General features: G+C 70.4%; 102 protein-coding genes and 1 riboswitch (1 of these 103 running past the window's edge). Of the genes, 48 read left to right on the forward strand and 54 right to left on the reverse strand.

The window, feature by feature from the left end:
- Positions 1-315 precede the first annotated feature (315 nt).
- The 4 genes from GA707_RS17555 to GA707_RS17570 are packed head-to-tail and all read right to left on the reverse strand — an operon-like array spanning position 316 to position 4,965.
- Positions 316-963, reverse strand: a complete 648-nt coding sequence (locus GA707_RS17555) for an LUD domain-containing protein (RefSeq protein ID WP_152179758.1) — start codon at positions 961-963, stop codon at positions 316-318.
- Positions 960-2,456 (reverse strand): LutB/LldF family L-lactate oxidation iron-sulfur protein, encoded by a 1,497-nt coding sequence (locus GA707_RS17560; RefSeq protein ID WP_152179759.1) that lies wholly within the window; start codon positions 2,454-2,456, stop codon positions 960-962. Before GA707_RS17560 ends, GA707_RS17555 begins: the two co-directional genes overlap by 4 nt.
- Positions 2,453-3,241: a (Fe-S)-binding protein gene (locus tag GA707_RS17565; protein WP_193315400.1), complete on the reverse strand. Its 789-nt coding sequence runs from the start codon at positions 3,239-3,241 to the stop codon at positions 2,453-2,455. The genes GA707_RS17560 and GA707_RS17565 overlap by 4 nt, the downstream gene beginning before the upstream one ends.
- Positions 3,238-4,965 (reverse strand): L-lactate permease, encoded by a 1,728-nt coding sequence (locus tag GA707_RS17570; RefSeq protein WP_152179853.1) that lies wholly within the window; start codon positions 4,963-4,965, stop codon positions 3,238-3,240. The genes GA707_RS17565 and GA707_RS17570 overlap by 4 nt, the downstream gene beginning before the upstream one ends.
- A gap of 195 nt (positions 4,966-5,160) precedes the next feature.
- On the opposite strand from GA707_RS17570, the gene GA707_RS17575 reads away from it, so the two are divergent.
- The 5 genes from GA707_RS17575 (at position 5,161) to GA707_RS17600 (ending at position 12,666) form a co-directional block, all read left to right on the forward strand.
- A complete protein-coding gene (locus tag GA707_RS17575; RefSeq protein WP_226963920.1) occupies positions 5,161-5,940 on the forward strand; it encodes a FadR/GntR family transcriptional regulator in 780 nt (259 codons plus the stop codon).
- Between the two features lie 759 nt (positions 5,941-6,699).
- Positions 6,700-9,054, forward strand: a complete 2,355-nt coding sequence (locus GA707_RS17580) for an arylsulfatase (RefSeq protein WP_152179760.1) — start codon at positions 6,700-6,702, stop codon at positions 9,052-9,054.
- Between the two features lie 22 nt (positions 9,055-9,076).
- A complete protein-coding gene (locus GA707_RS17585) occupies positions 9,077-10,420 on the forward strand; it encodes an anaerobic sulfatase maturase (protein ID WP_152179761.1) in 1,344 nt (447 codons plus the stop codon).
- 279 nt (positions 10,421-10,699) lie between these two features.
- A complete protein-coding gene (locus GA707_RS17595) occupies positions 10,700-11,056 on the forward strand; it encodes an AI-2E family transporter (RefSeq protein ID WP_193315401.1) in 357 nt (118 codons plus the stop codon).
- 404 nt (positions 11,057-11,460) lie between these two features.
- Positions 11,461-12,666 (forward strand): S1C family serine protease, encoded by a 1,206-nt coding sequence (locus GA707_RS17600; protein WP_152179763.1) that lies wholly within the window; start codon positions 11,461-11,463, stop codon positions 12,664-12,666.
- 391 nt (positions 12,667-13,057) lie between these two features.
- On the opposite strand, the gene GA707_RS17605 is transcribed toward GA707_RS17600, so the two are convergent.
- Entirely contained in the window at positions 13,058-13,309 is a 252-nt protein-coding gene (locus GA707_RS17605) for an adenylate/guanylate cyclase domain-containing protein (RefSeq protein WP_152179764.1), read from the reverse strand.
- Between the two features lie 82 nt (positions 13,310-13,391).
- Here GA707_RS17605 and GA707_RS17610 point away from each other — a divergent pair.
- Positions 13,392-14,289, forward strand: a protein-coding gene (locus GA707_RS17610) for an IS5 family transposase (RefSeq protein WP_370460057.1) whose coding sequence is annotated in 2 segments (ribosomal slippage) — positions 13,392-13,718 and positions 13,720-14,289 — 897 coding nt in all. Because the reading frame shifts where the segments join, the coding sequence is not laid out codon by codon here.
- On the opposite strand, the gene GA707_RS17615 is transcribed toward GA707_RS17610, so the two are convergent.
- Both GA707_RS17615 and GA707_RS17620 read right to left on the reverse strand, forming a co-directional pair.
- A complete protein-coding gene (locus tag GA707_RS17615) occupies positions 14,263-15,228 on the reverse strand; it encodes a hypothetical protein (protein WP_152179765.1) in 966 nt (321 codons plus the stop codon). The genes GA707_RS17610 and GA707_RS17615 overlap by 27 nt on opposite strands.
- Before the next feature lie 353 nt (positions 15,229-15,581).
- Positions 15,582-16,235, reverse strand: a complete 654-nt coding sequence (locus GA707_RS17620; RefSeq protein WP_152179766.1) for an NAD(P)H-binding protein — start codon at positions 16,233-16,235, stop codon at positions 15,582-15,584.
- A 274-nt stretch (positions 16,236-16,509) separates the two neighbouring features.
- Here GA707_RS17620 and GA707_RS17625 point away from each other — a divergent pair, with 274 nt between their 5' ends.
- Entirely contained in the window at positions 16,510-16,872 is a 363-nt protein-coding gene (locus GA707_RS17625) for an STAS/SEC14 domain-containing protein (protein WP_226963922.1), read from the forward strand.
- Positions 16,873-17,609: 737 nt separating this feature from the next.
- On the opposite strand, the gene GA707_RS17630 is transcribed toward GA707_RS17625, so the two are convergent.
- Positions 17,610-18,731 (reverse strand): serine hydrolase, encoded by a 1,122-nt coding sequence (locus tag GA707_RS17630; protein ID WP_152179767.1) that lies wholly within the window; start codon positions 18,729-18,731, stop codon positions 17,610-17,612.
- Between the two features lie 157 nt (positions 18,732-18,888).
- On the opposite strand from GA707_RS17630, the gene GA707_RS17635 reads away from it, so the two are divergent.
- Complete coding sequence (locus GA707_RS17635; protein WP_152179768.1) at positions 18,889-19,926, forward strand: Gfo/Idh/MocA family oxidoreductase; 1,038 nt, start codon at positions 18,889-18,891, stop codon at positions 19,924-19,926.
- A 112-nt stretch (positions 19,927-20,038) separates the two neighbouring features.
- On the opposite strand, the gene GA707_RS17640 is transcribed toward GA707_RS17635, so the two are convergent.
- Entirely contained in the window at positions 20,039-21,544 is a 1,506-nt protein-coding gene (locus GA707_RS17640; RefSeq protein WP_152179769.1) for an MFS transporter, read from the reverse strand.
- A gap of 255 nt (positions 21,545-21,799) precedes the next feature.
- Here GA707_RS17640 and GA707_RS17645 point away from each other — a divergent pair, with 255 nt between their 5' ends.
- The 3 genes from GA707_RS17645 to GA707_RS17655 all read left to right on the forward strand — a co-directional run bounded on the left by GA707_RS17645 (position 21,800) and on the right by GA707_RS17655 (position 26,069).
- Positions 21,800-23,821 carry an MFS transporter gene (locus tag GA707_RS17645; RefSeq protein WP_226963923.1) on the forward strand — a complete coding sequence of 674 codons (2,022 nt, stop codon included), beginning with the start codon at positions 21,800-21,802 and terminating at the stop codon, positions 23,819-23,821.
- Positions 23,818-24,408, forward strand: coding sequence for a TetR/AcrR family transcriptional regulator (locus tag GA707_RS17650; protein WP_152179770.1), 591 nt, complete (start codon positions 23,818-23,820; stop codon positions 24,406-24,408). Before GA707_RS17645 ends, GA707_RS17650 begins: the two co-directional genes overlap by 4 nt.
- Positions 24,409-24,473: 65 nt before the next feature.
- Positions 24,474-26,069: an MFS transporter gene (locus GA707_RS17655; protein ID WP_226963924.1), complete on the forward strand. Its 1,596-nt coding sequence runs from the start codon at positions 24,474-24,476 to the stop codon at positions 26,067-26,069.
- 15 nt (positions 26,070-26,084) lie between these two features.
- Here the strand turns inward: GA707_RS17655 and GA707_RS17660 are convergent, their stop codons facing one another.
- The 6 genes from GA707_RS17660 to GA707_RS17685 all read right to left on the reverse strand — a co-directional run bounded on the left by GA707_RS17660 (position 26,085) and on the right by GA707_RS17685 (position 32,299).
- Positions 26,085-27,788: an AMP-binding protein gene (locus GA707_RS17660; RefSeq protein ID WP_152179771.1), complete on the reverse strand. Its 1,704-nt coding sequence runs from the start codon at positions 27,786-27,788 to the stop codon at positions 26,085-26,087.
- A 49-nt stretch (positions 27,789-27,837) separates the two neighbouring features.
- Complete coding sequence (locus GA707_RS17665; RefSeq protein ID WP_152179772.1) at positions 27,838-28,236, reverse strand: hypothetical protein; 399 nt, start codon at positions 28,234-28,236, stop codon at positions 27,838-27,840.
- 222 nt (positions 28,237-28,458) lie between these two features.
- Complete coding sequence (locus tag GA707_RS17670; RefSeq protein ID WP_152179773.1) at positions 28,459-28,854, reverse strand: SHOCT domain-containing protein; 396 nt, start codon at positions 28,852-28,854, stop codon at positions 28,459-28,461.
- A gap of 342 nt (positions 28,855-29,196) precedes the next feature.
- Entirely contained in the window at positions 29,197-30,057 is an 861-nt protein-coding gene (locus GA707_RS17675) for a C40 family peptidase (protein ID WP_152179774.1), read from the reverse strand.
- Positions 30,058-30,259, reverse strand: a riboswitch (cyclic di-AMP (ydaO/yuaA leader).
- 326 nt (positions 30,260-30,585) lie between these two features.
- The gene (locus GA707_RS17680; protein ID WP_152179775.1) at positions 30,586-31,473 is read right to left on the reverse strand and encodes a hypothetical protein; all 888 of its coding nucleotides are present in this window, start codon (positions 31,471-31,473) and stop codon (positions 30,586-30,588) included.
- Between the two features lie 106 nt (positions 31,474-31,579).
- Positions 31,580-32,299, reverse strand: coding sequence for a metal-dependent transcriptional regulator (locus GA707_RS17685; RefSeq protein ID WP_152179776.1), 720 nt, complete (start codon positions 32,297-32,299; stop codon positions 31,580-31,582).
- Between the two features lie 18 nt (positions 32,300-32,317).
- On the opposite strand from GA707_RS17685, the gene GA707_RS17690 reads away from it, so the two are divergent.
- Positions 32,318-33,700 (forward strand): deoxyribodipyrimidine photo-lyase, encoded by a 1,383-nt coding sequence (locus GA707_RS17690; protein WP_152179777.1) that lies wholly within the window; start codon positions 32,318-32,320, stop codon positions 33,698-33,700.
- Positions 33,701-33,713: 13 nt separating this feature from the next.
- On the opposite strand, the gene GA707_RS17695 is transcribed toward GA707_RS17690, so the two are convergent.
- A complete protein-coding gene (locus tag GA707_RS17695; RefSeq protein ID WP_152179778.1) occupies positions 33,714-34,616 on the reverse strand; it encodes a bile acid:sodium symporter family protein in 903 nt (300 codons plus the stop codon).
- Between the two features lie 48 nt (positions 34,617-34,664).
- On the opposite strand from GA707_RS17695, the gene GA707_RS17700 reads away from it, so the two are divergent.
- A complete protein-coding gene (locus GA707_RS17700) occupies positions 34,665-35,420 on the forward strand; it encodes an SDR family NAD(P)-dependent oxidoreductase (protein WP_226963925.1) in 756 nt (251 codons plus the stop codon).
- Positions 35,421-35,436: 16 nt separating this feature from the next.
- Entirely contained in the window at positions 35,437-36,690 is a 1,254-nt protein-coding gene (locus GA707_RS17705) for a hydroxyacid-oxoacid transhydrogenase (protein WP_152179779.1), read from the forward strand.
- Positions 36,691-36,839: 149 nt separating this feature from the next.
- Here GA707_RS17705 and GA707_RS17710 read toward each other — a convergent pair whose 3' ends face one another.
- Complete coding sequence (locus GA707_RS17710; RefSeq protein ID WP_226963926.1) at positions 36,840-37,529, reverse strand: pyridoxal 5'-phosphate synthase; 690 nt, start codon at positions 37,527-37,529, stop codon at positions 36,840-36,842.
- Positions 37,530-37,655: 126 nt separating this feature from the next.
- Between GA707_RS17710 and GA707_RS17715 the strand changes: the two genes are divergently transcribed.
- Together GA707_RS17715 and serC are read left to right on the forward strand one after the other, a co-directional pair.
- Positions 37,656-38,753: a citrate synthase 2 gene (locus tag GA707_RS17715; RefSeq protein WP_152179780.1), complete on the forward strand. Its 1,098-nt coding sequence runs from the start codon at positions 37,656-37,658 to the stop codon at positions 38,751-38,753.
- A gap of 60 nt (positions 38,754-38,813) precedes the next feature.
- On the forward strand, positions 38,814-39,947 hold the full coding sequence (serC, locus tag GA707_RS17720; RefSeq protein WP_152179781.1) for a phosphoserine transaminase: 1,134 nt from the start codon (positions 38,814-38,816) through the stop codon (positions 39,945-39,947).
- Positions 39,948-39,974: 27 nt separating this feature from the next.
- Here serC and GA707_RS17725 read toward each other — a convergent pair whose 3' ends face one another.
- From GA707_RS17725 to GA707_RS17740, 4 genes are all read right to left on the reverse strand, one after another.
- Positions 39,975-40,922, reverse strand: coding sequence for a hypothetical protein (locus GA707_RS17725; RefSeq protein WP_152179782.1), 948 nt, complete (start codon positions 40,920-40,922; stop codon positions 39,975-39,977).
- 20 nt (positions 40,923-40,942) lie between these two features.
- Positions 40,943-41,602 (reverse strand): zinc-ribbon domain-containing protein, encoded by a 660-nt coding sequence (locus GA707_RS17730; RefSeq protein WP_152179783.1) that lies wholly within the window; start codon positions 41,600-41,602, stop codon positions 40,943-40,945.
- A gap of 79 nt (positions 41,603-41,681) precedes the next feature.
- Positions 41,682-42,980 (reverse strand): MFS transporter, encoded by a 1,299-nt coding sequence (locus GA707_RS17735; RefSeq protein WP_152179784.1) that lies wholly within the window; start codon positions 42,978-42,980, stop codon positions 41,682-41,684.
- On the reverse strand, positions 42,977-43,456 hold the full coding sequence (locus GA707_RS17740; protein WP_152179785.1) for a MarR family winged helix-turn-helix transcriptional regulator: 480 nt from the start codon (positions 43,454-43,456) through the stop codon (positions 42,977-42,979). Before GA707_RS17740 ends, GA707_RS17735 begins: the two co-directional genes overlap by 4 nt.
- A gap of 159 nt (positions 43,457-43,615) precedes the next feature.
- Between GA707_RS17740 and GA707_RS17745 the strand changes: the two genes are divergently transcribed.
- Positions 43,616-43,912, forward strand: coding sequence for a DUF2530 domain-containing protein (locus GA707_RS17745; RefSeq protein ID WP_152179786.1), 297 nt, complete (start codon positions 43,616-43,618; stop codon positions 43,910-43,912).
- A gap of 68 nt (positions 43,913-43,980) precedes the next feature.
- Here GA707_RS17745 and GA707_RS17750 read toward each other — a convergent pair whose 3' ends face one another.
- The 3 genes from GA707_RS17750 to GA707_RS17760 all read right to left on the reverse strand — a co-directional run bounded on the left by GA707_RS17750 (position 43,981) and on the right by GA707_RS17760 (position 45,903).
- Positions 43,981-44,724, reverse strand: a complete 744-nt coding sequence (locus tag GA707_RS17750; protein WP_152179787.1) for a DUF3027 domain-containing protein — start codon at positions 44,722-44,724, stop codon at positions 43,981-43,983.
- Between the two features lie 4 nt (positions 44,725-44,728).
- On the reverse strand, positions 44,729-45,124 hold the full coding sequence (locus GA707_RS17755; protein ID WP_152179788.1) for a cold-shock protein: 396 nt from the start codon (positions 45,122-45,124) through the stop codon (positions 44,729-44,731).
- A gap of 164 nt (positions 45,125-45,288) precedes the next feature.
- A complete protein-coding gene (locus tag GA707_RS17760) occupies positions 45,289-45,903 on the reverse strand; it encodes a helix-turn-helix domain-containing protein (RefSeq protein ID WP_193315403.1) in 615 nt (204 codons plus the stop codon).
- 66 nt (positions 45,904-45,969) lie between these two features.
- Between GA707_RS17760 and GA707_RS17765 the strand changes: the two genes are divergently transcribed.
- Both GA707_RS17765 and GA707_RS17770 read left to right on the forward strand, forming a co-directional pair.
- Positions 45,970-47,250: an MFS transporter gene (locus GA707_RS17765; protein ID WP_152179790.1), complete on the forward strand. Its 1,281-nt coding sequence runs from the start codon at positions 45,970-45,972 to the stop codon at positions 47,248-47,250.
- Positions 47,251-47,288: 38 nt separating this feature from the next.
- Positions 47,289-49,505: a helicase-associated domain-containing protein gene (locus GA707_RS17770; RefSeq protein ID WP_152179791.1), complete on the forward strand. Its 2,217-nt coding sequence runs from the start codon at positions 47,289-47,291 to the stop codon at positions 49,503-49,505.
- A 134-nt stretch (positions 49,506-49,639) separates the two neighbouring features.
- Here GA707_RS17770 and GA707_RS17775 read toward each other — a convergent pair whose 3' ends face one another.
- The gene (locus tag GA707_RS17775; RefSeq protein WP_152179792.1) at positions 49,640-50,581 is read right to left on the reverse strand and encodes a hydroxymethylglutaryl-CoA lyase; all 942 of its coding nucleotides are present in this window, start codon (positions 50,579-50,581) and stop codon (positions 49,640-49,642) included.
- Between the two features lie 56 nt (positions 50,582-50,637).
- Between GA707_RS17775 and GA707_RS17780 the strand changes: the two genes are divergently transcribed.
- Positions 50,638-51,225 carry a hypothetical protein gene (locus GA707_RS17780; protein ID WP_152179793.1) on the forward strand — a complete coding sequence of 196 codons (588 nt, stop codon included), beginning with the start codon at positions 50,638-50,640 and terminating at the stop codon, positions 51,223-51,225.
- Positions 51,226-51,231: 6 nt separating this feature from the next.
- Positions 51,232-52,896: a DNA repair helicase XPB gene (locus GA707_RS17785; RefSeq protein WP_152179794.1), complete on the forward strand. Its 1,665-nt coding sequence runs from the start codon at positions 51,232-51,234 to the stop codon at positions 52,894-52,896.
- 93 nt (positions 52,897-52,989) lie between these two features.
- On the opposite strand, the gene GA707_RS17790 is transcribed toward GA707_RS17785, so the two are convergent.
- The 3 genes from GA707_RS17790 to GA707_RS17800 all read right to left on the reverse strand — a co-directional run bounded on the left by GA707_RS17790 (position 52,990) and on the right by GA707_RS17800 (position 55,823).
- Positions 52,990-53,991 (reverse strand): hypothetical protein, encoded by a 1,002-nt coding sequence (locus GA707_RS17790; protein ID WP_152179795.1) that lies wholly within the window; start codon positions 53,989-53,991, stop codon positions 52,990-52,992.
- A 129-nt stretch (positions 53,992-54,120) separates the two neighbouring features.
- Positions 54,121-54,381 carry a metal-sensitive transcriptional regulator gene (locus GA707_RS17795; protein WP_152179861.1) on the reverse strand — a complete coding sequence of 87 codons (261 nt, stop codon included), beginning with the start codon at positions 54,379-54,381 and terminating at the stop codon, positions 54,121-54,123.
- Between the two features lie 44 nt (positions 54,382-54,425).
- Positions 54,426-55,823: an MBL fold metallo-hydrolase gene (locus GA707_RS17800; protein ID WP_152179796.1), complete on the reverse strand. Its 1,398-nt coding sequence runs from the start codon at positions 55,821-55,823 to the stop codon at positions 54,426-54,428.
- Positions 55,824-55,914: 91 nt separating this feature from the next.
- On the opposite strand from GA707_RS17800, the gene GA707_RS17805 reads away from it, so the two are divergent.
- The 3 genes from GA707_RS17805 (at position 55,915) to GA707_RS17815 (ending at position 60,138) form a co-directional block, all read left to right on the forward strand.
- Complete coding sequence (locus GA707_RS17805) at positions 55,915-56,661, forward strand: response regulator transcription factor (RefSeq protein ID WP_152179797.1); 747 nt, start codon at positions 55,915-55,917, stop codon at positions 56,659-56,661.
- On the forward strand, positions 56,658-58,124 hold the full coding sequence (locus GA707_RS17810; protein WP_152179798.1) for a cell wall metabolism sensor histidine kinase WalK: 1,467 nt from the start codon (positions 56,658-56,660) through the stop codon (positions 58,122-58,124). Before GA707_RS17805 ends, GA707_RS17810 begins: the two co-directional genes overlap by 4 nt.
- 79 nt (positions 58,125-58,203) lie before the next feature.
- Entirely contained in the window at positions 58,204-60,138 is a 1,935-nt protein-coding gene (locus tag GA707_RS17815; protein ID WP_152179799.1) for a DUF2339 domain-containing protein, read from the forward strand.
- A 32-nt stretch (positions 60,139-60,170) separates the two neighbouring features.
- Here GA707_RS17815 and GA707_RS17820 read toward each other — a convergent pair whose 3' ends face one another.
- On the reverse strand, positions 60,171-60,947 hold the full coding sequence (locus GA707_RS17820) for a DUF4031 domain-containing protein (protein WP_152179800.1): 777 nt from the start codon (positions 60,945-60,947) through the stop codon (positions 60,171-60,173).
- Positions 60,948-61,138: 191 nt separating this feature from the next.
- Here GA707_RS17820 and GA707_RS17825 point away from each other — a divergent pair, with 191 nt between their 5' ends.
- The gene (locus tag GA707_RS17825; RefSeq protein WP_152179801.1) at positions 61,139-61,429 is read left to right on the forward strand and encodes a WXG100 family type VII secretion target; all 291 of its coding nucleotides are present in this window, start codon (positions 61,139-61,141) and stop codon (positions 61,427-61,429) included.
- Positions 61,430-61,451: 22 nt separating this feature from the next.
- On the opposite strand, the gene GA707_RS17830 is transcribed toward GA707_RS17825, so the two are convergent.
- The 14 genes from GA707_RS17830 to arsB form a co-directional block, all read right to left on the reverse strand.
- A complete protein-coding gene (locus tag GA707_RS17830; protein ID WP_152179802.1) occupies positions 61,452-63,986 on the reverse strand; it encodes an ABC transporter permease in 2,535 nt (844 codons plus the stop codon).
- On the reverse strand, positions 63,983-64,831 hold the full coding sequence (locus tag GA707_RS17835; protein ID WP_370460058.1) for an ABC transporter ATP-binding protein: 849 nt from the start codon (positions 64,829-64,831) through the stop codon (positions 63,983-63,985). Before GA707_RS17835 ends, GA707_RS17830 begins: the two co-directional genes overlap by 4 nt.
- 90 nt (positions 64,832-64,921) lie before the next feature.
- Positions 64,922-66,190 carry a carboxylate--amine ligase gene (locus GA707_RS17840; protein WP_152179803.1) on the reverse strand — a complete coding sequence of 423 codons (1,269 nt, stop codon included), beginning with the start codon at positions 66,188-66,190 and terminating at the stop codon, positions 64,922-64,924.
- An 89-nt stretch (positions 66,191-66,279) separates the two neighbouring features.
- Complete coding sequence (locus GA707_RS17845) at positions 66,280-67,983, reverse strand: alkaline phosphatase D family protein (protein ID WP_152179804.1); 1,704 nt, start codon at positions 67,981-67,983, stop codon at positions 66,280-66,282.
- 26 nt (positions 67,984-68,009) lie between these two features.
- Positions 68,010-68,780: a fructosamine kinase family protein gene (locus GA707_RS17850; protein ID WP_152179805.1), complete on the reverse strand. Its 771-nt coding sequence runs from the start codon at positions 68,778-68,780 to the stop codon at positions 68,010-68,012.
- Between the two features lie 247 nt (positions 68,781-69,027).
- Entirely contained in the window at positions 69,028-70,653 is a 1,626-nt protein-coding gene (gene groL / locus GA707_RS17855; RefSeq protein ID WP_152179806.1) for a chaperonin GroEL, read from the reverse strand.
- Between the two features lie 213 nt (positions 70,654-70,866).
- Positions 70,867-71,880: a P1 family peptidase gene (locus tag GA707_RS17860; protein ID WP_152179807.1), complete on the reverse strand. Its 1,014-nt coding sequence runs from the start codon at positions 71,878-71,880 to the stop codon at positions 70,867-70,869.
- Positions 71,881-71,974: 94 nt separating this feature from the next.
- On the reverse strand, positions 71,975-72,601 hold the full coding sequence (locus tag GA707_RS17865) for a hypothetical protein (protein ID WP_152179808.1): 627 nt from the start codon (positions 72,599-72,601) through the stop codon (positions 71,975-71,977).
- A gap of 351 nt (positions 72,602-72,952) precedes the next feature.
- Positions 72,953-73,240 carry a DUF3263 domain-containing protein gene (locus GA707_RS17870; protein ID WP_152179809.1) on the reverse strand — a complete coding sequence of 96 codons (288 nt, stop codon included), beginning with the start codon at positions 73,238-73,240 and terminating at the stop codon, positions 72,953-72,955.
- Positions 73,241-73,439: 199 nt separating this feature from the next.
- Positions 73,440-74,120: an HAD family hydrolase gene (locus GA707_RS17875; protein WP_226963927.1), complete on the reverse strand. Its 681-nt coding sequence runs from the start codon at positions 74,118-74,120 to the stop codon at positions 73,440-73,442.
- 1 nt (position 74,121) lies between these two features.
- Positions 74,122-74,742: a low molecular weight phosphatase family protein gene (locus GA707_RS17880; RefSeq protein WP_152179810.1), complete on the reverse strand. Its 621-nt coding sequence runs from the start codon at positions 74,740-74,742 to the stop codon at positions 74,122-74,124.
- 4 nt (positions 74,743-74,746) lie between these two features.
- The gene (locus tag GA707_RS17885; protein ID WP_152179811.1) at positions 74,747-75,187 is read right to left on the reverse strand and encodes an arsenate reductase ArsC; all 441 of its coding nucleotides are present in this window, start codon (positions 75,185-75,187) and stop codon (positions 74,747-74,749) included.
- A gap of 55 nt (positions 75,188-75,242) precedes the next feature.
- The gene (locus GA707_RS17890; protein WP_152179812.1) at positions 75,243-75,872 is read right to left on the reverse strand and encodes a low molecular weight phosphatase family protein; all 630 of its coding nucleotides are present in this window, start codon (positions 75,870-75,872) and stop codon (positions 75,243-75,245) included.
- Complete coding sequence (gene arsB, locus GA707_RS17895) at positions 75,869-76,984, reverse strand: ACR3 family arsenite efflux transporter (protein ID WP_152179813.1); 1,116 nt, start codon at positions 76,982-76,984, stop codon at positions 75,869-75,871. Before arsB ends, GA707_RS17890 begins: the two co-directional genes overlap by 4 nt.
- 108 nt (positions 76,985-77,092) lie before the next feature.
- On the opposite strand from arsB, the gene GA707_RS17900 reads away from it, so the two are divergent.
- Entirely contained in the window at positions 77,093-77,431 is a 339-nt protein-coding gene (locus tag GA707_RS17900; RefSeq protein WP_152179814.1) for a metalloregulator ArsR/SmtB family transcription factor, read from the forward strand.
- Between the two features lie 11 nt (positions 77,432-77,442).
- Here GA707_RS17900 and GA707_RS17905 read toward each other — a convergent pair whose 3' ends face one another.
- On the reverse strand, positions 77,443-78,684 hold the full coding sequence (locus GA707_RS17905; protein ID WP_152179815.1) for a cysteine desulfurase-like protein: 1,242 nt from the start codon (positions 78,682-78,684) through the stop codon (positions 77,443-77,445).
- A 97-nt stretch (positions 78,685-78,781) separates the two neighbouring features.
- On the opposite strand from GA707_RS17905, the gene GA707_RS17910 reads away from it, so the two are divergent.
- Positions 78,782-79,459 (forward strand): uracil-DNA glycosylase, encoded by a 678-nt coding sequence (locus tag GA707_RS17910; RefSeq protein ID WP_152179816.1) that lies wholly within the window; start codon positions 78,782-78,784, stop codon positions 79,457-79,459.
- Complete coding sequence (locus tag GA707_RS17915; RefSeq protein ID WP_152179817.1) at positions 79,456-80,301, forward strand: SGNH/GDSL hydrolase family protein; 846 nt, start codon at positions 79,456-79,458, stop codon at positions 80,299-80,301. The genes GA707_RS17910 and GA707_RS17915 overlap by 4 nt, the downstream gene beginning before the upstream one ends.
- On the opposite strand, the gene GA707_RS17920 is transcribed toward GA707_RS17915, so the two are convergent.
- Entirely contained in the window at positions 80,267-81,109 is an 843-nt protein-coding gene (locus tag GA707_RS17920) for an alpha/beta fold hydrolase (protein ID WP_226963928.1), read from the reverse strand. The two genes, GA707_RS17915 and GA707_RS17920, sit on opposite strands and share 35 nt — an antisense overlap.
- Positions 81,110-81,268: 159 nt before the next feature.
- Here GA707_RS17920 and GA707_RS17925 point away from each other — a divergent pair, with 159 nt between their 5' ends.
- The 4 genes from GA707_RS17925 (at position 81,269) to GA707_RS17940 (ending at position 87,830) form a co-directional block, all read left to right on the forward strand.
- Positions 81,269-82,969: an FAD-dependent oxidoreductase gene (locus GA707_RS17925; RefSeq protein WP_152179819.1), complete on the forward strand. Its 1,701-nt coding sequence runs from the start codon at positions 81,269-81,271 to the stop codon at positions 82,967-82,969.
- A complete protein-coding gene (locus GA707_RS17930; RefSeq protein WP_152179820.1) occupies positions 82,966-84,348 on the forward strand; it encodes an adenylate/guanylate cyclase domain-containing protein in 1,383 nt (460 codons plus the stop codon). Before GA707_RS17925 ends, GA707_RS17930 begins: the two co-directional genes overlap by 4 nt.
- Positions 84,349-84,411: 63 nt before the next feature.
- Positions 84,412-85,800: a magnesium chelatase gene (locus GA707_RS17935; protein WP_152179821.1), complete on the forward strand. Its 1,389-nt coding sequence runs from the start codon at positions 84,412-84,414 to the stop codon at positions 85,798-85,800.
- Positions 85,797-87,830 (forward strand): VWA domain-containing protein, encoded by a 2,034-nt coding sequence (locus GA707_RS17940; protein ID WP_152179822.1) that lies wholly within the window; start codon positions 85,797-85,799, stop codon positions 87,828-87,830. The genes GA707_RS17935 and GA707_RS17940 overlap by 4 nt, the downstream gene beginning before the upstream one ends.
- Before the next feature lie 39 nt (positions 87,831-87,869).
- Here the strand turns inward: GA707_RS17940 and GA707_RS17945 are convergent, their stop codons facing one another.
- Positions 87,870-89,495 carry a polysaccharide deacetylase family protein gene (locus GA707_RS17945; protein WP_152179823.1) on the reverse strand — a complete coding sequence of 542 codons (1,626 nt, stop codon included), beginning with the start codon at positions 89,493-89,495 and terminating at the stop codon, positions 87,870-87,872.
- A 134-nt stretch (positions 89,496-89,629) separates the two neighbouring features.
- Between GA707_RS17945 and GA707_RS17950 the strand changes: the two genes are divergently transcribed.
- The 9 genes from GA707_RS17950 to GA707_RS17990 all read left to right on the forward strand — a co-directional run bounded on the left by GA707_RS17950 (position 89,630) and on the right by GA707_RS17990 (position 101,045).
- Entirely contained in the window at positions 89,630-90,022 is a 393-nt protein-coding gene (locus GA707_RS17950) for a molybdopterin-binding protein (protein ID WP_152179824.1), read from the forward strand.
- Positions 90,019-90,789, forward strand: a complete 771-nt coding sequence (modA, locus tag GA707_RS17955; RefSeq protein WP_193315404.1) for a molybdate ABC transporter substrate-binding protein — start codon at positions 90,019-90,021, stop codon at positions 90,787-90,789. The genes GA707_RS17950 and modA overlap by 4 nt, the downstream gene beginning before the upstream one ends.
- The gene (locus GA707_RS17960) at positions 90,786-91,568 is read left to right on the forward strand and encodes an ABC transporter permease (RefSeq protein WP_152179825.1); all 783 of its coding nucleotides are present in this window, start codon (positions 90,786-90,788) and stop codon (positions 91,566-91,568) included. Before modA ends, GA707_RS17960 begins: the two co-directional genes overlap by 4 nt.
- Entirely contained in the window at positions 91,565-92,623 is a 1,059-nt protein-coding gene (locus tag GA707_RS17965; protein WP_152179826.1) for a sulfate/molybdate ABC transporter ATP-binding protein, read from the forward strand. The genes GA707_RS17960 and GA707_RS17965 overlap by 4 nt, the downstream gene beginning before the upstream one ends.
- Positions 92,624-92,852: 229 nt before the next feature.
- Entirely contained in the window at positions 92,853-97,172 is a 4,320-nt protein-coding gene (locus GA707_RS17970) for a multicopper oxidase domain-containing protein (RefSeq protein WP_226963929.1), read from the forward strand.
- Between the two features lie 91 nt (positions 97,173-97,263).
- The gene (locus GA707_RS17975; RefSeq protein WP_152179827.1) at positions 97,264-98,001 is read left to right on the forward strand and encodes a DUF5995 family protein; all 738 of its coding nucleotides are present in this window, start codon (positions 97,264-97,266) and stop codon (positions 97,999-98,001) included.
- 105 nt (positions 98,002-98,106) lie between these two features.
- Positions 98,107-99,291: an acyl-CoA dehydrogenase family protein gene (locus tag GA707_RS17980; protein ID WP_152179828.1), complete on the forward strand. Its 1,185-nt coding sequence runs from the start codon at positions 98,107-98,109 to the stop codon at positions 99,289-99,291.
- 187 nt (positions 99,292-99,478) lie between these two features.
- Positions 99,479-100,270 (forward strand): DUF4190 domain-containing protein, encoded by a 792-nt coding sequence (locus GA707_RS17985; protein ID WP_152179829.1) that lies wholly within the window; start codon positions 99,479-99,481, stop codon positions 100,268-100,270.
- A 10-nt stretch (positions 100,271-100,280) separates the two neighbouring features.
- The gene (locus GA707_RS17990) at positions 100,281-101,045 is read left to right on the forward strand and encodes an SDR family NAD(P)-dependent oxidoreductase (RefSeq protein WP_152179830.1); all 765 of its coding nucleotides are present in this window, start codon (positions 100,281-100,283) and stop codon (positions 101,043-101,045) included.
- Between the two features lie 106 nt (positions 101,046-101,151).
- Here GA707_RS17990 and GA707_RS17995 read toward each other — a convergent pair whose 3' ends face one another.
- The 4 genes from GA707_RS17995 to GA707_RS18010 form a co-directional block, all read right to left on the reverse strand.
- Positions 101,152-101,958, reverse strand: coding sequence for an SDR family NAD(P)-dependent oxidoreductase (locus GA707_RS17995; protein ID WP_226963930.1), 807 nt, complete (start codon positions 101,956-101,958; stop codon positions 101,152-101,154).
- A gap of 186 nt (positions 101,959-102,144) precedes the next feature.
- Positions 102,145-103,491, reverse strand: a complete 1,347-nt coding sequence (locus tag GA707_RS18000) for a nitrate/nitrite transporter (RefSeq protein WP_152179831.1) — start codon at positions 103,489-103,491, stop codon at positions 102,145-102,147.
- Positions 103,488-104,834 (reverse strand): 4-aminobutyrate--2-oxoglutarate transaminase, encoded by a 1,347-nt coding sequence (gene gabT, locus GA707_RS18005; RefSeq protein WP_152179832.1) that lies wholly within the window; start codon positions 104,832-104,834, stop codon positions 103,488-103,490. Before gabT ends, GA707_RS18000 begins: the two co-directional genes overlap by 4 nt.
- Before the next feature lie 51 nt (positions 104,835-104,885).
- Positions 104,886-105,434: an NADPH-dependent FMN reductase gene (locus GA707_RS18010; RefSeq protein ID WP_152179833.1), complete on the reverse strand. Its 549-nt coding sequence runs from the start codon at positions 105,432-105,434 to the stop codon at positions 104,886-104,888.
- Between the two features lie 161 nt (positions 105,435-105,595).
- On the opposite strand from GA707_RS18010, the gene GA707_RS18015 reads away from it, so the two are divergent.
- The gene (locus GA707_RS18015; protein WP_152179834.1) at positions 105,596-107,593 is read left to right on the forward strand and encodes a cell wall-binding repeat-containing protein; all 1,998 of its coding nucleotides are present in this window, start codon (positions 105,596-105,598) and stop codon (positions 107,591-107,593) included.
- A 10-nt stretch (positions 107,594-107,603) separates the two neighbouring features.
- Here GA707_RS18015 and GA707_RS18020 read toward each other — a convergent pair whose 3' ends face one another.
- Entirely contained in the window at positions 107,604-108,068 is a 465-nt protein-coding gene (locus tag GA707_RS18020) for an SRPBCC family protein (RefSeq protein WP_152179835.1), read from the reverse strand.
- 56 nt (positions 108,069-108,124) lie between these two features.
- Here GA707_RS18020 and GA707_RS18025 point away from each other — a divergent pair, with 56 nt between their 5' ends.
- The 5 genes from GA707_RS18025 (at position 108,125) to GA707_RS18045 (ending at position 112,537) form a co-directional block, all read left to right on the forward strand.
- Positions 108,125-109,327, forward strand: a complete 1,203-nt coding sequence (locus GA707_RS18025) for a lycopene cyclase family protein (RefSeq protein ID WP_152179836.1) — start codon at positions 108,125-108,127, stop codon at positions 109,325-109,327.
- A 77-nt stretch (positions 109,328-109,404) separates the two neighbouring features.
- Entirely contained in the window at positions 109,405-110,172 is a 768-nt protein-coding gene (locus GA707_RS18030; protein WP_193315405.1) for a DedA family protein, read from the forward strand.
- Between the two features lie 63 nt (positions 110,173-110,235).
- A complete protein-coding gene (locus GA707_RS18035) occupies positions 110,236-110,535 on the forward strand; it encodes a hypothetical protein (RefSeq protein WP_152179838.1) in 300 nt (99 codons plus the stop codon).
- A 15-nt stretch (positions 110,536-110,550) separates the two neighbouring features.
- Positions 110,551-111,066, forward strand: coding sequence for a GNAT family N-acetyltransferase (locus GA707_RS18040; protein WP_226963931.1), 516 nt, complete (start codon positions 110,551-110,553; stop codon positions 111,064-111,066).
- 151 nt (positions 111,067-111,217) lie between these two features.
- Positions 111,218-112,537: an adenylate/guanylate cyclase domain-containing protein gene (locus GA707_RS18045; RefSeq protein ID WP_152179839.1), complete on the forward strand. Its 1,320-nt coding sequence runs from the start codon at positions 111,218-111,220 to the stop codon at positions 112,535-112,537.
- A 371-nt stretch (positions 112,538-112,908) separates the two neighbouring features.
- On the opposite strand, the gene GA707_RS18050 is transcribed toward GA707_RS18045, so the two are convergent.
- Together GA707_RS18050 and GA707_RS18055 are read right to left on the reverse strand one after the other, a co-directional pair.
- Complete coding sequence (locus GA707_RS18050) at positions 112,909-113,361, reverse strand: hypothetical protein (protein WP_152179840.1); 453 nt, start codon at positions 113,359-113,361, stop codon at positions 112,909-112,911.
- 110 nt (positions 113,362-113,471) lie between these two features.
- The gene (locus tag GA707_RS18055; protein WP_152179841.1) at positions 113,472-113,696 is read right to left on the reverse strand and encodes a hypothetical protein; all 225 of its coding nucleotides are present in this window, start codon (positions 113,694-113,696) and stop codon (positions 113,472-113,474) included.
- 55 nt (positions 113,697-113,751) lie between these two features.
- Here GA707_RS18055 and GA707_RS18060 point away from each other — a divergent pair, with 55 nt between their 5' ends.
- Positions 113,752-114,516 (forward strand): hypothetical protein, encoded by a 765-nt coding sequence (locus GA707_RS18060; protein ID WP_152179842.1) that lies wholly within the window; start codon positions 113,752-113,754, stop codon positions 114,514-114,516.
- A gap of 71 nt (positions 114,517-114,587) precedes the next feature.
- On the opposite strand, the gene GA707_RS18065 is transcribed toward GA707_RS18060, so the two are convergent.
- On the reverse strand, positions 114,588-115,343 hold the 3' portion of the coding sequence (locus tag GA707_RS18065; protein WP_226963932.1) for a hypothetical protein. Its footprint extends 177 nt past the window's final position; only the last 756 of its 933 coding nucleotides appear in the window; the start codon falls outside the window, past its right edge — the gene reads right to left on this strand; its stop codon occupies positions 114,588-114,590.

Here is a 115,343-nt window from a genome sequence, read left to right on the forward strand (position 1 = left end):
GCCGGAGGGACACCCACATCGGCAACGACACGAACAAACAGCTGTCCATCGACAGGGAGATCAACTGTCCGCAGAAAGGGACACCACCTGTCCGCCTACAAGGAGACTGGCATGTCCGCCGTCACCAGGTCGCGAACAGGTGGATCCTGCCCGTGAGTGACTCACGGATATTGGGCTCGATTGAGGATGAGACTCGCCGCCCATTGGCGCAAGGGCGGGTGTAGCCGCGGATGAAGGACAGCGTGGCGGTGAGGCCGTGGCGACATCGCCGTCCTGCTGCTCTGCGAAGGCGCCCCGGAGGTAGATCTGATCTGGTCAGCCAGTCGCGAGGACGACGACGAGGGTGCGCGGTCCGTGGACGCCCTCGACGCGCTCGAGTTCGATGTCGCTCGTCGCGCTGGGACCGCTGATCCAGGTTAGGGGGCGGACGTCGCCAGGCTGCGGTCGGAGCCGGCGCACCGACTCGGGCACGTCGTGGACGACCTGGTCGGCGCGGATGACGCAGATATGGGTGTCCGGCACGAGGGTGATGGCCCGGCGACCCTGGTCCTCGCGGTGATCGAGGACGATGGTGCCCGTCGTGGCGATCCCGACCGCGGAGGCGGTGACGACGCCGTCGATGCCGTCGAGGTCGGCCGAGGTCAGGGAGAGGGAGTCCGGGACGAGCGTGGCGACCGAGCCGATGGCGCCGACCCAGGCCTCGTCGAGGCCACCCGGGACGACGACCGAGCCGCACCCGTGCTCGCGGAGGGCGCCCGCGATGGCGTCGGCGACTCCGCCGGGCTCGACCCGCAGCACTTGCGCACGATAGTCGGCGACGTTCTCGGCGAACAGCTCGAGCGTCTCGGCCGCGCTAGGCGAGATCTCCTCGATGACCGGCGGAGCCTCCCCGGAACGCATCGGGGAGACGACATCGGCGGTCGCCCCGCGGACCCGGACGAGGATGTCCTCACGGGCGCTCATCGGGGGCTCCTCTCCGTGCCGCTGCCTCGCTCGCGGGCCCACCACTGCCGGAACGACTCCTTCGGTGGGGTCGGGATGTCCCGGGCGTTGGTCCAGGCCCCGAGTCCGGGAACCGAGCGGATGGTCCGGTCGCCGAGCACGCGCCCGGCCAGGGTCGCGGCCTTCTGGGCCGCCGTCAGTCGTCGCGGGTCGGAGAACAGCCAGGCCGTCGCGCGCATCGCCGCGGACTCGGCGGTCCGCCCGCCCTCCTCCGCGACCTGGGCGCGCAGCTCGACGAGCAGCTCGGGAATGTTGATCCGCACCGGACAGGCGTCGAAGCAGGCCCCGCACAGGCTGGAGGCGAACGGCAGCGACTTGTCGATCTCGCTGGCCGTGCCGCGCAGCTGCGGGTTGAGCACCGCACCGATCGGACCGGGATACACGGAGCCGTATGCGTGGCCCCCGGTGCGCTCGTACACCGGGCAGACGTTCAGGCAGGCCGAGCAGCGGATGCACCGCAGCGCCTGACGGCCGAGCCGGTCCCCGAGGACATGGCTGCGGCCGTTGTCGAGGAGGATGACATGCACCTCCTGCGGCCCGTCGCCCTCGTGCACGCCGCTCCACATCGTCGTGTACGGGTTCATCCTCTCGCCGGTGCTCGACCGGGGGAGGAGCTGGAGCAGAGGTCCGAGGTCCTCGAACGTCGGCAGCACCTTCTCGATACCGACGACCGAGACGAGGGTCTCCGGCAGCGTGAGGCACATCCGCCCGTTGCCCTCGCTCTCGACGACCACGAGGGTGCCGGTGTCGGCGATCGCGAAGTTGGCCCCGGACACCGCGACCCTGGCGCGCAGGAACTTCTCCCGCAGGTGGAGCCGGGCTGCCTCCGCGAGCCGCGCCGGGTCGTCGGTGAGGTCGTCGGGCGCCGGACGCCCGACCTCGGCCATCTCGCGGAGGAAGATCTCTCGGATCTCGCTGCGGTTGCGGTGGATCGCCGGCACGAGGATGTGGCTGGGACGGTCGTGCCCCAGCTGGACGATGAGCTCGGCGAGGTCGGTCTCCCAGGCGTTGACGCCCGCCTCCTCGAGCGCCTCGTTGAGCTCGATCTCCTGGGTCACCATCGACTTGACCTTGACGACCTCGTCGACCTCCTTGGCCCGAACGATCTCGAGGACGATCGCGTTCGCCTCGGCCGCGTCGCGGGCCCAGTGCACGGTCGCACCGTTCGCCGTGAGGCTCGCCTCGAGCTCGACGAGGTAGTCGGCGAGGTGGTGCAGCGCCTCGTCCTTGGCCGCGGCTCCGGCGAGGCGCAGGTCCTCCCAGTGCGGCACCTCGGCCACGACGCGGGCGCGCTTGCCGCGGATGGTGTGCGTCGCGTGCCGGAGGTTGCGTCGTTGCTGGGTGTTGGCGAGCGCCTCGCGCGCGCCCTTCGGGAACTTCGGCATCCCGATGAACGTGGGCGCGGTCTCCTGGAGCGGGCCCGGCACGGGCGGGCGCACCGGCGTGGTCGTCATGACTGGTCCTCCTCGGTCGAGGCGAGGATCTCGGCCAGGTGCATCCGGCGCACGCCGGAGCGCTGCCGACCGAGGATCCCGCCGATGTGCGCCAGGCACGAGTTGTCCCCGGCGACGAGCACCTCGGCTCCGGTCTCCACGACGTGCCGGGCCTTGTCGGAGCCCATGGCGATGGAGACGTCGGCGTTCTTGACCGCGAATGTGCCGCCGAAGCCGCAGCACTCCTGTGCCTCGGGCAACTCGACGAGGTCGATGCCGCGCACCGCACGCAGCAGGCGCAACGGTCGGTCCCCCACCCGCAGCATCCGCAGGGAATGGCACGTCGGGTGGTAGGTGACCCGGTGCGGGAAGTACGCGCCGACGTCGACGACGCCCAGGACGTCGACGAGGAACTCCGAGAGCTCGTACACCTTCGGGGCCACCTCGGCGACCCGGCCCGCGAGGGCGCCATCGCTGGCGTGCTCCGCGATCCCGGGGTGCTGCTCCCGGACCGACCCGACGCACGAGCCGGACGGGGCGACGACCGCGTCGTACTCGCCGAAGACGTCGACGAAGCGGCGCACGAGCGGGAGCGCGTCCCGGCCGTAGCCGGTGTTCGTGAGCATCTGACCGCAGCAGGTCTGCTCCGTCGGGAACTCGACGGTCACGCCGAGCCGCTCCAGCAGACGCACCGTCGCCTTCGGAGTCTCGGGCCACATCGTGTCGTTGAAACACGTCGCGAAGAGGGCGACGCGCAGCTGCGAGACCGGCGCATCCAGCGCGGGGCGGGAGGTTCCGGTGCTCATGGGAGCATCCAGGCCAGGACGGTGGACTGCAGGCCGACGAGGATGCACATGGCGATGATCAGTCCGATGCTCCACGGCAGCACCTTGCGCAGGATGTCCGACTCACGACCGATGAGCCCGACGGCGGTGGCCGCGATCGTGAGGTTCTGCGGGCTGATCATCTTGCCAACCACCCCGCCGGAGGTGTTGGCCGCGACGAGCAGGGTCGGGTCGATGCCGGCGGTCTCGGCCGCGCTTTGTTGCAGTGTCGCGAACAGGGCGTTGGCACTGGTGTCGGACCCGGTGACGGCGGTGCCAATCCACCCCAGGGTCGGGCTGAGGAAGGCGAAGGCGGCGCCGGTGCCGGCGATCCACGTGCCGATCGTGATGGTCTGACCGGAGAGGTTCATGACATAGGCCAGCGCGAGCATCGAGGCCACGGTGAGGAAGGCGAAGCGCATCTTGTGCGCGATGGCGGCGACCTCGCCGGCCCACCCTGAGATGCCGATGCCATAGACGAAGGCAACGATGAGTCCGCATACGAGCAGCATCGAGCCAGGTGAGCTGAGCCACGCGAGGGTGTAGGTCGTCGCCCCGCTCACCTCGCCGGAGGCGGTGAGGATCTCGCCGTCCAGGCCAGGCCACGGGATTTTGATGTCCGTGCCCGTGAGCGCCTCCTTGACCGGGGGGACGAGCTTGGCGACGGAGAACACCGCGATGACGAGGAGGTAGGGAAAGAGGGCCATGAGTATGCGCCCCGTGGTCAGCCCGCGGGCCCGTTCCTCGAGCTCGTCGGCCGAGACGTTGAAGTCACTCGCCGGGCCGGAGACGGCGATGTTGCCCTCGCCCCCGACGAGCGCGAGCTCACGCTCCCGATCGGCGTGCATGACCGCCAGGGCCTCCTCGCGCCCGCTCGGCTGCCACACGCGCAGGAAGAGCACCGCGGCGGCGAGGCCGGCGAGAGAGGCGATGATGTCGGTGAGCTCCACCGAGATCCAGGTCGCCGAGATCCACTGCGCGATGGCGAAGGCGAGGCCGACGACGACGGCGACTGGCCAGGTCTCGCGGACACCGCGCCGGCCGCCGGCCATGAGCACGAGCAGGAGCGGCACGAAGGCGGCCAGGATGGGGGTCTGGTGCCCGACGTAGGCTCCGATCTCCTGGTAGGGGATGCCGGTGAGGTTACCTGCGGTGATGATCGGCGTGCCGATGGCACCGAAGGCGACTGGTGCCGTGTTGGCGAGCAGGACGACGGCGGCGGCGCGCAGGGGAGAAAACCCGAGCGCCATGAGCATGACGCCGGTGATCGCGACCGGAGCGCCGAACCCGGCGAGCGCCTCGAGGAGGCCCCCGAAGCAGAAGGCGATGATGATCGCCTGGATGCGCGGGTCATCTGAGATGAGGTGGAAGGTCGCCCGCAAGTCCTCGAAGTGGCCCGAGCGGACCGTGACCTGGTACAGAAGGATGGCGGTGAAGACAATCCACATGATCGGGAACAGGCCGAACGCAGCGCCCTGCGTCGCCGCCAGGGCGGCCAGCTGGACCGGCATCCCGAAGAAGACGGCCGCCACGATGATCGCCACGAGGACAGCGGTCAGACCCGCCCAGTGCGCCTTCCACTTCAGGACCCCAAGAGTCACGAACACCGTCACGAGAGGCAGGAGCGCGATGAGCGCCGAGAGGGCGAGGCTGTCGGCCACCGGGGACAGGTCCGGTTGGTAGGCCGAAGGCACCGCCGCAGGCATCAGGAGCAAGGTGGTCACGTGTCCTCCGAGTCGCACAACATTGGGCTGGACCCTTTCAGGGCGTGTAATGGTCAGACCATTAGGGTTGGAATGACAATAGGGACGACGACCGCCACTGTCAATGGTCGGACCATTTATTCGTCCCCTCTGCCGTGTGACGTCGGTCACCCGGGTGCTCTGTGCCATTCTGGAGCAATGGTGCAGCCGAGCGCGCGGGGAATGGCCCTCGAATTGGCGGCCGTGTCCGGGCCGGGCTTCTCGGGCGAGGCGAAAGGGGCCCCCGGCCGCGCCTACGAGGTGGTCCTGAGGTGGGTCGACGAGCGGATCCTCTCCGGCGACCTGGCGGTGGGCGACCACCTGCCCGCCGAGCGGGAGCTCGCCAGGCAGCTCGAGGTCGGCCGTTCAGCGGTGCGGGAGGCGATGCGCACCCTCCAGGCCCAGGGCGTGGTGCGGTCCTTCGTCGGGGCGGGAGCTGCGGGGGGGACGGTCATCACGGCCGTGCCATCGGGCGCCCTCAGCCGGGTGCTTCGGCTGCACGTGGCTCTTGCGAACTTCCCGGTGGATGACGTCATCCAGGTCCGGATCGCCCTCGAGCGCCTCAGCGTCGGACTCGCCGCGCAGAACGCCACCGCGGAGCAGCTCGCCACGCTGCGCGACCTACTCGAGGCCATGGACGACTCCGACCTGCCGCGCGAGGAGTTCAACGACCTCGACACCGCTTTCCATGTCGCCGTCGCCGCAGCCGCCGGCAACCGCCTCGCACGCGACCTCACCAGTGCGATCCGCGAGTCGATGCGCCTGCCCATCCTCGACCGCTTCCGCCGCCTCGACTCCTGGAGCGGCCTCGTCCCGACACTGCGACGCGACCACGAGGAGATCTACGCGGCCGTCGCCTCGGGTGAGGCCGATGTCGCCCAGCAGGTCATGGAGCGTCACATCCGCTCCGCCTGGCGCAGCCTCACTATCCCCGGCTAGTGCGCTCCGGGCCACTCGGTGATCCAGTGCAGCGGACCGCAACTCGCCAGTCAATGACATCAACTGCGATTGTCGGCAACCAGGTGAGTTCAGGGACTCCCCATGCAACGCGGGTTTCTAGCCCACTCTGCCCAGGCGCCAGACGCACGCCGCCCATTTGTCGACACAACTGACGTGGCCCTTTCTGGGCGGAAGGGGCGCCTCCTCGAACGGCTGACGCTGTCAAGCGGCCTCAGTGATCTGCCGGAGGCTTGGGCCACGACGCGGCGCCCCGTCCTCTCGACCCCCTGCCTCGCGGTCAACCTCCAACGATCTGGCACGCATCTGGCACGATGACGCATGGTGCACTCTTTTCAAACGGTATAACCCCAGTTCAGAGCCTTGATACGCTCGGTACAAGCTGGTCTCTCCCAAAGAAGGTGTCGCAGGTTCGAATCCTGCCGAGGGCACCACGAATCCCGCTGATACCAGCGGGATTCGTTGTTTCTGGCCGTGTCATAGGTGAACGGAAATGGCCATAGGTGTCATCATCTGGCACCTCGGCAAGAAGTGGCATACCGCAAGCAATCAGGACGCGGGGCCGGCCCCGGTCTCATCCCGCAAGGGTGATGTCCGAGTGCTGCTCGGTAGACCAGGGTTGGGTCGTAGAGACAGGCCTCGCCACGTCCCCGCGCTCCAGCGGTAGTCACGCGCCGACTGTCTCTTGAGGCGGCCGTCGCGAAGCGCCGACGTCCACGACGGAACAGGGAGGCCGAGCACGTGTCACCAGAGTTCGCGGGAAGGGTCGAGCTCGACATCAGGGACTCGACGCCGGACTGGGCGCCCTACCTGGCACCCAAGGCACCCGACGGCGCCCCCAACGTCGTCTTCATCGTGTGGGACGACGTGGGCTACGGCACGATGGACTGCTTCGGCGGCCCGGTACGCACCCCCACGATGAGCCGCATCGCGAACATGGGGGTCCGGTACGGCAACTTCCATACCACCGCCCTGTGTTCACCGACGCGCGCCTCGCTGCTCACCGGGCGCAATGCGACGTCGAACGGGATGGCCACGATCGCTGAGTTCAGCTCGGGGTTCCCCGGCATCTCGACCCGCATCCCGTTCGAGAACGGCTTCATGTCCGAGGTACTGCTCGAGCATGGCTACAACACGTACTGCGTCGGCAAGTGGCATCTCACACCGGGTGAGGAGACCGGGATGGCGGCGTGGAAGAAGCGCTGGCCACTGGGCCGTGGCTTCGAGCGGTTCTACGGGTTCCTCGGTGGCGAGTCCAGCGGCTGGTTCCCCGACCTCATCCACGACAACCACCCCGTCGATCCGCCGGCGACCCCCTCCGAGGGGTACCACATCGCAAAGGACCTGTCCGACAAGGCCATCGAGTTCATCCGCGACGCCAAGGTGATCGAGCCGGACAAGCCGTTCTTCCTCTACTTCAGCCTGGATGCCGCCCATGCACCGCACCACGTGTTCCTGGAGTGGGCGGACAGGTACAAGGGCACGTTCGACTCCGGGTACGAAGCGATCCGCGCGACGATCCTCGCTCGCCAGAAGGAGCTCGGGCTGATGCCGGGTGACACCGAGCTGAGCGGCATCAACCCACACGGTGAGCCCAGCGTCACCGGCCCGGACGGGCAGCCCTGGCCCATGCTCGACACGGTGCGACCGTGGGAGTCGCTGAGCGAGGACGAGAAGCGCCTTTTCATCAGGATGGCCGAGGTGTTCGCCGGGTACGTGGAGTACACCGACGACCAGGTCGGGCGGGTCATCGACTACCTGGAGTCCAGCGGGCAGCTCGACAACACCATCATCGTGGTCGTCTCGGACAACGGTGCCAGCGGTGAGGGCGGCCCGAACGGCACCTTCAACGAGTGGCGGTTCTTCAACGGGGTGCCCACCCCGACCTCGCTGACCCTCGAGCACATCGACGAGCTCGGCAGCCCCCAGTCCTACAACCACTACAACACCGGCTGGGCCTGGGCGTTCGACACCCCGTTCCCCTACTGGAAGCGCTGGGCGGGCTACGAGGGCGGCATCGCCGACATGTGCCTGGTCTCGTGGCCGGCGAAGGTCCCGGCCGACGGCAGGGTGCGGTCGCAGTACGTGCACGCCGTCGACGTGGTGCCGACCATCTACGACCTGATCGGCATCACTCCCCCGGCCACACTCAACGGTTTCGAGCAACGGCCGATCGAGGGCGAGAGCTTCGCGGCGTCGCTGACCGACCCCTCCGCGCCGGCCAAGCGCACCCAGTTCTACGCCATGCTCGGCCAGCGCGCCCTGTACGAGGACGGCTGGCTCGCGTGCACCTTGCACCCGCCGCTGTCCGGGTGGGGCGGGTTCGACAAGGACGTGTGGGAGATCTACCACGTCGAGTCGGACCGCTCGCAGTCGATGAACCTCGCCGACGCCGAGCCCGATCGCCTGCAGGCGATGGTCGCCCGGTGGTTCGAGCTGGCGGAGGAGTTCAACGGGCTGCCGCTCGACGACCGCACCGCCCTGGAGCAGGTGCTGGCCGCCCGTCCAAGCGGGTCCCCCGTGCGCGATCGCTACGTCTACTACCCCGATTGTTCGCCGGTACCCGAGCAGTCCGCGGTGACCATCAGTGGTCGCTCGTACACGATCTCGGCGGGCGTCCAGGTCGACTCGGCCGACGCCGAGGGCGTCATCTTCGCCCACGGCGGCGTGGCCGGCGGGCACAGCCTGTTCGTGAAGGATCACCGGCTCACCTATGTCTTCAACTGGGTCGGCACCTACCTGCAGACGATCACCGCAGATCCTGTTCTCGAGCCCGGTCCCCATGTCGTGACCGCCGAGTTCGTCGCCCAGGGTCGCAGCGAGGACCCGATGATGGCCGGCGCGAAGGGCACGCTCACCCTGTACGTCGACGGCCAGGCCGTCGGAAGCGACACGATCGTCACCCAGCCGGGTGTGTTCTGCGCGGTCGGCGACGGGCTCTGCGTGGGTCGCGACGACGCATCGCCGGTCTCGCCGACGTACACCGCGCCGTTCGCCTTCACCGGTGGCACCATCGACAAGGTGGTCATCGACGTCTCCGGTGAGCGCTACCGCGACCACGAGGCAGAGGTCCGTGGCTGGTTCATCCTCGACTGACACTTACGACGGGAGCCCCGCGATGACTGCCATGACGGCGCCGCGGGCCTTCCACGTGATGTCGAAGCCGACCGGGGCGATCTGCAACCTCGACTGTGAGTACTGCTTCTTCCTGTCCAAGGACGAGTTGTACCCGGGCAGTGGCTTCCGGATGCCGCCGGATGTGCACGAGGCCTACATCGCCCAGCTCCTGGCCGCCCACCGGGGGGTCGAGGATGTGGTCGTCGCGTTCCAGGGTGGGGAGCCGACGCTCATGGGGCTCGACTTCTTCCGCCGCAGCCTCGAGCTCGAGCGAGAGTATGCGGCACCCGGGCAGCGGATCCTCAACACGATGCAGACCAACGCGACCCTGCTCGACGACCGGTGGTGCGCGTTCCTCAAGGAGAACGACTTCCTCGTCGGGGTCTCCATCGACGGCCCCCGTGAGATGCACGACGCCTACCGGGTCGACAAAGGCGGCAAGCCCACCTTCGACCGCGTCATCCGCGGGCTCGAGGCGCTCAAGCGGCACGAGGTGGACTGGAATGCTCTGACCACGGTCAACTCCGCGAACGGCGACCACGGCCGGGAGGTGTACCGCTTCCTGCGCGACGACCTCGGCGCCACCTTCATCCAGCTCATCCCCATCGTGGAACGGGTGACCCCCGAGCTGCTGCCGCTGGCGGAGTCCGGATGGGGTCAGCGCACCGGGCAGCGTCCCCTCTACCGGCAGGAGGGCGACCTCGTCACCCACCGTACGGTCGGAGCGCGGCAGTACGGCCGGTTCCTCGTCGACGTCTTCGAGGAGTGGGCCCGCCACGACGTCGGTGACGTCTTCGTGTCGATGTTCGACACCGCCCTGGCGCACTGGATGGGCATGGACCAGGCCGGGTTATGCGTGCACGCCCGCACCTGCGGAGACGCCGTGGCTCTGGAGCACAACGGCGACCTCTACTCCTGCGACCACTACGTCGAACCGGACTACCTGCTCGGCAACATCATCGGCGGCCGCACCATGCTCGAGCTGGTCGACCTGCCCCGCCAACAGGCCTTCGGGCAGGCCAAGCTCGACACCCTCCCCGCCTACTGCCGCTCCTGCGACGTGCGCTTCGCCTGCAACGGCGGATGCCCCAAGGACCGGTTCATCACCACCCCCGACGGCGAACCCGGGCTGCACTACCTGTGCGAGGGCTACCAGCTGTTCTTCCGCCATGTCGACACCCCGATGCGCGTCATGGCCGCCCTCCTGCGGCAGGGCAAGGACGCCACCGAGCTCCGTGACTGGTACGCCACACGCGACAACAAACGGAATCCGGACGACCCGTGTACCTGCGCCGGCGGCCGCACCTGGGCCGACTGCCACGACGCCATGCCGACGCCACGTTGACGCCCACCGCCCAACGTGGCGCGGCCCCTTCGCGACAGACCGGTTGGACTCGCGTCCACACCGCGCGGCGAGGGGTGCGACGCTGAAGCCATGGACGACGACGCTGAGCAGGAGGGTCGCCGCGCCAACGGCGACGGCATCGTCCGCCTCGCTGCCGAGGGCCTCAAGACACAGCAACGCGAACACCAATGAGGCGAGCCCGCGCGGGCCGAACCATCCGACGAAAAGGACCCTGGCCCATCCCCTATATCGGCGCGTTCCTCAGTGGGGGGCCTCGCCGTGACGTTCGCGCTCGGCGACGGTGGGATCCGTGACGCCACGATCATTCTGCTCGTGGTCCTGGCGGCCAACCTCCTGCTCGAGGACTTCGTCGAACCCCTCGAAATGGGCAGCACCCTCGGCATCCACCCGGTCGTAGTCCTCGTGGTCACAGCTCTCGGCGGTTTGGTGGGCGGCATCGTCGGCCTCATCCTCGCCGTCCCCGCCGCGGTCATCGCTGCAGACGCATTCGCGCGGCTGCGCCGCCGCGGCGTCCTCAACGAGGCGGCCGACCGGGACCAGCCGGCGGTGCTACGAGCGCGCGACTGCCGCGACCTTCCAGGCGGAAGGGTCACGGTCACCTCCTCGAGGGGCTGACGCCAGCCATGCGGCCCTCACTCGTCGGAGGGCTTCACCACGTATGAGATGCCCGTCCCTCCGAGACGCCGCGCCTCGCGATCACACGTCCAACGATCTGGCACGTACCTGGCACGGAGACGGCAGTCGAACTCCCACAGACTCGCATCACCGCAGTTCAGAGCGCTCATCCGTCCGGGCATACCTGATCTCTCCTCAAGAAGATGGCGAACGTTCGAATCCTGCGGGGAGCACCACCAATCCCGCTGCTACCAGCGAAAATTCGCTGCTCTCGGGGTGCGGTCAGTCACGGCTGTGGACGAACTCCGAGCACTTTCCGAGGTCACGTCCAGCGAGGTCCCAGGTCGCGGGTGGAACGTGAGGTCCAAGTCACCGTTCCAGAGTGACCGGAAGGAGAACCTCTCATGACCATCACGACGCACCTGGATCGTCCGCTGACCGATCCACCGGCCCCCGTCACAGCACCCCCGCAGCCCGCGCCGCCTGCTGAGCCGGCAACGGGTGGCGGCGGCCGCCCCGGCGTTGGCCGGCTCGGTCTGACCGCGCTGCTCGCCGCCGTCCTGGCAAGCGGGGCGACCCTCGCGGTCGACCGCAGCCTCGTCGACACCTCGACCTCCAACGGCGCCGGTTCGGTCCCTGTTTCGGCAGTGGATGGAGCGACTTCGTGGACATCGGTCGCCAGTGCGGTCACGCCGAGTGTGGTCTCGATCGCCGTCGAGGGCGCCGGCGGGCTGTCGGAGGGCTCCGGTGTGGTCTGGGACAGCGAGGGGCGGATCGTGACCAACGACCATGTCGTGGCCGGCGCCGCCGCCGGAGGCGCGGTGCGGGCGACCCTGGCGGACGGGCGCACGTTCGCCGCCACCGTCACGGGCACTGACCCCACGACCGACCTGGCGGTCATCACCCTGACCGACCCGCCGCCGGGTCTCGTCCCCCTCTCTCGCGGGGACTCCACCACCTTGCAGGTCGGCGACCCGGTCATGGCGGTCGGCAACCCCCTCGGGCTCTCCGGCACGGTGACGACCGGCATCGTCAGTGCGTTGAACCGGCCGGTCGCGGCATCAGGGCCGTCCCAGGGACAAGGCGGCCTGGCGCAGGTGACAAATGCGATCCAGACGAGCGCGCCGATCAACCCCGGCAACAGCGGTGGCGCGCTGGTCGACGCCCACGGGCGACTGATCGGCATCAACTCCTCAATCGCGACTCTCGGCGCGTCCAGTGGTGGGGCTCCGTCCGGGAACATCGGCATCGGCTTCGCCATCCCGATCGCTGAGGCCGACACGATCGTGGCCCAGCTGATCTCTGCCGGTTCGGCGCAGCACGCCTACCTGGGGATCAGCACCCGAGACACCGCGCTCCAGGACGGCACCTCGAGCGTCCCTGGCGCTCTCGTCGCCGGCATCGTCCCCGGCGGACCGGCCGAGGTGGCGGGACTGCAAGATGGCGACGTCATCACCGAGATCAACGGCGAGGCGGTGTCCAGTTCGCAGAGTCTCATCGGCACCGTCCGAGCCCTGGCCGTGGACCAACGCGTCTCCCTGACCATCATCCGCGACGGCACCCCCACAACAGTCGAGGTCACTCTGGCCGCTGCTCACCCGTCCCGCTGACCGACGCATAGTTCCGCGCCCCCGCCTCCCCGGGGCGCGAAAGGACGGTTCTCCTCACGCCCGTTCGTCACGGTGCCCGGGCGTCTCGGTGCGACCGGCATCTCGCGGGCTGGAGCGGACGGGCGAGCACTATCGGTTGGCCCGTGGCGCCGGACGTGACAACCTGACCAGGAGACGATGTGCTCAAGCCATATCGCGTCTGCGTCGAGGCTAGACGGGTACCCATCCGTCGGAGCCCTCATCGCGCTCCTGTCCGCTGGTGGGCTTCGACGGCCAGCCACCGGACTCCGTCGCCGGTCGACTGCTCTCCTCGGTTCTGATGGTGTCCCGCTTCGCCCTGATGGCACGAGAACCGAAGCCACCACCGCCCGCGCGCATACCCGGAGCGGGGTCATGAACCCAGCGCCTCGACAGACAGCTGTTCATCGACTTCGGCCCGCCGAAGGTGCGTAAGGGTGGACATTCCTTTGAGCTCGACCTGGCCGATGTCGCGGAACAGGATGCCGTCCTCGTGTGAGGCCTCCACGACGGCTTGGCTGACGAGGACCTCCCCGGGGCGTGCGTAGTCGGCGATGCGAGCGCTGAGGTTGACGGTCTGGCCGAAGTAGTCACCGTGCTGGTAGAGCACTGGCCCGGCATGCATCCCCACGTGCGCCGGCGGTAGTCCTGAAGCGGCTAGGGCGTGTCTCCTGATTGTGAGCGGTGCTGGCTGTGATGGTTAGGCCATGTCGCGTTCTGCTGTGTTGTCCGATGCCCACTGGGAGCTGATCGAGCCGTTGATGCCGTCCTCGGACGGCAAGCGGGGCAACCGTTTTGGCGATCATCGACGGATCGTTGAGGGCGTGGTGTACCGATTCCGGACTGGGATCGCCTGGCGGGACCTGCCCGAGCAGTTCGGCCCGTGGCAGACGGTGTGGAAACGGCATCGCCGATTCAGCCAGGACGGCACCTGGGATCGGATCCACACCATGCTGCTCACCCACGCCGACGCCGCCGGGCAGATCGACTGGCGGGTGAGTGTGGACTCGACGATCAACCGGGCCCACCAGCACGGCACCAACGTCGCGCGCGCCACAGGGGGACCTGTCGAATCACACGAATCTGAGCGTCGAGCCGGCTGATCATGCCGTCGGCCGCTCGCGCGGCGGGCTGAGCACCAAGATCCACCACGTCTGTGACGGCAGGGGCCGCCCGCTGGTCCTGCTCCTGGGGCCGGGTCAGGGCAACGACTCACCCATGTTCGCCAATCTGATCGGCGCGATCCGCGTGCCCTGGACCGGGCCCGGACGGCCGCGGACCCGCCCCGAAGCGGTCCTGGCGGACAAGGCCTACTCCTCACGCGCCAACCGCGCCCTGCTCCGCTCGCGCGGCATCACCGCTGTCATCGCCGAACCCTCGGACCAGGCCGGACACCGGAAACGGCGAGGATCGAAGGGAGGGCGTCCACCGAAGTTCGACACCGAGGCCTACAAGGGACGCAACGTCATCGAGCGCTCGTTCAACGTCCTCAAGCAGTGGCGCGCGCTGGCAACCCGCTACGACAAGCTCGCCATTACCTATCGCGGCGGAGTCGTCCTCGGCGTTATCATCACGTGGCTACGCGAACTGGGAGACACGCCCTAGGTCGCTCACCATCTCCAGCGCCGCGCGCACCGCTGGCCCGGGGTCGCGGAAATGGAGCATCACTCCGTCGCCCAACCACTTGATGGGCTTGCCTCCGTGGCGCACCGCCCCACGTTGCACCAGCCGGGCCATCGTCGCCGCGAGGTCCGCGGCGGCCTCGTCACCGTACTCTTGGGTCAGGCGAGAGTAGCCCGTGATGTCGAGGAAGCAGATCGCCGGTGGACGCTCGAGCATGCTGTGAATGCCGGCCTCGGCCATGAGCGTCTCGAAGGCCTCGATGAAGTTGGCCGTCCACGCTCGTGCCTGCTGGGCGTGGTATAGACCGAGCACTGCCTGCTCGGCGAGCGGGGTGCTGCGAGCCGCGAGTTCGGCGTCGGCCCAGTCCCCGACGTTCTTGCCCGCCGTGAGGGCCGGCTTGACGACCTGGGAGTTCCACCAGGCGCCCTCGGCCTCGGCGATCCGCCGGACGCTTTCCCCGTAGACGCGGAGCAGCTGCTCGCCCGCGCTCACACTGAAGTCGCCAGAAACGTGCAGCTCCAGCAGCGGGATCACCGCCATCTCATCCTCGCGCAGCAGGTCATCCGGTGAGGGTTCAGGCGATCCAATCGCCTCCCGAACGGCCGTCAACAGTTCGAGCGGGATCCCGGTGCGACGACTGACCTCTCGGAACGTCTCTCCGGCATAGGTGGCGAACCGCTCATAGGCAGGGGTGTCGAGAAAGTCGAGTGACAGCGATCCGTCCCGGAACGCCTCCGCCAGGTGCTCGAGGGGGATCGCGGCGTCCTCGAGCGACCGCACCATGAGCATGCGGCGGACGTCACCGACAGAGAAGCGACCCGGCAGAGCGGGCACGATGATCCCGAGATCGACCAGGTGGTCGACATAGTCCGGCTCCACCCCGGCACGAATAGCCGCCTCTTCGCGGGGATGCCACGTCACGACCCAAGGGTATCGAGGCCACTGTTGCCCGAAGCCTGGCTCGCGCCAAGGGCGAGGCCCAAGGCGTGCATCGAGGACTCCGCCGAGACGCTGCGCGGACAGCGTCTGCCGCACCTGTTCGGCACCGGCAACAAGCCTGCGGCGATGCCGATCACAGTCCCGGTGCTGCGGGGCGAAGAGCCGCTGCCATGGGGACTCGTCCCGGTGCACGTTCGGCAGCCGCGCATACACCGACGGATCGACGGAGGAGGGCAGGTGCGCGGCCATCTGAGTGGGGTGCGATGTCCGCCGAGGAGCACCTGTCAGGGCACGGCGACGCGGGCGAGCCGGCACGCTCACCCCACAGGCGCTGGTCAGCGCCGGGCCAGGCTGTCCATCGCCTCCGCGACGGTCACCGTGCCGTCTCGGAAGCGAATCACGAGACCACCGAGATCGCTGCGGCCCACTACACCCGCGATAACCTCGGCGACGTTGCCTCGCGAGGTGACGCCCTCCTCGACGTGGTCGCCGTACTCGATGCGGCCGGTCGGCTCGTCGAGGGTGAGCTGTCCGGGGCCGAGGATGGTCCAGTCCAGTGCCGTCCGGCGCAGGTGGTCGTCAGCGGCTGCCTTCGCGGTGGCGTAGGCATGGAACGGGTTGTCCTCAGGGACGTTGTCCCGACCCGAACCGACGTAGGAGACCATGACGAACCGTCCGACACCCTCGGCAACCGCCGCGTCGATAGCACGGATGGCGGCGTCCCGGTCGACGGCATACGTCCGCTTCGGACTTCCACCACCGGCTCCCGCAGACCACACGATGACGTCGCTGCCGCGCACCAGGGCACCAATGGCCGTCTGGTCCAGATGCTCGACGTCTGCCACGACCGCCGTGGCGCCAGCCGCCTCAACATCCGGCACGTGCGCCGCGTTGCGCACCACGGACCTGACGTCGTGACCGTCTGCTGCCAGCAGCGGGGCAGCCAACAGGGCTACCTTCCCGTGTCCACCGATGATCGTGACTCTCATCCATGCAACCTATCGAGGATCCAAACGCGGACGCGGTGGCGGCTCCTGCCCGACTTCGAGCTCCGATGGCCGCCGACGCGCATCGCGCAGACAGGTGCCTCATCCAGGAGGGGTGATCTGGACGCGGCCATCAGCCGATAACGTCTTGCCTCGCTGGAGCAAGCCTGGCCGGCCCACCCCGACCCGCGTCTGGGAACGGCCCGGCTATGGCTCGGCCGACGCCTTGGCCCGTTTCGGGTCTCTCGGCGAGGAAGCGAACAAGGAGGAACGGGCGATGATCAGAATCATGGATGGCATGCCGGCAGGGGTCCTCGGTCTCCAGGCGATCGATGACGTGGAGAAGGAGGACTATCGCAACGTCGTGGTGCCAGCAGTCGAGGCTGCTTTGGCCGACCACGGAAAGGTGCGTCTGGTCTACGTCCTCGGTCCCGAGTTCGACGAGTACGAGGAAGACGCGGTCTGGGAGGACCTCAAGCTCGGTGTCCGCCATCCTTCGTCCTTTGAGCGGATCGCGATCGTGACCGATGCGCGGTGGGCAGGAGCCATGGTCAGAATCTTCAGCATCGTGTGGCCGGGACAGGCGCGAGCGTTTCCCCTTGCCGAGCTCGAGACCGCGAAGCGGTGGGCTGCCGAGTAGGGAACCTGACGCCTCCACGGCGACCGCGCCACAGGCCGACGGTCCAGCCGAAGCGGCGCGCCGTTGTGAACTTCCGACGGCCGACGAAGGGCGGAACGGCCGCCGACCCGTGTGGGGTGCACACTGCAGGGATCGCTCCTCGTCTGGACGGACCGGCGGTGGGAGCCGCCATGGAGATCATGCTCTGGCATGGGTGAATGGGCCGACGCCGTCGGTGTGGCCGAGCAGGGCAAGCTCGACCTCGACAGCCCGGCCTCCACGTACCTGCCGGTGCAGCAGTGGCCAACGGTGCGACCACGCGGCAGCTCCTCGGGCACCGCGCCGCGATCCCCGACCCCGGCCAGGAGCCCTACGCTGCGGTTTTCACCGCCCCGGACGCGCACTGGTCCACCGAACAGGTCCTCGCCCCGGCGCCCCGATGGCGAGCGAGCCGCCAGGAGAAGAGCTCTACCAGGACGCCGTGAACTACGTCCTGGCCGGGCTCGTGGTGCTGGAGGCGACCGGACGCTGCACCGGCGAAGCCGTCGACGAAGACCTGTGCACGCCCTTCCGCTCCCTGGCCAGCGCGGAAGCCGCAGCTAGGACTCGCTTCACCCTGCCTCGCGACAACAAGCACTCGCATATGGCTGATCCCAGCCATCCGTCGCGGCGATCGGATGGGACTCGGCATGACCGGGGCTGTTGCCCAGGGGTGCGGCTGAATCGGGATCATTCGCACTCGGTGCGAGTTGAGGGAGTCATTCGTCGAGATGGGGGACGACCGCGATCTCGAGCATGCTGACCGCCGACTCGGAGCCGAACTGCTTGGCCCCCCGGAGCGGATCCCTCTCGTCGTACTCGGTCGCGACCGCGAGTACGATCCCCAGCGCGGGGAGGACGTGGAGGACCTGCCCGCCCAGACCGAAGGCCATGTACCCGGGCTCGTCGGCGACGTCGGTGATCCACCACATGTACCCGTAGCCCGTCGTCCCTGGCTCTCTCGCCTCTACGTGAGCCGTGGTCGCCTGCTCCACCCACTCGGCCGGCACCACCTGCTGTCCCTCCCAGCGTCCCTCGTCCAGGTACACCTGCCCGATGGCGGCCAGGTCCTGTGGGCGCAGCTTGACGCAGCATGAACCCTCGTGGACACCCTGAGGGTCGACCGGCCAGGTGAAGTCGGCGTCCCAGTACTGCTCGTACACCGCTGCGGCAGCTGCCGCGTCGCTGAAGTCGAAGGCCGGCTCGAAGGCCGGCTCGCTGGGGATCCCGAGCGGGTCGAACAACTTCTCGCGGGCATAGTCCAGGACCGACACGCCGGTTGCCTCGACCAGGATCGCCGACAGCAGATGTGCCCCGGCGTTGGAGTAGACGAAGGAGCCATCGACCGGCCCGCTCTCGTTTCGGTCGGCCAGGATCTGCCCGACCCAGTCCTCGGCGGTGAAGAACTCCCGTGTGGCATCACCGGTATCGGGAGCGAACCCGCCGGTATGCGTGAGCACCTGGTCCAGGGTCACTGCGGCGGTCTCCTCGCTCATCTCCGCCATTCGTGACGGCAGCAGCTCGCCCAACGTGGACTCCACCCCGGCGATGAGCCCCTCACCGACGGCGATCCCCACCAAGGTTCCCACCAGGGACTTGGTGACCGACCGGGTGTCCCAGTAATCCTCCGGCATGGAACCCGTGTATCGCTCCACCACCGCCTCGCCGTCACGGTGCAGGAGCACCGCGCGGACCTGAGCATCCGAGTCCGCCAGCGCCAGATACTCCTCCACCGCGGGCTCGACGTCAGCGGCAAGCTCCTGCGCCGTAGGACCGGGCGCCGAGCACCCCCCGACGACGAGCGTCACCGCAACCGTGGCGCACCACAACTGACGTCGCACGACCCACCTCCACCGGTGAGTATCGGACCCTGCCCCAACTGTTCACGGTACTCTCGCGCCTCCTCCACCGTCCAGCATCAACCACTCCTCGACCGGGTAGACAGAGGAGTGGATGGATGCCCGTTCGCCTGCGGGGGCGCCGTGGCAAGGTGGGCCCATGACCATTCGCACGGCGCTCGTCGGATACGGGTTCGGCGGACGCTCTTTCCACGCTCCGTTCGTAGCCGCTGACTCGGACCTGACACTGGCGGCGGTCGTCACCAGCGACCCGGAGCGATCCCGGCAGGTGCGCGCGGAACACCCGGAAGCCGAAGTCGTGCCGAGCCTCGAGACCCTGCTTGCCCGAGCTGACGACTTCGGCCTCGAGCTCGGCATCGTCTCGACCCCACCGTTCGGACACGCGAGGCAGGCGACCGCGCTGCTCGAGGCCGGGCTGCACGTCGTCGTCGACAAGCCGCTCACCGTGACCAGCGAAGAGGGGCACGCGCTCATCGCATGTGCTGAGCGCGTCGGTCGCACGTTGACGCCGTACCAGAACCGCCGGTGGGACGGTGACTACCTCACGCTACGTCGCCTGCTGAACGCCGGTCAGCTGGGCGAGGTACACCGGTTCGAGTCCCGATTCGAGCGGTGGAAGCCCAGTGAGACCCGGGCGTGGAAGGCGGGCGCGAGCACCACCGGCGCGGGCGTGCTGTACGACCTCGGGACGCACCTGATCGACCAGGCGGTCCAGCTGCTGGGCGAGGTCGATGACGCCTACGCCGAAATCCGGACGTTGCGTGCCGGCTCGGACGCGGACGATGACACCTTCGTCGCCCTACAGCACGCGTCCGGCACGATCTCGCACCTGTGGATGAGCGCAGTCGCGCCGCAGCTCGGCCCGCGCTTTCGCGCGCTCGGCTCGCGGGCGGGGTTCACGTCCTGGGGGGCCGAGCCGGTCGCACAGCGCCTCACAGCGGAAACGCCAGGCGATCGGAGCGCCCTCGCTGAGCACAAGGACGGCAGGTACGGCCAGGTCGGCGTCGCCGAAGACCAGCGCCGTGTCCGGCTAGCCGGCGACGACTACGGGGCTTTCTACCGTGGCGTCGCGCGGGCGATCTCGACCGGGACCCCACCGCCCGTCGACGCGCGGGACAGCGTGGCCGTCATCGAGCTGATCGAACGGCTGCACCGGGAGCACACCGGGCCGCGCTGAACAGCCGAGCCGTCCAAACGCGACCCGATCGTCCTCTCCCGGTCGCGACCGGCTCATCACCCCCTCGGCGGGATCCGAACCGAATGTGCCCCGTAGCCACTGCCGCAAGTGGTCAGGGGTCGGTCCGGTCGGTCACCCCGATCGGCGTGGTGCCGACCGCGCAGTGTCGGCGTGGGCAGCTCGGGCCCTCCGTTCGGGGCTGCTCGGGCGCGACCGGCCGCAGCCCGAGAGCGGCGATCGCCCCTCCGACTCCCAACAGGACTGCACAGACCAACATCGCCGTCCGGAACGCCGGTTCGAGGGCGGCTGGGTCGTCGAAACCGGCTGATAGACCCGTGATCGCAGGCAAGGCGGCGACGAGCAGGAGCCCGCCGGTGCGGGCGACGGCGTTGTTCACACCACTGGCCAAACCAGCCCGGCTCTCGTCCACGGCCCCGAGGACGGTTGCCGTGAGCGGCGTGACCGTCAACGTGAGCCCGGCCCCGAGCAGCGTCACCGGGAGCAGTACATCGGACGCGAAGGAGGCCTCGGACCCGATCCGTGTCAACAGACCGACGCCCAGAGCAGCGACGAGGGGCCCGACCGTCATGGGAATCCGTGGACCCAACCTATCTCCGATGACTCCCGCCCGTGGCGAGAAGAGAAGCATCAGGACTGTGACGGGCAGTAACGCGAAACCCGCCGTCAACGCGCTCCATCCCGCGACGACCTGCAGGGTCACGACCAGCCAGAAGAAGACCCCGCCCAAGGCCGCATAGACGACGAAGGTGACGACGTTCGTCACGGCGAACCGAGGCGCGGAGAAGATGCTCAGCGGCAACATCGGGTGAGAGGTGAGGGCCTCCCAGGCGACGAAGCCCACCACCGCGACGACTCCCAGGACGATGCTCACCTGAACCGCGACGGACTCGAGCCCCTGCTCCGACCAGGCAGCCAGTCCGTAGGTCAGCGACCCCAGACCTAGAGCCACCAGGAGCGACCCGACCAGGTCGAGACGGCCGACCGCTGACTCGTCCTTGGACTCGGGCACGTGCCGCGCCGAGATGGCAAGGACGACGAGCACCACCGGGACGTTGATGAAGAAGATCCACCGCCAGGACGCGACGTCGACGAGCCATCCGCCGAGCAGTGGGCCCACCGCGCCGGTGATGCCGGCGAGGCCGGACCAGGCCCCGATCGCACGTGACCGGTCCTCCGCCCGGAAACTCGACTGGAGGATCGCCAGCGCACCAGGGGTGAGCAGTGCGGCACCGACACCCTGAAGGGCCCGGAATCCGATCAGCATCCCGATGTCGATCGCCAGGGCGCAGGCCAGGGACGCCAGCCCGAACCAGGTCACGCCGACCATGAAGACGCGGCGCCGACCGAGCCGGTCACCGAGCGACCCACCCACCAGGACGAAGGCCGCGAGCGTCAGGGTGTAGGCGTTGACCGTCCACGTGAGGCCGGTGACACCGGCGCCCAGGTCCCGACCGATCGCAGGGAGGGCGATGTTCACCACGGTCGCGTCGAGGAATGCGATGGACGACCCCAGCACCGTCGCTGCGAGGACCCACCGGCCGGCGGGCTCGGCAAACCGCAGGCCGCCCGGCTGACTCGAGGCACGATCGGCTGTCATCCGGGCCCCGGTCTCGCGAATGCCATCTGTCGAATGTAGCCAGGCGTACATGCGATGGCGAGAGGAGAGGCGCTCTCAGCCGTTCAGCAAGATCCGACTGGCCGCACGTCCTGGCCGACTCGTCGATGTGCAGAAGAACCCTGCAGGTTCCGTGCAGATCTCCCGCGGGTCCGAACTCGGCCGGCGTCGTCCTCAGGCGGCCGCATAGAGCGAGACGGAACAGGCGCATACCGAACCCCGCGCTAGCCTGTGAACGTGCGTTCACCCCTGTCGCCGACCCCGCGTTCCCCGTCGTCGACGGGGGCGATCATCGTCGTCCTCGCGCTATGCGGCACCTTGGTCTCACTCCAGCAGACCCTCGTGTTACCCCTGCTGCCCGACTTTCCGGACATCCTCGGCACCTCGATCGACAACGCCTCGTGGCTGGTCACCGTCACCTTGCTGACCGCCGCCGTCGGGACGCCCATCGTGTCGCGGCTCGCGGACATGTTCGGCAAGCGCCTGATGCTCATCCTCTGCATGTGGGCGGTCATCGCGGGATCGGTGATCGCCGCCCTTTCGACCGACCTCGCCGCACTCATCGCGGGTCGCGGACTGGCCGGGCTCGGCGCCTGCCTCGTGCCCGTCGGCATCAGCATCATGCGGGACCACCTTCCCGCGGACAAGGTCGGCTCGGGGGTGGCGCTGATGTCGGCGACACTCGGCATCGGGGGCGCGGTGGGCATGCCGCTGGCGGGGGTCATCTATGCCAGCCTCGACTGGCACGCACTCTTCCTCGTCTCCGGCGCATTCGCGGTGGCTATGCTCATCGCGGTCCATCTCGTGGTCCCCGAGTCGACGGTCAAGACACGAGGGCGCTTCGACTACGTGGGAGCAACGCTGCTCTCGATCGCCCTCACCTGCTTCCTGCTTGCCGTGAGCAAAGCCGGATCCTGGGGCTGGGGATCCACGCGGACGCTGAGCCTGCTCGTGGCGGCCGTGCTCGTCATGGCCGTCTGGGTGCCGTGGGAGCTGCGCAGTGGGCAGCCGCTGGTCGACATCCGCACGTCGACCCGTCGCACGGTTCTGCTGACGAACGCCGCCTCGGTGCTCGTCGGGTTCGCCATGTTCGCCAACTTCCTCACCGCGGCCCAGCAGGTCCAGATGCCGGTCGAGAGCGGCTACGGCTTCGGCTTGTCCGTGACCGCGACCGGTCTCGTCATGCTCCCGAGTGGCATCCTCATGGTCGCCATGGCGCCCTTGTCCGCCAGCCTGATCATCCGGGTGGGACCGCGGTCGGTCCTCATCGCGGGCGCCGTCATCATGGCTGCGGGGCTGGTCGTCCGCGCGCTGCTCTACGGCTCGATCATCGAGGTGATGATCGCTGCCGGAATCGCCTCCCTCGGGACAGCGCTGGCCTTCGCAGCGATGCCGACGTTGATCATGCGTGCCGTACCCATCACCGAGACGGCATCGGCCAACGGACTGAACACGCTGCTCCGATCCATCGGCACGTCGTCGGCCTCCGCACTCGTGGCCGCCGTGTTCGCCTCCGCCGTCATCGACATCGACGGATCAGCCGTGCCGACCCTGGCCGCGTACCAGATCGTCTTCTGGGTCGCGACCGCAGCCGCGCTCGGCGGTGCCTTCATTGCGGCGTTCATCCAGCGACCCACTATGGCAACCGAGGGAGAGGCGACACCCGGACCCACCGGCGAGCGCACCTTCGTCAAGGATGCCGGTGCGCTCCCCGAGCTGCTCGCAACCGGCCGCGTGGTCGGCCCGACCGGACGACCGCTCAAGCAGGCGGTCGCGACCGTGCTGCATCCGGACGGTCGGCACGTCGACTGGGGTCGCACCGACGACGACGGTCGTTACACCCTCGCCCTGCCCGAGCCCGGCCGTTATCTTCTCGTCGTCTCCGCGGAGGGGTGGGCCCCACAGTCCTCGCTGTGCGACCTCGGAGCGGGTGAGAGCGAACCGATCACGATGCAGCGCCGACTCCAGCTCTCGGGCCGCGTCACGGACGGTGGCCGACCGCTCGGGGACGTGCTGGTCTCGCTCATCAGACACTCCGGCGAGTTCGTGGCGACCTCGACCGCGGACGCGACCGGCGCATACGAAATCGGTCTGCCGCCCCCCGGGCGATACGTCCTGACCGTCGTCGACCATGCCACCGGACGCACGCGATCCCGTGCCCTGACGATCCTGTCGACCTCGACCACGCTCGACATCGACATCGCCACGGGCATCCCACCGGCTCCCACGAGCCCAGGCCGGGCGATGGTGGGGGCATGACCGAGCCGGACCGCCCCGGCGGATCACACGAGGCGATCATCCAGTCCGCGCGGAGGCTGTTCGGCGAGCGGGGCTACACGGCCGTGACGATCCGCGCGATCGCCTCCGAGGCCGGCGTCTCCCCTGCGCTCGTGATGAAGGTGGCCGGCTCGAAGAAGCAGCTCTTCGCCCTCGCCACGCCCAGCGAGCCAACCCCCCTGGCAGCCGATGTGCCCCTCGCCGGACTCGGCGAGCACCTGGTCCGGCGGATGCTCACGCGGCGCGCCGACGACGACGCCGAACCGTGGCTCCGCGCGGTCTACCTGCTCCTCGACGCCCCCGATCAGGCGGCCGCCCGCGCGGACTTCCGGTCCCGCTTCCTCAGCCGGTTCCTTGAGAGCACGAAGGGTCCGAACGCCGACACAGGGCGTCTCGCCGACGAGCTGGCATGCCTGCTCCTCGGCCTCGCGACCGGACTGCGCACGTTCCGACTCCTCGACCCGCGCACGACCGACCTCGACCGGGTCGTCGAGGAGTACGGAGCACTCATCCAGCAGGTCATCGACCGGCTCGGTGAGCCTCGTGGGGGGTTCACCCCGCAGGGGTGATGCCCGCCGGCGGGCCTGCTCCTACTGTCGACCCAAGCGGGAGCGGCGCGGTTGGAGGAGCACACATGGGTGCCGAGGAGCAGACGCAGGCCGCACCGGCCGAACAAGGAAGCAAGCGCCTCATGGTGCTGCTCGCGATGGCGATGTTCGTCCTCGTCGTGGACACCTCTCTCATGAACGTGTCGATCTCAGCGGTCATCGAGGACCTCGACACGACGGCCAGCGGCGTGCAGTCGGCCATCGCCCTCGAAGCCCTCGTCTCGGCGGCGTTCATCCTCATCAACAGCAAGGTCGGCGACCTCATCGGACGCAAGCGGGCCTATGTCCTCGGCCTTCTGGGCTATGCGATCGGAGCGCTGGCCATGACCCTGGCCCAGAGCCTGACCGCGATCGTCATCTTCTGGGCCATCTTCGGAGGTCTCGGCGCAGCCCTCCTGCTGCCGGCCATGCAGTCCCTCATCCACGGCAACTTCTCCGGAGCGGCGCAGAAACAGGCCTACGCCCTGATCGGCGCCGCCGCCGCGATCGCCGCAGCGGTCGGCCCCCTCCTCGGGGGCTTCGTCACGACATTCCTGTCGTGGCGCGTCGGGTTCGCGCTCGAGGTCGTCATCATCGCCGTGGTGCTCAGCCAGATCGCACTGATCAAGGACGTTCCCTACACCGGACCACGCCAGGTCGACGCCGTCGGTGCCGTCCTGTCGGTCGTCGGCATGGGCGGCGTGGTCCTCGGGATCCTCGTCTGGCAGGAGGGCGGGGAGTTCGTCCTGCTCCTCCTCGCGGTCGGTGTCCTCGGACTCGGATCCCTGGCCAGATGGCTGCTGCGTCAGAAGCGAGCCGGGCGGGTGACCCTGCTTGACCCCGACCTGTTCCGATCCCCCAACTTCACGGCCGGGATCTCGGGTCAGATGATGCAGCAGATCACGCTCGGTGGCGCGATGATCGTGCTGCCGCTGTTCCTCCAGATGACGCTCGAGTACAACGCCATGGAGGCAGGTCTGTCACTGGCACCGCTGTCGTTGACGATGTTCGCTGCGGCACTGCTCGTGGCGCGCGTCGCGGGCGATAGCCGACCCGCGGCCCTCATCCGCACCGGATTCGCGCTCGCTGCCGTAGGGATCCTCATCATCATCCCGCTCGTCCCCCGGGTGGACAGCGGATGGTGGCTCGTGATCCCGCTGATCATCACGGGCTGCGGTCTTGGCCTGCTCGTCTCACAGCTGAACAACTACACCCTGGCACCGATCGAGGAGGAACGGATCAGTGAGGCCGCCGGGGTCAACTCGGCCGCCGGCTCGTTCGGTCTGTCCTTCGGCCTGGCCATGGGCGGCGGCGTCATGCTCGCGGCTCTCGCGCTCTTCTTCACCCAGCTGTCCGAGAGCAGTTCCGTCATCCCTCCGGCCGAGCAGCAGCAGATCGCGACGGTCCTGCAGGAGGACGCCGAGGTCATGAGCACAACGGCACTGGCGGAGCAGATCACCGGACAGCCGGCGGAGGTCGAGGAGGAGGTCCTCGCCATCAACGAGACCGCACGCAACCGGTCACTGCAGGTGGGTCTCCTCGTCCCGCTGCTCGCCACCCTGATCGGCCTCGCCAACTCTTTCCGGATGTTACGGCTCCCGGACATCAAGGCGGCGAACTCCCTGGAGGGTCTGGACTTCTGAGCGCGGCGCCCGAGCTCAGACACGCAGCTCGGGGAACATGTCGTCGCGCCACTCCCCGTCAGCGCTCTGCCCCCCACCGGCGAGCTCCTCCTCACGGGCCCGCAGCTCGACCCGTCGGATCTTGCCCGAGATCGTCTTCGGGAGTTCTGCGAACTCCAGCCGCCGGACCCGCATCCAGGGCGCGAGGCGCTCACGGGCGTGCCGGAAGATGTCCCGCGCCACTCCCTCCCCCGCCTCGAAGCCTGGGGCGAGCACCACATACGCCTTGGGCACGGCCAGCCGCACGGGGTCGGGCGCGGGCACGACGGCGGCCTCGGCGACGGCCGGGTGCTCGATGAGCACCGACTCCACTTCGAACGGACTGATCTTGTAGTCGCTCGCCTTGAAGACGTCGTCGGTGCGGCCGACATAGGTGATGTAGCCGTCGGCATCGCGGCTCGCGACGTCCCCGGTGTGGTACCAGCCGCCGTCCATCGCGGCGGCGTTGCCCATCGGGTTCCCCTGGTACCCGGTCATGAGTGGCAGGGGGTGGGTCGTGAGGTCGAGGCACAGCTCGCCCTCGCCGACCCCGTCAACGGGCTCCCCCGTCGAGGGGTCGACGAGCACGACCGGCACGCCGGGCAGGGGTCGACCCATGGACCCCGGCTTGAGCCAGGAGCCGGGCGTGTTGCCGACCGCGGCGGTCATCTCGGTCTGCCCGTAGCCATCACGCAGCTCCATCCCCCACGCGGCCCGCACCTGCTCGATGACCTCCGGGTTGAGCGGCTCCCCCGCCCCCACGATCTCGCGCAGACTACCCGGCCCGCCGGACAGGTCGGCGTTGATCAGCATGCGCCACACCGTCGGTGGCGCGCAGAAGGAGGTGACCTCGTGGTCCCGCAGGACGCCGAGCAGCCGGTCGGCGTCGAAGCGCGCATAGGCGAGGACGAAGACCGTCGCCTCCGCGATCCACGGGGCGAAGAAGCATGACCAGGCATGCTTGGCCCACCCGGGGCTCGAGATGTTGAGGTGTACGTCGCCCGGCTGCAGCCCGAGCCAGTACATCGTCGACAGGTGCCCGACGGGGTATGACACCTGGGTGTGCTCGACGAGCTTGGGTCGCGAGGTCGTTCCCGAGGTGAAGTACAGCAGCAGAGGGTCGGAGGGAGCGGTGCCGGGGTGCGACACCGGTGGCACGTCGCTCAGGTATGCGGTGCGCAGGTCCTCCCACCCCTCCGCCTCGGCGGTGCACACGCGGAGAAGGTCCCCGGGCACCTCGGCGAACTTGCCGGTCTGCTCGGGGGTCGTCACGACGACCGTCGCGGCGCCCCGGACGATGCGGTCCACCAGGTCGGTGGGTCCGGCGGCGGTCGCGGTCGGCATGATGACGGCGCCCAGCTTGATGACCGCGAGCATGCAGTCCCAGAGCTCGAGCTGGTTGCCGAGCATGAGCATGACCCGGTCGCCCCGCCCCACCCCGAGGCCGGCCAGCCATGTCGCGACCCGGTCGGACCGGGTGGCCATCGCGTCGAAGCTCACCTCGCTGCTCGAGCCGTCCTCCTCGACGACGACCAGGGCGCGCCGGTCGTTGCCGCGGGCGATGGCGTCGAACCAGTCGACCGCCCAGTTGAACGTCGGGCCGAGATCGGGCCAGGTGAACTGCTGCACCGCCTCCTCGTGCCGACCTCGCAGGGCGAGCAGGTGGTCCCGGGCTGCGCGGTACTGCTCCGTTGCATCCATACCCGGTTCCTACCATCCGTCCGGGTCGGCGTCGACCGCTGGGTGCGAGCTAGGCGCGGTTCTCCCGGGCACGCTCGACGCCGGCCTTCACGAGGATCCATGGCAGCAGCAGGGTGGCCAGGGCCGTGACCAGCCAGACGACGACGGTGGCCGCGATCCACGTGCCGATCCCGCCCGAGATGGTGAGGGAGTCGCCCACGAGCGAGGCGGCGACGAGGGCGATCAGCGCCGCGATGATGCCGACCCCGCCGAGGAGGGCCGAGGCGTTCTTCGCCGCCACGCGCGCGATGAACGGCGAGATGACGCTCTGGACCACCGCGTACAGGACGACGACGATGAGGAACCCGCTGGCGGTGACCTCCACGCCGTCGACGAGGAGGGCGGCGGCGAGGAGGCCTAGGGCGGCCGCCGCGAGGAACACAATCGTCCGGATGATCAGTCGCACCATGATGAGCCTCTCGAGAGCCGTGGATCCGCCCACCGCAGGCGGCGCAGCCCACCGTACCCAGAGGCCCGGACGGCGAGCATCACCCGCAGCAGGTAGGTCGCCGCAGCCGGGTGACTCCGATCCGGTGGGCATCGTGGCCGGACGCAGAGCCGCCACGGCACACAGGTGGGGTGGACCACCGGCTGCGCCGGTGGCCCACCCCATCAGTGGTCGGGGGCTCGATCAGGTCAGGGCCTTTGCCTTGAGCGCGTCGAACTCCTGCTGAGTGATGGCGCCGGAGTCGAGGAGCGACTTGGCGCTGGCGATCTGGTCGGCGGGCGCGGCGGACGTGCCGGCCACGGACTTGATGTACTCCTGCTGCTGGCGTTGGGCCTCGGCCACGGCGGCCATCTGGCGCTCGCCCATGCTCTTGCCGCGGACGATGAGGTAGATCAGCGCGCCGAGCCAGGGGAGGAAGATCAGGACCAGCGACCAGCCGACCTTGCCCCAGCCGCTCGTCGTCGGGTCGCTGAACAGGTCGAAGATGCACCGGAACCAGATCATGATCGCGGCGATCCAGATGAAGAACCAGAAGCTCCAGAGCAGGACCTCCCAGAACGTGTTGATATCGGTGTCCATGTATGTGTTCCTTTCCTTGCAGGGATGCGCGGCCGTCAGGCCGAACGATGCTCGTCGGCGGACAGGCGCGGGAGGCACCCCGGGACGAACACCGCCGGTCGGATGTTGGATCCCTTCACCGTCCACCTCTCTGGGAGTCAGCATGCCCACCGGGGCTGGTGGCGCGACAACGTTATCGTCCGTCCCGGCCGGGAAGCATCACCCTCGACAGGTGAGTCCGCGACATTCTTCCGTTGGCCCCGTGGACCGTCGACCGATGGTGCCCCCGGTTGTAGGGCGGACATAGCGAAGGCCCCCGTCCGATCTGGACGGGGGCCTTCGGTGCGCCGGGTCAGCCGCAGGTCAGCCGATGCGGCGGATCTCGGGGCTGCCGCTGAACAGCGGCCGCAGAGAGGTGGACTTCCCGGTGCGGGGTGAGTCGTACATCATGCCGTTGCCGGCGTAGATACCCACGTGCCAGGGCGAGGACCCGCCGTAGAAGACGAGGTCACCCGGTCGGGGGTCGGACACGGCGTAGGTCTGGGCGTACTGGGCATAGGTCGTGCGACCCAGGGAGATTCCGACCTGCGCGAACACGTACTGGGTGAAGCCCGAGCAGTCGAAGCCGGCCGGCGTCGAGCCGCCGTAGACGTACGGGATGCCGGTGAGGCTCGCGGCGACGCCGAGGACTCCGCCCGACGCGACGCGCTGCGGGCGGTCTGCCTTCGGCGCCGAGCTGCTGCTCGAGCCGGAGCTGGACGAGCCTCCACCCGACGAGCCGGAGCTGGAGGAGCCGCCGCTCGACGAGGACGAGCTCTCGGACGCGGCCGGGGTCTCGACGGGCGGGGGCGGCGGGGGCGGGGGCTTCTCGACCGCGGTGAACGAGAGCTTGCCGAATGACGGCGCCACGGTCGGCGCGGCGACCGCGGGCGCGGTCAGGGCCGGGCGGGCCACGGCGCGGGACGTGGCGACCTCGGAGGCCCGCTCACTGATCGACAGCGTGGCCGCGGATCCCTCCGCCGGCTCGGCGGTGACCGGAGCGGCGGGGGCCTGCCCGACGGCGTTAGCGGGGATCGCGAACGCGGCGACCAGACCGCCGGAGGCGGCGATGACGGCCGAGCCCTTGATGGCAGGGGATGAGGCGCGGGAGGCGATGAGGGAGAGCTCTGACAGGGGGTTGTAGCGTCCCGCAGTGCGGTGACGCCCGTGAGACTTCACGGTCACGGTTTTCCTCTTCAACGCCTACGAGGTCAGCTGTCGGGTTCGGGTGGAAGATCACCCGGCCCAGACCACGGTCAGGGGAAACCGCGGTGAGGACTTCACCCCGAGGCCACGGTGTCCGCGGCCGAGAGTGGGTCCCCCGCTCCTGCCGTTCGGGGACGAACGGAACCCGGTGAACGGTGGCAGGACTCGGCGTGGTCCGCTCATCGGGGCCGCCACCAGGCGGTGACGACTCGTCCACGGTACACATCGATCCGGGCGATGTCACATTTCGGTCACGGGGCGTGGCGGTGATGCCGCACACATCCGAAGATGCCCAGGTCACACGGGGTATGCGCGCCTCGCCATGACCCGGCTGCGCGGCGGGGCCGAAGTCCGGCGGGTGATGGCCGGCCGCCGACGAGGCGGCTGCGCAACGTCCCGGGCGGGCCGAAGGGCGCCCAGACGCCACGACGCGGTAGGCCGGTGGCCTACCGCGTCGTGGGGTTTCTGCTGAGCGCCGCCTTGGAGGTCGTCCTGGCGGAACGTCGGTCAGCGGACCGTGACGTGCACGTGGTCGTAGTGGTTGGCCGTGGCGCTGCCGCGGTCCTCCATGGTCCGCCAGCCGCTGCTCGGCAGCCAGACGCGCTGACGCCAGATGATGTACTCGATGTTCAGCTCACCGGCGCGGCTGATGAGCATGTTGGCGATCGCATCGCCGTAGCCGCGGTCGCTGGTCATGAAGTCCAGGGCGCGACCGGAGGGGTGGTCCGGCATCGAGTCGGGGCGGACGCCACCGATGTTCGTCATGCCGGGGAAGGATGCCTTGACGGCGGCGAGGACGCCCATGGCGTTCTGCGTCAGCCCCTGGGCGCAGGAGCACGCGTTGGCGGCGGCCCAGTCGTAGCCTCCACCACCGGAGGGTGCCGGAGCGGAGGAGGAGCCGCCCGAGGACGATCCCCCACTGTCCGAGCCACCGGTCGAACCGCCGGAGGACTCACGGGACGGACCCGCCGGTGCGGGCGGGGGCGGCGGCTCGGGCTTCTCGACCGCGGTGAACGACATCGCGCCGAACGTCGGTGCTGCAACCGGGGCGGCCGCGGCGGGAGCCTCGAGCGCGACCGCCGGAGCGAGGGAGGCGCGGCTCACGGAGCGGCTGACCCGCGACTCGGCGCGCTGGTCGAGCAGGCTTGCGGCGAGGTCGGCGGAGGCCTGGTCGGCGCTCGTCTCGACCGGGGTCGCGCTGGCCGCAGCGCTCTGACCAGGGACGACGAGTGCGACGGCGAGACCGCCTGCGGCGCCGACGGAGCTCACCTTGGCGACGGTCGATCCGACCCGGGAGCGGGACCCGCGCACGAGGGCGGCGAGGTCGCTCAGAGCGAGAGATCGGGCCGACGAGGCGTGACGGGCATGATGACGAGGCTGGTGGGGCTGAGCCACGGGGAGAGTCCTAGAAGTGGTGTGGGAGGCAGGGGCTGCTTCGCCCACTCGGGCAGGGGAGCCCGGTGAGCGACTTACTCGACGGTAGTCGACTCCTGCGCCAATGTCACATTCCGGTAACGGCGCGTCCGACGACCCGGCTGACGAAGACATGGGAGGCGATGTCGTCCGGCAGAGAGACCCCGCTGGACTCCGGCCGCCCCTCGCGCGCCGCGATCACGCGCGACCCCTCTCGCCGAACCGTCGCCCTGGTGCCGGGTGTGAGCTCGGCCGCGGTCAGCAGGGACAGGGCCTCGGTGTCGACCTGCACCGGCTCCCCGATCCGTCGGACCGTGACGAGCACCGGCGCGTGGTCCGCGAGCACGCTCATGGCCTCCATCCCCTGCAGGAACTCCTCGCCGGGCTCGAGCCCCAGCTCGTCGAGACCCGGAATGGGGTTGCCGTAGGGCGACTCCTTGACGCCACCCAGCAGCCCGACGATCTTGCGCTCCACCCGCTCGGACATCACGTGCTCCCAGCGGCACGCCTCGTCGTGGACGTACTCCCACTCCAGACCGATGACGTCGACGAGGAGCCGCTCGGCGAGGCGGTGCTTGCGCATGACCCGGGTCGCCAGCGTGCGGCCGTGCTCCGTGAGCTCGAGGTGTCGGTCACCGGCGACGACCAGCAGCCCGTCGCGCTCCATGCGGGCGACGGTCTGGGAGACGGTGGGCCCGGAGTGACCGAGCCGTTCGGCGATCCGGGCCCGAAGGGGCACGATCCCCTCTTCCTCGAGCTCGTAGACCGTCCGCAGGTACATCTCCGTGGTGTCGATCAGGTCTGTCACCCCCATAGCCTCTCACCTATGACGACTTCGGTGGTGTGGCTGCGTCGCGACCTCCGGCTGGCGGACAACCCCGCCCTCCTGGCCGCGGCGAAGGAGGTCGGAGACGGCGCCGACGACGACGAGGGGGTATGCGTCGCCGTGGTTCTCGACGAGACTCTCCTCGGTCGGAGCGAGCGTCGGGCGCAGCGCTACCTCGCCTCGCTCCGCGCGCTGGACGACGAGCTCGACGGCTCACTCACCGTCCTGCGCGGTCGACCCGAGACGGCCCTCCCGCGGCTGGCGAAGGAGCTCGGGGCGGGCACCGTCCACGTCTCCCGGGAGACCACGCCCTACGGGCGCCGGCGCGACGAGCGGGTCGAGGCCGCGCTCGACGACGCCGGCGTGCGCCTGCGCGCGTCCGGGACGCCCTACGCCGTCGGACCGGGCACCATCCTCACCGGGAGCGACACGCCGTACAAGGTGTTCACGCCGTTCTCCAGGGCCTGGCGTGAGCACGGCTGGCCGCGTCCGGCCGACCGCCCGGAGGCACGGTGGCTGCGCGCCGACGCGGGCACGGACCTGCCCCAGCCGACCGATGGGGAACCGGACGAGGGCGCGGGCGAGAGCGTGGCATACGAGAAGTGGACGCGGTTCCTCGCCGAGGACCTCGAGGGCTACGCCGAGGAGCGCAACCGGCCAGACCTCGACACGACGAGCCGGATGTCGGTGCACCTGAAGTACGGCGAGATCCATCCGCGGACGATGCTGGCCGATCTCGTCGACCACGACCTGTGGGGCACCGACGACGTCGACCGGTTCGTCACGGAGCTGTGTTGGCGCGAGTTCTACGCGGACGTCCTCTGGCACCGGCCGGACTCGGCGTGGGGCGACTGGAACGACACGCTCTCGGGGATGGAGTACGCCGACCCGGAGGACCCGGACGTCGTCGCCGACATCGACGCCTGGCGCGAGGGGCGCACCGGGTTCCCGATCGTCGATGCCGGGATGCGCCAGCTGCTCGAGGAGGGCTGGATGCACAACCGCCTCCGGATGATCACGGCGAGCTTCCTCGTCAAGGACCTGCACGTCTGGTGGCCGGTCGGGGCGCGGCACTTCCTCAGCCACCTCCAGGACGGCGACATCGCGAGCAACAACCACGGGTGGCAGTGGGTCGCCGGCACCGGGACGGACGCCTCGCCGTACTTCCGCGTGTTCAACCCGATCACCCAGGGCCAGCGGTTCGATCCGGACGGCGAGTACGTCCGCCGGTGGGTGCCCGAGCTGGCGCACGTGCCCGGCAAGGCCGTGCATGAGCCGTGGAAAGCCGACGACGGCCTCGCGGAGGGCTATCCGGAGCGGATCGTCGACCACGCGCACGAGCGAGAACGGGCCCTCGAGCGCTACGACAAGGCGCGCGGTTGAGCTGGTCGGGCCCCTACACCGCCGACTCGCGCTGTGTGGAGAACTGGTCCTCGAGGTCGCGTACCCGGCCTCCGCGGCTGAAGAGGACCCCGAACGCCGCAGCGACGAAGAACATCACGATGCCGTAGATCGCAGGAGGAACGGCCATCTCGGTGCTCTGCAGGACGGTCACCGCCATCGCGATGGCGAGGGTGGCGTTGTGGATGCCGATCTCGAAGCTGCTCGCGATCGCCTGGGCTTCGCCGAGCCCCAGCAGGCGCGGCACCGCATAGCCCACCGACAGCGAGATGGCGCAGAACGCGATCGCGATGAGGCCGACCTCGGCGACGTAGTCGAGCAGGGTCTCCCGCTCGCCGTACACCGCACCCGCGACGATGAGCACGAGGAGGATCACCGAGGCGATCCGGACCGGCCGGTTCATGCGTGCGGCGAACTCCACCGCACGGCTGCGCACGAGCATCCCGACCGCGACGGGGATGAGCACGATGGCGAACACCTGCACGAGCTTCCCGAACTGGAGCCCGATGCCGTCGTCCTCGCCGACGAAGAAGCCGAGCGCGAGATTGGTGACGACAGGCAGCGTGACGACCGCGATGAGGGAGTTGATGGCGGTGAGGCTGATGTTGAGGGCGACGTCCCCGTGGAACAGGTGCGAGTAGAGATTCGCCGTCGAGCCTCCAGGCGAAGCCGCGAGGATCATGAAGCCCACGGCCAGCAGCGGGGGCAGGTCGAAGAGGAGGACCAGGCCGAAGGCGACGAGCGGAAGGACGAGGATCTGGCAGGTCAGCGCCACGACCACCGCCTTGGGCGCCTGCGCCACTCGGCGGAAGTCGGCGGGGGTGAGTGACAGTCCGAGGCCGAGCATGATGACTGCCAGACCGACGGGCAGCCCAACGGTCACCAGAGTTGAGTCCATGGCCGTTCATTGAAGCAGCGGTGATCCGGCCGTGGGAGAGTGAGCGCCATGGACACCGCGATGTCTGGCCGAACGGCCGTGGTCACCGGAGCGAGCAGCGGGATCGGGGCGGCCACGGCCCGGGCGCTGGCCGCGTCCGGATACCGGGTGGTCTGCGCGGCCCGCCGCGCCGACCGCATCGCCGCGCTCGCCGACGAGATCGGCGGCATCGCCGTGACGTGCGACGTGACCGCCGACACGGATGTCGCCGCGCTGGCCGAGGCCGCTGGGCCCCGCGTGAACGTGCTCGTCAACAACGCGGGCGGCGCGCACGGTCTCGAGCCGGTCGCCGAAGCCGACCTCGCGGCATGGCAGACGATGTTCGACGTCAACGTGCTCGGCGTCGTGCGCGTGACCAAGGCGCTGCTGCCCGCTCTCGTCGCGGCCGGTGACGGGATCATCGTCAACGTCGGCTCGACGGCCGGCCGGATCGTCTACGAGGGCGGGGCGGGCTACACGGCCGCGAAGCACGGCCTCGCGGCCGTGTCCGAGACCCTGCGCCTCGAGCTGTTCGACCAGCCCGTGCGGGTCACCGAGATCGAGCCGGGGATGGTGCGCACCGACGAGTTCTCCCTCACCCGCTTCAAGGGCGACAAGGACAAGGCCGACCGCGTGTATGCGGGGGTCGCCCAACCGCTCGTCGCCGAGGACGTCGCAGACGCGATCACGTGGATGGCGACCCGGCCGGCGCACGTCAACATCGACCTGCTCGTCATCAAGCCGCGCGCCCAGGCCGCGCAGCACAAGGTGCACCGGGAGGGGTGACGCGGTGGACGGGCGGATGGAGGAGAGCGTCTTCACGTATGCGGCACCGCGGCTGAAGTTCGGTGCCGGCGCCAGCGTCGAGATCGGCTTCGAGCTGCGGATGCTCGGTGCGCGCCGGGTGCTCATCGTGACCGACGCCGGGGTCGCCGCGACGGGCCATCCGGCGCGGATCGCCGAGCGGCTCGCGGCCGAGGGGTGCGAGGTTGCGGTGTTCACCGGCGCCCATGTCGAGCCGACGGACGACTCGATGCTCACGGCGGTCGAGTGGGCACGTGACGAGGGGCCGTTCGATGCCATCGTCGCCGTCGGGGGTGGGTCGAGCATCGACACCGCCAAGGCGGTCAACCTGCTGACCACAAACGACGGCGGTCTCGAGGACTACCTCAACAAGCCGGTCGGCGCCGGGCGCGCACCGACACGGCCGCTGCTGCCGCTCGTCGCGGTCCCGACGACGACGGGAACGGGCTCGGAGAGCACGACCATCTGCGTCCTCGACGTGCTCGCCCTCAAGGTCAAGACGGGCATCAGCCACGCCGCGCTCCGACCCACCGTCGCCGTCGTCGACCCCGACCTGACGATGACCCAGCCACCCGGCGTGACCGCAGCGGCAGGGCTCGACATCCTGTGCCACGCCCTGGAGTCGTACACCGCTAGGCCGTACACCGCATACCCCCGGAAGCGGCCGGAGGAGCGGGTGCCGTACTGCGGCGCCAACCCGGTCGCGGACGTGTTCTGCGAGAAGGCGGTCGGGCTCCTGGCGCGCTCGTTCCGCACGGCGTGGCGCGACGGCGACGATGCCGCGGCGCGTAGCGACATGGCGCTCGCCGCAACGCTCGCCGGGATGGGCTTCGGCAACGCCGGGGTCCACGTGCCGCATGCGAACGCATACCCGATCGCGGGTCTGGTCCGCGACTTCCGGCCGGCGGGGTATCCGGACGGAGCGCCGCTCGTCCCGCACGGGATGGCCGTCTCGCTCACCGCGCCCGCGGCCTTCGAGCTGACCTATTCGAGCAACCCTGCGCGGCACGACCGGCTCGCCGCTCTGCTCGGTGGCCCGGATGTAGCGGCCGGACCGACGGGGCTCGCCGACCGGGTGCGCGAGCTGATGGCCGACCTCGAGGTGCCGTCCCGACTGGGCGATGTCGGCTACGACACCGGCGACGTCGAGGCGCTCGTCGAGGGCTCGCTGCGCCAGCAGCGCCTGCTCGCCACCGCTCCGCTCGACGTCGGCGCCGACGAGCTGCGCTCGGTCTTCCGCGCCTCCCTCTAGGAACGAACCCCCGAGGCTCCGCAGATCCGCGCGGCGGGCGGCCTTGTCGGCACATGACGCGGAAATATCCGCGTCCGAGATGCCCAAGGCCGCCACGACGGCAGATGTCCGCCATCACCTGCCTACGGACCATCCCTGGCCGGCGCCCGTCAGGGCTGGCGGCGGGTGACCGCCCACGACGCCGGGTCGTCCAGGGTCCCGTCGCCGATTCGGGTGAACACGATGCGGTCATGGAGGCGGCTGCGGCGGCCGGCCCAGAACTCGACCTCGTGCGCCCGGACGCGCCACCCGCAGAAGTCGGCCGGCATCGGAACGGCGTCCTCCGCGCCGGTGTCGGGGTAGCGGGCTTCCCACTCGGCGAAGGCCGCCTCGAGGGCGTCACGGTTCTCGATCGGATGCGACTGCAGCGAGGCGCAGGCCGCGATCTGCGAGCCGTAGGGCCGGGTCCGCCAGTACGCGCGCAGCTCGTCGGCCCCGATCGGCTCGGCCACCCCGCGGAACCTGATCGCCCGGAACAGCCCCGGCCACGTGTACGCCAGCGCGATCCGCCCGTTCGTCGCGAGCTCGCGGGCCTTGGCCGAGTGCAGCGAGGAGACGAACCCCGGTCCGCGGTCGTCGAGGAACCGGGCGAGGACCACGCGCACGTTCGGCATCCCGTCGGCGTCCACCGTCGCGACGCTCACCGCGGTCGGCTCGGCGAACCCCGGGGTCACCTCCGCGGCGGCGACCGCCTCGGAGACCCACGCCCGGGTCTGTTGCCAGGGCGTGCCGGCGACGGTGCCCTCGTCGATGCCCTCACTGTCGTAGTCCGTCCGGGGGTACCCGCTCAGGTCGCTCACGCTACGAGCCTATTGCGCGCGCATGAGTCCGGTATGCGGTCCTCCCCGCGCACGTTCGGCTCCCCCTGCGTGCACAATGGGCACCCGAGCCGCGCCGCCCACGCGCGACGACCGAACGGAGACTCTATGGCTGACAGCGACGTCAAGCACGGTCTCGAGGGCGTCATCGCCTTCGAGACCACCATCGCCGAGCCGGACCGCGAGGGCGGGGCGCTGCGCTACCGCGGCGTCGACATCGAGGACCTCGTCGGTCGGGTCGGCTTCGGCCGGGTCTGGGGTCTGCTCGTCGACAACGCCATGGACCCCGGCCTGCCGCCCGCCGAGCCGTTCCCGCTGCCGATCCACACCGGCGACGTCCGCGTCGACGTCCAGGCCGCCCTGGCGATGCTCGCGCCGCTGTGGGGTTTCAAGCCCGTGCTCGACATCGAGCCCGGCGAGGTCCGCGACAACCTCGCGCGCGCGTCCGTCATGGCGTTGTCCTTCATCGCGCAGTCCGCGCGCGGACAGCAGCTGCCGATGGTGCCGCAGACCCGCGTCGACGAGGGCCACACGATCACCGAGCGCTTCATGATCCGCTGGCGCGGCGAGCCGGACCCCCGACACGTCGAGGCCGTCGACGCCTACTGGGTCTCGGCGGCCGAGCACGGCATGAACGCCTCGACCTTCACCGCCCGCGTCATCGCCTCGACGGGCGCCGACGTCGCCGCATGCCTCTCCGGAGCCGTCGGCGCCATGAGCGGCCCGCTGCACGGCGGGGCGCCGTCGCGGGTCCTGCACATGATCGAGGGCGTCGAACAGACCGGCGACGCCACCGCATACGTCACGGGGGTTCTCGACCGCGGTGAGCGGCTGATGGGCTTCGGTCACCGGGTCTACCGGGCCGAGGACCCGCGGGCGCGGGTGCTGCGTGCGACGTGCGAGCGACTCGGCGCGCCGCGCTACGAGGTCGCCGCCGCGCTCGAGCAGGCGGCGCTCGCCGAGCTGCACGCGCGCCGACCCGACCGCGTCCTCGCGACCAACGTCGAGTTCTGGGCCGCGGTCCTGCTCGACTTCGCCGAGGTGCCGGCCGCCATGTTCACGCCGATGTTCACCTGCGCCCGCACCGCGGGCTGGGCGGCCCACATCCTCGAGCAGAAGCGCACCGGCAGGCTGATCCGGCCGTCGGCGCGCTACGTCGGTGAGGGTCCGCGCAGCATCGAGGCGATCACCGGCTGGCACGCCTGAGCGGTCCGCTGGCTGGACCCGGGGCCGGCCCCGTCGGAACCACTTGCCACACTGGACGTCGTGACTGACGCCCCCGCCCCGACCATCCCCGCCGACCTCCTCCCGGCCGACGGCCGCTTCGGCTGCGGACCGAGCAAGGTCCGTCCCGAGCAGGTCGAGCAGCTGGCCTCGATCGGCACCACGGTCCTCGGCACCTCGCACCGCCAGGCGCCGGTGAAGAACCTCGTCGGGGCGGTGCGACGCGGGCTGCGCGACCTGTTCTCGCTGCCCGACGACTACGAGGTCGTTCTCGGCAACGGCGGGTCGACCGCCTTCTGGGACATCGCCGCGTTCGGCCTGGTCCGCGACCGCGCGCAGCACTGCGCCTTCGGCGAGTTCTCCGCCAAGTTCGGCAACGTGACCTCGGCCGCGCCGTTCCTCGGCGATTCGTCGATCATCACGGCCGACCCGGGGAGCCTCGCGACGCCGGTCGGCGAGGCGGGCATCGACGTCTACGCGTGGGCGCACAACGAGACCTCGACCGGGGTCATGGCGCCGGTGCGGCGGGTCGAGGGGGCCGACGAGGATGCGCTCGTCCTCATCGACGCCACCTCGGGCGCCGGCGGCCTGCCCGTCGACGTCACCCAGGCCGACGTCTACTACTTCGCGCCGCAGAAGTGCTTCGCCTCCGACGGGGGGCTGTGGGTGGGGCTGTTCTCCCCCGCCGCCCTCGCCCGGGTCGAGGAGATCACGGCGTCAGGCCGCTGGGTGCCCGACTTCTTCAGTCTCCCCACGGCGATCGAGAACTCGGTCAAGAACCAGACCTACAACACCCCGGCCGTCGCCACGCTCGCCATGTTCGCCGCCCAGCTCGCCTGGCTGAACGGCAACGGCGGGCTGACCTGGGCGGTCGAGCGCACGGCCGACTCCTCGGGGCGGATCTACGACTGGGCCGAGGCGACCGACTACACGACGCCCTTCGTCGCCGACCCCGCTCACCGCAGTCAGGTCGTCGCGACAGTCGACTTCGCCGACTCGGTCGACGCGGCGGCCGTCGCGGCGACGCTGCGGGCCAACGGCATCGTCGACGTCGAGCCCTACCGAAAGCTCGGCCGCAACCAGCTCCGCATCGCGACCTTCCCGGCGATCGAGCCCGACGACGTCAGCCGCCTGCTCCGCTCGGTCGAGTACGTCGTCGAGCAGACGCAGGGTTGAGCCGCTGCGGGACAGGCCCCGCGAGGGTCACTCCTGGCAGGTCAGACCCTCGCGTTCGGGCGCCACGGTCTCGGCCCACCACCGCACGAGACCGGTGACGTCGCCCGCGGCCGACGCATACACCCCGTCCTCGGCGCGCGCCGACAGCGCCAGCGCGAACCGCTCGGTCCCGACCTGCCCGTCCCCGAGCTGACGCAGCACGTATGCGCCGCCCCCTTCGGGCCCCCAGCCGCCCTTGAGATGGGCCGAGTCGAGCTCGCCGATCCCCCAGCGCTGGTCCGCGACCACGTCGGACATCACCTGCCGCACCTCGCCGGCCGTCGTGGCCGCCGGGGCACAGGCGAGGGCTCCGGCGAAGCGCGCCGCGTCGGTCACCGACCAGACCGTCTGGCCGTACGGCGAGAAGGGCGGGCTGACCCGCTCGCTCTCGGTCCGGGTCGCGGGTGAGTCGTATGCGGTGAGGACGGCGTCGACCGCTGCCGCCGCCGCCTCGGGGTCGCCGAGTCCGGCCCAGAGCGCGTCCGCGGCCGCGTTGTCGCTGCGCGTCAGAGCCGCCTCGACATCGGTCCAGGTCGCCGCGCCGGGGTCGGCCTCGAGCGCTGCGACGGAGAGCGGGACCTTGATCGTCGACCAGGCGGTGGACCCGGGTGCCGACCCGAGCAGGTGGAGACCTTCGGCGTCGAGCCATGCCAGCGCATACGACCCGCCGAGGCGGGCGACCTCCTCGTCGAAGGCCTCGGTCAGCGCGGCGTCGGGCTCGACCAGGGTAGGTGTCGCCGAGGCCGTGACGGTCGGCGTCGGCCGAGGCGTGGTCGGCCCCGGCGAGGCGATGCTCGCCGTGGGCGTGGCGGACGGAACCGGGCCGGCCGCGAGGTCGCCGGACCGCAGGCCGAGCCACCCGAGTGCCGCCACGAGGACGACGAGAGCGGCCGTCCCCAACCCCGCGAGGAGGGCCTCGCGGCGGGACTCGCTCATGCGGCGGGCACCGCGCTCGCTCAGCCTACGGGGACGAGGTAGACGACTGCGTTGTTGCCGCCCTCGCACCGGACCGGCGTGGTGAAGTCGCACGTCATGTCGTACGTCTCACCGGTGACGGGTGAGGAGACGTCGCTGAGCGTCGCCTCCTCCGTGGTCTCGCCGAGGTCCGCGTATGCGCTGCCCACGTTCTCCGCGAAGGGGCAGGAGGTCGCGTCGTTGCCGCTGTAGACGGTGAAACCGCCGACCGAGCCGCACGTCTGCGCGGACCCGGGCAGCTCGATCTCGGCCGGCTCGGGTGCCTCGGTCGGCGACTCCGTGGGGGTGCTCGGGGTCGTGCTCGGCGTGGCCTCGTCGGTCGTCTCGCCGCCGGTCGCCGGCTCGCTCGTCGCCGGCGCGGTCGTGGTCTGGTCGCCGGCCGTCGTCTCGTCGTCCCCCCCGAAGAGCCAGACGAGCAGCAGCGCGACAAGCGCGACCGCCGCGATGGCGGCGGCGATCATGCCGGCCGATGGTCCCTGGCGTGGCTCGGGCGGGGGCGGGCCCGTCGCATACGGAACCTCCCACGTGTCGTCACGCACCGGCGTGGTCTCCTCGGCCGGGGCGTCGGTGAGGTACGCGCCGCAGCCACCGCAGTACTGGTCCTCCGGGGCGACCGGGTGACCGCAGTTCGAGCACACCATCAGACCAACGCTGCCACGAGTGCGATGGCGAGGACAACTGCGAGGACGCCGAGGGTCAGGTTCCGACGGGTCCTGGCGTTCATCGGGCAGCCTGCGGGACGGGCTCGCTGACCTGCGGGCGGATCGGCTCGCTGGAGATGAGCAGCCGCGGGCGACGCCTGGTCTCGAAGCTCACCCTGACATTCTCGCTGCGTGCGAGGTATGCCGCCACGACCATGAGGGTCGCGGCCACGGCGATCGGTCCGATCGCGATGGTCCACCGGGCCCCGAAGGTGTCGCCGATCCAGCCGATGACGGGCGCACCGGCGGGTGTGCCGCCCATGAAGATCGCCATGTACAGCGCCATCACCCGGCCGCGGACGAGCGGGTCGACCCGGGTCTGGACCATCGCGTTGGCCGTGGTCAGGGCGGTCAGGGAGGTGTAGCCGACCGCGACGAGGGTGACGGCGAAGGTGAGGTACGACGGCGCGAGCGCCGCGGCGGTCCCGGCTGCGGTGAAGCCGACCAGGGCGAGGAGCAGCGTGCGCAGCCGTGCGGTGCCACGCCGGGCCGACATCAGCGCGCCGGTCAGCGAGCCGATGGCGATGACGGAGCCGAGGATGCCGAACTCGGTCGGGCCCTTGTCGAACACGGTGGTCGCCATCAGGGCCGTCGTGATCTGGAAGTTCATCCCGAACGTGCCGAACACGAAGACGAGGAGCATGACGAGCTGGATGTCCCGGCGTCCCTTGACGTAGGCGAACCCGTCGCGGATGGCGCCTCGGCCCCGGCTGAGCGGGGTCGGCCGCATCTCGCCGGGCCGGAGCAGACTGAGTGCGGTGATCGTCGCGAGGAACGAGACCGAGTTGATGAGGAACGCCGTCGCGGTCCCCCACTGGGCGATCGTCAGGCCGGCCACACCGGGGCCGATCAGCCGCCCGGCGTTGAACGAGGCGCTGTTGAGCGCGACGGCGTTGGCGAGAGTGTCCTTGGGCACCATCTCCGAGACGATCGTCTGCCGGGCCGGGTTGTCGATGGCCATCGTCGCGCCGAGCAGGCCGGCGAGGACGAACATCATCCACAGCTGCATCGTGTCGGTGAACACGAGTAGCGAGGTGACGAGCATGAGCGTGGCCATGAAGCCCTGGGTCGCCAGCAGGATGCGGCGCTTCGGGAAGCGGTCGGCGATCATGCCGGTGAACGGGGCGAGGAGCAGGAACGGCGTGAACTGCAGGCCGACGACGAGGCCGAGAGCCTGGGACGAGTAGTCCGTGAGCTCGGTGAGGACGAGCCAGTTCTGGGCGACCGCACCCATCCAGGTGCCGATGTTCGAGATGAAGGCGCCGCTCGCATACAGCCGGTAGTTGCGCACCTCGAGTGCGCGGAAGGTCGGGCTCACGAGGTCGCGATCCTCTCGAGCACCGGGAGGGCCGCCTGAAGGGCCTCGAGATCCGCCTCGGAGAGGGTCTCGAGGCGTGCGGCCATCCACTCGTCCCGGGCGCGACGCGTCTCGGCGAGCCGCTCGCGGCCCTCGTCGGTGATCGTGACGATGACCCGGCGCCCGTCGGTGGGATCTGCGGAACGCTCGATCCAGCCCGCCTCCACGAGACCGCCGATGGTTCGTGACATGGTCGGTGCGCTCACCCGCTCCCACTCCGCGAGGTCACCGGCGGACGCCGGGCCGCACGCGACGCGGCTGAGCACGGCCATCTGGTGGGGTGCGACCTCGACGACGCTCTCGAAGCGGTTGCGGCGGGCGATCCGCAGGCAGGCCAGCCGCAGGTCCGTCGCGAGGTGGAACGGGCCGGGGTTCTCGGGGCTGCCGAGCGGCGCCGACGGGTATGCGGTGGTCACGGGAGACGAAGGTGTTGACATGTCACTCATATGCTTGCATTAACTAATTACCTGATGCAACTATTCCAGCCCGGATGACCGGACGGCGGCGGGTCTGATGGGTTTCCGGCGCGAGGCGATGACCTGCGGGGCCGCGGGTCCGCGATCGGGCACCCCTCGGCGGCCCCCTAGAGTATGCGTATGCGCGAGGACTCCGGCCCGTCCTCCGGGGACCGCCCGGAGACGCCGTCGGCGACTCCCGCGCAGGGCGCCGGCGAGGGGTTCGAGTACCCGCCCATGCCGGTGCGGACCGTCACCGTCATCGCGGTCGGGATGGTCGCCTGGGCGATCGCCCTCGTCGTGATCCTCGCCGTGCCCGAACTGCGCACCGGCGACCGGTCGTGGTGGCCCTGGACGTGTGTGTCCGGCCTGGTTCTCGGCGCGATCGGCTGGGTCTACGTGCGCCGCGGGCGCGGTAACGCCGCCGGCGTCGAGTAGGCCGGCCAGCGCGGTCGTCGAGCCGCTGCCGTTGCGGCGAGCCGCGCCTGTCGACGCGGGCCGCGGCGCTAGACGATGTCGAGTCGGCTGTCGTCGACGATCGGGGTGCCCATCGGCTCCGGACGCGGCTGCGGGGCGTCGGTCTCGGAGTGGGCGCCGCAGCCGTGGTCGAGTGTGACCACCGTGCCGTCGCTGGGGGACCACTCGTTCGCGCACACGCCGAACATGGACCGCAGCGCGCCGGACATCGGGAGGAAGTAGCCACAGCTGCGGCACTTCGCGGACGAACGCAGCGCGATCTCGCTGCGTGGCCCGCCCTCTCCGGCAGCCCAGCGCGCGGCTGCCGACGAGCGCCCCTTCGGCGAGAGCACCCGGCGCCGGCCGAGGCCGAGCTCGAACAGCGCGACCGCGTCCTCGTCCTCTGCGCCGGTGGCCTCAAAGCCGAACATCAGGTTGGGGTCGTCCTCGACCCTGGGGAGGACGTCACCGGGACCGAGGTCGCCGGGCGCGAGCCGCTCGGCGTAGGGCACCCAGGCGGGCGAGAGCAGAGCGTCGGGTCCGGGGACGAGGTTCGTCTCGCATACCGTGGCGACCTTGCCGCGAGGCACCCGCGCCACCGTGACCGCCCAGGACCAGCCGGGGTATCCGGCAGCCGTGCAGACGAAGTAGTGGGTCGCGAGCCGCTCGGCCACGCCGACCATGCCGACATGCTCGCCGACCGTCCCCGGCTCGGCGACCTCCAGCAGCGCCTCGCGGGCGAGGTCGGCGGCCGCGAGCAGCACGGCATCGCTGCGGAGTCTGGTGGGGGTCACCGGGTCAGCTCTCGAGCTCGCTCGCGATGACCCGGAGCACCTGGGCGACCTTGTTGCCCATCGCCTTGTCGGGGTAGTGCCCGCGGCGCAGCGACGTCGAGACGTTGTCGAGGAGCTGCATGACGTCCTCGACGATGACGACCATCTCGTCGGCCGGCTTGCGATCGCGCGCCTTGCGGCCGGCGGCGACACTCGGGGCCGGGTCGATGAGGCGGACGGCGAGCGCCTGGGCACCACGGCGCCCCTCGGCCACGGAGAACTCGATGCGCTGGCCTCCCTTGAGGGTGCTCACGCCCTCGGGCAAGGCGCTCGCGGGCACGAAGATGTCGCCGCCCTCGTCGCTCGCGACGAAGCCGAACCCCTTGTCCGGGTTGAAGAACTTGACCTTGCCGGTGGGCACGTGGGGACCTCTGCGGAGTCTGTGGGAAGGGTGGGAACGAGACGGTCGGGCACCGCGAAAGACGCTGCGACCCCGCGCCGCCGACCCAGTCTACGGCGAGGGGGCGTATGCGGTCGCCCGGTTTGTCCGATCGGCCCACCCCGGCCGATGGCGTGGCCGGTCGCTCAGCCCTCGGGCGGGAGGGGGAAGAGCTGGGTGTAGATCTTGACCGTCCGTCGATCCGCGTGGCCGTTCGCCGGCCGGCCGTCCTCCTCGCAGCGTGACGCCTTGGCCCGCCGCACGTGCTCGCTCACCAGCTCGCCCAGCGCCTCGCACACCTCGTGGAGCTCCTCCGGTGTCATCGCCACGGTCGCCTCGTTGAACGAGACGACCTCCTGCCAGCGGCGCTCCTCGTCCCGCTGGCGGTCGATCCACTCGAGCTGCCGTCGGCGACGCTCCTCCACCCCCTGACGCATGACGAGGTCGACGGCGGTGAGTGCAGCGGGGTCCTCGTCGACGGCCTCCAGTCCGAACGAGAAGCCCTGCGCCTCCCACCACCGCTCCCGCGCCGTGCCCCGGGACGCGTCCTCGGCAATGAGCCCGTGCTTGGCGAGCTGGCGCAGGTGGTAGCTCGTCTGACCGCTGCTCTCCCCCATCGCCTCGGCGAGGGTGGACGCGGTCGCGGCGCCGTGGTCCTTGAGGTAGTCGTACATCCGGATCCGCAGCGGGTGGGCGAACGCCTTGAGGGTCGCGGCGTCGATCTCACGGGCTCGGTCCGCCGGGGGCTTGCGTATCGTCATGTGCAGAGATACCTTTGCAAATAGTTCTTTGCATATGTTCTTCTGCATCTAGTCTAGGAGACTCCCGTGCGCCTGTTCCGCATCCACCTCGCCGGCGTGGCCGGGAGCAACCTCGCCGACGGACTGCTCGCCGGGGCGCTGCCACTCATCGCGATCACACTGACCCGCGACCCCCTGCTCATCTCCCTCGTGACCGCGGCCTTCTGGACGCCATGGCTCCTCACGGCCCTCCTCGTCGGCGTCGTGGTGGACCGCGGCGACCGGGCCCTGATCCGGCGCCGGGCGCTCGCCGGCCGTCTGGCCCTCCTGCTGGCCGCCCTGGGTCTGGCCGCGGTCGACGCCGTGACGATCGAGGTCCTCGTCGTCCTCGTCCTGCTGTATGCCGTGACCGAGGTGTTCTCGGACCTGGCCGCCGGCGCGCTCGTCCCGCAGCTCGTCGAGCGCGACGACCTCCCGACGGCCAACGGCCGGATCATGGGCACGGAGCGGCTCATGCAGGAGTTCGTCGGAGCCCCGCTCGGCGGGGTGCTCGTCGCCCTCGGCTCGGCCTGGGTGTTCGGCGCCTCGGCGGGCCTGCTCGTGGTGGTCGTCCTCCTCCTCGCCCGGCTGCGCCGACCCGAGGGCTTCCGCGCCGCACCCGAAGGCACCTCCGCCCCACACGCGGCCACTCCGGTACGGGTGACCGCGGATATCGCGTACGGACTGCGAGCCCTCCTGGCCCACCCGGTCGTGCGTCCCCTGACGATCGGCGCCGGCCTGACCAACCTGGTCAACACCGCGTACTTCGCCGTCTTCGTCCTCTGGGTCGTCGGACCGCAGTCGCAGGTCGGGCTCGAGCCCTGGCAGTTCCCCCTCCTCCTCATCCCGGTGACCGCCGGCGCACTCGTCGCATCGGTGCTCCCGACCCGGTGGCTGGGCCGGCTCGGCGAGGTCCGCGTGGCCCTCGGGTCATGGCTTGTCAACGCCCTCCTGCTCCTCGTCCCCGTGCTGGCCCCGACCTGGCCCGCCATCGCCGCCGCCTTCGTCGTGGTCGGCTTCACGAACATGGTCGGCAACGTCATCTGGATGAGCATCCGTCAGCGCGTCGTCCCCGCGGGCCTCCTCGGCCGGATCGGCGGCGCGTCCCGGACGGTGTCCTTCGGGACGATGGCCCTCGGCGCGCCCCTCGGCGGCCTGATCGCCGCGCAGTGGGGTCTCCCGGCGCTCTTCGTCGGCATGTCCGTCGGTGCGGTCCTCGTCGCGCTCTGGCTCGCCACCCAGGTGGACCAGGCGACGGTGGATGCCGCCGAGCTGCGCACCCTCGGCCCACGCGCGTCCGCGACGGCCCCGGCGAGCGCGACCGGGTGAGTGCCCGCGCCCGGGTGAGCACCGCATACCTTTGGCGTATGCGAGAGTCGCCCCGGTCGTACGCGGACGACCTCCGCGCGCGCTCGGACTCCGACCTCGCCCGCCTCCTCGGCCTGCGACCCGACCTGGCCCGGCCCGCCCCCGCGGACGTGAGCGGGGTCGCCGCGCGGGCCGCCACGCTCGCGAGCACCGGCCGGGCGGTCGACGCTCTCGACCGGCGACTGCTCTCGGTCCTCGAGGCGGCCGTCCTCGTGCGGCCACCGGTGACGGCGGCGGCGCTGATCACCCTGCTCGGGGACACCATCGGGACGAGGGAGCTCGAGGAGTCGCTCACCGACCTGTGGCATCGGGCGCTGCTCTGGCGCGACGAGCAGGGGCTGCGTCCGGTTTCCGCCGTCCTCGACACCCTCGGTCCGCACCCGGCCGGGCTCGGTCCGTCGGCGGCCGACCTCGGAGCCACCGTCCTGCCGCCCGACGTCCTCGCCGACGCCCCGCCCGAGGTCCACGCCGTCCTCGGAGTGCTGACCTGGGGGCCACCCGTGGTCGAGGCCCCGCCCGCCGGGGCGCGTACCCGGAGCGCCGACGCCGTTCGGTGGCTCCGCGGCCGCGGCGCCCTCGGCGAGACCGAGTCGGGCGCGCTGATCGTGCCGCGCGAGCTCGGACTGACGCTCCGCGGCGGGCGCTCGCATCCGGCGACCGACCTCGTGCCGCCCTCGCTCGAGTCGACGCCGGCCCCTGGACGCGACCACGTCAACGCGGTGGCGGGTGGCGCCGCGGCGGAGCTCCTCGCCCACGCCGACGAGCTCCTCGCGGTGCTCGCCGCCGACCCGGCGCCTGTCCTCAAGGGCGGCGGCCTCGGCGTGCGCGACCTGCGATCCCTGGCCCGGGGGATCGACGTCGGGGCGGCGCACGCGGCGTTCCTCGTCGAGCTGCTCGCCTCGGCCCAGCTCGTCGCCGACGACGGAGAGCTCGAGCCCCACTTCGTGCCGACCGCGGACTACGACGACTGGCGCCAGGAGCCTCCCGCGCAGCAGTGGGCGCGGCTCGCCTGGGCGTGGTGGACCTCCACCCGAACGCTCCACCGCCTCCCGCGATCCGGCGCCGGCACTCTCGGTCCGGACCTCACGTGGCCGCCCGTGCGGGCGCTGCGTCAGGAGATCGTCCGACGCACCGGCCTGGGCGGCGACCACGCGCCGGCCGCCGACGACGTCGTCGCCCTGCTCCGCTTCGCCCGGCCGAGGCGGCTCCCTCGCGACATCGGCGACCTCGTCGGGGTCGTCCTGGACGAGGCCGGCCGGCTCGGCGTGACCGGGCTCGGCGCACTCTCCGACGCCGGGCGGGTCCTCGCTGAGGCCTCGTCGGTGGGCGACCTCGGCGACGCCATCCATCCGCACCTGCCGACGCCGGTCGAGCACGTCATCCTCCAGGGGGACCTCACCGCGGTCGCGCCGGGACCGCTGACCGGCCCGCTCGCCGAGATTCTCCGGCTGAGCGCCGACGTCGAGTCGCGGGGCGGCGCGACGGTGCACCGGTTCTCCCCTGCGAGCATCACGCGCGCGCTCGACCGCGGTTGGACGGCGGACGAGCTCATCGACGCGCTGACGACGGGCAGCCTCACCCCGGTGCCGCAGGCGCTCGACTACCTCGTCCGCGATGAGGCCCGCCGTCACGGGCAGGTGCGGATCGGTGCTGCCGGGACCTATCTGCGCACCGACGACCCGGCCCGGCTCGCCGAACTGCTCGCGCGCCCCGATCTCGCCCTGCTGCGACTGAGCCGGATCGCGCCGACGGTGCTCGTGTCCCCCGTCGAGCCGGCCGTGGTGCACGAGGTGCTCCGCGACGCCGGGGTCGGCGGGGTCGCCGAGACGGCCTCCGGGGAGACGGTGCGCGTGCAGCGCCGCGAGCGACGGACGGTGAGCCGACCGGCCCCGGCCGTCGCGCATACCCCTCTGACGCCGGAGGTGACCGAAGAGATCGTCCGCCGGCTCCGCGAAGGCGAGGCCGTGGCCGCGAGCCGTCCGGTCGACGGCCGTGCCGCGCTCCCCCACACCGACCCGACGACCGCGCTGGCCATCCTGCGCGAGGCGGCGGCGGACCAGGTGCCGGTGTGGATCGGCTACGCTGGCAGCTCGGGTCAGATCGAGCGCGTGCTGTTCCACCCCGAGACCACCGAAGGCGGCCGGGTCACGGGCACCGTGAAGGGGCTGCGGCGCGTGCTGTCGATCCACCGGATCACCGGTGCAGCCCCCGCCTGAGCGTCCTGGCGAGGTGCACATTCTCTCCGCAGGCAAGAACCTGGGGCTTCGAGCAAGAACGGTTGTTGCCCGAAGTGCACTGTTCCTTCCTGCGGAGAGAAAGTGACCTGCCGGCCTGAGCGCGTCGCCGCGCCTCAGTCGGTGCCGGAGAGCGCCCGCACGACCCGGGAGGGCGAGGGCCGGCCGAGCCGGGCCGCCATCCACGTGCTGGTCTCGACGAGCGACTCGAGGTCTACTCCGGTCTCGACGCCGAGCCCGTGCAGCGCCCAGACGAGGTCCTCGGTCGCGAGGTTGCCGGTCGCGCTCTTGGCATACGGGCAGCCGCCGAGGCCACCGGTGCTCGCGTCCACGACGGTCACACCGTGCCGCAGCGCCTCGAGCGTGTTCGCGAGCGCCTGGCCGTAGGTGTCGTGGAAGTGCACCCCGATCACCTCCCGCGCGATGCCCGCGTCGCCGAGCCCCTCGAGCAACGCCGCCACGTGGCCGGCGGTCCCCACGCCGATGGTGTCGCCGATCGAGAGCGCGTCGGCGCCGAGGTCCATCAGGCGCCGCGAGACGTCAACGACCTGGCTGATCGGAACCTCGCCCTCCCACGGGTCGCCGAAGCACATCGAGACGTAGGCGCGCACCCACAGGCCCGCCTCCTTCGCCCGTCGCACCACGGGCGCGAACATGTCGAGCGACTCCTCGACACTGCGGCCGAGGTTGCGCTGGGCGAAGGTCTCGGTCGCGCTGCCGAAGATCGCGACGGACCTCACGCCGGACTCGAGCGCCCGGTCCAGCCCGCGTTCGTTGGGGACGAGCACAGGCCGGGTATGCGCGCGCCCGCTCTCCCCGAGGCTCGCCAGGACCTCGGCCGCGTCCGCGAGCTGTGGGACCCATGTCGGGTGGACGAAGGACGTCGTCTCGATCCAGGTCAGCCCGGCAGCCGCGAGGCGCTCGATGAACTCGCTCTTGACGGCGGCGGGGACGACCGTCTGCTCGTTCTGCAGGCCGTCCCGAGGCCCGACCTCGTAGATCGTGACCCGCCCGGGGAGGTCCGAACGAGGGACGGTCATCGGCAGCCGCATCGTCATCCCACCATTGTCGGTTACTCTCGACCCGACTTCAGCACGAGTGACGAGGCAGACCGATGAGCGACTCCCCCCGCGAGAACGACACCCCGGACGAGGGCCGTCCGGAGCCTTCGTACTCCGACCCGACGGCGCCCTACCCGCAGCAGTACTCACCACAGGATGCCGAACCGGTCCCGCCGCCGCCGCCCGCGGCGGCTACCCCCTACGGCGCCCCCACCGGAGCCCAGCCCTACGGTCCGCCCACCCCGTTCGGCACGCCGGGCGCGTACGGCGCTCCCGGCGACGCCAGCGCCTCGGGACCGTACGGCACCCCCGACGCCGCCAACCCTTATGGGGCGGCGAACGCCCCCTACGGCACGCCTCCGCCCGCGTACTACCAGAGCGGTCCGCCGCAGTCGAACACCTCGGCGCTCGTCCTGACGATCATCAGCGCGATCGGCACGCTCGCATGCTGTCTGCCGCTCCCGGCGTTGATCCTCGGCATCGTCGCCCTGACGAAGCAGACCTCCGAGCCCCAGCGGTCCGCCCAGCTGGCCAAGTACGGCTGGATCACGTTCGGCGTGATGTTCGCACTCGCAGCGCTCGCGTTCGTCGCCTTCATCGGGTTCTCCGTCGTGACCTCCTCCTCGACGACCGACTTCTGAGGTCCTGTGCCCGACGGCCCTCTCATCGTCCAGAGCGACAAGACCCTCCTCCTCGAGGTCGACCATCCGCGCGCCGACGAGGCGCGGCGCGCCATCGCGCCGTTCGCCGAGCTCGAGCGCGCGCCGGAGCACGTCCACACCTACCGGCTGACCCCGCTGGGGCTCTGGAACGCGAGGGCGGCCGGGCACGACGCCGAGGGCGTCGTCGACACGCTTCTGCGCTTCAGCCGCTACGCGGTGCCGCAGTCGCTCCTCGTCGACGTGGCCGAGACGATGGCCCGCTACGGCCGGTTGACCATCGAGGCCGGCGGTGACACGACCGCCACGACGGAGCACCCGCTCGTCCTGCGGGCCGCGGACCGGGCGGTCCTCGAGGAGGTGATCCGGCATACGAAGATCAAGCCGCTTCTCGGTGCGCGGATCGACGACCTGACCGTCGCGGTCCATCCCAGCGAGCGGGGGCATCTCAAGCAGCAGCTCCTCGCGGTGGGGTGGCCGGCCGAGGACCTGGCCGGGTATGTCGACGGCGAGGCGCACGCGATCGCGCTCGACACAGACGACTGGTCCCTGCGGCCCTACCAGGAGCACGCGGTCGAGGGTTTCTGGCACGGCGGGTCCGGCGTCGTCGTCTTGCCGTGCGGGGCGGGCAAGACCCTCGTCGGGGCGGCCGCGATGGCCCGCGCCCAGGCGACGACGCTCATCCTCGTGACGAACACCGTCTCCGCTCGGCAGTGGCGCGACGAGCTGCTCGCCCGGACCTCGCTCACCGAGGACGAGATCGGCGAGTACTCCGGACAGCGCAAGGAGATCCGGCCGGTCACGATCGCGACGTACCAGGTGCTGACGACCAAGCGGAAGGGCGTCTACACCCACCTCGACCTCCTCGACGCGCGCGACTGGGGCCTGATCGTCTACGACGAGGTGCACCTGCTCCCCGCCCCGATCTTCCGGATGACCGCCGACCTGCAGGCCCGCCGCCGGCTCGGCCTGACCGCCACGCTCGTGCGTGAGGACGGCCGCGAGGGCGACGTGTTCTCGCTCATCGGCCCGAAGCGCTTCGACGCGCCCTGGAAGGACATCGAGTCGCAGGGGTACATCGCGCCCGCCGACTGCGTCGAGGTGCGTGTCACGCTCCCCGACGCCGAGCGGATGGCGTATGCGCTGGCCGAGCCCGACGACCGCTACCGGCTGGCGAGCTGCACGCCGTCGAAGCTCCCCGTCGTGGAGGCGCTCGTCGAGCGGCACCGGGGTGAGCCCACACTCGTGATCGGGCAGTACCTCGACCAGCTCGGCGAGCTGGCCGAAGCGCTCGGCGCCGAGCTCATCACCGGCGAGACACCGGTGGCGCAGCGTCAGCGGCTCTTCGCGGCCTTCCGCACCGGCGAGATCGACCGGCTCGTCGTGTCGAAGGTCGCGAACTTCTCGATCGACCTGCCGGAGGCGTCGGTCGCCGTCCAGGTCTCGGGCACCTTCGGATCGCGGCAGGAGGAGGCGCAGCGACTCGGCCGGGTACTCCGACCCAAGGGCGACGGGCGGACGGCGCACTTCTACACGGTCGTCGCGCGGGACACCGTCGACGCGGACTTCGCCGCGCACCGGCAGCGCTTCCTCGCCGAGCAGGGCTACGCATACCGGATCGTCGACGCCGACGACGTGCTCCGCGACGCCTGACTGTCCCCGTTCCTCCTCGCGACGGACGGTTCAGCGGTGGCAATCCACGTGGATAGCCACCGCTGAACCGTCCGTCGCGAGGAGGGAGTGCGGTCAGAGCCAGGACCGGAGCCGCGAGACGAGCTCGAACCGCCCCCCAGGGGTGAAGATGTGCCGCGAGTAGATCTCGAGCAGCTTCCAGTCGTCGTCCTCCAGCAGGAGCCTGCGCGTGTGATCGGAGTCGCGTGAGGGGAGGCGTTCGTGGGTGGCGCCGTTGTATTCGCCCACCACCCTACGCCGGTAGGTACGTCGTCGCCAGACCAGGTCGCCGAACCCGATGAAGCCGCCACCGTCCCGATGTGAGATGCGGACGTTGAGCTCCGGCTCGGGTAGTCCTGCATGAACGGCCACGAGACGTGAGTGGGTCTCCATGGGCGACCACACTCGGGGGCGGACGAGTCCCAGTGCCTCGCGGGCCAGGCGCCTGCCGCGAAACGTCCGCCGAGCGATGAGTCGGTCGCGGAGCGGTCTGATGCCGACGACCGCTGGATCCGACCACCACTGTTCAGAGCTCGGGTCCGCCTGTGGAAGAAGCTCCTCCAGCCACTGCGTCGGGTGGAGCCGCTCGACCACGGCATCGCCGAGCATGACGGCGTCGGCGAGGTGCACTCGGCGGGGAAAACCCTCGATGAGGTCACACCACGTGTCGGCGACTGACGTCACGCGGAGCCCACCGAGTCGGGTGATGTCCCGGCGTTCGGCCCCTCGGTGAGACACACAGCCTGCCCGTTCGATCGCGGGTCGGGCGGTGCGCCGTATGACGTGGAGGTCCTGCTCACCCTCCAGCGCGCGGGGGAGCGGAAGTCCCCAGAGGCGAGCCGCGGTGGTGTGGGAGAACGCCGCATCGTCCGGCAACGCCAGCGCGAACGCCGCGGCACGTTCGGCGGTGCCCAACGGCGGGGCGAGGACGCGAACGCCTCTGGTCGGCATGAGCATTCGCGCCGAGCGGGTGCTCCAGTCGGTGTGTCCGGCCTCGATGGCCTCCGTCGTGCGGAAGGCGTAGCCGCGAGCCGCGGTCGACGGTGGAGTCGGACGTGTGATCGGGCGGCGCGGCATGCCCCATCGTCGCGGTGAACGGCGCGGACGGTCCGCCGTCATCCACAGCTCTGCGCGACGGACGGTTCAGCGGTGGCTATCCACGTGGATAGCCACCGCCGAACCGTCCGTCGCGAGTGGGGAGTGCGGTCATGCGAGTGAGAGGAAGAGCTTCTCCAGCTTCTCCTTGTCGAGCTCGGCGCTCTCGCCGTGGACGATGCACTCCTGCAGGCTCGTCGCGATGATCGCGAAGCCGGCCCGGTCAAGAGCCTTGGAGACCGCGGCGAGCTGGGTGACGACGTCTGCGCACTCCCGGCCCTCCTCGATCATCCGGATCACGCCCGCCAGCTGGCCCTGGGCTCGGCGGAGCCGGTTGAGGGCAGCGGCAAGGGTGTCGGGGTCGACGTTCATCGTGAGGTCCTCTGAGGTGATGGCAGACATGATGCGAGCTCCCCTCAGTGTCCCATGACCCGCTGCAGGCCCGCGTCACCCGCAGCGGCGTAGTCGTCCTGGATCAGCTCGACGTCGACACCGCGGGCCTGGAGGATGCTCGCGCCGATGACCGAGCGCATCCCGCTGGCGCAGTGCACCCAGGCACCCTTGGGGACCGACTCGGCGGCCACGTCGAGGGTCTGGAGTGGCACGTGCGTCGCGACCGCGAGGTGGTCCTCGCTCCACTCGCCGATCCGGCGCAGGTCGACGACGTCGACATCGTCGTGGTGCTCGATCCGGTCGGCGAGGTCGGCGAAGGTGTGCGGGGTGAACGAGGTGATCTCCCCGACCGCGCCGAGCTCACCCACTGAGCCGACGAACGCACCCTCGACCTCGTCGTAGCCGACCCGCGACAGGTCGCGACGTGCCTCGACCACCGCGTCGTCGCTCGGTGCGAGCAGGACGACCCTCGCGTCGCCAGGCGCCACCCAGGGGAAGTACACGCCGAGCCCCTGCCCGAGCGGGAACGACATCGAGCCGGCGAGGTGGGCGGTGATGAAGTCCTCGCGGTCGCGCACGTCGACGACCCAGGTCCCGTCGGTCTTGAGTGCCTGACGCACCTGGTCGGCGGTCAGTCGCGGGGTGGCGGTGAGGTCTACCGGCTCCGGGCCGGCCGCGTTCGCCTCCGGGGTCCGTGCGTAGTAGGACGGGAAGGTGTCGTAGCCGGCGAGCATGGTCGCGACGAAGGTCTCCTCGTCCTGGACCAGGGCCGGGTTGACCTCGCGCTCCTGGGCGATCGTCGAGGTCTGGGCGTCCCCGGTGGTCGGCGTCGCCGAGCAGAAGGAACCGAAGCCGTGCGTCGGCATCACCTCGACATCGGGAGCAAGGTCGAGTCCGAGACCACGGACCGAGTGGTACTGGTCGTGCGCCAGGGGCACGGTGAGATCGGGGCTGACCAGGTCGGTCCGTCCGACGGCGCCGTAGAGCATCGACCCGCCCGTGAAGACGGCGACGTCCCTGCCCTCGGCGGCCAGCGCATACGACATGTGGTGCGGGGTGTGGCCCGGCGTGTGGATCGGGCGCAGCTGCAGCCCGGCCCCGCCGACGAGGTCCCCCGGGACGGCGGCGAGGAAACGGAACCGCGGCTCCGGGTCACCGGCGGGTACGAGGTAGCGGACCCCGTGCTCGCGAGAGAGCACGAGCCCGCCGCTGACGTAGTCGGCGTGCCGGTGTGTCTCCACGACGAGGTCGAGGTCCACGCCGTGCTCCGAGAGAACCGCCTCGACACGGTCGATGTCGCGCGGTGGGTCGATGGCGACCGCGCCGTCACGGGTGATGACGACGTAGCTGCGGTTGCCGAGGCTCTCGGTGTCGATGGCGACGACGCGCCAGTGCTGTCCACTCCAGGTCTGTCCGGTCATGTCCACCACTATACACAGATACCCCTAGGGGTATCTAGACTCCTCAGCCCGCATTCAGCCGGTTCTCAGGATCAGCCACCACACTGGGGGTATGCAGCCACGCCCGACCGCGTCCGCGTCCACCTCCTCGAGGTCCGCCCAGACCGAGCCCGAGGCCAGCCTGCTCGTCGTCGAGGACGAGCCGAACATCCGCGAGCTGCTCGCGACGAGCCTGCGGTTCGCCGGCTTCGAGGTGACCGTCGCCGCGACCGGCGCCGAGGCGATCGCCGCCGCCGAACGGAGCCATCCCGACCTCTGTGTGCTCGACGTCATGCTGCCCGACATGGACGGCTTCACGGTCACCCGACGACTGCGCGAGTCCGGTCGCCCGCTCCCCATCGTCTTCGTCACGGCACGCGACTCGGTCGACGACAAGGTCAAGGGCCTGACGGTCGGCGGCGACGACTACGTCACCAAGCCGTTCAGTCTCGAGGAGGTGGTCGCCCGGATCCGCGCCGTGCTGCGCCGGACCCGGCCGGTCGAGGACGAGAGCAGCGCCCTGCACTTCGCCGACCTCACCCTCGACGAGGACTCCCACGAGGTGCGTCGAGCGGGACGGGTCATCGACGTCTCCCCCACCGAGTTCAAGCTGTTGCGATACCTGCTGCTCAATCCCAACCGCGTGCTGTCCAAGGCCCAGATCCTCGACCACGTCTGGGACTACGACTTCCGCGGCGAGGCCGGCATCGTCGAGTCCTACATCTCCTACCTGCGCCGCAAGATCGACCTGCCCGGGCTCCAGCCGCTCATCCACACCAAGCGCGGCGTCGGCTACGTGCTGCGACTGCCTCCGTCGTGACGTCCGCTCGTCAGCGGATCTCGCTCGGCCTGCAGACGATTCCCCTGCAGGTCCGCCTCGTCGCGATCCTGCTCACCCTGCTCCTGCTGACGGTCTCACTCACAACCGCCGGCACCGCGGTGCTGCTGAAGCGCGACCTCATCGAGCGCGTCGACGCCGAGCTGCGCGCGGCGACCCGACCCGTGGTCGCCCAGGCGCTGCAGGACATGATGGCCACCGGCTCCACCCGGATCCCCACCACGTACTCACTGGTCATCATGAACGCCGAGGGTCGCCCCGTGCTCACGATCGACTCGACGGTCGCGCGCGCCCACCCCGATGTCGCCCCCATCGCGATCGACGACGACCGGGTCGACGGTGAACCCTTCACGGTTCGCAGCGGACCGGGCGACGTGCAGTGGCGGGTCCTGGCCGGCCGGCTCTCCGACGGCCGCACGACGTTCGCCCTCGCCATCCCGTTGACGAGCGTCAACGAGACGGTGCGCCGGATGGTCGTCATGGCCGGCCTGTTCGGCATGGCCGCCATCCTCACCGCCGCTGCGACCGGGTCCTTCGCCGTTCGCCGTGCCTTCCGGCCCCTGCGGGAGATCGAGGACACGGCTGAGGCGATCGCCGGCGGCGACCTGACCCGACGGATCCCGACGCACGCAGCCGACGACGAGGTCGCGTCACTGTCCCGGTCCCTCAACGCCATGCTCGCCCAGATCGAGACCTCCTTCGCCGCCCGGGAGCAGAGCGAGGAGCGGATGCGGCAGTTCGTCGCGGACGCCTCGCACGAGCTGCGCACCCCGCTCGCGACGGTGCGCGGCTATGCCGAGCTCTACCGCCAGGGAGCCATCACCGCCCCGGACGCGCTCGACACGGCGATGGGACGCATCGAGTCCGAGGCGGCGCGGATGAGCGGCCTCGTCGAGGACCTGCTCACCCTGGCCCGGCTCGACGAGACCCCCGACCTCACCGTGCGGCCGCTCGATCTCACGGTTCTGGCCGGTGACGCGGTCGCGGACACGCATGTCCGCGAGCCGGAGCGTCGCATCACGCTGCACGGTCTGGACGGGCCCCTCGGTCCGGTGCACGCACTCGGTGACGAGGCGGCGCTGCGCCAGGTGCTGGTCAACCTCATCGGCAACGCGGTCCGGCACACCCCGGCCGGCACACCCATCGAGGTGGCGGTGGGGAACGTGGACGACATGGCTGTGCTCGAGGTGCGGGACCACGGTCCCGGAATCCCGCGCGCCGAGGCGGGCAAGGTGTTCCAGCGCTTCTACCGCTCCGACCCGTCCCGAGGCCGCTCCGGCGGTGGAGGCAACGGTCTGGGCCTGGCCATCGTCTCCGCGCTCGTCGGCCATCAGGGTGGCCGGGTCGGTGTCACCGAGACCTCAGGGGGCGGGGCGACGTTCGTCGTCCAGATCCCCCGGGCGACCACGCCCCCGGATGACACGGACGATCCGGACGAGGACTGAACGCGACCGAGGTCATCCGTTCGCCCTGCTGAGTAGCAGGACTCAGGACACAGCGGCACCCTGCGCGGGACCATGAAGTATGACGACCACGCCTGTCCCGCCGCCACGTCCGCAGCCGGACCCGCTCACACAGATCCGCGACCTCGAGTCCCGTTTCGCGAATGCCATGACCGAGTTGTATGCGGTGGGCAACGGCCTCGCCCAGATCCGGTCGTCGTTGAGCGCGGCAGCCGGTCAAGGGAGCTCGGCCGCCGCAGCGGGGCGGCCGCAGGTCCCATCCGGCGTCCCGTCGACCGGGCCACCCACCCAGGTGCCGCCGGTCGCGGGACCGGGCCCGCGCATACCGCATCCGTCCGGGGGGCCGGGGGATACCGGAGCGCCGGGACCGACGCCGGCCGCCATACCCGCCCCCCGAGCGCCGCAACCCCACTGGTGGGAGCGGCCGGGCGCGGTGGCGAGGGTCCTCGGTGTCATCGGGGCCGTCGTCACCCTCATCGGCATCGCGTTGCTGCTCGCCATCGCGATCGCGGCCGGCGTCTTCGGGCCGGTGCCGCGGGTGGTCTCGGGCGCCCTCCTCGCGGTCGGACTGCTCGCCGGTGGCGCCATCGTCCGTCGACGCTCTCCCGCGTCGCCGGGTGCAGGGGCGCTCGCGGCGACCGGACTCGCTGCCGGGTACCTGACTCTGCTCGCCGCCACGGCCGTCTACGGCTTCGTCCCCGACTGGCTCGGCCTCGTCCTCGCCGCCCTGTTCGCCGCGGGCGCCTTCGTGCTGGCCCGGGCCTGGGACAGCGAGCTGCTCGCGATCCTCGCCGCCGCGCCGCCGGTTCTGCTGGCTCCGTTCGTCAGCGGTATCGACTCGGTTGCGACCATCTCGTTCGTCGCGCTGCTCCTCGTGGGGTCCGCTTTCGCGCACCTGGGCAGGGAGTGGGGCTGGCTCTATCTGGCCCGGACGGGTCCTTCGGTCGCCATCCTGCTCGCCGGCGTCGGCACTCAGGCCGATGACACCCTGCCGACGCTCACCGTCGCGATGGCCGCGTGCCTCGGCATGGTGGCGGCCGGCTGGGTCGAGCGGTCCAGGCGGCTGGAGCACCTACCCACCGCAGCGGCGGCGGCGTCAGGTCTCCCGGTGCTCCTCGCAGTGGCCCTGCTCGAGGACGGCCGACTCGCGGTGGCCTTGGCTCTCGCGGGCGTCCTGCTCGCCGGCTCCGCCCTCGTCTCGGCGATCGCCGCCCGGTCCGGCGTGTCACGGTCGCTGTGGACCGCGCCGATGGCAGTCGGGACCGTGCTCATCCTCCAGGCCGCCACCGGTGTCTCGGACGAGACCCGCGCAGGGATCGCCCTGTCGGTCGTGGCCGCCGGCTACTGGGTCGTCGCAGCGTGGCGGCGGACCTGGCCGCTGGCGGCGGCCGGAGCCGTCCTCGCCGCGGTCTCGGGTCTGACCTTCACCGGCGTCCTCGCGGCGACCGCATTCCCCGGGCTGGCTACGCTCGAAGACCCGCTGGTGATCGTCCACGGCCTGCTCCTGACCGCCCTCGCGGCGGTGGGGCTGTACACCGCCACGGCGATCCTCGGCCGTCGCGATGCCACGCTCACCCTGATCGCCGCCGCGTGGGCGTTCATCACCGGATCGGCGACCATCGTCGCCGCCGGCACATGGCTCGGCTCGCTCGCGGGCGAGTCCCGGGTCGGCTTCTACGGCGGCCACGCGGTTGCGACCGCGGCCTGGACGGCTCTGGGCGCCGCCCTCATCACGGTCGTGGCCGGCCGCAGCCGGCACCGCGACCTCATGGTGCGTCTCGGCCTCGGCCTGATCGCCGTGGCGATCGCCAAGCTGTTCCTGTTCGACCTCGCCGCCCTGTCGGGTCTGTTCCGGGTGGTCGCCTTCGTCGTCACGGGCCTGATCGTGCTGCTCGTCGGGGTTGCCTACTCCCGCTCGGCCGAGGACGACGACTCCGAGCCGCCGCCACCGCAGCCCGAGAGCCACCCCACCGTCGCGCCCACGGGACGGCCGTGAGTCTCGCCACTCGGTGCAACACGCGAAAGTGGCTACGTCAGGTCGAGGACGTATGCGGCGAGCGGCCACCAGAAGGCGGCACCGCAGCGTCGGAGCAGCTCGGTATCGTCGACCCACTCCGGCACAGGGTCGTCCGGTGACTCGGCGCGCAGTGGCGGCGCCACCTCAGGCACGGTGGTCGAGTACACCTGCAACACATCCCGTCCCTGCACCCACAGCCCCGGACCGCCGCCGGGCAGGCGGCGGAACCGCTCATAACCGCGCGGGCGCACCGACGCCGGGTCGAGGACGAGCCCCGACTCCTCCGCCGTCTCGCGGACTGCGGTCTCCACGGGGGTCTCGCCGGCCTCGCGCCAACCGCCGCACGAGGACCACTCCCGGCGACGCTCGCTCCAGGTGAGGAGGTGGGATCCGGCGGCGTCGGTGACGAGGACCATGGACGCGAACACCCGCTCGTGCGGCATCTCCCGAACGGAGGCGACGAGGTCGACGTCGGCGCTGGTGCCGTCGGGGAAGCGTACGCCGGCCGCACGCTCGATCCCCCTGTCGCCCTTGCGTTTCGGGAGGCGCAGCCCACTGGCCGCCAGTCGGGCGAGCAGGTCCCGACCCGTGGTCTCCCGTGCTCCGGCGGCGACGACGTCGGCATAGCGCTCGGCGGGGATGTCGTAGTGGTCACCCTCGAACCCGCGCCGGGGGATGCCGAGGCCTGCGGCGAACTCGTGCAGCTCCTCGAGCGAGGTGTCGCTGATGAGGTGCGACCATAGCCGGTCGTGCGCAGGCCACACGGGCGGGTCGATCCAGAGCGTCACCCGCGCCACCCTAACGTGCACGTGCGCCGGGCCTGTCGAGGCGGCGAGTGGGGTCGGCAGGTGCCCTCCCCCAGACGGCACCCATGTCGTCACTGTGGAAAACTTCCGGCCGCCGTCGCGGGATGGACGTACCGTCGGGTCCTCGATGTTCGACACAGATGGTCGACACGTCCGATCCGAAGGAGTCACCCATGTCAGCGATCTTCCAGGTCGACACCGACCGCATCCAGGCGGCGAGCGGCGACATCGCCTCGATCTCGGCCGAGATCGAGGCTCTCGTCGCCACGATGCTCGCTCGGCTGACCGCCCTCCAGGACGCCTGGACCGGGACGGCCGCGAGCAGGTTCCAGGGCGTGGTCCAGGAGTGGCAGGGCACCCAGCAGCAGGTGCGCACCTCCCTCGACTCGATCGGTGCCGCGCTCGGGCAGGCCGGCACGCACTACGCCGAGGCCGAGGCCGCCAACGAGCGGATGTTCCTCTAGCCGAGGCGACGCCCGATGCGGCCTACTCGGTCGCGATCGCGCGGAGCACGTCGAGACGGGCGGCCCGGCGGCCGGGCCACCAGGCGGCGAGGACGCCGACGAGCGCCGCGAGCGCGACGAAGATGCCGAGCTGGGTGATCGGCACCTCGAGGACCTCGAAGCCCTCCTCGACCAGGGAGCGTTGCACGGCGACCCCGAAGGCCAGCCCGAGGCCGACGCCGAGCGCCGCGCCTAGCACGGCGATGACGATCGACTCGAGCCGGATCATCCGCCGCAGCTGGCGACGGCTGAGACCGACCGCGCGCAGCAGTCCGATCTCGCGGGTCCGCTCGATGACGGACAGGGCCAGCGTGTTGACGATCCCGAGCACCGCGATCACGACCGCGAGCCCGAGCAGGGCGTAGATGATGAAGAGCAGCTGGTCGATCGGTGCCCGGAGCTGTTCGGCATAGCCGGCCTGGTCCGTCACCGTCACGAGCGGCACGTCCGCGACCGACTCCGACAGCGCCGTCTGGAGGTCGTCGACGGGCACGGACCCGTCGCCGTTGAGGTACACCATGGCGTCCTGTTGCTCGACTCCGAGGGCAGCGAGCGCGTCAAGCCCCACGACGAGCCCTCCCGCGAGGAGCGGGTTGCTCTCGTAGACCGCGCGAACCGTGAGGTCGGCGCTCTCCGTGCCGAACGAGACGGTGACGATGTCGCCGAGAGCCGGGCCGTCGGCTGACTCGCTCACGGCGATCGACTGCTCGTCGAGGTCTGCGAAGGATCCGGCCACCACCGCCACGGGAACGAACGTCGTGATCCGCTCGGGCTCGACGCCGAGGACGAACCGGTCGTCGCCGTCGACCTGCACCACCGCATTCCTCACGCGCATGGCCTCGCCCACGCCGTCGACCGCGGTGAGCCGGTCCGTAATGGCGGGTGAGAAGGACTGCCCGACCGGATTGCTCGCGACGAAGTCACCGACCGCGTTCTCACTGATGATCCGGTCGATGCTCGCCTTCGCCGAGGCTCCGAAGACGGACATCATCGACACGAGAGTCAGTCCGATCATCAGGGCGCTGGCCGTTGCGGCGGTCCGTCGCGGGTTGCGCAGCGAGTTCTCATGCGCCATCGCGCCGACCGCCCCGAAGAGCCGACGGTATGCGGCGCCGAAGACCGCGAGGAGCGGGCGGCCGAGCAGGGGGCTGGTCAGGGCGACGCCGAGCAGGACGAAGAGGATCCCCAACCCGAGGAAGACCAGCGGGCGCGGCGCATCCGGGAGGAAGAGCCCGACCGCCAGACCCGTGACGCCAAGCCCCAGGAGGAGGCCGCCGAGGATGACCCGGCGATGCATGGAGGACTCGGCGACCACGACGTCATCGCGCATCGCCGCGACGGGTGGCACTGCTCCGGCTCGTCGGGCCGGCAGGTATGCGGCCACCACGGTGAACGCCAGGCCGACGACATACGCCGCCACGACCGGGCGCCACGTGAAGGCCAGCGGTGTGCCGGACAGGTCGAGGCCGAAGCGCCCGAACAAGCCCTGGATGCCGAGGGCGAGCCCGACACCGAGCAGGAGCCCGAGCGTGGAACCGACCAGCCCGACGACGACCGCCTCGAGGACCACCGACCGGGTGACCTGCCGCCGGGTCGCGCCGATCGCGCGGAACAGCGCCAGCTCTCGGCTTCGCTGCGCGACGAGGATGGAGAAGGTGTTGACGATGAGGAAGGCGCCGACGACGAGAGCGACGGCTGCGAAGACGAGGAGGAAGGTGTTGATGAAGGACAGCCCCTGGCCGATGGCGTTCTCGGCCTCCTCGGCCGCGGCTGCGCCGGTCACCGCCTCGACGCCCTCCGGGAGGACCTCCTTGACGGCAGTCCGGAGCTCGTCCTGCGAGACACCGTCTGCGCGGGTGACCCAGATGTCGTTGAAGACGTCCTGTCCGCCGAGGAAGAGCTCTTGGGCGTAGCCGGTCTCGAAGACGGCGACGGACGCTCCGATCGTGCCCCCCGTGAACTCGACGGTGCCGACGAGAGTCGCTTCGGCCCGCGGCGGGTCGCCGGGGGTGAGGACGGGGACCGTGTCGCCCAGCGCATACCCCGTCCGCTCTGCGGTCGTGGTGTCGAGGACGACCTCTCCGGCCGACTCGGGCCACCGACCGCTCTCGAGCGTGCCGAACTCTCGTCCGTCCGCGGCGGGTCCGCCGGTGTGGTTGACGCCGAGCGCCGGGGCGCCCTGACCCCCGACGATCTTGCCGTCCGGCCCGACGACGAAGGCCCCGGGGAAGCCGATGTTCCCGTCCGCCCGGGCAGCACCCTCGACCTCGGCCAGGTCGGCCACGACGGAGGCGGGGATCGTGGACGACCCCTGGGAGCCGTTCGCGACCTGGGTGCCCTCGGGACGCACGACGACGTCCCCGACGCTGCCGGCGACGATGCCGTCGAAGGCACGGCCGAGAGTGTCGGTGAAGATGAACGAGCCGGAGACGAACGAGACGCCCAGGATGATCGCGAAGGCGCTCATGACGAGGCGCAGCTTGCGCGCCATGAGGCTCTTCAGACCGGCTCGGATCATCGAAGGGTGCCGTTCGCGACCGCGTCGTCGAGGTGGGCCATACGGTCGAGGACGCTCTCACGCGTCGGCTCGCGGAGCTCGCCGACGATCCGTCCGTCGGCGAGGAAGACGACGCGGTCGGTGTAGGAGGCCGCACCGGCGTCGTGGGTGACCATGACGATCGTCTGGTGGAACTCGTCGACGCTGCGGCGCAGGAACCCGAGCACCTCCGCCCCCGACGTCGAGTCGAGGTTGCCGGTGGGCTCGTCCGCGAACACGATGTCCGGCCGCGACATGAGGGCCCGCGCGCATGCGACGCGCTGCTGCTGCCCGCCGGACAGCTCGCTCGGCCGGTGCCCGAGCCGGTCGCGCAGTCCCACGGTGTCGATGACGGTGTCGTACCACTCCGGGTCGGGGCGGCGGCCCGCGATGGACAGCGGCAGCGTGATGTTCTCGTGTGCGGTGAGGGTGGGGATGAGGTTGAAGGACTGGAAGACGAAGCCGATCTTGTCCCGGCGGAGGACCGTCAGGTCCTTCTCCTTGAGCCGCGTGAGGTCGGTGTCGCCCACGAACACCGCTCCAGAGGTCGCGGCGTCCAGCCCGGCCGCACAGTGCATCAGGGTGGACTTGCCGGATCCCGACGGCCCCATGATGGCGGTGAACTCCCCGGCCGCGAAAGAGATGGAGACCGAGTCCAGAGCCGTCACGCGGGTCTCGCCCGAGCCGTAGGTCTTCGTCAGGTCGGCCACCCGGGCGGCCGTCGGGGGCATCGCCCTCGACGTCGTCTGCTGGCCGTCCTGGCCTGGGTGCGAGGTCGCTTGGCCTGCGGTGCCCTCGGCGGGCGCGCTCTCGGCGGTCGTCGTCATGAGGACAACGCTAGGGGTGTGCGTGCCCTGCTCGGGGTCCGGTCCATCCCTGAACCGTCCCGGGGATGGCTGTCGACGCCTCAGGGTCGGCTAGAAGCCGCTCTCGGTGGGCTTCGGGTAGTAGGTCATGAACTTCTTGACGTGGTTCGCCTTGGCGACCAGCACATACCCACGTCGCCGCCAGCCCTCGGCCCGGTAGACGAGCGGGTGCACGATGCCCTTGCGCATGATCTTCTTGACATGACGCTTCAGGTCGGGGTCGGTGATGTAGCGCAGGAGGAGCCGCTTGGGCAGGACCGAGTACACGATCTCGTTCGTCACCGTCACCGGCTCGGGTGAGCGATCCTCGATGAGGTCCGCGACGATGAACCGCGCGACGTTGGCGCCGGCGCCGGTCACGTAGTAGTTGTTGCGGCCGATGCGGGGGTTGACCTCGAGGAACCGGAACGACCCGTCCCTTGGGTCGACCTTGGCGTCGAAGTTCGCGAATCCTCGGTAGTCGAGGTGGTCGAGCAGGGAGCGCGCGTGGTCCATCGCCTCGGTGAAGGGTGTCGTGATCATCGCGCACGGGTTGCCCAGAGCGGAGGGCGTGTGCTCCTCGAGTAGCACCTGAGCCGTGCACATGAGCGTCACGACGCCACGATGGTCGCGATAGGCGGTCACCGAGCGCATCCACGTGTCGTCGCCGGGGACGAGCTCCTGCACGACGAAGCGGTCCCGGAACCCGGACTCGCGCACCCTGCGCCACAGGTCGGCGAGCTGGTGCGGAGTCTCGACGAAGTTGACCTTCTTCTTGCCCGGATAGTCGACGAGCTCGTGTTCGCTGGACGCCGCGGCCTTGGCGACGACCGGAAAGGGCAGGTCGAGCTCGGACGGCGTCCAGTCCGGATCGTCCGCTCCGGCGAAGTCCTCGATGTGGGTGAGAGGTGTCGGCACCCCGACCCGCTCGCATGCCTCCGCGAAACGCCCTTTGTCGGCGATCCGGTCCAGCGTCGTCTCGTCGACGAGGGAGATGCGGTAGTACCGGTCCAGCTCGGCCCGGTGACGGGCGAAGAGACGGGCGTACCCGTCGGTATTGGCGAGCAGGATCACCGGGACGCGGTCCTCGTCCGCTCTGTCCGCCTCGTGCCGAGCGCGCTCCCTGCCGCGCCGGAGCAGCTCGCTGATGTGGTCGTCGTTGCTCGCGCCGATCCCGAGCAGCACGTTGTCGATGACGGCCGAGTCCACCGGCCCGGTCGCGATCCGCGAGATGACGGTGGAGCGCACCCCATAGGCCTCGTGGAAGGCGCGGGCGAGTGCGTAGACCCCGATGTCGCCGCCGAGCATGACGACGTCGAAGGCGGGGGTTGCGCTGGGCATGGGGCTCCTGGGGCGGCGGGTCGGGTGGGCGGGCCGTCGGCGCGACGGGGACCGGGTCGACGTGCCATCGTAGCGACGGCGGGCCGTCCTCAGAGGCGCACGTCCGCGACGACCGCCGTCCTCGGGTGGTCCGGATCTCCGTCCTCGACCGACCCGGTGAGCCAGGTCAGGCGCAGTCGCGGCCCGTCGATGTCACAGATCGCGAGGTTGTTGTCGAACCAGGGTCCATCGGTCACGGTCCACGGATAGCGCGGGTCGGGCACCTTCGTGGACCGTCCGGCGATGAAGCGCATCGGACCGGCGAGTCCTTTGGCGAACAGGGACATGACGACCCGGATGGGGATCGGCATCGGGTTGCGGATCGGGCTGCAGACCGCCTGGACGATGCGGGACCGGGCGCCGTGCCGGCCCGGCGCGTCGACCTCGGCGACGTAGGAGTTGTGCACGTCACCAGAGAGGAAGGTCACCGTCGCCGGGGCCTCACCGCGCTCTCCGCGAGCGACCTCCATCACCATCTCGAAGACACGCTCGAAGCCGTCGTTGAATGCGGCCCAGTGCTCGAGGTCGATCGCCTGCCGCAACCGCTCGGCGGCGTTTCCGAGGCGGCGACCGTAGACCCGCCGAGCCGTCACCTCGCTCCATGCCTCGAAGTCGTGCAGGCCCGGCGGGAGCAGGAACGGCAACGAGGTCCCGATGAAGAGATGACTGGTGTCGCCCCGCAGCCGGCTGTCCAGCCATGCCATCTCCTCGTCGTCGAGCATGGACCGGCGACCCGGCTCGAGCACACGGGCGGCGCGCGAGTCCACCATGACGAGCCGACAGTCGCCGAGGTCGCGGGCGAAGCTCCACCGGTAGCTCTCCGGGTGCTCGTCGGCCCGCTCGGCGAGTGCCTCGAGCGCGCTCGTGAGGTCGAGCTCCTCTCCGGAGCCCGACGTCTCGTGTGCGGTCACGAGCCGCCACAGCTCGTCCTCCGCGAGCTCGTCCGGGGCGAGGTTGCCGACGTGCTGGTAGACCCAGTACGACGAGAGCGCGCCGACGATCCGCTCGTGCCACCACGGCACGGTCCGCATCCGGCGGTGCCAGTCCCACGAGGTGTTCCAGTCGTCGCGGACGTCGTGGTCGTCGAAGATCATCGCCGACGGCAGGGTCGAGAGCAGCCAGCGGTTCTCCGGGCTGCTCCAGGCCAGCCGATAGAGCTCGGCGTACTCGACGAAGTCCTTGATCTCCTCGCCCGGCGGCTCGTCGAGGCCGCGCCGGTCGGCGATGAACTCGCGCATCGCCTCCGGCGTCTCGTCCGCGTAGATCTGGTCGCCGAGGAAGAGGACGAGGTCCGGCCACGGGTCGTCGTGACTGCCGCCGCCCCCATCCGTCTCGTCGTCCCCCTCCGCCGCCTCGAGCATGTGGATCGCGTAGGCGCGCAGGGCGTCCACGCCGTGCCGGCGGTTCCCCTCCTCGTCGTGCGGGGCCGTGGTACGGCACGAGCCGAAGGCGAGCCGGGTCGGTCGCCCGTGGGCGAGCAGCGGTATGCGGCTGTCCGGGAACGTCGATCCCGGCGCGGGCCACGTGTGCTCGCCGTCGAGCGAGACCGTGTAGCTCTCGCGCGACCCGGCCGGCAGACCCTCGATCACGACCAGAGCGTAGTGGTGCCCATGGACCGCGAAGGTGCGCGCCGCATACTGCCCACCGGCGACCGACACCGTCACGGTGGCCGCCCCGTCGGTCTGGACCCAGATCGTCGCCGCGTCCTCGCCCGTGTAGCGGAGCAGAGGTCCGAGCACGAGGGATGCCGTCATGCCCCCATCGTGCCTCAGCGTCCACCTCACGCGTAGCGGTGCGCCGTTCGCTCGGCCTGGCCGACGTAGTGCCCGCCGAACAGGACCGCGTGCATCATCAGCGGGTGCAGCTGGTGCAGTGCGACGAGGTCCCGCCAGCCGTCGGGCAGGTCTGCGACCTCGCTGTATGCGCTGGTCACCCGCTCCTCGCGCGCACCTCCGAAGAGGAGCAGCATCGCGAGGTCGGTGAGGCGGTGTCCGCCGTGGGCGGCCGGGTCGATGAGGACGCCGCCGGTGTCGGTCCACATGACGTTTCCGCTCCAGAGGTCGCCATGCAGCCGCGCCGGCGGGAGGTCGTCGTCGAAGTCGCCGGCCGTGAGTCGGTCCGCGACGCGGTCGAACAGGGACGTCGTCGGCCACAGTCCGCGCTCGCGGCCCATCCGGAGGGTGTGCCGGATGCGCTCCTCCCCGTACATCGGGCCCCAGGTGGCGTGGCCGGTCAGCGGCAGCGGCAGCAGCTCGTCCGCGGGCCCGAGGTAGCCGTCGCCGGTCCAGGTCGGGGGGCCGGCGCCGAAGGCCGGGGCACCGGCGTCGTGGGTCGCTGCCAGGGCTCGGCCGAACGCCTCGACGGCGGTGTCGTCCGGGTGGCCGGTGTGGAGACGCTCGAGAGTGAGGGTGTCGTCGGTGACCTCGAGGACGGGGACGACCCGGGCTCCGCCGACGCTCTCGGCCGCGGCGAGCCAGGCCAGCCCGGCGGCCTCCCAGGCGGTCGCGCCCGGGGGACCACCGCATACCCGCTTGACGTGGTGACCACTCACGGGCCCAGCCTCTCAGGTGTGTCTCGATGCTCGCTTCCCCGCATGCCAACCGCGCGACATAGCGCGCCCCTGACATGCCACCGCACCGGGCGCTCCACGACCGGCATGCCAACCGCGCGACATAACGCGCCCCTGACATGCCACCGCATCGGGCGCAGGCGAGCGGCCCGCCTCCCACGTGGGGAGACGGGCCGCTCGGTATGCGGTACGCCGGCACGTAGACCCCGTCGCTGGGGTCAGCCTGGGCTCAGAAGCCCATACCACCCATGTCGTCGCCACCCGGCATCGCGGGCGCAGCCTTCTCGGGCTTGTCGGCGATGACGGCCTCGGTGGTGAGGAAGAGCGCCGCGATGGAGGCGGCGTTCTGCAGCGCGCTGCGGGTCACCTTGGCCGGGTCGATGATGCCGGCCGCGATGAGGTCGACATACTCGCCGGTTGCGGCGTTGAGGCCCCAGCCGGCGTCGAGGTGCGCGACCTTCTCCGCGACGACGCCACCCTCGAGACCGGCGTTGATCGCGATCTGCTTGAGCGGGGCCTCGATGGCGACCTTGACGATGTTCGCGCCGGTCGCCTCATCGCCGTCCAGCACGAGGGTGTCGAACGCGACCTTGCCGGCCTGGATGAGCGCGACGCCACCACCGGCGACGATGCCCTCCTCGACGGCGGCCTTGGCGTTGCGGACCGCGTCCTCGATGCGGTGCTTGCGCTCCTTGAGCTCGACCTCGGTGGCCGCACCCGCCTTGATGACGGCGACGCCGCCGGCGAGCTTGGCGAGGCGCTCCTGGAGCTTCTCGCGGTCGTAGTCGCTGTCGGAGTTCTCGATCTCGGCCTTGATCTGGTTGACCCGACCGGAGATCTGGTCCTCGTCGCCGGCGCCCTCGACGATGGTCGTCTCGTCCTTGGTGACGACGACCTTGCGGGCGCGACCGAGCAGGTCGAGGTCCGCGGTGTCGAGCTTGAGGCCGACCTCCTCGGAGATGACCTGGCCACCGGTGAGGATGGCGATGTCGCCGAGCATGGCCTTGCGACGGTCACCGAAGCCCGGCGCCTTGACGGCGATGGACTTGAAGGTGCCGCGGATCTTGTTCACGACGAGGGTCGAGAGGGCCTCGCCGTCGACGTCCTCGGCGATGATCAGCAGCGGCTTGCCGGACTGCATGACCTTCTCGAGCAGCGGCAGGAGGTCCTTGATCGAGGACACCTTGCTGTTGACGATGAGGACGTAGGGGTCCTCGAGGACCGCCTCCATGCGCTCAGGGTCGGTGACGAAGTAGTGGCTGATGTAGCCCTTGTCGAAGCGCATGCCCTCGGTGAGCTCGAGCTCGAGACCGAAGGTGTTGCTCTCCTCGACGGTGATGACGCCTTCCTTGCCGACCTTGTCCATGGCCTCGGCGATCATCTCGCCGATCTGGGGGTCAGCGGCGGAGATCGAGGCGGTCGCCGCGATCTGCTCGCGGGTCTCGATCTCCTTGGCGCTCTTGAGGAGCTCCTCGGCGACGGCGGCGGTCGCCTTCTCGATGCCGCGCTTGAGCGCCATCGGGTTGGCGCCGGCGGCCACGTTGCGCAGCCCCTCCTTGACGAGGGCCTGGGCGAGAACGGTGGCGGTCGTCGTGCCGTCACCGGCGATGTCGTCGGTCTTCTTCGCGACCTCCTTGACGAGCTCGGCGCCGATCTTCTCGTACGGCTCCTCGAGCTCGATCTCCTTGGCGATGGACACACCGTCGTTGGTGATCGTGGGTGCGCCCCACTTCTTCTCCAGCACGACGTTGCGACCCTTGGGGCCGAGGGTGACCTTGACGGCGTCGGCGAGGGTGTTCATCCCACGCTCGAGACCGCGGCGAGCCTCCTCATCGAAGGCGATGATCTTGGCCATTGTCTGTGGTGCCTCCACACATCGAAGGGGGATGCGACCGGACGGCGCCCGCGACGGCTAGGACGACTCATCGCGGCTCACGTCGCCGTGATGGACCACCCTCACCGGCCAGTCACAAGATTGTCACTCTCATATCGAGAGTGCTAACGCTCATTATTGGCACTCTCCACCCGAGAGTGCAAACACTCGGGTCCGATCCCGCCCAGCGACGGTTCACGTCTCGAGCAACTCACCGATCGTCGGCGCCGGCCCGCCGGGGTGAGCCGCGCGTGCCGCACGCCCGATCGCGCGGGCGACGCACGTCGCGGCGGCCTCGAGCAGGTCATAGGTCTCGAGCGGTGAGGGCGCCCCCCGGGCGCCGGTCGCGAGTCCGAACACGGTGTCGCCGTCGAACATCGTGTGCACCGGGTCGATCGCCCGCGCCAGGCCGTCGTGACCGACGGTCGCGAGCCGGGTGCACTCGGCCTTGGTCAACGCCAGGTCGGTGACGACGATCGCGAGGGTGGTCGCGGTGCCGGCCTCGAGCGCGGCTCGCCTCACGCGCTGGATCTCCCGGTATGCGGCGAGCGCCTCCTCGTCGACCTCGCCCAGGTGCAGGTCGTCCTCGAGGAGGGCATGCCTGGCCGCGAAGAGCTCGCCGGTGATTGGGTCGAGCACCGAGCCGGCCGGGTTCGCGACGACGAGAGCCGCCACGGTGGCACCCGAGGGCAGGACCGCGCTGGCGGATCCCACCCCACCGCGCAGTCCCCCGCAGACTGCTCCCGCGCCGGCGCCGACACACCCGAGCGTCACAGGGCCGGAGGTCCTGGCGACGTAGGCGGCGCGACCGTCGGCCGCGTTCGGTCTGGTCGCCGCCGAGACGTCGCCACCGCGTCCGAGGTCGAAGATCACCGCCGCGGGCACGATCGGGACAACCCCGCCGGTCACCGGCCAGCCGCGGCCGTCCTCCTCCAGCGCGGACATGACGCCGTCGGCCGCCGCGAGCCCGAACGCACTGCCGCCCGCCAGGACGACCGCGTCGACGGTCGTCACGAGGTTGACGGGGTCGAGCAGGTCGGTCTCGCGCGTCCCCGGTGCAGCGCCGCGCACGTCGACGCCGCCCGTGGTGCCGGGCGGCGGGACGAGGACCGTCACCCCACTCAGGCCGGTGGTCAGGGTGTGGTGCCCGACGCATACCCCCTCGACGTCGGTGACGTCGTTGCGCGGTCCGGACGGAAACGTCGTCATGGCGCCATCCTGCCCGACCATCCTCGCTTCGACCGGGACAGCGGCGGCCGGGTCGACCCCAGCCGCCGCCGCACCCGGTCAGTCGGTGGACCGGTCAGGGAAGCACCTCCCGTTCCATCTGCCGGTAGGTGCCGAAGGAGCCGGAGGAGTCGCCAGAGATGATGACGTCACCGATGGAGCCTGTGGCGGTCGCCTGGCGCCCGGTGTCCTGGGACCGGAAGGAGTAGCTGACGCCGTCGGAGTCGCGGTAGGAGAAGGAGTTGCTCGTCCGGTAGGTGGGCCCCGTCCCGACGAGGGTCACGTCGAGAGCCACAGCGGTGTCGACCATGCCGTCAGTGAGCACCACGGTGCCGGTCAGCTGAGCCGAGGCCTTCTTCTTGGCGAGGGTCAGTGTCACCGCACCCGGGTCAGTGAAGATCCAACGCGAGTCGTACGAGCAGTCCCCGAACTCGTCGTCGAACGGCGTGATCGGGTCCGGGCAGGTGATCTCGTCGACCCATCCGAAGACATCGACCTGTTGGTCCCCCCGGGCCTCGATGCTGCCGATCGTGTAGAGCGTCTGGTCGGCGCCGATGCTCTGCGCGTCCTCCCAGAAGACCGAGGCGAAGTTGCCCGAGGACTTGGCCTGGAACGTGCTCTTGGCATCGGCCGACGTGGCCATGCCGACTGCCAAAGGCATAGCCAGCGCGGCGGCTGCGATGCGTCGAAGTGGTGAACTCATGGTGCTCTCCTCTGTGCGGTGCAGGGACGCTCCGGGTGGCCGCCCGGCCGGTGCATCCGTGGCACACCTGGAGGAGCGCAGCCCGCAGCAACACCTGAGACCACCTCGGATCGGGTGCTGTCGCATGTGAGGACCCCCTGCCACGACCTCGTCGGGTCGGTCCGCCCTGCTCCGGAACGACCGTCATCCGACGAGCTATGGGAACAGTGACACCACGGGATCCCCGTGTCGCGTCGGAACGACGACTCGAGCCGTTCGGACGCTGATCACCCGAACGGCCGCCGCGCCGGAGGTCGGAGGAGTAACTTCAGGAAGTTGGCCTGGAACCGTACCGCCAATGAGGCGACCGACTCAGACGTCGACGCCGAGCCGACGCGCCTGACGGGTGCGCTGACGCTGCGACCGTAGGCGACGAAGACGCTTGATGAGCATCGGGTCTGCGGCGAGGGCGGCCGGATTGTCGATGAGGGCGTTGAGGACCTGGTAGTAGCGGGTGGCGCTCATGTCGAAGAGTTCCTTGATCGCCGCCTCCTTGGCGCCGGCGTACTTCCACCACTGCCGCTCGAACTGGAGGATCTGCAGGTCGCGCTCGCTCAGCTCGGTGCTGACGAATGCAACCTGCTGCTGGACGTTCTCCACGGCGTGACCCTCTGTGCTCCCGGTTGACGTCGATGGCGGGCCGGCTGATCAAGGGCCTGTCTCCCCTGAGCGGTGCCCGTCGGCCGCTGCGCGACCCTGGCGTGCCGCCCACGATAACAGCCGGAACTACACGGGTGTAACTACCGCCGGGCGCGCCGTGACGGGCTCCGACCCCATTCGTCACAACCGTCCCAGCAGGTCACAGACGCCCCGGCAGGAGCACCCCGGACAGCTCGGCGACGGTCGTGCACACGGCATCGGGCCCGAGGGCGACGAGCTCGTCGGCCTCGCCTGCACCCCACGTGACCCCGACCGCAGCCATCCCCGCTGCCCGCGCTGCACGGAGGTCGACCGTCGCGTCGCCGACATAGACGGCGTCGCGGGGGTCCACTCCGAGGCGGGCGGCCCCGTGGCGCAGCGGAGCGGGATCGGGCTTGTGGTCCGCGGTGTCCTCGAGGGCGGCGGCGACCTCGACGTGTGCGATGCCGACGTGCTCGAGCGCGAGAAGAGCCGTCTCGCGCCGCTTGCTCGTGACCACCGCGACGCGGGCGCCGGCGTCGTCGAGGGCCTCGAGCAGCTCGACGATCCCGTCATAGGTGCGGATCAGCCGAGCCGTGTTGGCGAGGTTCCACTCCCGGTAGACCCGGTCGAGCTCGTGCCCGTGGTCCGGTGCGACCTCGAGGAGCGCGGGGAGCAGCGGCCGCCCGATCCACGAGCGCGCATCGGCCTCGTCGACCTCCACACCCATCACCTCGCGGAAGGCGTGCTGGTAGGACGCGATGATGAGCGGGATCGTGTCGGCCAGCGTGCCGTCGAGGTCGAAGAAGACGGTGCTCCACCGGAGCCCGTCCGCGCCGGGCTCCACCGCAGGTCGCGCCACCTCAGCGCACCAGCGGGACGCCGATGTCGACGAGCAGGTCCCGCACCCGCGTGTCGAGGTCGTCGGCGATGGCGCGCACGGTCTCGATCGGCTCCCCCTCGGGGTCGGGCACCGACCAGGTCACCTGTCGCAGTCCCGGCAGGTCGGGGATGTGGTCACCGAGGTGCACGACGAGGTCGGGCAGCCCGATGGACCGGTTCGACATGGCCGACGGGACGTCGTGGACGGGGATGCCGCGCTCGGCCATGACCTCGACGACCAGGGGGTTGAGCCGATCGGCGGGATCGGTCCCCGCCGAGCGCACGTGGACGTGGTCCCCCGCATAGTGCTCCGCGAACGCTGCGGCCATCGGCGAGCGACCCGCGTTGTGGACGCACACGAAGAGGATGTCGGGCACTCGATGGACGTCGGCTCCGATCTCCCGCGCCCGGGCGAGCAGCTCGCTGCGGGCGCGCTTCTGCACGAGGATGGCCAGGAACTCCGGGTGCTGGCTGACGGACTCGAGGGACGACCTGGCCTCGGCCACGATCGCCGCGACGGTCTCACGGTCCGCCGCCTCGGGGTAGCGATGGTGGAGGTTGTCGACGATGCGCTCGGCGTCCTCGTCCGGCAGTGCGTCCATGCCCTCAGTCTGCCGGGTCGGCCGGAGCAGCGTGAACCGTCACGCCCAACGAGGTGATGAGCTCCTCCACGCGCTGCCGGATCTCGTCACGGATCGGTCGCACGGCGTCGACGCCCTGGCCGGCCGGGTCGTCGAGCACCCAGTCCTCATAGCGCTTTCCGGGGAAGACCGGACACGTGTCGCCGCACCCCATCGTGACGCACACGTCCGAGGCCTGGACCGCGTCGACGGTGAGGATCTTCGGAACCTCCGCGCTCATGTCGATCCCCTCCTCGAGCATCGCCTCGACGGCGGCGGGGTTGACCCGGTCACCGGGCGCACTGCCTGCGGAACGCACCTCGATCTCGCCGCCGGACAGCACCCGCGTGTAGGCGGCGGCCATCTGGGAGCGGCCCGCGTTGTGGACGCAGACGTAGAGGACGGACGGTCGTTCGCTGGTGGTCATCGGTGGTCCTGTCGTCGGTGTGGTCTCGTCGGTGATGTGGTCACGGCCGGTCGGGTCAGAGACCGAGCTCGCGCAACAGGACGGTGACACGCTGCTGCACGTCGTCCCGGATGTCGCGAACCGTCTCGAGGGACTGCCCGTGTGGATCGGACACGGTCCAGTCGAGATAGCGCTTGCCCGGATAGACCGGACAGGCGTCACCGCAGCCCATCGTGACGATGACGTCGGCGGCCTGGACCACCCGGTCCGTGAGGGGCTTGGGAAACGTCTCGGCGAGGTCGATGCCACGCTCCGCCAGGACGGTCACGACGTGTGGGTTGATCTCGTCGGCCGGGGCGCTACCGGCCGAGCGCACCCGCACCCGGCCGCCGGAGAGGTGCTGCGCGAGAGCGGCGGCGAGCTGGGACCGTCCGGCGTTGTGCACGCAGACGAACAGGATCTCCGGCATGGCCTTCGCGATGCGCCCGTCGGCCTGGGCGGCCGCCAGGAGCTGGTCCCGGGCGAAGCGGCGGACGAGCACGGGCAGGAAGTCGGTCACCGTCGCGCGGGGTTCGAGCGCCTCCCTCGCCTCGGCGACGGCCCGCTCGACCGACGCGCGCGAGAAGACGCCGTCGTACTCGTAGGCGAGGTCGTCGACGACACGGACGTAGGCCGGATCTCCGGTCGGTGCTGGTCGGGTCGTCATCGAGGGCTCTCCTGCTCGGCCGGGACGGGATGGGGGAAGCGGCGGCGCAGCCAGAGACTGACGTAGACGAGCGCGACGAGGACGGGCACCTCGATGAGCGGCCCCACCACACCCGCGAGCGCTTGCCCCGAGGTCACGCCGAAGGTCGCGATCGCCACGGCGATCGCGAGCTCGAAGTTGTTGCCCGCGGCGGTGAACGCCAGCGTCGTCGTCCGCTCGTAGCTCATCGTCAGGAGGCGGCCGACGAGGTAGCCGCCGCCCCACATCAGTGCGAAGTACACGAGCAGGGGCACGGCGATGCGCGCGACGTCGAGTGGGTTCGAGGTGATCTGGTCGCCCTGCAGGGCGAAGAGGATGACGATCGTGAAGAGGAGTCCGTAGAGCGCCCACGGACCGATCCGGGGCAGGAAAGAGGTCTCGTATGCGGTGCGCCCCCACCGCTTCTCGCCCACCCGGCGCGAGAGGTAGCCGAGAAGAAGCGGGATCCCGAGGAAGATCAGGACCGACTTCGCGATCTGCCAGGAGGAGACGTCGAGGTCCTCCTGGGGCAGACCGAGCCACGCCGGCAGGACCGTGAGGTAGAAGTATCCGAGGGCGGCGAACGCGAAGACCTGGAAGACCGAGTTCAGCGCGACGAGGACGGCGGCAGCCTCACGATCACCGCACGCGAGGTCGTTCCAGATGATGACCATCGCGATGCACCGGGCGAGGCCGACGATGATGAGCCCGGTGCGGTACTCCGGCAGATCGGGCAGGAAGATCCACGCCAGCGCGAACATGAGTGCCGGTCCGACGACCCAGTTCAGGATGAGGCTCGAGACGAGCAGCCGACGGTCGCCGGTGACGGTGTCGAGCCGGTCGTAGCGCACCTTGGCCAGGACCGGGTACATCATGACGAGAAGGCCGATCGCGATCGGCAGCGAGATCCCGTCGACCTCGACGGCGGACAGGTGCTCGTCCAGGCCGGGCACGAGCCGGCCCAGCAGGAGACCGGCGACCATCGCGAGCCCGATCCACGCGGGGAGGAACCGGTCCAGGGTCGAGAGCCGGTCGACCACGTGGGCGTCGGCGTCGCCGTGGGTCGGGACCGAGGAGGATGGAGGGGCGCTCATGCGATCGGGCGTGGGGTGGTCCGGACTGCCATGCGGCTATCGCATCATCCTTCATCGATTCCTGTCAATATTGATGATCACCGATGTAGGGCGTCTATGCTGACCGTCATGAGCACAGCGACCTCCTCGGTCTCCGCACCTGCCTGTTGCGGGATCACGCCCGAGCTCGCGCTCTCCCGTGAGGAGGCCGAGCGGACCGCCGCCCTGCTCAAGGCGGTGGCCGACCCGACGCGACTGCAGCTGCTCGCCCTGATCCGCGACAGCGAGGGCGCCGAGGCGTGCGTCTGCGACCTCACGGCCCCGATCGGGCTGAGCCAGCCGACGATCAGCCACCATCTCAAGGTCCTGACCGAGGCCGGGCTCCTACGCCGCGAGAAGCGCGGCACTTGGGCCTGGTTCGCCCTGGTGCCCGAGCGCCTCGACGACCTCGCCGCGATCTTCCGCTGACCGCTCGGTGCTCAGCCCGCAACGATCTCGCGAAGACCCCGGATCAGCCGCTCGACGTCGGCGTCGTTCGTGTACGGCGCGAGTCCGATCCGCACGCCTCCCTCGTCGCCGAGACCGAGGTGACGTGAGCACTCGATCGCATAGAAGTTGCTCGCCGGAGCGTTGACGCCCCGCTCGGCGAGCGCGCGGTACACATCCGTGGAGTCGTGCCCGTCGATCGTGAAGAGCATCGTCGGGGTGCGCCGCTCCGCGTTCGAGTACACCCGCATACCGGGCATGTCGCGCAGCTCCCCTTCGAGCCGAGCGAGCAGGCGCGCCTCGTGCTCGTGCAGGGCCGCATACGAGGCGAGTATGCGCTCCCTCCTCATCTCGGACACCCCCTCGACGTCGGGTCCGGGCCCCGGCCCACCGGGGTCGGCGAGGCCGGCGATGAAGTCGACGGCGGCGGTCGTGCCGGCCATGAGCTCGTAGGGCAGCGTCCCGAGCTCGAACCGCTCCGGCACGTCGTCGGTCGACGGCAGCAGCTTGTCGGGACGCACCGCCTCGAGCAGGGACCGGTGCGCGGCCGCGACGACACCGCAGTGCGGGCCGAGCAGCTTGTAGGGCGAGCAGGTCCAGAAGTCGGCGCCCAGGGCGGCGACGTCGACCGAGTCGTGCGCCGTCGCGTGCACGCCGTCGACCCAGAGCAGCGCCCCGACGTCGTGGACCAGATGGGAGATCGTGCGCACAGGAGGCCTGGTGCCGATGAGGTTGGACGCAGCGGTCATGGCGACGAGCCGGGTGCGCTCGGACAGCACCGGCGCGAAGTGATCCTCGAGCTGGGTGCCGGTCGCGGGGTCGAAGTCCGCCCACCGCACGGTCGCGCCGACCGCCTCGGCCGCCTGCACCCAGGGGCAGACGTTGCTGTCGTGGTCGAGCCGCGAGACGACGACCTCGTCGCCCGGCCCCCACGTCTTCGCGAGCGCACGGGAGAGGTCATAGGTCAGCTGGGTCGCGCTGCGGCCGAAGACCACCGCACCCGGATCCACCGCGAGCAGGTCGCCGAGCGCGGCCCGGCATTCGGCAACGACCTGATCGGCACGCTGCTCCGCGGCGGTGACGGTGCCGCGGTTGGCGATCGCGGAGGTCAGCGTGTCGGCCACTGCGGCCGCCACCACGTCCGGGGTCTGAGTGCCGCCCGGCCCGTCGAAGTGCGCGGCACCCTCACGGAGCGCCGGGAAGCGGGAGCGGATCGCGTCGACGTCGTAGGCCATGGGACACATCCTGCCCGCCCAACCGCCCTCTCGAGTCGGCGGCCCGCTTTCGTCGGGCGACCGATCAGGCTGACCGGCCCGGAGGTAGTTTGGAGCCGTGCCGACCCGACCCCTCGACGAGCTCGTCCATCCGTCCTGGGTCCCCGCGCTGCGTCCTCACGAGGGGACCCTCGCGGTGCTCGGCGAGTTCCTCCGCGAGGAGGTCGCGGCGGGCCGCGGCTACCTGCCCGCCGGGCAGCACGTGCTCCGGGCGTTCGAGCTCCCGCTCGAGGACGTCCGGGTCCTCATCGTCGGCCAGGATCCGTACCCGACGCCGGGGCATCCGATCGGACTCTCCTTCGCCGTCGCCCCGGACGTTCGCCCCGTTCCCCGCAGTCTCGCCAACATCTTCACCGAGCTCGGCACCGACCTCGGCCTGCCCCGCCCGAGCACCGGCGACCTCACCCCGTGGGCCGAGCGCGGGGTCATGCTGCTGAACCGGGTGCTCACGGTCGGCCCCGGGAGCCCGGCGAGCCACCGGGGCAAGGGCTGGGAGGACATCACCGCCGCCGCGATCGACGCGCTCGCCGAGCGCGGCGGCCCGCTCGTCGCGATCCTGTGGGGACGCGACGCCCGCGGTCTGCGGGGGCGTCTCCAGCGCATACCGTGCATCGAGTCGGCCCACCCGTCACCGCTCTCCGCGCACTCCGGCTTCCTCGGCTCGCGGCCGTTCAGCCGCGCCAACGACCACCTCCGCCGCCTCGGCGCCGACCCCATCGACTGGAGGCTTCCGTGACCCTCACCTCCCCCGATGCGACCCCCCGCATCTGGCAGCGCTACGTCGCCATCGGTGACTCCTTCACCGAGGGGATGGTCGACCCCGACCCGGCCGACCCGACGCGCTACCGCGGCTGGGCCGACCGGCTCGCCGAGCACCTGGCCGAGCGGGCCGCCCACCACGGCACTGACTTCGGCTACGCCAACCTGGCCGTCCGCGGACGCAAGCTCGACGACATCGTCGGCCCCCAGCTCGAGCGGGCCCTGTCGATGGCGCCGGATCTGGTCTCGATCATCGGCGGGGGCAACGACATGCTGCGCCCGTCGGTGGACCTCGACGCCCTCGCCGGCCGTCTCGAGGAGGCGGTCATCGAGGTCCGCTTGACCGGAGCCGACGTGCTCCTCTGCACGCCGACCGACCCCCGCGAGGCCGGGCTGTTCAAGGCGCTGCGGTCACGCCACTCGGTCCACGCCGCCAACCTGTTCACGATCGCCCACAACCACGGCGCCTACATCATCAACATGTGGGGCCTGCGTGCGACCCGGGACTGGCGGATGTGGGGCGAGGACCGCATCCACCCCTCGGAGCTGGGGCACGAGCGGATCACCCAGGCCGCACTCCTCGCGCTCGGCCTGCCCGAGACCGACCCCGACTGGCAGGTCCCCCTGCCGCCGGCGGAGCGGGCCGGACGACGCGAGGAGCTGCGCCAGCACGCGACGTGGGCGCGCACCCACGCGGCCCCGTGGGTGCAGCGCAGACTGCGCGGCACCTCCTCGGGCTCGGAGCTGGCCGCCAAGCGCCCGGAACTGGCCCCGGTCGAGGCCCTCAGCCGGCGAGGAAGTCGAGCACGAGGCGGCTGAACGCCTCGGTGTGCTCGATCTGGGTCCAGTGTCCGCACCGGCCGAAGATGTGCGCCTGGGCGTCGTCGATCCAGTCGAGCAGGGTCAACGTGGTCGAGAGCGGGATGACCTTGTCGTCCCGACCGTGCACGAGCAGGGTGGGGTGGGGCAGTGCACGCAGGTCGGCCTCGCCGTGCGCCATCGCATCGACCCAGCGTTGGCGTGGCGCGGGGAACATCCGGGAGAACGCGTCCTGCGACCCGGGCCGCAGGCTCGCCTCGTAGCGCATCCGCACCAGGTCGTCGCTCGCCAGCGACGGGTCGTAGGCGAAGACATCGCGGATGAGGTGGCCCATCGTCTCGACCGACGGCTCGTAGCCCCACACCGCGTCCAGGCCCTCGGTGATCTCGAACGGAACCCCGACCGATCCCATGAGGACGAGGCGGTCGACCCGCTCGGGATGGTGGATCGCGAGCGCCAGGGCCATCGAGCCGCCGAAGGAGTTGCCGACGACCGAGGTCCGCTCGATGCCGAGCGCGTCGAGCAGGTCGACGACCTGCCGCAGCCACGTCTGCGTCGAGAACTCCCAGTCGTCGGGCACCGGCGTGTGGCCGAATCCCGCGAGATCGGGGGCGATGACGCGGTGACGGCTCTCGAGATGGGGCATGGGGAGACGCCAGTTGGCCCACGCGCTCACTCCCGGGCCGGAGCCGTGCAGGAGAAGCAGCGGATCCCCCGCACCGCGGTCGTGGTAGTTCGTCGTCAACGGGCCGGTGCGGATGCGCGTGCCGACCTCGGGGTCGGCCTGGACCTGGGTATGCGTCGTCACGTTCTCCGTTCTAGTCGCCGGCCGCGGGGGTCGGGTCGGTCGTTCCGCGTCGGAGAACGCACCTCGGACGTGCATGGTCGGGATGCGACCCTCGTCACCTGCCTCGATCCGGCACGAAAGGGGGATGACGGCGTCGGCCCTCGGGTCTACGGTTGACGAATGGCCATGATGGGCTGGGGCGCACGCCCCCTGATCCTCGATGTCGAAGCCGACTCGGTCCAGCTGGGGCGCACGGAGACCGAGCTGGCCCGCAGCTTCGGTGCGACGTTCCGCGTCCGCGGCGAGGTCGCCGCCGACGACGCGGTGCACCTCCTCGAGAAGGCCCACGAGCGGGGCGAACGGGTCGCGCTGGTCCTCGTCGACGACAGCCTGCCCGAGGACGACCGGGCGGCGGTGCTGGGGACCGCCCGGCGCCTGCACCCTGAGGCCAAGCGCCTCCTCCTCGTGCCGTGGGGGTCGTGGGCCGACCCGCGGGTGGCGAGCACGATCCTGCAGGGCATGGCGATCGGGGACGTCCACGCATACGCCCTGAGGCCCTGGGTCGAGGGTGACGAGCTGTTCCACCGCAGCGTCGCCGAGTTCGTCCACGACTGGTCCCGCGCCGACCCGCGCAACAAGCGCGAGGTCGTCGTCGTCGCTGACCGGCACTCCGGCCGCGGCTTCGAGGTGAGCAACCTCCTGCAACGCAACCGGATCCCCTACGCCTTCCGCGAGCGGAGCTCGGAGCAGGGCCAGGACGTGCTGGCGGCGGCCGCGCCGAAGCGCGACGGCGAGGTCGTCGTCTGGATGCCGGCGATCGGCGGGGTGACCCTCGTCGATCCCACCGACGCCGAGGTCCTCTCCGCGTGGGGTATCCCGACCACGGTGCCGCCCGAGTGCTCCTCGGTCGACCTCCTCGTCGTCGGTGCGGGCCCGGCCGGGCTGGCCGCCGCGGTCTACGGTGCCTCCGAGGGTCTGAGCACCCTCGTCGTCGAACGCGACGCGATCGGCGGACAGGCGGGCACGAGCTCGCTCATCCGCAACTACCTCGGCTTCTCCCGCGGCCTCAGCGGGTCGGAGCTGGCACAGCGCGGGTACCAGCAGGCGTGGATGTTCGGCGCCCGGTTCGTCCTCACTCCGGTCGTCGAGTCCGTCGAGCCCTGCGCGGACGGCCTCTTCCGGGTCCGGGTGTCCGACGGCTCGACGGTGACCGCGCGGGCGGTCGTGCTCGCCTGCGGGGTCAGCTACCGGCGGCTCGGCATCCCCAGCGTCGAGGCCTTCACGGGGCAGGGCGTGTACTACGGAGCCAGTGTGACGGCCGCGCACTCCCTCACCGGCCTGACGGCCGCCGTCGCCGGCGGGGGGAACTCGGCCGGGCAGGCGGTGCTCCAGCTCGCGCGCTACTGCCCGAGGGTGCATCTCGTCGTCCGCGGTCGGTCCCTCGACGAGACGATGTCCTCCTACCTCATCGACGCCATCGACGGGGAGCCGGCCATCACCGTGCACCTCCAGACCGACGTGACCGGCGCCTCGGGAGAGGACCGGCTGGAGCGGCTGACGCTCACCCACCGCACGACGTCCGAGTCCTGTGAGATCGACGCGGACGGCCTGTTCGTCATGATCGGGGCCGACCCGCAGACCGACTGGCTCCCGGCCGAGGTCGCCCGCGACGACCGCGGCTTCGTCCTCACCGGCGCCGATGCCCTGCCGGACGACGGTTCGCGCCCGACACAGCCCTACGAGACCTCGGTGCCAGGCCTCTTCGCCGTGGGCGACCTGCGCTGCGGGTCGCTCAAGCGCGTCGCCTCGGCGGTGGGCGAGGGATCGGTCGTCGTGAGCCAGGTGCACCTGCATCTCGCCCAGGAGGCCGCGAAGAGATGACCGGCGGGCGCGACCGGCAGCGCCCTTCCCGCAGCTGGATGCTCGGCGGGGTGGTGACTCTGCTCCCCGTCGTCGCGCTGTGGCTGCTGCTCAGGCGGCCCGAGCTGGACGTCATGTGGCAGCACCACCCGGCCCATTTCTGGCTGGTGCTGGTCGCCGCGGCGCTCTCGGCGGTCCTCGCCTACGGGACCGGCGAGGCGGCCGCACGACGTGGGGACGCACGTCTGATGTACGTCTCGCTGGCCTTCTTGTCCTCGGCCGGCTTCCTCGGACTCCACGCCCTCGCCACACCGGGTGTCCTCCTCGCCGCCCCCAACGTGGGCTTCGCCGTCGCCACGCCCGCGGGGGTCGCCCTCGGCTCTCTCTTCGCGATCCGCTCGACAGGGTCGTTCTCCGGTTCGGCCGCTGCGCGCGAGGTGTCGCGTGCGAGGCGGGCGCGGGTGGTGTTGCTGCTGTTCATGGCGCTCTGGGCCGCGGTGTCGCTGCTCGGTCTGCCGCCACTGTCGGGCCCGCCCACGGGCGCGGAGCGACTGCCCCTGCTCGTCGCCGTTCCTGGTGTGCTGCTCTACCTCGCCGCCGCCTGGGCCTACCTCCGACTCTGGCTGAAGCGGCAGGAGGCCGTCCTCGCGGCGGTGACCACCGCATACATCCTCCTCGCGGAGGCCCTCGTCGCCATGGTGCTCTCCCGCAACTGGCACCTCTCCTGGTGGGAGTGGCACCTGCTGCTCCTCGCCGCCTTCGCCCTCGTCGCGATCAGCGCCCAACGGTCCTGGTACGAGGAGCGGTTCGGCGCGCTCTACCTCGACGACACCAGCTCGGGAGCGCGCGAGATGAGTGTGCTGTTCGCGGACCTTCAGGGCTTCACGACGTTCTCCGAGGCGCACGAGGCGGACGACGTGACCGACATGCTCAACGAGTACTTCGCGGTAGCCGTCCCGGCCGTGACCGCACACGGCGGCGACGTCGACCGGATCGTCGGCGACGCCCTCATGGTCACGTTCAACAAGCGCGGCAACCAGCCCGACCACCCCCGTCGCGCTGCCCTGGCAGGGCTGGACATGCAGGCGGCCACGCGGGAGGTCGCCGAGCGGCACCCGGACTGGCCGCGGTTCCGGGTGGGGATCAACACCGGCCCGGTCGCGGTGACGCTCCTCGGGGCGAGCGGCGGGCGCACCCACACCGTCATCGGCGACACGGTCAACACGGCGTCCCGGATCGAGGGCATCGCACCGGTCGGCGGCGTGGCGATCGGCGCGACCACCCTCGCCGCACTCCCCGGGGCGACGACCCGGTCCATGGGGCCGGTCGCCCTCAAGGGCAAGACCGAGACGACCGAGGCGTTCGTCCTCGTCGGCCTCGACGCGGGGTACGACGGGTGACCGTGCGTGCGCGAGCGCGCCGGTCCTCTGGCCCCCGGACGCGAACACGCTTAGCGTGAGGGAGTGAGCGAGGCACCGACGATCCGAACCCTGGGCGAGCTGCGCGCGAGTGGACACGAGTCCAAGCCGCTGCGCCAGGAGATCCGCGACAACCTGGTGAGGCTGCTGGCGGCCGGACAGGACCCGTGGCCGGGTCTGCACGGCTTCGGCTCGACGGTCATCCCGCAGCTCGAGCGCGCGCTGCTCGCCGGCCACGACGTCGTCCTGCTCGGCGAGCGCGGCCAGGGCAAGACACGCCTGCTGCGCAGCCTCGTCGGCCTTCTCGACGAGTGGTCGCCCGAAATCGACGGGTCCGAGCTGGGTGAGCACCCCTACGAGCCGATCGCCTCCGAGTCGCAACGTCGCGCGGCCCGCGACGGAGACTCGCTCCCGGTGACGTGGCGGCACCGCAGCGAGCGGTACGCCGAGAAGCTCGCCACCCCCGACACCTCGGTCGGCGACCTCATCGGCGACGTCGACCCGATGCGGGTGGCCGAGGGCCGGCGGCTCGGGGACCCCGAGACGATCCACTTCGGACTCATCCCCCGCAGCCACCGCGGCATCGTCGCGATCAACGAGCTTCCCGACCTCGCCGAGCGGATCCAGGTGGCGATGCTCAACGTCATGGAGGAGCGGGACATCCAGATCCGCGGCTACGTCCTGCGGCTGCCCCTCGACGTGCTCGTCGTCGCCTCGGCGAACCCCGAGGACTACACCAACCGTGGGCGGATCATCACCCCGCTCAAGGACCGGTTCGGAGCCGAGATCCGCACGCACTACCCGGTCGAGCTGGTGGACGAGGTCGCGGTCATCCGGCAGGAGGCGCACCTCGTCGCGACGGTGCCGGACGTCCTGATCGAGATCCTCGCCCGGTTCACCCGCGGCCTGCGAGGGTCCTCGGCCGTCGACCAGCGATCGGGTGTCTCGGCGCGCTTCTCGATCGCCGGCGCCGAGACCGTCGCCGCGGCGGCACTGCACCGGGCGACCACGCGCGGCGAGTCCGAGGCGGTGGCCCGGGTCGTCGACCTGGAGTCGGCGGTCGACGTGCTCGGCGGCAAGGTGGAGTTCGAGGCCGGGGAGGAGGGCCGCGAGCGCGAGGTGCTGCAGTACCTCCTGCGCACCGCCACCGCCGAGACGGTTCGCGAGCACTTCCGGGGCATCGACCTCGGCCCGCTCGTCGGAGCGATGGAGGCCGGCGTCCTCGTCGTCACCGGCGACAGCGTGACCGCGGACGAGCTGATCGGTGAGCTGCCGGACCTCGGGGACAGCGACCTCTACGAGCAGGTCTGCGACCGCCTCCGAGCCACGAGTCCGGGTGAGCGGGCCAGTGCCCTCGAGCTCGCACTCGAGGGCCTGTACCTCGCGCGGAAGATCTCGAAGGAGACCGACGGAGACCGGACGGTGTACGGGTGAGCGACCGGCGCGACGCCCACCGGTCCCGGTACGGCAGGTACGCCGGCGGCCCGGACCCCCTCGCGCCGCCGGTCGACCTTTCCGAGGCCCTCGACGCCATCGGCGAGGACGTCATGGCCGGGTACTCCCCCGAGCGGGCCATGCGGGAGTTCCTCCGCCGCGGCGGCCGCGACACGGTCGGGCTCGACGAGCTGGCCCGTCAGGTCGCGAGGCGGCGCCGTGAGCTGCTCGAGAACCACTCGCTGGGACGGACCCTCGACGAGATCCGCGAGCTCCTCGACCGGGCGATGCTCCAGGAGCGCGGCCAGCTCGCGCGGGACGTGACGATGGAGGACCTGGACCGGGCCTTCCGCGAGACGCGTCTCGAGAACCTTCCGCCGTCGACTGCCGCCGCGGTGTCCGAGCTGTCCGACTACGACTGGGCGTCGAGCGAGGCGAGGCAGACCTTCGAGGAGATCAAGGACCTGCTCGGCCGGGAGATGCTCGACCAGCGCTTCGCCGGGATGAAGCAGGCGCTCGAGAACGCCACCGACGAGGACCGCGCCCGCATCCAGGAGATGCTCGACGACCTCAACGACCTTCTCGACAAGCACGCCCGGGGGGAGGACACCGACGTCGACTTCGAGCGGTTCATGGACAAGCACGGGCAGCACTTCCCCGAGAACCCCCGGTCGGTCGAGGAGCTGATCGACGCCCTGTCCCAGCGCGCGGCGGCCGCCCAGCGGATGCTGAGCTCGATGACGGAGGAGCAGCGCCGCGAGCTCATGGAGCTCTCGGCCCAGGCCTTCGGCTCGCCGCACCTCGCGCAGTCCCTCTCCCGCCTCGACGCGACCCTGCGAGGGCTCCGCCCCGGTGAGGACTGGGGCGGGTCCGAGCGCTTCGGCGAAGGCCAGGGGCTCGGTCTCGGCGACGGGACCGGGATGCTCCAGGACATCGCGGAGCTGGACGGCCTCGCCGAGCAGCTCTCTCAGTCCTATGCGGGGGCACGGCTCTCCGACATCGACGTGGACGCGCTCGCCCGGCAGCTCGGAGACGAGGCCGCCGTCGAAGCGCGCACGCTCGCCGAGCTCGAGAAGGCGCTGCGCGACACGGGATACCTCAGGCGCGACTCGGACGGCGCTCTCCGGCTGTCCCCGAAGGCGATGCGCCGGCTCGGCAAGGAGCTGCTCAAGGACGTCTCGACCCGGCTCTCGAGCCGGTCCGGGCAGCGCGACGCCCGGCTCGCGGGGGCGGCGGGCGAGCGCAGCGGAGCCTCCCGGGCCTGGGAGTTCGGGGATACCGAGCCCTGGGACGTCACGCGCACCGTCACGAACGCAGTGACCCGCACGGTGAGCGAAGGTGTCGACCCGCGGGCGGGCATCAGGATCGCGGTGGACGACATCGAGGTCACCGAGACCGAGGCACGGACTCGGTCGGCGGTCGCCCTGCTCGTCGATACCTCCTTCTCCATGGCGATGGACGGCCGCTGGGTGCCGATGAAACGGACGGCTCTCGCGCTGCACCACCTCATCTCCTCGCGGTTCCGCGGCGATCACCTCTCGCTCATCTCGTTCGGTCGGCATGCCCGGACGATGGGGATCGAGGAGCTGACGGCGCTGGACGCCCTGTGGGACAAGGGGACCAACCTGCACCACGCGCTGCTGCTCGCCAACCGTCACTTCCGGAAGCACTCCGGTGAGCAGCCGGTCCTGCTCGTCGTCACCGACGGTGAACCTACGGCCCACCTGCTGCCCGACGGTCACGTGTGGTTCGACTACCCGCCCCACCCCCAGACCATCACCCGCACCGTCGAGGAGCTCGAGGCCGCACGTCGGCTCGGCGCCCGCACGACGTTCTTCCGGCTGGGCGAGGACCCCGGTCTGGCCCGGTTCGTCGACCAGATGGCACGACGGGTCGACGGGCGCGTCGTCGCCCCGGAGCTCGACGATCTCGGCGCGGCAGTGGTCGGCTCATATCTCGGGGCGCGCGGGCAGAGCCGGTCCTTCACGAGCGACTGGTACGGCGGCAGGGGATTCTGGGTTCCCGAGTGACGGGCCGAACTGCGGTGTCCGGAACCGTCCGGCGTGCGCTCAGCTGCCGGGCACGAAGGGCGCCTCGTCGAGCACCGGACCCAGGACGGAGCCGTCGGGGGACCGGAGGACATCGCTCTGGTCGGTCAGCGTGCTCGCCGAGCTCGCCCTACTGATGTTCGTCCGGCTGTAGACGACGTCCCCCGGCTGCATGGACGGCACCAGAGTGTCCACGGTCACGAGCGTGAAGCCGCGGGCGCGCAGGTCGGAGATGATTCCGGGAACGGCATCGACGGTCGTCGAGTGGCTGTCGTGGAGGAGGACGATCGAGCCGGAGCGCGCGTTGGCAGCGACGTGGGACCTGATCCGCGCCGCATCCCTGACCTCCCAGTCCCGCGGGTCGACCGACCACAGGATGAGCGGCTTGCCCAAGGTACGCGTCGTGGAGTTCCACGAGCCGAAGGGAGGTCGGAGCTGGGTGCTGCGCCGCACTCCGGCGGTTGCCAGCGCGTTGTCCGTCCGGGTGACCTGGGAGAGCTGCCCGCTGTAGCTGAGGGTTGTCAGCTGCGGGTGGCTGTAGGTATGGTTCTCGACCGCCAGCCCGGCGCTCTGCATCCGCCGCACCGTCGCCGGACGGTTGGCCACCTGGCTGCCGACGACGAAGAACGTGGCCGGTGTCTTCGTCCTCACGAGCGTGTCGATGAGCCGATCGGTGTATGCGCTGGGGCCGTCGTCGAAGGTCAGCGCCACGCAGGCCTGCCGCGCGCAGTCGACGGTTGCGGTGCGTTCGAGGGTGAACTGGTTGGAGTACACGGTTCCGAGGGGCGTGCTTGCGGCGACGCGGAAGGTGTACTTCCCCGGGGTAGAGGAACCGTAGGTCAGCGGGATGACGAAGTAGCCGTTCGAGTCGGTGGTCCGCACCTGCGAGGTGCTCCACCCGGTACTGAGCAGTACCTGGGTCCGCACCTGGCCACCCGCGTAGCCGCTGACCGTGCCCCACGTGTTCGTCGTCTGGTTCACGGGCTTGGTGCCGGCCGACTTGGCCACGACGGTGGCGGTGCGCCGCAGCTCGAACGGCTGGGAGTACACCACACCCATCGACGTGCTGGCTCCGACGCGGAACGTGTGGATCCCGACCCGGCTGGATCCGTAGGTCAAGGGGATGACGAAGTAGCCCGTGGCGTCCGCGGTCCGGGTCTGCGAGCGCGACCACCGGCCGTTGACGAGCGCCTCGGTCCAGACACTGCGGTTCGCCGCCCGCGGCAGCCTCCCCCACGTGTTGGTGGTCTGGTACACCGGCTTGGTCCCGGCCCAGCCGGGCTGCCACGGGGTGCGCGTGAGGGTGAAGGGCTCGGAGTAGACGACGCCCTCGCTCGTCGCCGCCCCCACCCGGAAGCGGTACTCACCCACCGTGGCGAATCCGTACGTGAGCTCCAGGACGTACTTCCCGTCGGCGCTGGTCCGACCGACCTTCGAGCGGGACCACGCATCAGTGCCCAGGTCGACCTCGGTCCACACCTCCCGCTCACCCGGCTCGGAGACCGATCCCCACACATTCGTCGCGAAGCCGACCGTCTTCGTCCCCGCGGTCGAGGCCGAGACCACGACGGCGGCGGACGCCGACGACGCCATGCCGACCATGAGAACGAACGACAGCACCACTGAGAGCAAGACACGCGGCCTCATACGTGAACGTTACGCCCGGCCCCACGGCGGGAACAGCAGAATGGGGATTCGGGGGCCGATCGGATGATGCCGTGCCGCGGACCTGCCCCGGCCGGTGCGCGCAGTTCCGCAAGTTCGGAGATATAGTCCGGTTCATGTCGCTTCTGCGGATATCTGAGGCCGCCGGCCTGCTCGGCGTCTCGGACGACACCGTCCGGCGGATGGTCGACTCCGGCCGTCTCCACGCCACGAAGGACCGGTCCGGCCGGCTCGCCGTCGACGGAGCCGACCTCGCCGAGATCGCCGTCGAGATCGCCTCCCCCACTGCACCGGGACCCGTCACCGACGAGTCCGCGCGCAACCGGATGCGCGGCATCGTCACGCGGGTCGTCAAGGACACCGTGATGGCCCAGGTCGAGCTGCAGTGCGGGCCGTTCCGGATCGTCTCCCTGATGTCGAGCGAGGCGGTGGACTCCCTGGGCCTCGAGCCGGGATCGGTGGCCGTCGCCTCGATCAAGGCGACCAACGTCATCGTGGGCGTGCCGTGAAGCCGGTCGGTGCCGGGCTGGGCGCCGCGCTCGGCGCGACAGCCGCAGTGCTGCTCCTCGCCTCGTGCGGCGGGACGTCGGAGGGTGCGACGCAACAGCCCCCGAGCACGGTCACCGTCTTGGCCGCTGCCTCTCTGACGGAGGCGTTCACGGAGCTGGCCACCGCATACGAGGACGCGCACCCTGGCGTCACGGTCGAGGTGAGCACTGGGTCGAGCACGACCCTCGCCCAACAGATCGCCGAGGGCGCTCCCGCGGATGTGTATGCGGGCGCCGGCACGGGTGCGCTGGCGCAGCTCCCGGAGGGATACGCCGCGGACGGCGGGGAGGAGGTGCTCACCCGCAACGTGCTGGAGATCGCGGTTCAGCCGGGCAACCCGCAGGCGATCAGCGGCCTGACCGACTTCGCCAGGACCGACCTGGACACCGTGCTCTGTGCCGAGACCGTTCCGTGCGGCCGGGCGGCCGACGAGGCGTTCGCGTCCGCGGGCATCACGGCGACCCCGGCCTCTCGCGAGCTCGACGTCAAGGCGACCCTGGCCAAGGTCGAGCTCGGCGAGGCGGACGCGGCCATGGTCTACCGCTCCGACATCGTGGCGGCACGCGACGCCGTCGAGGGTGTGGTCATCCCGGACGAGGAGAACGTCACGCTCGACTACCCGCTCGTCTGGTTCGACGAGGACGAGCACACTCTGGGCTTCGTCGAGCTGCTCCTCGGTGACCGCGGACAGCAGGTCCTCACCGACCTCGGATTCTCAGGTCGATGAGGAGGCTTGCCGGCAGCTCGGCCCTCCTGTTCGCCCTCGCCGGACTCGGGGTCGCGCTCGTCGCGCTCCCGATGCTGGGGCTGCTCCTGCGCACCGACTGGGGTGACGTCCTCGACGACCTGCGCTCCCCCATCGTCTGGCCGGCCATCCGACTGTCCCTCATCACCACGGCGATCACCCTCGTCCTCGCCCTGATCGTCGGCACCCCTCTGGCCTGGCTGCTGTCGCGATCGCAGGGACGCGCCGGACGATGGCTCCGGGCCCTCCTCACCGTCCCGATCGTCCTGCCACCGGTCGTCGGCGGTGTTGCGCTGCTGCTGGCCTACGGGCGCAACGGAGTGGTGGGTGCGCCGATCTTCGAGGCGTTCGGGCTGCGCCTGCCGTTCACACCGGTGGCGGTGGTGCTGGCCCAGCTGTTCGTGGCCCTGCCGTTCTACGTCCTGGCCGTCGAGGGTGCGATGCGTTCGGTCGACCGGCGCTTCGACGCGGTCGCCGCGACCCTGGGGGCATCGCCGACCCGGGTCTTCCTCCGGGTCGCCCTGCCGCTCGCGGCCCCGGGCATCGTCGCCGGCGCGGCGCTCGCGTGGGCCCGGGCGCTCGGCGAGTTCGGCGCGACGATCACCTTCGCCGGCAACCTCACGGGCCGCACCCAGACCGCACCGCTCGCCGTGTACGTCTCCCTCCAGTCCGATCCGCAGGCGGCGATCGCGCTCTCGGTCACCATGCTCGCCGTCTCCGTCGCCGTCCTGGGGCTGCTGCGCGGGCGGTGGTCCGGATGAGCCTCGACGCCCACGTCGTCACGCACCGGGGGGACTTCGCCGTCGACGTCGCCGTGCAGACGGATCCCGGCACGACCGTCGCCCTCCTCGGTCCCAACGGCTCGGGTAAGACGACGACCCTCGACGCGATCGCCGGCCTGCTGCCGCTCGACGGGGGCCATGTCCGGGTGAGCGGAGTGACGTGGGCCGACGCGCATACCGTGCTTCCACCCCAGCGGCGCCGGACCGGCCTCGTGGCCGCAAACCATCTCCTCTTCCCCCACCTGACGGCTCTGGAGAACGTCGCGTTCGGCCCCCGCAGCCGCGGCCTGGGCCGGTCGGCGGCGCGGGCGCGGGCGAGAGCCGAGCTCGACGCGCTCGGGATCGGTGACCTCGCCGGCCGACGCCCCACTGCGCTGTCCAACGGCCAGGCCCAGCGGACCGCCCTAGCGCGAGCCCTGGCCACCGATCCAGCGGTCCTCCTCCTCGACGAGCCGCTCTCGGCGCTCGACCCCACGACCCGCGCGGAGGTTCGGGCCGGCCTCGCGCACCGCCTCGCCGGGTTCGCCGGGGTCACGGTTCTCGTCACCCACGACCCGCTGGATGCGCTCACCCTCGCCGACCGGCTCGTCTTCGTCGAGGCCGGTCGCGTCGTGCAGTCCGGCCCGCCGGCCGAGGTCGTGGCCCGCCCGCGGGACGCCTATGTCGCCCACGTCGTCGGCCTCAACCTGTATGCGGGAGAGACTCGCTCGCAGACGCTCGTCGAGACGTCGGTCGGCCCGGTGGTCACCTCCGGGCACGACCATGTCGGGCCCTCGTGGGTCTCGTTCGCGCCCGCAGCGGTCTCGCTCTACCCGGCGCGGCCGGGTGGGTCACCCCGCAACGCGTGGGAGTGCACGGTCCGAGCCGTCGAGATCGTCGGTCAGACGGCGCGGGTTCGCCTCACGGACGACGCGAGCGGCGAACCGGTGGTCGCCGAGGTGACGACGGCCTCGGTCGCGGAGCTCCGGCTGCAGACCGGGGCGACGGTCTGGGCGACGGTCAAGGCCACAGAGGTGACCGCCTACCCGGCCTGACCCTCCCCGAACCGGGACATTACTCCCTCTTTGCAGAGACTTTGCACAGTGTTCGAAGACGAGGGAGTGGCTCACATCCTAGTCACGGTGTACTCCGAACCCGTTGAACCGTCAAGCACTACTGGCCGAACGGTCGATGACCTGGGGAAACGACTGAGGTCTAGCGTCGGGAGGGTCCACCCCCCACGGGTCACAGGCGCGGACGTTTCTGTTCGAATGGAGACCAACGGTGAAGACACTAGTGGGGGTGGCCGCTGCCCTGGCCATTACCCTGACGCCCTTAGGCGTCGCCACATCCACCTCCGCCGCCACCTCGACCGGTGCCGGCATCGCGGCGCTCAGCGCCGCCAAGCCCGATCCCAAGCAGCAGTACAAGGACAAGGCCGCCAAGGTCAAGGAGAAGAAGGACAAGCTGATCGACCAGGCCGACCGCGACGCGGCGGCCGCTCGTGCGCTCCAGGAGGGCGCCCTCAACCCGCTGATGATGGTGGATGCCGAGGCGATGGCGGCCGCTGCCGCCCTGCCGGGAGAGGCTCCTCGGTACTTCAGCCACCCCAACTATGCCAACAGTCCGCTGCCCGAGGTGAATGTCACGCCTGGCACAGAGACCACGGTCGGCAATGCCCTCCAGGACCGGCAGTACGCGACGGACGCCGCCGACAACGTCTTCGTCCTCGCCAACGGGACACTGCCCGATGGAATGCTGACCGGGTTCCAGGTCTGGAACCAAGCCTCCGCCGCAACTGGTGACCCCTCCGCGGGCAAGTCCTTCCACGCCTACGTGTTGCGCCCGACCCGCTACACCGGCCAGTACAGCGTCGTCTTCGACAGCGGCCTGCTCACCATGCCGGCTCTGACCACCACCGGGGTCAGCGAGGTCGCCACCTTCGGGGTCGCGAACTTCGCGGTGCAGTCAGGCGACCGCGTCGCGTTCTACGGACAGGGCGTTCCCCTCGACGACTCCCCGGGGCCCGACAGCGTGTACTACCCGTCTGACATCAGCCCCCTCCAGGGTGAGGCCATCCAGCTGCCGTCGACGGACTTCCCCATCTTCGGACCGCGGACCTACTCCTTCGGAGCCACTGTGATCGGGCCCGATGCCGTCGAGATCGTTCCCGGCACCGGCATCCGCAAGTTCGTCGACGAGCTGCCGATGATTGCCGCGGCGACGCCGGACACGGCGTCCTACGAGGGTTCCGACTTCTACCGGATCGGACTCGTCGAGTACACCCAGCAGATGCACTCCGACCTCGCAGCGGAGACCACGCTGCGCGGCTACGTCCAGATTTCGGATACACCAACGGACTTCCCCCTGCCCGGAGGGCTGTTCGGCGTGACAGAACCGAGCTACCTCGGTCCGGCTATCGTGGCGCAGAAGGACCGGCCGGTCCGGATCGAGTTCCACAACCTGCTGCCGACCGGAGCGGATGGCAACCTCTTCCTCCCGGTCGACACGACGGTGATGGGTGCCGGCATGACTCCGGACGGACATGAGGCCATGGAGGGGATGGCCCCCGACATGGTCGACCCGCAGGTGCCGATGTGCAACGACCCGGCGACCAAGCCGATGATGGTCGAGATGGGGCACTGTTACTCGGACAACCGGGCGATCATCCATCTGCACGGCGGCATCACCCCATGGATCTCCGACGGGACCCCGCACCAGTGGATCACTCCGCCGAACGAAGCGACTCCCTTCCCCGAGGGCGTCAGCGTCAAGAACGTGCCCGATATGACGAATGTCGATGCGTCGGATGACGGCGTCCAGACGTTCTACTACACCAACGCCCAGAGTGCGCGGCTGATGTTCTACCACGACCACTCGTGGGGGATCACCCGGCTCAACGTCTACGCCGGGATGGCCGCGCCGTACATCATCCAGGACGAGACCGAGCAGGCCCTCGTCGACGCCGGGACCATCCCGGACGCCGACTCGACCATCCCACTCGTCATCCAGGACAAGACCTTCGTGCCGAACGACGCCCAGCTCGCCCTGGCGGACGAGACCTGGGACACGAACGCCTGGGGCGGCGAGGGTAACCTCTGGCTGCCGCATGTCTACTCACCGGCCCAGAACCCCGGCGACCCCTCCGGCGTCAACGCCTACGGCCGGTGGGCCTACGGTCCGTGGTTCTGGCCGCCGACGAACAATGTCGAGTATCCGCCGATCGCGAACGAGTACTACGACCCGAACTGTGACCCTGAAGCCGGGTGGTGCGAGCCCCCGCTCATGCCGAGCACTCCGTTCAACTCGATGGGCATGGAGGCGTTCATGGACACCCCCGTGGTCAACGGCAAGGCGTACCCGACGACGACTCTGGAGCCCAAGCCGTACCGCCTGCGCATCCTCAACGCAGCCAACGACCGGTTCCTCAACCTGTCGCTGTACCAGGCGGTCGACGCCAACGGTGACGTCTGTGACGCCGCCAACACGGCACCTGCTGCGGAGTCGACCGGGGTGGCGTGCACAGAGGTCGCGCTCAACCCGGACGAGGTCGCGGCTGCACTTGGCGACCCGACGGTCTTCCCGACTCCGGTCGCCGGCACCGAGGGCCCGAACTGGGTCGTCATGGGCACCGAGGGCGGCTTCCTGCCGTCGCCCGTCGAGGTTCCCGCGCACCCGACGACCTGGGTCAACGACCCGACCGTGTTCAACGCCGGAAACGTCGACCAGCACTCGCTGCTCGTCGCTCCGGCCGAGCGGTTCGACGTCGTCGTCGATCTGTCCGCGTACGCGGGTCAGACCCTGATCCTCTACAACGACGCACCGGCGGCCTTCCCGGCCCGCGACCCGCGGTACGACTACTACACCGGCAACGGCGACTACCGCGAGTCCGGTGGAGCGTCGGCCACGCTGCCCGGGTACGGGCCGAACACCCGCACCGTCATGCAGATCAAGGTCGCGGACGCGGCCCCGGCTCAGGCGTTCGACGTCGACGCGCTCAACGCGGCGTTCGCGGGCGGCGACGGAACGGGCGTGTTCGAGTCGGGTCAGAAGCCGATCGTCGTCGGCCAGGGCGAGTACAACAGCGCCTACGGCACCGACTTCCCGACGAACGGCCCGCTCAACGGCACGGTGCAGATCTACGACACTTCGCTCACCTTCAACCGGCTGGTCGACCCGGACCCCGACACGGCACCCGGTGCGCCCTTCACCACCTCGACCGCCGACGAACGTCTGACGGTGAACCTGAAGCCCAAGATGATCCAGGACGAGATGGGTGAGGCCTTCGAGCTGGAGTACGGCCGGATGAGCGGCTTCCTCGGCGTGGAGACACCGAACGCCCAGGCAGGACTGCAGAACATGATCCTGTACGGGTTCTCGATGCCCCCGACCGAGGTGCTCGACGGCATCGAGCTGCCGCCGGGAATGGAGGCCACTCCGATCGCCCAGGCGGACGACGGAACGCAGATCTGGAAGTTCACGCACAACGGGGTGGACACACATCCCATCCACTTCCATCTCTACGACGTCCAGCTGCTCAACCGCGTCGGCTGGGACGGCATCATCCGCAAACCGGATCCGACCGAGCTCGGCTGGAAGGACACCGTGCGGATCAGTCCTCTCGAGGACACCATCGTCGCGGTGCGGCCGATCATCCCGCCGATCCCGGACGAGTGGGGAGGTCTGCCGAACAGCGTCAGGTTGCTCGACCCGTCGATGCCAGCGGGTGCCTTCATCGAGGGTGCGAACACCACGCAGCGGGAGGCGCTCGGGCTGCCGCTCCTGGCGTTCAACCCCGACGGCGAGCCGATCGACGTGGTGAACCACTTCGTCAACTTCGGCTGGGAGTACGTCCTCCACTGTCACATCCTCAGCCATGAGGAGATGGACATGATGCGTACCCAGGCGGTTGCGGTCAACCCGGCCGAACCGACGTTCATCTCCGCCGTCCGAACGGGCAACGGTGCCAACCGGCGGTACACGGTCACGTGGACGGACAACTCGAAGAACGAGACCGCCTTCGTCATCGAACGTCGAGCGGGGTCGACCGGAGCGTGGTCGCAGATCGCGATGGTCCAGACCGAGGACAGGGTCAACCTCACGTCCCTACCGACGTCCACCACCGAGACAGGCGCCGCGACGGGTCAGGCCACCTACGTCGACCGGATCGGCAACACCAACACCCAGTATCAGTACCGGGTGTACGCCATCAACACGGTCGGGGACACCTGGGACTACTCGAACCCGGCGTTCAACAACCTCCCGCCCGGCGGCGGATTCCCGACGATCACGGCCAGCAGCCGTGACATCGGCCAGGTTGCGGCCGACCCGGTCGCGGCGCCGACGAACCTCGCCGGGACGCTCACCGTGAAGAACAGGAAGACCTCCACGGTGAACCTCAGTTGGACGGACAACGCCTCCAACGAGACGGGGTTCCTCATCCAGCGGACCAACCCTGACGGCAGCGTGACCAACGCGACGGTGGCGGCGGGCGTGACCACGTTCACCCAGACCGTCACGTCCGGCGTCTCCTACGGATACCGGGTGCATGCCTTCAGCGACACCACCCAGTCGGGCTGGTCCAACACCATCCGGCTGCCGTGATCCACGGCCGCTGACAGGCGCGGAGCCCGGGTGGACCCCGTCCACCCGGGCTTCCGGCTGTCAGCGGAGGCACGGCAGACTGGACCTCGACATGGACACCATCGACGAGGCGATCGCGGCCATGGACCGGCGCATCGAGCGCGCCCTCGACACCGGCGACCCGCGCGGCTACTTCACGTGTGTCTACCGGTCGGTCACCGCGCGGGTGCGCGACGGGATCCGTGCCGGCGAGTTCGACGACTGCGAGCGGATGGAGCGCTTCGACGTCGCGTTCGCCCGCCTCTACCTCGACGCCGCCGACGGGTTCGAGGCCGGCGGCGCTGTGTCACGGTCGTGGCGGGTCGTCTTCGATGCGCCACCGTCGGCCCTCGCCGTCCAGCACGTCATCGCCGGCATGAACGCCCACATCAATCTCGACCTCGGCCTCGCGGCGGCCTCGGTGCAGCACGGCGAGGCGGTGGCGGACCTCCGCGACGACTTCGAGCGGCTCAACGACGTGCTCGCCGCGATGATCGACCGGATGCAGGACGCCCTCACCCACACCGCACCCTGGACAGGGATCCTCGACACCTGGGGTGGGCGGGTCGACGAGCTGGTCTCGGGGTGGTCGATCGAGTATGCGCGGGGCCGGGCCTGGTCCTTCGCGGAGCGGCTGGCCGTGGCCGAGGACGGCGAACGACAGAGTCTCGTCGCATCCCGTGACGAACGCGTGGCGGCCATCGGCGAGGGGATCCTCAACCCACCGCTTCCCGTGCAGTGGCTGACCGCTCTCGTCGCGCCGCGGGAGCGTGCCGACCTGCGTGCCGTCGTCGAATCGCTCGTGGACTGAGCGCCGTCCACAGCGCCTCCTTCGTCGGCTCGGCCGGATGCCTTCGAACCATGCCTTCGAACCGTGCTTCGAACCGTGCCTTCCAACAGCATTAGCATCGGACCCATGCCAGCAACGAGGCTGATGCCCACCGAGATCGGTCAGGACCTGATCGAGCTCACTCGCGAGATCGCCGCCAAGGAGCTTCGCCCGAAGGTCGACGAGGCCGAGCGCAGCGCCGCCCCGGAGGCAGCGGCGACACGAGCCGGAGGTGCCGACGACGCCTTCCCGCGCGACGTGTTCCGCACCCTCGGCGAGGCGGGCCTGATGTCCCTGCCCTACTCCGAGGAGTACGGCGGCGGCGAGCAGCCCTACGAGACCTACCTGCAGGTGCTCGAGGAGATCGCCACGGCGTGGATGTCGGTCGCGGTCGGCGTCTCCGTGCATGCGTTGACCTGCTATCCGGTCGCCGTGTTCGGCACCGAGGAGCAACGTTCGCGGCTGCTCCCCGAGATGCTGTCGGGGGAGCTGCTCGGCGCATACTGCCTGTCCGAACCGCTCGCCGGCTCCGATGTCGGGTCGATGACCACCCGGGCGACGCGCGACGGGGACACCTACCGGATCAAGGGTCGCAAGGCGTGGATCAGCCACGCCGGCCACGCCGACTTCTACACGACCTTCGCGCGGACCTCCGACGACGGCGGACGAGGGCTGTCGTGCTTCATCGTGCCCGCCGATGCTCCCGGCCTGTCCTTCGGCGCACCCGAGCGCAAGATGGGGCTGCACTGCGACACCGTGCGGGAGGTGATCTTCGAGGACGTCCCGGTCGCAGCCGACCGGCGCATCGGGGACGAGGGCCAGGGCATGGCGATCGCCCTGTCGGCGCTGGACGCCGGGCGGCTCGGCATCGCGGCCACCGCGACCGGGCTCGCGCAGGCCGCCCTCGACGTCGCCGCCTCATACGCCAAGGAGCGCCACCAGTTCGGCCGCCCGATCGCGGACAACCAGGGTCTGGCCTTCCTGCTCGCCGACATGGAGGCCGCCGTCACCTCGGCGCGAGCGACCTACCTGCACGCCGCCCGGCTCCGCGACGCCGACCGGATGTTCTCCAAGGAGGCCGCCGTCGCCAAGCTCGTAGCCACCGACACCGCGATGCGCGTGACGACCGACGCCGTCCAGGTGCTCGGCGGAGCCGGGTATACCCAGGACTGGCCGGTCGAGCGCTACATGCGCGAGGCCAAGGTCACCCAGATCTTCGAAGGCACCAACCAGATCCAGCGCCTCGTCATCTCCCGCCACTTGCTCGGCTGACCGGCACTTCCTATCAGACACCGGGTATCGAGGCCCCGGCACCGGACAGGGGACGGCCCCGGGATCGGGGAGGACACCGATTCCCGGGGCCGGAGGGGATGAAGGAGTGGGAACAGATTAGAGTTTGTGCAACCTTGGTCAACAGGTCTCGGGCGACGCCATGTCACGACCCTCCTAGGGTGGCGCCATGAGCCAACCGCCCCGGTGGGTCCCTCCGGCGACCACCGGTACGCGCGGCACGCCACCGCCGCCCGGCGATCTCCCCAACGACCTCGGGTCTCCGGCATCGGCGAGTGCTCCCGACCACGTGGGCACCGCATACCCCTATCGCGGCTCTCCACCCGCCCGGGCGACGCCGAAGCAGACGCTCTCGGTCGTGGCGTTCGTGCTCGGGGTCCTGGGCTGCATCCCGCTCGCCTCGGTCGTCGCTATCGTCGTCGGAGCGATCGCGGTGGCCAAGGAACGCGCGGGGAGGGCATTCGCCGTCGCCGGCATCGCGCTCGGGGCGCTCTGGACGCTGGCCGGCGTCACCCTCATCCTCACCGACGCTCCACAGCGGTTCGCGGACTCGATCCGCGAGCCCGCGGACGACCTCATCCTGTCCGTCGACGGGGAGGACACGGTGTGGGACCTGACGGACGGCTCCTGCTACAACGAGGTCAACGTCGAGGAATGGGACGACACGGGTCCGCAGCTCTCCATCGTCGACTGTGCGCAACCGCACGAGTTCGAGGTCTACCACGAGACCCGGCTGGGCCACATCCAGTACCCGGGCGACGACTCGATCTTCGCCATGGCCGACAGCGCGTGCTACGTGAAGTTCACGAGCTTCGTCGGGCGGCCCTACTCTGCGTCCGATCTCGACTACACCTTCTGGGCTCCGGATGAGATCACTTGGGCGGAGGGCGACCGCCTGATCCAGTGCGTCATCACGGACGGCCCCGCCACCGTCGGGTCGCTCGAGGGTGCCCGACGCTAGCCTGGGCCGCATGCAGATCACCCCCACCACCGTCGCACTCGTCACCGGAGGCGCGTCTGGCCTCGGCGGCGCCACCACCGAGCGGCTCGCGGCCGACGGCGCCGCTGTCGTCGTCGTCGACCTGCCCGGATCCGCCGGCGAGGAGACCGCCACCCGGCTCGGTGAGCGAGCGCGCTTCTGCGCAGCGGACGTGCGTGACCCCGACCAGGTGCAGCCCGCGGTCGACGCCGCCCTCGAGCTCGGCGAGCTGCGCATCGCGGTCAACTGCGCCGGTGTCGCCACCCCCGGCCGGGTCGTGGGGCGCAAGGGCCCCCTGGACCTCGAGGCATTCCGGACCGTCGTCGACATCAACCTCGTCGGCACGTTCAACGTCCTGCGCCTCGCGGCGGCGGCCATGCTCGACAACGAGCCCGTCGACGGCGATCGTGGCGTCGTCGTCAACACCGCCTCCATCGCGGCGTTCGACGGGCAGATCGGGCAGGCCGCGTATGCGGCGAGCAAGGGCGGCGTCGTCGGCCTGACCCTCAGCGCCGCGCGGGACCTCGCCGACAAGCTGATCCGCGTCGTCACGGTGGCTCCGGGGACGTTCGAGACCCCGATGCTCGCCGGACTGCCCGACGAGGCACGCCAGGTGCTCGAGCGGCAGGTGCCCCACCCCGCCCGGCTCGGCCGGCCCGTCGAGTATGCCTCACTCGTGCGCCACATCGTCGACAACCCGATGCTCAACGGCGAGGTCATCCGCCTCGACGGAGCGCTGCGGATGCCCCCGCGCTGAGCCGGCTCCTCGGCGAGCCGGGCCGCCCGAACCCTCTCCCACGCGCACACCTTCACCGCGCACCCCGCACGGCGCCCCCACCAGCGCAGAACCATCCCTCGTCGGGTCAGCGCAGCGCCCGCTCCTCGGCGACCGAGTTCCCCCCATCGACGACGACGACCTGACCGTTGACGTAGCCCGCGCCCGGCGTCGCCAGCCACACCACCGCACTCGCCACCTCCTCGGCCCTGCCGGACCGCCCGGGCGGACTCACCTCTCCTTCGACCACCTCGGCCGGTGTCTGCGAGCCCGTCGCGATCCACCCCGGCGCGACGGCGTTGCACGTCAGGCCGTGGCGCGCCTCGTCGACCGCGACCGCCCGGGTCAGCCCGACGATCCCGGCCTTGGCCGCCGCATACGCGACCTCCGAGCGCATCGCCATGACGGCCCCGGTCACACTGGCGACGTTGACGACTCGGCCACGCCCGGACTCCCGCAGGTGCGGCAGCGCCGCACGCGTCATGAGGTATGCGGTGGTCAGGTTGCGCTCGAGCGACGCTCTCCAGCGGGTCGGGTCGGTCGACGTGAGATCGCCCTCCAGGTAGTCACCGTCTCCGACCGTCACCATGCCGGCGTTGTTGACGAGGATGTCGAGGCGGCCGAACCGGGACGCCGCGGCGTCCACCACCCGGGCCGCCTGGGCCTCGTCGGTGAGGTCGGCGACGACGGGAAGCGCCTCGACGCCGTCTGCGGCCAGCTCGGCGGCCCGCTGCTCGATCCGGTCGGTCGTCGCGGTGACGACCACAGCGGCACCGCACCTGCCCAGGAGGCCGGCCACCGCATACCCGATGCCGGTGGCGCTGCCCGCTCCGGTGACCACGGCGACCGTCCCGGTCAGGTCGAACGCTGCGGGGATGGGACGGACGGCGCTCACCCGACCAGTCTGGCGCGCCCGGCCCCCGAGCGCCGGAGGTTCGCCCGATCATCACCCGCTCGTCGCGTGTCGGTCATCGGCGCACCAGGTCGCGGCCGCTATACAGGAGGTGACCGGGCCAAGTATGAGTTGGCCCGGTCGAGTACGTTCGGTCCAGTGCCGTAGCCGGGCGCGTGCGGCCCAGCGCTACTCCAGGTCCCGCGAGATCCCGGGCAGCAGCGTCTCGCCGTGCCGCAGCCGGTCCAGGCTGCCGGGGCTGCGCTGCTCGAGGAAGTGCTTCGACTTCTGCCGGTAGCGCCACACCTGCACTCCCCCGAAGAACCAGAACACGAACATCACCGACATCGCGATGCGGAAGTCGTCGAGGGTGTACGTCTCCGGACCGCCCGGCGCGACGACGTCGAGGATGAAGCCGATGAGCCACATGGCAGCCAGCGAGGCCACGAAGCCGCCCATGTTGACGACGCCGGTCGCCCGGCCGAGGTGGTCCGGGCGGTTGAAGGTGCGGGCCATGTCGAAGCTCGCCATCGACACCGGCCCTCCCGCCGCCGTGACGATGACGAGCAGCGCGAGCACCCCGATCGGCGCCGGACCCGGCCAGAGCAGGACGACGGCCCACATGACCATGATCGCGATGACGATGCCGAGGACGATCCAGGACCGGTGGTACGGATGGCGCGCGACCGCCCGCCCGGTGATCGGCCCGACGATGAGCGCCGTCACCGTCATGAGCATGATGAGCGAGCTCGCGAGCGCCGAGGACAGGCCCTGGCCGGCGACGAGGAAAGGGTAGCCCCAGAGCAGCCCGAAGACGTTGGCGCCGAACATCGAGGTGAAGTGCGAGTACATCCCCAACCGGGTTCCGGGGTTCTGCCAGATATCGCGCATGGTCCACGCCAGCGCCCGGATCTTGATCCGCTCGATCGCCTGGCCGCTGTAGGGCGAGTCCATGACGACGATGAGGACGCCGATCATCACCGCGAACCCGAAGGAGGCCGCGAACGCGAAGGTGGGGGTCCAGCCGTAGCTGGCCAGCGCATACGAGAGGGGCGCGGCGGCGGCGAGCGCGCCGATCTGGCCGAGCATGCCGGTCAGCTGCGTGACGAGCGGCGCCTGCCGGACCCGGAACCACAGCGCCACCAGACGCATGAGCGAGATGAAGATCATCGCGTCCCCGGCGCCGAGGAGGACCCGCGCGAGCACCCCCGCCTCGAAGCTCCCGGCGAAGGCGAACCACAGCTGGCCCGCGGTCATGAGCGCCAGACCGCTGAGGATCAGCCGCTTTGGTCCCCACCGGTCCAATGCCACGCCGACGGGCACCTGCATGACGACATAGACCGAGAGCTGGACCACCGTGAACGTCGACAGCTGGGCGGCCGTGATGTCGAACCGCTCCGCCGCGAGCAGTCCGGCCACGCCGAGGGAGGTCCGGTGGAAGACCGCGAGGATGTATGCGGTCAGCGCCACCACCCAGATGAGCCAGGCTCGGCGGCGCCCGATGTTGTGGATCTGCCGCTTGAGCGGCGAGCTCACCCCGCGTGCTCGGCGAAGGCGTCCTCGAGGATGTCGAGACCCTCGTGGAGGAGCTCGTCGGGAGCGGACAGCGGCGGGAGGAAGCGGAAGACGTTGCCGAACGTGCCGCACGTGAGGGTGACCAGGCCCTGGCCGTGGCAGTACCTGTTGACGGCCCCGGTGAGGGCGGCGTCCGGGGTCTTGGCGTCGAGGTCGCTGACGAGCTCGACGGCGAGCATCGCTCCTCGGCCGCGGATGTCGCCGATGACGCCGTACTTGTCGGCGAGGGTCTCCAGCCGCGGCCGGAAGATGGCCTCGACCTCGCGCGCCCGCCCGCACGCGTCGGTCTCCTCCATCCACTCCATCGAGGCGAGCGCGGCGGCGCACGCGACCGGGTTGCCGCCGTAGGTGCCGCCCAGACCGCTGACGTGGATCGAGTCCATGACGTCCGCGCGTCCGGTCACCGCGGCGAGCGGCATGCCGCCGGCGATGCCCTTGGCGGTCGTGATCAGGTCGGGGACGACGCCCTCGTGGTGGCTGGCGAACCAGTCGCCCGTGCGGGCGAAGCCGGTCTGCACCTCGTCGGCGATGAGGAGGATCCCGTTGTCCGTGCAGTAGTCGGCGACCTTGGCCAGGAACCCCGGCGCCGGGACGATGAAGCCGCCCTCCCCCTGGATCGGCTCGATGATGACGGCCGCGCAGTTCTCCTCGCCCACCTGGGCGTGCACGAGCGAGACGAACTCGTCGAACGCCTCGTCGGCGCAGGCGTCCGGCCCCGTCGGCCAGCGGTAGGGGTAGGCCATGGGGACCCGGTAGATCTCGCCGGCGAAGGGGCCGAACCGATGCTTGTAGGGCATGTTCTTCGAGGTCAGACCCATGGTGAGGTTGGTCCGGCCGTGGTAGGCGTGGTCGAAGGCGACGACGGCCTGGCGACCGGTGTGGTGCCGGGCGACCTTGATCGCGTTCTCCACCGCTTCGGCGCCGCTGTTGAACAGGGCGCTGCGCTTCTCGCCGTCACCGGGGGTGAGCTCGGCGAGCTTCTCCGCCACCTCGACGTACTGCTCGTAGGGCGTGACCATGAAGCACGTGTGGGTGAACTTCGCGATCTGCTCCTGGACCGCTGCGACCACCTTCGGGTTGCCGTTGCCGACCGTCGTCACCGCGATGCCGGACCCGAAGTCGATGAGCTGGTTGCCGTCGACGTCGACGAGGATGCCGCCCTCGCCCCGGACGATGTAGGCCGGCAGGCCCGTGCCCACCCCGGCCGAGACGGCGGCCGCTTTGCGGGCGGCGAGCTCCGCGGACCGCGGCCCGGGGACGGAGGTGGCGAGGATGCGCTTCTGCTCGATCACGCTCCCGATCATAGGGCTGAGCGAGGGTGCCCCGGCAGGGGTCGTTCCGAGCAGGACGCGGCCTCAGCCGCGCAGCTTGCCGGCGACCGAGACGAGCATGTCGAGCATGACGTCCAGTTCGGTGAGGCAGCGATCGTGCGGGTCGAACTCGCCATCGGTCCAGTCCGTGTTGGTCGAGAGGGCCACCTGCGCGCGGATGCCGTACTGCTGGAAGTTCGCGACCACCGGCCGCCAGTGCTCCACGGCGCGGACCCCGCCCATGCCGCCGTAGGACACGAAGGCGACGGGCTTGCCCACCCACTCGGGGCCGAGCGAGTCGTAGGCGTTCTTGAACGCGCCCGGGACACCGTGGTTGTACTCGGGGGTGACGAAGACGAAGGCGTCGCACCGGTCGATCGCCGCACTCCACTCGCGCACCTGGGGTGAGTCGTAGACCCGGCTGCCGCCGCCTGGCTGGACGTTGGAGGTCAGGAGCGGCACGTCGAACGAGCGCAGGTCGAGCAGCTCGAACGTCGCGTCCTCGCGGTGACGGGCGCGCTCGTGGACCCACTCCCCCACCGCCTGACCCTTGCGGCCGTCGCGGATGGACCCGATGATGACGCCGATCCTCATAGCTCTCCTTGACGTGTCAACCAGTTGCTCACGACTCTAGGGGTATGCGCGGGTCGCCTCGCGCGCTCGCGAGGGACGAACACGCGGGCTCGTCGCGCCCACAATGCTCGTGCCCTCCCCTATCGTTGGGTCACGCGTCGTCGAGCTGAGGCGGGGAACTCATGATGCACGAGCGGGTGGACGGCCGGCACCGGTCGAGAAGCATGCTCGCGGTGGTCCGCGTGGCCGTTGCGACGGTCGTCACGAGCGTCGCGATGACGCTCACCCCGGTGATGTCCGCCGGCTCCGGTCCGGACCGCGCGCCCGAGACGACCGTCCTCGAAGAGGCCGTGACACCGGCCGATGCAGTCGTCACCGCCGACTTCGACCTCGCCGCGGTCGCGGTCGGTCCGGACTCCGAGCTCGCCGAGGTCGACGTGCGGGTCCACGCCGACGGCGAATGGTCGGAATGGATCACTCTCGACGTGCTGTCCGAGGACCAGGGCCCGGACCCGGGGACGGAGGAGCACTCGGCCAGCCGCACCATGACCGAACCGCTGCTGGCCGCCGGCAGCAGCAGGGTCGAGGTGAGGGTTCCGGGGGGCGAGAGCGCGGAGGTGATCCTCGTCGACGGCGGCCCAGAGGAGCGGTCGCCATCCGCCGCCGCGTCGGCCCGGCCGTTCATCGTCACCCGCGCCGAGTGGGGCGCGAACGACAGCCTGATGAACTGCATCCCTGATTCACTGCCCGGATACAAGGGCGCAGTCGTGCACCACACGGTGAACGCGAACACGTACACGGCCGCCCAGGCGCCGGCACTTGTGCGCAGCATCTTCGCGTACCACACGACCGCGCAGGGCTGGTGCGACATCGGCTACCAGTTCCTCGTCGACCGGTTCGGCACCGTCTACGAGGGACGAACGGGAGCACTGGACCGGGCCGTCGAGGGGGCGCAGTCGGCCGGCTTCAACACCCAGACGTTCGGCGTGTCCATCATCGGCGACTTCTCGAACGAGGCTCCGAGCGCAGAGAGCCTGGCCGCCGTCGACTCCGTGATCCAGTGGCAGCTCGCCCTGGACGGCGTCGATCCCCGCGGCGAGTCCGAGTTCACGTCCATGGGCAACGGCAAGTTCCCGGCCGGGACGGTCGTTCGGCTCCCCACCGTGATGGGACACCGGGACAACGGCCAGACCCTGTGTCCCGGTGATCGGCTGTACGACCTCCTCCCGACCTTCCGGACATCGCTCCGGAGTCCCCTCGAGCCCGATCCGGGGGTCGAACGCCAAGGCGGACGCGACCGCTATGCGACCTCGGCCCTGATCAGCGAGCGGGCCTTTCCCGACGGGGCACCGGTGGCCTACCTCACCTCCGGCCTCACCTTCCCGGACGCGCTCTCGGGGGCACCCGCCGCCACGGCCTCGGGGGGCCCGCTGCTCATCACCCACCCCGACTACCTGCCCGACGTCATCGCCGCGGAGCTCGCCCGGCTGCGCCCCCAGCGGATCATCGTCCTCGGCGGCACGGGAGCGGTCTCGGACGTCGTCGCGGAGGCAAGCGCCGCATACTCCACGGAAGGCGCCGCGCGACTGGGCGGGTCGACTCGCTATGCCACCTCGGCGCTGATCAGCGCGGAGATGTTCGCCCCGGACGTGCCGGTCGCCTTCGTCGCGACGGGCACTGCGTTCCCGGATGCACTGTCGGGTGCCCCAGCAGCCGCGCTGCTCGGGGGACCGCTTCTGCTGACCCTGCCGGATCGCGTCCCAGACGTCATCGCCGCGGAACTGGGCAGGTTGCGACCGGAGCGGATCGTCGTGCTCGGCGCCAGTGGCGCGGTGAGCGACTCGGTCGTGGAGACGCTGGGCTCGCTCGCGACGCTGGGCGCCGGGCGGATGTCGGGTCCGACCCGGTACGAGACCTCGGCCCGGGTCAGTGCCGGCACCTTCCCCTCGGGGGTTCCGGTCGCCTACGTCGCCACCGGACGCAACTTCCCGGACGCCCTGTCCGCAGCGCCTGTCGCCGGCAGGCAGGCCGGACCCCTGCTCATCACGGATCCGCGCAGCCTCTCACCGGCCGCGGCCGAAGAGCTCCGTCGCCTGGCGCCGCAGCGGATCGTGGTCCTCGGTTCCGACGCGGCCGTGTCGCGGAGGGTCCACCTCGCGCTGGGCGAGTATCTGCCCTGACCCGCGGACCTCAGGCCGAGAGCGTCTTCTCCAGATTGGCCGCGAAGCGGTTGCCCATCTGTTGGACGACGGCGTGCATGGCGGGCTCGATGACCTTGCCCGCCCAGCTCGGCGCCGGCAACATCGCATGGACGGTCAGGCCGATCGCCAGGCGGGTCGACGCCTGCGTCACCGCTTCGAGCGAGTACCACCCGTCCGCCCCGGCGAGCTCACGGCCGTCCGGGTCGTGCGTGAAGTCGATGCGGGTCGGCTTCTGGAGGTCCATGGCCTCCGTGAAGTGCGCCGCGAACTCCCCTCCGGGGTAGGGAATGCCATGCAGCTCCCACACCCAGGTTCCGGTGTCGACGACACGGATCTCCCGCAGGAACGGCGTCATCTGGGCGACCTGGTGCGGGTCGGAGACGACGGCCCAGATCGCCCCCTGGGCGTAGGGGATCTCGGCGACCTTCTCGATCGAGGTGGCGAAGCGGTTCACCGTCCCACCGTATTGGGTGCGCGTCCCGCGGTGGCGCGGGCTGCGAGGATGGACGCGTGGACACCGGGAGCGCGTTCGATCTCGCGGTCGTCGGGCTCGGTCCAGCCGGGAGGGCGGTGGCCTCCCGCGCCGCGGCTCGCGGCCTGTCCGTCCTCGCACTCGACCCGCGCCCCGAAGCGGTGTGGAGCCCGACCTATGGCATCTGGGGCGATGAGCTGAACGAACTGCCCGAGTCGGTGGTCCGGGCACGCGTGGCAGGGCCCGAGCTGCGCGCCCGGAGGCGACATACCCTGCACCGTGACTACCTCGTGCTCGACAACCTCGCTCTGCAGCAGGCCCTGCCGCTCGATGCGGTCGAGGTGCGGCGGGCGCGGCTCGAGGACGCGGACCTGGTCGACCTGCTCGGATCACGTCCAGGTCAGGCACGGGTCGTCGTCGACGCACGCGGCGCCCGACCGGAGGGGCACCTGCCGGACGATCCCGCTCCGGCCCAGACCGCATACGGCATCGTCGTCCCGGCGGAGGACGCCGCCCCGGCGCTCGACGGCGCGGCCGGCCTGCTCATGGACTGGCGCACCGACTGGGCGGACGAGGGCGACCGGCGCGGGACGCCGACCTTCCTCTACGCGATCCCTCTCGGCCAAGGTCGGGTGCTGCTGGAGGAGACGTGTCTGGCGGCCGCACCCGCCATGACGATCCCCGAGCTCAAGCGCCGGTTGCGCCGCAGACTCGTCTCGCGGGGTATCCGGCCGGCCGTCGTCGACGCACCACTGGAGCGCGAGATCGTCCGCATCCCGATGCGCGGTCGGGGTCATGGTCCCGCGGAAGGGATCCTCGCCGTCGGCACCGCCGGGCGGGGAGGGAACCTCGTCACGGGCTACTCGGTGGCCCACTCGCTACGGCACGCCGACGAACTCGCCCGCGCGATCGGGACCGGGCTGCGAGGCGAGGGCCGGTTGCCGTCCGAGATCGACCCCACCGGCCCGGGCGACCTGCTGCGCGAGATGGGTCTGCGGGCGCTGCTCCGGCTCGACGTCGACGGGACGCTCGAGCTGTTCGAGGCATTCGGGCGGCTGCCGGTCCAGGCGCAGCGTGACTTCATGTCTCGTGACTCGACCGCACCGGCCATGGCGTCGGCCATGTGGGGGGTGTTCCGGCGGATGCCGCCCCGGGCCAAGCGCGCCCTCGTCGCTGCGACGCTCGGGCCGTCGAGGGGCCGGCTCTCGAGGTCGTCGGCGCGGATCCCTCTCGAAGGGTGATGCCACCGATGTGCGGGCGCCCTAGGCTCGTCGGGACAGGCTGAACAGCCGGTTCTCCCGATGCGAGGAGCATGCCCATGAGCGATGGCGGGGGCTTGGTCGACGGAGCCGCGGAGCCCACCGCCCGGGACCGGCGGGTGCTCAGCCCACGGCGGCCCTGGTTCTGGATTCTCGTCGCGGTCGGGCTTCTCCTCCTCGGTGCGGGCCTGCGCGATCTCGCCCTCGCCCTGAGCGAATGGGAACCGCCGGGAAACCTCACGCCCCGGACGGCCTACGTGATCTCAGCCCTGCTCGTGTTCGCCGACGGAGTCTGCGCGATCTTCCCCGCCGAGACGACGCTCATCACGACCTCCACGTTGGCGGTGCAAGGACTGCTCGACCTGCCCGTGGTCATCCTGGCTGGAGCGGTGGGTGCGATCACGGGTGACTCCGCGCTGTACTGGCTGGCCCGGCTCAGCCGACGTCGGTTCCAGCGACAGCTCGACGCGGCGATGCGTAGGGACAATGTCGCCGAGGCTATGGACCTCATCGGGTCCAGCGCACCCGTCCTGCTCGTCGTCGGTCGATATGTTCCCGGCCTTCGGTTCGTCGTCAACGCAACCTGTGGCTTGACGCCGTACCCGTACCGGAAGTTCCTCCTGTGGTCGTCGATCGGCGGGACGCTGTGGTCGATCGTCACCTGCCTGACGGCCTACCTCCTCGGGACGGCGTTGGGCGACAACCCGATCGCGGCTCTCGTCCTGTCCAGCCTGGTCAGCACGTTCGCAGTGGCGATCGTCTTCGTCCTGATCCGGCGGCACCGAGCCGCACGAAAGGCGGCGATGGTGACGAACGAGCCTGCGTGAGTCGGCGGCGCGCGCAACTCACATGGCGCGACTCCCAGCGGCCGGACTCGCTACTCTCGGCGCATGAGCCCCTCCCTGCAGCGCGCACTCGGTGCGGTCGGCCTGGTCACGGCCGGAATCCTGTCCCTCCCGGTGGTCGCGTCCGTCCTCGACGGGCCTGGCGCCGAGAACTGGATCATCCCTGTCGACCTGCTCCTGATGGCCGGCATCGGGGCCGGTGCCGGTGTCGCCCTCCCGGCACTGACGACGCCGGGAGCTCCCACGGGTCGGCGCGCCCTCATCGGTGCAGCCTGGGGGGTCCTCGCCGCCCTCATCGGGCTCCTCGTCTTCTGGCTCCTCCTCAGCGGCTTCGGCGGTGCCTAGCAGGCGGTGGGTTGCGTGACGACCACCCGGTCCGGGAGGGGCGTCATCGGACCGGTCCGCCTCCGTCCGATGCGGGTCGAGGATGTGTCGGCGGTCCTCGACATCCAAGAACCGGGGGCTGTCGCCGGACTCGGCGAGGTGTTCCCGCAGGACTCGCATCCTTTCCCCCGCAGAGACATCCGCGAACGCTGGCTGCAGGAGATCGCCGCAGCTGACATCGACTGCTACGTCGTCCTCGAGGATGAGGCGCCGGTCGGCTTCGCCGCCGTGCGGGGCGCGGAGATCCTCCACCTCGGCGTCGCCCTCGACAGGTGGGGGTCGGGGACCGCCCAGGCCGCGGACGATGCGGTCATCTCTCTCCTTCGGTCCCGAGGGGTGCGGCGAGCATGGCTCCTGGTCTTCACCGACAACCGACGGGGCCTCCGCTTCTACCAACGGCTCGGTTGGCGGCCGACCGGTGAGCGAGCCCGCAGCGCGTTCCCGCCCTACCCCGAGCTGCTCCGATACGAGCGGGCCCTCGACGACTCCTGAGCGAGTCGGCGCCGGGTGTCGACGTCTCGCACGTGCTGTCAGTAGCCGGCTCACGGGTTGCCTCTCGCGTCGGAGGTCGAGAAGCGGTGGGGGGCACCGCATACCGGCCCTCGTTCCGGTCCCGGCGAAGGGCGCGGCGATAGGGTCAGGTGTGAGCCTCCACCGGGACCTTGCAGGCTCCGGCGAACGCCGAGGCCTGCGGTCGCTGATCGCCGATGTGGTCGACCGGCTCTCCGACCTGGGTGCCCGTGCGGGCGACTCCCGCGACGCGCGTCTCCGCTCCGGCACGCTCATCCTGGGTTCGGTCCTGATCGCCGTGCTTTCGGTGGTCTGGGTCCTCACGTATGCGGCTTACGGATACCCGAGGTCGGCAGCGATCCCGGCGACGTACCAGGTCGTCACTGTGGTCGGCCTGGTCGTGCTGGCGCGCACGCGGCGTTTCGACGTATTCCGCAGGACGCAGTTGCTCGTGATGCTGATCCTCCCGGCTCTGCTCCAAGCATCGCTCGGCGGCTTCGTGGCCTCGAGCGGCGTCCTGTTATGGGCCTTGTTCGTGCCGCTCGCAGCGTTGGCCCTCTACGGCGTGCGGGGGGCGGGGGTGTGGCTGGCCGCCTTCCTCGCAGAGGTGGCGATCCTCGCGGTGCTCGACCCACTCCTCTCGCAGCAGCCGGCGGCCCTGCCGAGGGCAGTCGTGAACGCGTTCTTCGTGCTCAACATCATGGGGGTCACCGTGAGCGCATACCTGATGCTCGCCTACTTCGTGGAGCAACGGGAACGAATGCACCGTGCGCTGGAGGTGGAGCAGGACAGGTCGGAGCGCCTCCTGCTGAACGTCCTTCCGTCGGCTGTAGCCGACCGGCTCAAGGACAGCACCGGGGTGATCGCCGAGCGACACGAGAACGTGAGTGTGCTCTTCGCCGACCTCGTGGACTTCACGCCACACACGTCGACGGTTCCACCAGAGGAGCTCGTGGCACTGCTCGACCGCATCTTCACGACCTTCGACCAGCGCACCGAGGCCTTGGGCCTGGAGAAGATCAAGACCATCGGTGACGCCTACATGGTCGCCGGCGGCGTCCCAGAGCCCCGGCCGGGGCACCTCGAGGCGATGGCCCGACTGGCCCTGGCGATGCGCGAGGACATCATCGCCATCGCCGATAGCACGGGTCAGACCTGGCTCGGCCTGCGCATCGGGATCGACGCGGGCCCGGTCGTCGCAGGGGTGATCGGCCGCCGGAAGTTCATCTATGACCTGTGGGGAGACACGGTCAACACGGCCAGCCGCATGCAGTCCTCGGGACAGCCCGGCCAGATTCAGGTCACCGGCCGAGTGGAGTCGGCTCTCGCCGACGCGTTCGTGCTCCGGCCACGGGGCACCGTCGACCTGAAGGGCAAGGGCCCCACCGAGGTTTTCGTCCTCGATGGGCTCAGACCGCCGAAGCCCGACGCCGCGATCAACGAGACACGGTGATTCACGCGCGCCCTCGCTCGAGAGCTGGAGAAGGGACTCGCAACCCGACAACCTATGGCGTGCACTTCCGGTAGCGGCTTGCGCTCGTGGACCAGCCGAGGGGACCGCTTCCACCCATTGTGCAGTAGGTCGCTGCGGCCCCTTGCAGCGGGCACCTTCGCTGCCGCAGAGAGGGTGCGACATCACGGGAACAGCGACTACGAGGGCGCGAGGGTCGTCCACTTGTCCGGCCAGCGCTACTACGGCGACACGAAGACTAGTGCGGAGCGTGGCGAGGGCTGGTTCTGATCCGAGGACGAGGCGCGCCAGGCCGAAAGGCGTGCACCAGGGTGTGACCGGGATTCCTGTCGACTCAGACTGGCCGCCGCTGGTCAGGACTTCGTTGGCGGGGCGATCCGCTGGGCGTAGGCCAACATCGAGCGGTCGAACTCGGCGATTGCGGCCTCGGACCTGCGGACGTACTCATCGAAAGGATCGTCGCTGTCGGCGTAGTGCAGCTTGCGAGCGTGGAAGAGCCTGCCCTCCTGGTCGAGTGCCCGTCGGAGGCGATCGACGGCGACGGCACCGTCGGTGGTCCGGTTGAAGACCTTCTCCAGTCCCGTGGCGACGACGACGCTGAAGCCGAGGATCGGGGCGACCCAGCCCGGCCAGCCTAGGGCCGCCGACAGGGGTATCGCGGCACCGGCGGTGAGCACGATGACCCAGGTTGCCTGAAGCGTGAAGTACCTCAGCCGGAACTCCCGCGCGAGGCTGCGTCGGCGATGGGTCATGTCGCGCTCGTAGCCCTCCTGGCGCGCGTCGACCACGTCTCCGGTGTCGGTCATGTTCGTCTCCTGGCTTGTCCGTCCGACGGAGCCACTCCGATGTCCGTCCACGTCGGAGGCTGGGCAACGGCGATTGGGGGCGATGCTAGTCCAGATCACCGACGCCGCGATCACAGCGAACGCCCTGATCGGCCGGGGAAGGTCCAGGTGCCGACGTGCGTGGCGCTCGCAGCCCTCGTCCTCGGGTCGGCGATCGCATCGACGAGCCGGTCTGGCGGCAGCTCCATGATGCGGCTGGCGTCGCTGCGCATCACCGCCCGGACGACCGTATCGGGTGTCGCCAGTCGCAGCCTTCGCGCGAGCCGTTGATCCACCCACGAGTGGGCCTGTGCCACCGGCCGGCTCGACCTTGCCACGGACCTTCCAACCGCCGTACTCCCCGAGATCGTCATGCGCAGTAACAACGAGATCGGGGACTGGGCGGAACGACTCCTCCAAGTGGCCCCCACGGCGGACGTGCGGACCCGGACCATGGCCCTGTATGCCGCGGCCCACCGGTACTCGATGACGCAGGACCCTGGCGGCTATCTGCGGCTGCTGGCAGAGAGCGGCGAGCCCGAGGGCGTGCTGATGCGCCACGCCCGAGCCACAGCCACGGAAGACCACGCCCTGATGGCGGACGTCGCACGAGACGCAGCGGCCGAGTTCCGAACCCGAGGTGACCATCACCTTGCCGAACGAGCAGAGATCAACCTGGCGACGGCATGGCTCAACCTCGGGGAACTCGAGCGCGCCGATCAGCGGCTGCAACGGCTACTCGACCGGTACCGCCGCCAAGGCCCTGCCACCTTCGTCAACTGGACGCTCCTGCTGCTCGGCTACTCCGCACTCTTCCAAGAGAATCGGGAGTCCGCGGACCACTACTTCTCCGACGGCGTGGGCATCGAGTTCATCGCCATGATGACGGCAACCGGGCGGATTGACAACGCCGCCAACGTCCTGGCCCACCTGGAGGCGGGACACCTCTTCGACGGCCCCGGATGGCGGCTCCTGGTAGACGACGCGGCCCGCCGCATCGCCCAACACGGAACGACCAACACCACCTCACCGATCACCGACGACCGAACCGCGCTCCAATTCATGAAGAACGCCATCGACCACGCGTTGGCATCCCAGCCCGATCGACCCAACACGCCGTTCGTCGATATGGGCTAGGCACCGCCGGCTGTCGCGCGCTGATTGGGGCTGCCCGGCAATGGGCCTTCCGGTGGCTGTGAGGGTGAGTGTCACAGTGTGGACAGGGCGCGGATCACGCGCAGGGCGCGCAGGGTGACCCACGGGTTGGGCGTGCCGGCGCGTGTGTAGTCGACATGTGTTGCACCCGGATACCCGGCGTTGGCAGCCCAGCGCCCATCCGGCCGGCGACGCCCACGAAGCACGTCGACCGTGGGCCGTAGACGCTCGTCGTGGGTGACGCCGGCGGCGGTAACCACCTCGAGACCGCGCAGGACATCGAAGTGCCACCGTGGCGGATGGTGCAGCTTGACCACCTCCGGATGTACCGGCTCCCCGGTCGCTTTCTGCTGGTAGAGCCGACGGGCCAGGAGGCACTCGACTGCCGCGCCGCGGGCGGCCTCGACATCGTCGGCGCGGTGGCCGTGGCCTGCCCGCAGGTACTCGGTGAACCCGTCGATGACGGAGCAGGTGGTGTGCACCGAGGAGACCCGGCAGCCGGAGCGGTTGCTGCGGCAGTTGAAACCTCCGTCGCCCACCTGCTCGCTCAGGATGAAGTCGACCAGGCTCGTCAGGTCCGGGGTGCCGGCCCGGAAGTAGGCGGCGACCGCGAGGAACATGCCGTTGATGCACACGTCGGAGTGTGTGATGGTGCCGCTGGGGTTCACGCCACCGTCCTGACCCATCTGCTCCAGACACAGTGCGACCGCCTCCCGGCAGGCCGCCACACCTGGGTCGATCTGATGGTCCCGCAGCTCGAGCAGGGTGTAGTGCGTGCAGGTCCACTTCGGCTGGTAGAAGCCTTGGCC

Source organism: Nostocoides sp. F2B08, assembly GCF_009184895.1.
GTDB lineage: Bacteria > Actinomycetota > Actinomycetes > Actinomycetales > Dermatophilaceae > F2B08.

What these genes read in the sequence shown, in the direction of transcription:
- GA707_RS18010 (WP_152179833.1), bottom strand. Translation starts at nt 105,434, where the DNA reads ATGAGGATCGGCGTCATCATCGGGTCCATCCGCGACGGCCGCAAGGGT.
- GA707_RS17715 (WP_152179780.1), top strand. Translation starts at nt 37,656, where the DNA reads ATGGCTGACAGCGACGTCAAGCACGGTCTCGAGGGCGTCATCGCCTTC.
- GA707_RS17900 (WP_152179814.1), top strand. Translation starts at nt 77,093, where the DNA reads ATGAGCACAGCGACCTCCTCGGTCTCCGCACCTGCCTGTTGCGGGATC.
- GA707_RS17930 (WP_152179820.1), top strand. Translation starts at nt 82,966, where the DNA reads ATGACCGGCGGGCGCGACCGGCAGCGCCCTTCCCGCAGCTGGATGCTC.
- GA707_RS17690 (WP_152179777.1), top strand. Translation starts at nt 32,318, where the DNA reads ATGACGACTTCGGTGGTGTGGCTGCGTCGCGACCTCCGGCTGGCGGAC.
- GA707_RS17830 (WP_152179802.1), bottom strand. Translation starts at nt 63,986, where the DNA reads ATGATCCGAGCCGGTCTGAAGAGCCTCATGGCGCGCAAGCTGCGCCTC.
- GA707_RS17965 (WP_152179826.1), top strand. Translation starts at nt 91,565, where the DNA reads ATGAGCCTCGACGCCCACGTCGTCACGCACCGGGGGGACTTCGCCGTC.
- GA707_RS17640 (WP_152179769.1), bottom strand. Translation starts at nt 21,544, where the DNA reads ATGACAGCCGATCGTGCCTCGAGTCAGCCGGGCGGCCTGCGGTTTGCC.
- GA707_RS17945 (WP_152179823.1), bottom strand. Translation starts at nt 89,495, where the DNA reads ATGAGGCCGCGTGTCTTGCTCTCAGTGGTGCTGTCGTTCGTTCTCATG.
- groL (WP_152179806.1), bottom strand. Translation starts at nt 70,653, where the DNA reads ATGGCCAAGATCATCGCCTTCGATGAGGAGGCTCGCCGCGGTCTCGAG.
- GA707_RS18015 (WP_152179834.1), top strand. Translation starts at nt 105,596, where the DNA reads ATGATGCACGAGCGGGTGGACGGCCGGCACCGGTCGAGAAGCATGCTC.
- GA707_RS17905 (WP_152179815.1), bottom strand. Translation starts at nt 78,684, where the DNA reads ATGGCCTACGACGTCGACGCGATCCGCTCCCGCTTCCCGGCGCTCCGT.
- GA707_RS17665 (WP_152179772.1), bottom strand. Translation starts at nt 28,236, where the DNA reads ATGGTGCGACTGATCATCCGGACGATTGTGTTCCTCGCGGCGGCCGCC.
- GA707_RS17990 (WP_152179830.1), top strand. Translation starts at nt 100,281, where the DNA reads ATGCAGATCACCCCCACCACCGTCGCACTCGTCACCGGAGGCGCGTCT.
- GA707_RS17845 (WP_152179804.1), bottom strand. Translation starts at nt 67,983, where the DNA reads ATGACGGCATCCCTCGTGCTCGGACCTCTGCTCCGCTACACGGGCGAG.
- GA707_RS17600 (WP_152179763.1), top strand. Translation starts at nt 11,461, where the DNA reads ATGACCATCACGACGCACCTGGATCGTCCGCTGACCGATCCACCGGCC.
- GA707_RS18030 (WP_193315405.1), top strand. Translation starts at nt 109,405, where the DNA reads ATGAGCGATGGCGGGGGCTTGGTCGACGGAGCCGCGGAGCCCACCGCC.
- GA707_RS17885 (WP_152179811.1), bottom strand. Translation starts at nt 75,187, where the DNA reads ATGACCACCAGCGAACGACCGTCCGTCCTCTACGTCTGCGTCCACAAC.
- GA707_RS17825 (WP_152179801.1), top strand. Translation starts at nt 61,139, where the DNA reads ATGTCAGCGATCTTCCAGGTCGACACCGACCGCATCCAGGCGGCGAGC.
- GA707_RS17805 (WP_152179797.1), top strand. Translation starts at nt 55,915, where the DNA reads ATGCAGCCACGCCCGACCGCGTCCGCGTCCACCTCCTCGAGGTCCGCC.
- GA707_RS17960 (WP_152179825.1), top strand. Translation starts at nt 90,786, where the DNA reads ATGAGGAGGCTTGCCGGCAGCTCGGCCCTCCTGTTCGCCCTCGCCGGA.
- GA707_RS17605 (WP_152179764.1), bottom strand. Translation starts at nt 13,309, where the DNA reads ATGCATGCCGGGCCAGTGCTCTACCAGCACGGTGACTACTTCGGCCAG.
- GA707_RS17980 (WP_152179828.1), top strand. Translation starts at nt 98,107, where the DNA reads ATGCCAGCAACGAGGCTGATGCCCACCGAGATCGGTCAGGACCTGATC.
- GA707_RS17575 (WP_226963920.1), top strand. Translation starts at nt 5,161, where the DNA reads ATGGTGCAGCCGAGCGCGCGGGGAATGGCCCTCGAATTGGCGGCCGTG.
- GA707_RS17865 (WP_152179808.1), bottom strand. Translation starts at nt 72,601, where the DNA reads ATGAGTTCACCACTTCGACGCATCGCAGCCGCCGCGCTGGCTATGCCT.
- GA707_RS17760 (WP_193315403.1), bottom strand. Translation starts at nt 45,903, where the DNA reads ATGACGATACGCAAGCCCCCGGCGGACCGAGCCCGTGAGATCGACGCC.
- GA707_RS17740 (WP_152179785.1), bottom strand. Translation starts at nt 43,456, where the DNA reads ATGTCAACACCTTCGTCTCCCGTGACCACCGCATACCCGTCGGCGCCG.
- GA707_RS17585 (WP_152179761.1), top strand. Translation starts at nt 9,077, where the DNA reads ATGACTGCCATGACGGCGCCGCGGGCCTTCCACGTGATGTCGAAGCCG.
- GA707_RS17700 (WP_226963925.1), top strand. Translation starts at nt 34,665, where the DNA reads ATGGACACCGCGATGTCTGGCCGAACGGCCGTGGTCACCGGAGCGAGC.
- GA707_RS18035 (WP_152179838.1), top strand. Translation starts at nt 110,236, where the DNA reads ATGAGCCCCTCCCTGCAGCGCGCACTCGGTGCGGTCGGCCTGGTCACG.
- GA707_RS17725 (WP_152179782.1), bottom strand. Translation starts at nt 40,922, where the DNA reads ATGAGCGAGTCCCGCCGCGAGGCCCTCCTCGCGGGGTTGGGGACGGCC.
- GA707_RS17745 (WP_152179786.1), top strand. Translation starts at nt 43,616, where the DNA reads ATGCGCGAGGACTCCGGCCCGTCCTCCGGGGACCGCCCGGAGACGCCG.
- GA707_RS18060 (WP_152179842.1), top strand. Translation starts at nt 113,752, where the DNA reads ATGCGCAGTAACAACGAGATCGGGGACTGGGCGGAACGACTCCTCCAA.
- GA707_RS17840 (WP_152179803.1), bottom strand. Translation starts at nt 66,190, where the DNA reads ATGCCCAGCGCAACCCCCGCCTTCGACGTCGTCATGCTCGGCGGCGAC.
- GA707_RS17655 (WP_226963924.1), top strand. Translation starts at nt 24,474, where the DNA reads ATGGGTGCCGAGGAGCAGACGCAGGCCGCACCGGCCGAACAAGGAAGC.
- GA707_RS17650 (WP_152179770.1), top strand. Translation starts at nt 23,818, where the DNA reads ATGACCGAGCCGGACCGCCCCGGCGGATCACACGAGGCGATCATCCAG.
- GA707_RS17985 (WP_152179829.1), top strand. Translation starts at nt 99,479, where the DNA reads ATGAGCCAACCGCCCCGGTGGGTCCCTCCGGCGACCACCGGTACGCGC.
- GA707_RS17570 (WP_152179853.1), bottom strand. Translation starts at nt 4,965, where the DNA reads ATGCCTGCGGCGGTGCCTTCGGCCTACCAACCGGACCTGTCCCCGGTG.
- GA707_RS17775 (WP_152179792.1), bottom strand. Translation starts at nt 50,581, where the DNA reads ATGACGATGCGGCTGCCGATGACCGTCCCTCGTTCGGACCTCCCCGGG.
- GA707_RS17795 (WP_152179861.1), bottom strand. Translation starts at nt 54,381, where the DNA reads ATGAACGTCGACCCCGACACCCTTGCCGCTGCCCTCAACCGGCTCCGC.
- GA707_RS17880 (WP_152179810.1), bottom strand. Translation starts at nt 74,742, where the DNA reads ATGGACGCACTGCCGGACGAGGACGCCGAGCGCATCGTCGACAACCTC.
- GA707_RS17555 (WP_152179758.1), bottom strand. Translation starts at nt 963, where the DNA reads ATGAGCGCCCGTGAGGACATCCTCGTCCGGGTCCGCGGGGCGACCGCC.
- GA707_RS17625 (WP_226963922.1), top strand. Translation starts at nt 16,510, where the DNA reads ATGATCAGAATCATGGATGGCATGCCGGCAGGGGTCCTCGGTCTCCAG.
- arsB (WP_152179813.1), bottom strand. Translation starts at nt 76,984, where the DNA reads ATGAGCGCCCCTCCATCCTCCTCGGTCCCGACCCACGGCGACGCCGAC.
- GA707_RS17790 (WP_152179795.1), bottom strand. Translation starts at nt 53,991, where the DNA reads ATGCCGCGCCGCCCGATCACACGTCCGACTCCACCGTCGACCGCGGCT.
- GA707_RS17815 (WP_152179799.1), top strand. Translation starts at nt 58,204, where the DNA reads ATGACGACCACGCCTGTCCCGCCGCCACGTCCGCAGCCGGACCCGCTC.
- GA707_RS18050 (WP_152179840.1), bottom strand. Translation starts at nt 113,361, where the DNA reads ATGACCGACACCGGAGACGTGGTCGACGCGCGCCAGGAGGGCTACGAG.
- GA707_RS17890 (WP_152179812.1), bottom strand. Translation starts at nt 75,872, where the DNA reads ATGACGACCCGACCAGCACCGACCGGAGATCCGGCCTACGTCCGTGTC.
- GA707_RS17620 (WP_152179766.1), bottom strand. Translation starts at nt 16,235, where the DNA reads ATGAGAGTCACGATCATCGGTGGACACGGGAAGGTAGCCCTGTTGGCT.
- GA707_RS17950 (WP_152179824.1), top strand. Translation starts at nt 89,630, where the DNA reads ATGTCGCTTCTGCGGATATCTGAGGCCGCCGGCCTGCTCGGCGTCTCG.
- GA707_RS17860 (WP_152179807.1), bottom strand. Translation starts at nt 71,880, where the DNA reads ATGACGACGTTTCCGTCCGGACCGCGCAACGACGTCACCGACGTCGAG.
- GA707_RS17565 (WP_193315400.1), bottom strand. Translation starts at nt 3,241, where the DNA reads ATGAGCACCGGAACCTCCCGCCCCGCGCTGGATGCGCCGGTCTCGCAG.
- GA707_RS17730 (WP_152179783.1), bottom strand. Translation starts at nt 41,602, where the DNA reads ATGGTGTGCTCGAACTGCGGTCACCCGGTCGCCCCGGAGGACCAGTAC.
- GA707_RS17780 (WP_152179793.1), top strand. Translation starts at nt 50,638, where the DNA reads ATGAGCGACTCCCCCCGCGAGAACGACACCCCGGACGAGGGCCGTCCG.
- GA707_RS17635 (WP_152179768.1), top strand. Translation starts at nt 18,889, where the DNA reads ATGACCATTCGCACGGCGCTCGTCGGATACGGGTTCGGCGGACGCTCT.
- GA707_RS17925 (WP_152179819.1), top strand. Translation starts at nt 81,269, where the DNA reads ATGGCCATGATGGGCTGGGGCGCACGCCCCCTGATCCTCGATGTCGAA.
- GA707_RS17835 (WP_370460058.1), bottom strand. Translation starts at nt 64,831, where the DNA reads ATGACGACGACCGCCGAGAGCGCGCCCGCCGAGGGCACCGCAGGCCAA.
- GA707_RS17695 (WP_152179778.1), bottom strand. Translation starts at nt 34,616, where the DNA reads ATGGACTCAACTCTGGTGACCGTTGGGCTGCCCGTCGGTCTGGCAGTC.
- GA707_RS17705 (WP_152179779.1), top strand. Translation starts at nt 35,437, where the DNA reads ATGGAGGAGAGCGTCTTCACGTATGCGGCACCGCGGCTGAAGTTCGGT.
- gabT (WP_152179832.1), bottom strand. Translation starts at nt 104,834, where the DNA reads ATGATCGGGAGCGTGATCGAGCAGAAGCGCATCCTCGCCACCTCCGTC.
- GA707_RS17660 (WP_152179771.1), bottom strand. Translation starts at nt 27,788, where the DNA reads ATGGATGCAACGGAGCAGTACCGCGCAGCCCGGGACCACCTGCTCGCC.
- GA707_RS17560 (WP_152179759.1), bottom strand. Translation starts at nt 2,456, where the DNA reads ATGACGACCACGCCGGTGCGCCCGCCCGTGCCGGGCCCGCTCCAGGAG.
- GA707_RS17770 (WP_152179791.1), top strand. Translation starts at nt 47,289, where the DNA reads ATGCGAGAGTCGCCCCGGTCGTACGCGGACGACCTCCGCGCGCGCTCG.
- GA707_RS17975 (WP_152179827.1), top strand. Translation starts at nt 97,264, where the DNA reads ATGGACACCATCGACGAGGCGATCGCGGCCATGGACCGGCGCATCGAG.
- GA707_RS17670 (WP_152179773.1), bottom strand. Translation starts at nt 28,854, where the DNA reads ATGGACACCGATATCAACACGTTCTGGGAGGTCCTGCTCTGGAGCTTC.
- GA707_RS17800 (WP_152179796.1), bottom strand. Translation starts at nt 55,823, where the DNA reads ATGACCGGACAGACCTGGAGTGGACAGCACTGGCGCGTCGTCGCCATC.